Here is a 112,416-nt window from a genome sequence, read left to right on the forward strand (position 1 = left end):
CGCGGTGCCGGCGGTGTGCCGGGCCGCTGGCGTTGCCCGGCGGCACGCACGACGGGATGCCCAAGCCCGCGTACTGCCGGTGGTGCGCGGCGACGGAGGCCGGGTTCCGGTGTCCCACGTGCGGATCGCGCAAGTTGCGCGGGCAGATCATCGGGGCGCGGCGCACGGCGGAGGAGCTCGGGCGCGCGTTTCCCGGGCACCCGGTGCGGACCAGTGGTGCCGACGAAGTGCTGACCAAGGTGCCCGGCAAGCCGTCGCTGGTGGTCGCCACGCCGGGCGCCGAGCCCGTCGCGGAGGGCGGGTACGGCGCGGTGTTGCTGCTCGACGGGTGGGCGTTGCTCGGCAGGGCCGACCTGCGGGCGTCCGAGGAGGCGCTGCGGCGGTGGATGACGGCGGCCGGGCTGGTGCGGCCGGGCAACGGGCGGGTGGTCGTGATCGCCGACTCGTCGCTGACGCCCGTGCAGGCACTGGTCCGCTGGGACCCGGTGTGGCACGCGGCCACCGAACTCGCCGCGCGCACCGAGCTGGGCTTCCCGCCGGCCGTGCGGATGGCGACGGTCGACGGCACGCCGGACGCGGTCAACGCCGTGCTCGACGAGCTCCGGCTGCCGCCGACCGGCGAGATCCTCGGTCCTGTGCCGCTGGGCGACGACGAGACCAAGGAACGCGCCCTGGTGCGGGTGTCGCGGGCCGAGGGGCGTCAGCTCGCGGCCGTGCTGGCGGAGGCGCAGGCCGTGCGGACCGCCCGCAAGGAGCAGGACCTGGTGCGCATCAAGCTCGACCCGCTGGAGGTGCTGTAGCCGTCGGGTGCCGGCTGCCGAGGTGCCGGGCACGGGGCTGCCTGCGGCCTCCGATGAGGCGCTGCGGCGGTCAGAGGCGACGGGCGGACCGGTCCGCGGTGGCGCTGCGGCGCGGTCAGCCCTCGTAGTGCGACCGCAGGGCCGCCAGGTTTTCGCGGATGTCCTCGTCGGAGAGCTTCTCGTACTCGAGGTACTCGGTCAGGTACGCCATGAGGTCGCCGCGCTCGTCGTGGTCCTCGGCCGCGATCACGTGCGCCGTCGTGCCGGCGATGCCCGCCGGGAACAGCAGGAAGCCGTCGATGCCCGCCATCGTGTCGAAGGACGCGTTCTTGGCCTCCCACAGGGCCCAGACGTCGTCCTCGCGGCCGCACTCGGCGAGCAGCAGGGCGGCGAGGCCGAGCGACTCGCTGACGCCCCAGCCCTCCTGGTGCGATGCGGTCTCCTCGGCCAGCAGGTGGCGCAGCAGATCGGCGTCGCCGTCGCGGCGGTCGCGCAGCAGGAGGTGCAGCGCTTCCTCTCGGTCGGCCTCGTCGAGCGGGGTGTTCGTGAAACTGGTTCGCAACTGGTCAAGATCGATCGACACGCCCGCACCTTAGGCCTTCCTCAAGGGGTGTTGCCATCCCGCCGCAACGGAGTAGAAGTTTCCGCATGTTGCGAACGGTCGCTGCTCTGACGCTCTCCGTCGTACTGGTCGCCCCTGCTCCGGCATTGGCGGCGGAACCACCTCCACGCGTACCCGAGCAGGTGGGCTGGGGAGGCGCGGTCTCGAGCGTCGACCCCGACGCGTCCCAGATCGGCATCGACGTGCTCCGCCGCGGTGGCAACGCCGTCGACGCCGCCGTCGCCACCGCCGCGGCGCTCGGCGTGACCGATCCGTTCAGCGCCGGCATCGGTGGCGGCGGGTTCTTCGTCCACTACGACGCCCGCAGCGGCCGTGTGTCCACTTTGGATGGCCGCGAGACCGCGCCGCGGTCCGCCACCGACCAGCTCTTCGTGGAGGACGGCAAGCCCCTGCCGTTCGCCGAGGCGATGACCAGCGGCAAGTCCGTCGGCGTCCCCGGCACGCCCAAGACGTGGCAGCAGGCGCTGCGCAAGTGGGGCACGCTGAACCTGCGCGAGGCCATGGCGCCGGCGGAGGCGTTGGCGCGGCGCGGTTTCGTCGTCGACCAGACGTTCAACTCGCAGATCGCGAACAACGCCGCCCGGTTCGCCGACTTCACCTCGACCCGCGACCTCTACCTGCCGGGCGGCCAGCCGCCCGCGGTCGGCAGCACGTTCCGCAACCCGCAACTCGCCGACACCTACCGCGAGCTCGCCCGCACGGAGCTCGCGTCGCTGTACGGCGGCGCGGTCGGCCGCGACCTGGTGAACGCCGTGCGGAAACCGCCAGTGGTGCCCGGCTCGACCCGCAACGTCCGCGCCGGCGACATGAACATCTCCGACCTGGCCCGCTACCAGGTCGAACGCCGCGACCCGACGCACACGCGCTACCGCGGCCTCGACGTCTACGGCATGGCGGCACCCTCGTCGGGCGGCACCACCGTCGGCGAGGCGCTCAACATCCTCGAGTCGACCGACCTCTCGAAGGTCTCCGACGTCGAGTACCTGCACCGCTTCATCGAGTCGACCAAGCTCTCCTTCGCGGACCGGCTGCGCTGGGTCGGCGACCCGGCTTTCTCCCGCGTGCCGACCGAGGGCCTGCTCTCGCAGAAGTTCGCCGACAGCCGCGCGTGCCTGATCAAGCCCGACGCCGTGCTGCCCGCGCCGCAGCCCGCCGCCGACCCGCGCGACCCCAAGGCCTGCGAGGCCACCGCCGGCATCTCGGCGCTGCGCGAGGACGCCGAACGCACCACGCACCTCACGACGGCCGACCGGTGGGGCAACGTCGTCGCCTACACGCTGACCATCGAGGCGGAGGGCGGCAGCGGCATCGTGGTGCCGAACCGGGGCTTCCTGCTCAACAACGAGCTCACCGACTTCGAGTTCGTCGCCCCGACCCCCGGCGTCCCGCACCCGAACCTCCCCGGCCCCGGCAAGCGCCCGCGCTCGTCCATGGCCCCGACGATCGTGCTCGACCACGGCAAGGTCCTGCTCGCCGTCGGCTCACCGGGTGGTTCCACCATCATCACGACGGTCACCCAGATCCTGACCGCCCGCCTCGACCGCAAGATGTCGCTCGTCGACGCGGTCGCGGCCCCGCGCGCCTCCCAGCGCAACGCGGCCACCACCCCGGCCGAGGCGGCGTTCATCGCGGCCTCGACCACGGCGGGCCTGCAGGCCATCGGGCACAGGTTCAGCCAGAACGCCGAGATCGGCGCCGCCACGGCCGTCGAGCGCGCCAAGGACGGCCGCTGGCGCGCCGTCGCCGAGCCGACCCGGCGCGGCGGTGGTTCCGCCCGAGTCGTGAAGGTGGGCTAGCCTGAACCGGTCCGGGTGGAGCGCGCATCCCACGCCCACCCGGACCGGTCGCGGCTACGAGTTGGTGCGGCCGTCGATGCGCTCGCGGATCAGGTCGGCGTGACCGTTGTGCTGCGCGTACTCCTCGATCAGGTGAATGAGCAGCCAGCGCACGGAGATCTCTCCCTCGCGCTCGTGCACGAAGGTGTCGTCGAGATCGCGGGACGCCACCACGGCGCGGGACTCCGCCATCTCCGCGAGCAATTCGGCGTACTCGGCCTCGGCGCGGGCGGGGTCCAGGTCCTCGAAACCGTCGTTCCACGCGCCGGGCGCGCTGTAGCGGGTCTTCACGTCCTGGCCCGCCAGGCGCACCCGGAACCACATCCGCTCGACATCGGACAGATGGCGGACGAGGCCCAGCAGCGACAGGTTCGACGGCGGGACGGATGCCGTGGCGAGCTGTTCTCCGGACAGCCCTGAGCAGTTGGCCAGGAACGTGGCGCGGTGGCGGTCGAGCCACGCCTCGAGCATCGGGCGTTCCGCGCCCAGCAGTGGTTCGTCGACCGGTTCGACTTCGGGTGCTGTCCAGGTCATGGACCATGACTAGCCGATACCGCCGACGCGGACGACTCATTTCCGCGCGCCAGGCGGTCGCATCAGCCACGTGACCTGCGCGTCTCCACCTTCCGGCCGAGGTGGGGCGGTGATCTTCCTACCTCGGGCTGACCTGCGGTCGATACCCCGAGCCGATGTGGGCTGACCTGCGTGAACGGCATGGTTGTGGCATGACGACGACCACTGTTACCAGCGCCCCCGCACCCCACTTCGACCTCCACGCGGTGCTGCGTCCCGTGCTGACGGCCCTGCGGTTCACCGGCCACTTCGTGGTGGCGCTGCTGGGCGTGATCTTCCTCGGCAGCGCGTCCGAGCACTGAGCACGGCCCTCGTAGACTGGCCCCCAGTCCACACGAGGAGCACTGCGTGACCGTCCAACCCATCCGCCTGTTCGGCGACCCCGTGCTGCGCACCGCGGCGTCCGAGGTCACCGACTTCGACAAGGAACTGCGCACCCTGGTCAAGGACCTGTGGGACACCATGCAGAACGCGGGCGGAGCCGGACTCGCCGCGCCACAGCTCGGTGTCGGACTGCGGGTGTTCACCTACCACTGCGACGGTTTCGCGGGCCACCTCGTCAACCCGACGTGGGACGTGGTCGGCGAGGAGATGCAGGACGGTTCGGAAGGCTGCCTGTCCATCCCCGGCATGTCGTGGGACTGCAAGCGCCACCTGCACGTCGTGGCCAAGGGCTGGAACATGCACGGTGAGCCCGTCGAGGTCGAGGGGACCGAGACGCTCGCCCGCTGCATCCAGCACGAGTCGGACCACCTCGACGGCGTGCTCTTCCTCGACCGGCTCGACGCCGAGACCCGCAAGCAGGCCATGCGGGAGATCCGGCAGTCCGAGTGGTTCGACGGTACGGTGCCCACCTTGAAGCAGAGCCCGCACCCACTCTTCGGCAGGTCCAGCTGACCATGCGACTCGTGTTCGCCGGTACGCCCGAGGTCGCACTTCCCTCGCTGCGCGCCTTCATCGACTCCTCCCGCCACGACGTCGTCGCCGTGGTCACCCGCCCCGATGCCCCGTCCGGCCGCGGCCGCAGGCTCGAGCGCTCGCCGGTGGCGGCGCTCGCCGACGAGCACGGCATCGAGGTGCTCACGCCCGCCAAGGCAGGCGACCCCGAGTTCCTGGAACGCCTGCGCGCGCTGGAACCCGACCTCTGCCCGGTCGTCGCCTACGGCAACCTGCTGCCGCAGCGCACGCTCGACGTGCCGAGGTTCGGCTGGGTCAACCTCCACTTCTCCGTGCTGCCCGCGTGGCGCGGTGCCGCGCCGGTGCAGGCCTCCGTCCGCAATGGCGACGACATCACCGGCGCCTCGACGTTCCGCATCGTCAAGGAGCTCGACGCGGGCCCCGTGTTCGGCGTGGTCACCGAGAAGGTGCGCGACCGCGACACCTCCGGCGACCTGCTGACCCGGCTCTCCGTGTCCGGAGCCGATCTGCTGCTGTCCACTGTGGACGGCATCGAGGACGGCACCCTGGTCGCCGTCGAGCAGCCCTCCGACGGCGTCACCTACGCCGCGAAGATCACCGTCGACGACGCGCGCCTCGACTTCACCACGCCCGCCACGGCCGTCGACCGCCTGGCGCGCGCCGTGACGCCGGAGCCCGGCGCGTGGGCCGAGTTCCGCGGCGAGCGGCTCAAGCTCGGCCCCGTGACGCCGGTCGCCGACGTGACGCTGCCCGCGGGCGAGGTGCTCGTCGAGCGCAAGCGCGTGCTCGTCGGCACCGCGACCACCGCCGTGGCCCTCGGTGAGGTCCAGGCACAGGGCAAGAAGCGCATGGCCGCCACCGACTGGGCGCGCGGCGTGCGGATCGAAGCAGGGGAGCGCATCGCATGACCAACCACTCGCGAGGCGCTTCCAAGCCTTCCCGCCCGAGCAGGCCGCACCCGCCGCGCCGGCGCACCGGACCCGCGCGCCCGCCCGTCGAGGACCCGGCCCGGCTCGCCGCGCTGGAGACCCTGCGCGCCGTGCGGCAGCGCGACGCGTACGCGAACCTGGTGCTGCCGCAGATGCTCCGCGAACGGCGCATCACCGGCCGCGACGCCGCGCTGGCCACCGAGCTGACCTACGGCGCGGCACGCGCCCAGGGCCTGCTCGACGCCGTCATCGAGGCGTGCTCCGACCGCCCGCTGTCCGAAGTGGACGGTTCGGCGCTCGACGCGCTGCGGCTGGGCACGTACCAGCTGCTGCGCACCCGGATCCCGTCGCACGCCGCGGTCGCCTCGACCGTCGACCTGGTGCGGGCCGAGCTCGGCTCCGGCATCGCGGGCTTCGTCAACGCCGTCCTGCGCCGCGTCGCGGAGCAGGACGAGCCGGCCTGGGTCGACGAGCTCGCACCCGACCCGGACACCGACCCGATCGGCAACCTGGCCTTCACCCACGCCCACCCGCGCTGGATCGCGCAGGCGTTCGCGGAGGCCCTCGGCAGCCGCGAGGAACCGCTGAAGCTGGCCCTCGAGGCCGACGACGCGCGCCCGGCCGTGCACCTGGTGGCCCGCCCCGGCGAGGTGAGCTCCGACGAACTCGCCGCGATCGTCGGCGGGGACGTGGCGCCCTACTCGCCCTACGGCGTGCACCTGGAGGCCGGCGCGGGCGACCCGGGCGATCTCGAGCCCGTCCGGGAACGCCTCGCCGGTGTTCAGGACGAGGGCAGCCAGCTGTGCGCGCTGGCCTTGACACGCGCGCCGCTCGAAGCCGGCGACCAGGGCAACACGGACGACCGCTGGCTGGACCTCTGCGCGGGCCCCGGTGGCAAGGCCGCCCTGCTGGCCGCGCTGGTAGGCCTGGAGGGCGGCGAGCTGATCGCCGTCGAGAAGGCCCCCCACCGCGCCGAGCTCGTGCGCAAGATCACCTCCGGCCTGCCGGTCACCGTGGAGGTGGCCGACGGCCGCGAGACCGACTTCCTGGAAGGGGCGTTCGACCGCGTGCTGGTCGACGCGCCCTGCACCGGTCTCGGTGCCCTGCGCCGGCGCCCGGAGGCACGGTGGAGGCGCCAGCCCGCCGACGTCGGCACGCTCACGAAGCTGCAGCGTGAGTTGCTGACCGAGGCGTTGCGCCTGGTGCGCCCTGGGGGCGCTGTCGCTTATGTCGTGTGTTCACCTCATCTCTCGGAGACGGTCGGGGTGGTGTCGGACGTCGCCCGGCGGACCGGGGCCGAAGTGCTGGACACGCGGGAGTTCTTCCCAGGAGTTCCGGACCTCGGGGAAGGACCGCACGTCCAGCTCTGGCCCCACCTGCACGGCACCGACGCGATGTTCTGCGCGGTGCTGCGACGCCCGGTGTGAGCGCTCGGGAACGACGTTAGCCACGGGGTCTGACAGCGAACGGGCTTCAGGGGCCGGTGAGGCCCGCAACGGCTCCGGAGTTCACCGGTTTGGGTGACGGGGCCTAATGGGCGAGGGCCCGGCGGCAGGCCATGAGTGCGGGCTGAAACCCTTGGGCGGCAAGGCAGCTGGGCGGCAAGGCGGCTGGGCGGCTGGGCGGCAGGGCAGCAAGGCAGCAGGGCAGCTGGGCAGCACGGCCGGCAGGGCAGCACGGCCAGCAGGGCAGCTGGACAACTGGGCAGCAAGGCAGTTGGCCACGGCGCCGGCGAAGGAGGCAGGGCGGGCAGCGCCCGCCCTGCCCTCTCACATCAAGACTTCAGCACGTGCAGCGAAGGCGGCTGGCTCGTGAAGTTGCCACCCAGCGCGTAGATCCACTGACCGCCGGGACCCCACGCGAGGCCCGCCGGGTACAGCCCCCGCACCTCGTACGAGCGGGACTGCGTGAGCGAACCCGCCGGGTAGACGAACACCGACGTGCCACCGTCGATCCCCGCCGCGAGCGCACCGGTGTCCGCGCTCGTCGTGACGGCGAGCGGGTACGCGCCGGTGTTGTAGCTGCCCCGCACCGCCAGCGTGTCGCTCGTGAACGACTGCACGTGGTACGGCGCGCCCGCGGCCACGTGCACCAGCGAGCCGTCCTTCGAGAGCTCGACGTCGCGCAGGTTGCTGCCCGCGTCACGGGTCGAGGCCTGCACGGCCAGCCCGTCCCCCTCCTCGCGCAGCACCTGGACGGTCGCGGGCGACAGGCCCGGCTGGCCCGAGGCGAGCACTCCGGGCCTGGCCGGGGACGTCGCCAGCTGACGCGGGCTGTAGTGCCCGGTCACGAGACCCGTGCGGGCCTCGGCACCGGTGAACCCGACGCGGCCGATGCCCGCGCTGAACTCCGTGCACCCGTGGCTGAAGTACAGCCGGCCGTTGGTGACCGCGAGGTCGGAAGGGCACACCTCACCGACGGGGTAACGCGCCCGCTCGGTCAGCGTCAGCGTGTCGACCGCGGCGACCGCGCCGTACTGCGACAGCGCCACGAAGACCGTGCCGCCGTCCGGGCTCAGCGCGAGCCCCGCGGCGCCGGGCAGGTTCGTCAGCTTCGTGACGACGTTGCCGGACAGGTCCGTGACGGCCACCGCGTGGTCGAGCCGGCTGCTCACGAACACGTGGCCCAGCGTCGGGTCCACGACGATGTCCGAGAACGACGTCAGCGGCAGCGGCACGGTGCGCTGCGGTGGTTCCGCGAGTGCCGGTGAGGCGGCGGCCACCACCAGGGCGGCCGTCATCGCGGTGGCGGTGAGCCACCGGTTCCACTTGCTCATCTTGCTCCCCTCAGTGTGCGGGTGATCACCCGCGGTAGGGGACGTTAGCGACGGGGTCTGACAGAAATGACCGCCTAACATCGCAGCGGTGACAACGCGTGGATTGCTCGGTTTGGTCGCCTCCGGTTGCGGCGGCGTGGAGTCCTGGTTCCGCACGGAGCTCGCCGAGCCGGCCGTGCGACGGGGGTGGCGGCTGGCCATCACGTTCACGCCGACGGTCGTCCCGTGGTTTGAGGAGGCGGGCGAGCTGGAGAAGCTCCAGGAGCTCACCGACCTGCCGATCCGCTGGGAGCCGCGGCTGCCGAGCCAGCCCAAGCCCTACCCGACGCCCGACGCGTTCGTCTTCGCCCCCGCCAGTGCGAACTCGGTCGCCAAGCTGGCCCTGGGCATCGGCGACAACCAGGCGCTGACCGCGCTGAACGAGGGCATGGGCGCCGAGAGCTGCAAGGTCGTCGTCATGCCCCAGGCCAACGCGGACAAGCGCCGTCACCCGATGTGGGAGACCCACGTCACGACGCTCACCGGTGCGGGTGTCGTGGTGGTCTCAGACGTGGCTCCCGGCAGGCTGCTCGACCTGCTGGACACCTAGACTTCACCCTTGTGGTCCACACGCCGATGATCGCCCCCAGCATCCTGTCCGCCGACTTCGCGCGCCTCGCCGACGAGCTCGCCGCGGTGCCCACCTCGGACTGGATCCACGTCGACGTCATGGACAACCACTTCGTGCCGAACCTGACGCTCGGCCTGCCCGTGGTGAAGTCGCTGCTCAAGGTCACCGACATCCCGATCGACTGCCACCTCATGATCGAGGACCCCGACCGCTGGGCCATCGGCTACGCGGAGGCGGGCGCCCACAACGTGACCGTGCACGTCGAGGCGGCCGGCGACCCGATCGCGCTCGCGAAGAACCTGAGGGCCGCGGGCAGCAAGGCCGGTCTGAGCATCAAGCCTGGCACGCCGCTGGAGCCGTACGTCGAGGTGCTCAAGCACTACGACACGCTGCTCGTGATGTCGGTCGAGCCGGGCTTCGGCGGCCAGAGCTTCATGGCCGACGTGCTCGACAAGGTGCGCCAGGCCCGCCACCTCGTCGACACGGGCCACCTCAAGCTGCTGGTGGAGATCGACGGCGGCATCAACGCCGACACGATCGAACAGGCCGCGCAGGCCGGAGTGGACTGCTTCGTCGCGGGTTCCGCCGTGTACGACGCCGCCGACCCCGGCAAGGCCGTGGAGGCCCTGCGCGCCCAGGCAGCCGGCGCGAGGTGACCCCCGAGGACGCGATGCGGCTGGCCATCGCGGAGAGCGAGCGGGTGCGGGGCACCACCAGCCCCAACCCGCCGGTCGGCTGCGTGGTCCTCGACGAGAACGGCCACGCGGTCGGCTTCGGCGCCACCCAGCCGGTCGGCGGGGCGCACGCCGAGGTCATGGCGCTCAAAGAAGCGGGCACGAGAGCACGGGGCGGCACGGCCGTGGTCACCCTCGAGCCGTGTTCGCACTACGGCCGTACGCCGCCCTGCACCGAGGCGCTGCGAGAAGCGGGCATCAAGCACGTCATCCACGCCCTCAGCGATCCGAACCCCAAGGCCGCGGGCGGCGCCGAGGTGCTGGCAGAAGCCGGCATCACGGTCGAGAGCGGCCTTCTCGCGGACGAAGTCAGCCGAGGCCCCCTCAGGGCGTGGCTGCACTACGCGCGCACGGGCCGTCCACACGTCACGTGGAAGTACGCGGCCACGCTCGACGGCCGGATCGCCGCGAGCGACGGCACCAGCCAGTGGATCAGCTCCGAGGCCTCGCGCCGGGAGGTCCACGAGCTGCGCGCGAAGCTCGACGCGATCGTCGTCGGCATGAACACGGTCCGGCTCGACGACCCCGCGCTGACGGCCAGGGACGCCGCCGGAATGCCGCTGGCCCGCCAGCCGTTGCCCGTGGTCGTGGGCACGAGCGACCTGCCGGGTGGAGCGAAGCTCCAGCACACCGCGCTCCACGTGCGGACGCACGAGCCGGACGACGTCCTGAAGGCACTCGCCGAACGGGGCGTCGTCGACGTGCTGCTGGAGGGCGGCCCGACGCTGGCCGGTGCGTTCTGGCGCGCCGGGCGGGTCGACCGCGTGCTCGCCTACATCGCGCCCGCGCTGCTCGGGGACGGTCCCGCGGCGGTGCTGGGCGCGGGCGTGTCGACCATCACGGACGCTGTGAGGTTGACCGTCGAAGACGTCACCATGAGCGGACCGGACTTGCGGATCAGCGCGGTTCCGCAAACTTAGGAGGAGCGGTGTTCACCGGGATCGTCGAGGAACTCGGCCACGTCGAGGCGATTGAGGACCTGCCCGACGCGGCACGGATCCGCATCACCGGCCCGATCGTGACCAGCGACGCGAAGCACGGCGACTCCATCGCGGTGAGCGGCGTCTGCCTCACCGTCGTGGAGGTCGAGAACGACGCCTTCACCGCGGACGTGATGCGCGAGACCCTCACGCGCAGCAGCCTCGCGAAGGTCGCCGTGGGCGACCGGGTCAACCTGGAGCGCGCGGCCGCGGTCGGCCAGCGCCTCGGCGGCCACATCGTGCAGGGCCACGTGGACGGCACGGGCTCGATCCTCGCGCGGGAGAAGGCGGAGCACTGGGAGATGGTCCACATCGGACTGCCGCCCGGCCTCGCCCGCTACGTCGTGGAGAAGGGCTCCATCACGGTCGACGGTGTCTCGCTGACGGTCGTGACCGTCTCCGAGGACCAGTTCACCGTGAGCCTGATCCCGACGACCCTGGAACTCACCACGCTCGGGCACCGCAAGCCCGGCGACCTGGTGAACCTGGAGGTCGACGTGCTGGCGAAGTACGTTGAACGACTGGCTGTCCCGCACCTGCGGGCCATCGCGGCCGAGGAGGCCCAGTGAGCACCGACTTCGCCGACATCGAGCGGGCGATCAAGGACATCGCCGCCGGACGGCCCGTGGTCGTCGTCGACGACGAGGACCGCGAGAACGAGGGCGACCTGATCTTCGCCGCCGAGAAGGCGACGCCGGAACTGCTCGCGTTCATGGTCCGCTACACGTCCGGGTACGTCTGCGTGGCGCTGACGGACTCCGACTGCGACCGCCTCGACCTGCCGCCGATGTACCACACGAACCAGGACCAGCGCGGCACCGCGTACACGGTCACGGTGGACGCGCGCGAGGGCATCAGCACCGGCATCTCGGCGGCCGACCGCGCCCGCACGATCCGGCTGCTGGCCGACCCGACCGCCAAGGCGAACGACTTCAACCGGCCCGGCCACGTCGTGCCGCTGCGCGCCCGCGACGGCGGCGTCCTGCGCCGTCCCGGCCACACCGAGGCCTCCGTCGACCTCGCGCGCCTCGCGGGCCTGTCGCCCGCCGGCGTGCTCTGCGAGATCGTGTCGCAGAAGGTCGAGGAGGACATGGCCCGCCGCGACGAGCTGGAGGTCTTCGCCGCGGACCACGACCTCGCGCTGATCACGATCGCCGACCTCATCGCGTACCGCCGCCGGGTCGAGACCCAGGTCGTGCGCGCCGCCGAGGCCCGCATCCCGACCGCGCACGGCGTGTTCACCGCGTTCGGCTACGACAGCCTGCTCGACGGCATCGAGCACGTGGCGCTGGTGTACGGCGAGATCGGCGACGGCGAGGACGTGCTCGTGCGCGTGCACTCGGAGTGCCTCACCGGTGACGTCCTCGGCTCGTTGCGCTGCGACTGCGGCCCGCAGCTCGACGCGGCCATGGAAGCCGTTGCGGCACAAGGCCGTGGCGTCGTGCTGTACATGCGTGGGCACGAGGGGCGCGGCATCGGCCTGATGCACAAGCTCCAGGCGTACCAGCTGCAGGACCAGGGCGCGGACACGGTGGACGCGAACCTCGCGCTGGGCGTTCCGGCCGACGCGCGCGACTACGGCACGGGTGCGCAGATCCTCGTGGACCTCGGCATCAAGTCCATGCGGCTGCTCACGAACAACCCGGCCAAGCGCGTCGGACTGGAGGCCGGATACGGTCTGCGTGTGCTCGACCGGGTGCCGCTGCCGATCTCCCCGAACCCGGAGAACCTGCGGTACCTGCGCACCAAGCGCGACCGGATGGGCCACGAACTGTCTCAGCTCGAGCAGTACGAGGCCGTTGTTTCCGCTACGGAGGACCAGGAATGAGCGGCGAGGGCCGTCCTGAGCAGACCACGCTCGACGGCAAGGGCCTGAGCGTCGCGATCGCCGCGACGCGCTGGCACACCAAGATCACCGACCAGCTCGTCGAGCGTGCCCTGCAGGCCGCGAAGGACGCGGGCTGCGTCGACACGACCGTCGTGCGCGTGGCGGGGGCCATCGAGCTCCCCGTCGTGGTGCAGGAACTGGCGCGCCACCACGACGCGGTGGTGGCGCTCGGTGTCGTCATCCGCGGCGGCACCCCGCACTTCGAGTACGTGTGCGACTCGGTGACCGACGGGCTGACCCGCGTGGCGCTCGACGAGTCCACGCCGGTCGGCAACGGCGTGCTGACCACCAACACCGAGGAGCAGGCCCTGGCCCGCGCCGGCCTGCCGGACTCGGTGGAGGACAAGGGGTACGAGGCGACCGTCGCCGCCATCGACACGGCGCTGGTGCTGCGCGGCCTGCGCCAGCCCTGGACCGAGCGGGGTTTCGAATGATGACCGCGGAACGGATCGTCCTGCGTCCCAAGAAGATCCGCCGCGTCTCGTGGGCGTGCGCGGTGGGCCTCGTCGTGGTGTTCACGGTGGTGGGCCTGCTGCTCGGCAACACCCCGACCGGCGTGATCTTCCGGACCTCCGACCAGGTCGCCATGATCGTGCTGGGCTTCCTGCTGGCGGGCGGTGTGCTGCTGCTGACCCGTCCGCGCGTCACCGCCGACGCCCAGGGCATCGACGTGCGCAACGTCGTGACGTCGCACCACTACGACTGGACCGACGTGCTGTCCGTCAGCTTCCCGGACGGGGCCGCGTGGGCCCGGCTGGAGCTGCCGGAGGACGAGTACATCTCGGTGATGGCCGTGCAGGCCGTGGACCGCGAGTACGCCGTGACGTCCGTGCGCGCGTTGCGCGAACTGCACAAGGCAGCGCGCGTCTAGATCCAGAGACCGAGGATCGCGCCCGCGAGCGTGAGTCCGACGATGTGATAGCCCGCTCCGATGACCGCGAACGTCATCGGGGCGGGCTTCGTCATGTCGTAGGCGCCCGTCACGAACCGGACGGGCAGGGCGATGCCGATGCCGACCACCAGACCGAGCAGCAGGCCTTCCATGACGTTGTCGGTGTTCGACGCACGCCCGACCATCGCCGTGGCGAGGGTGATCACGAAGCACGTGAGCAGCGGGACGGCGACGGCGGCCGCGCTCTTGTTCTCCGGAGGGCTCAGGTCCTGTCCGGACGCGCGCTGGTACGCCCTGCCGAACGCGTACTCCGCGTACCAGACCGCGCCCAGGCCGAAGTACGCGATCGTGGCGACGACGACCGCCAGCCAGTTGAGGTCGCCGAGCACGCTCAAGTTCATGAAGTGTCTCCCGCGGTGGATCAGGGGTGACTTGGCATCGCGGGACGAACGTCGGCCGTTACGGGTGCATTGACGGCGAAAGGGCCGTCCACCCTGCGGTGAACGGCCCTTTCGTCAGTCGTGACTAGCTGCGGACCATCTTGCGCAGCACGTACTGCATGATGCCGCCGTTGCGGTAGTAGTCGGCCTCACCGGGCGTGTCGATGCGGACGACCGCGTCGAACTCCACCTTCGAGCCGTCCGCCTTCGTGGCGGTCACGTGCACCGTCGACGGCGTGGTGCCGTTGTTCAGCTCCGTGAGACCCGCGAAGTCGAACGTCTCGGTGCCGTCCAGGCCCAGCGACGAGGCGTTCTCGCCGGCCGGGAACTGCAGCGGCACGACGCCCATGCCGATCAGGTTCGAGCGGTGGATCCGCTCGTAGGACTCGGCGATGACAGCGCGGACGCCGAGCAGCGAGGTGCCCTTGGCGGCCCAGTCGCGCGACGAGCCCGAGCCGTACTCCTTGCCCGCCAGCACGACCAGGGGAACGCCGGCCTCCGCGTACGACACCGAGGCGTCGTAGATGGTGGTCTGCGGGGCGCCCTCGGCCAGGAAGTCGCGGGTGAAGCCGCCCTGGACGTCGTCGAGAAGGAGGTTGCGCAGGCGGATGTTCGCGAACGTGCCGCGGATCATCACCTCGTGGTTGCCGCGGCGGGAGCCGTAGGAGTTGAAGTCCTTGCGCTCCACGCCGTGCTCGGTCAGGTACTTGCCCGCGGGCGAGTCGGCCTTGATCGAACCGGCGGGGGAGATGTGGTCCGTGGTGACCGAGTCGCCCAGCAGCGCGAGCACGCGAGCGCCCGCGATGTCGGTGACCGGCTTCGGCTCCATCTCCATGCCCTCGAAGTACGGGGGCTTGCGCACGTAGGTGGACTCGGTGTCCCACTCGAACGTGTTGCCGGTCGGCGTGGGCAGCGACTGCCAGCGCTCGTCACCGGAGAACACGTTCGTGTAGCCCTTGGTGAAGCCCTCCGCGGAGATCGAGGTCGAGATGACCTCGGCGATCTCGGCCGGCGACGGCCAGATCTCCGACAGGTACACCGGCTTGCCCTCGGTGTCCGTGCCGAGCGGCTCGGTGGTGATGTCCTTGTCCATCGAACCGGCCAGCGCGTACGCCACGACGAGCGGCGGCGACGCGAGGTAGTTCATCTTGATGTCCGGGTTGATCCGGCCCTCGAAGTTGCGGTTGCCGGACAGCACCGAGACGACCGCGAGGTCGCCTTCCTGCACGCCCGCCGAGATCTCCTCCTGCAGCGGGCCCGAGTTGCCGATGCAGGTGGTGCAGCCGTAGCCGACCAGGTGGAAGCCGAGCTTCTCCAGGTACGGCATGAGGCCGGCGCGCTCGTAGTAGTCCATGACGACCTTCGAGCCCGGCGCCAGGGTCGTCTTGACCCACGGCTTGCGCTCGAGGCCGCGCTCGACGGCCTTCTTCGCGAGCAGGGCCGCGCCGAGCATCACGGACGGGTTCGAGGTGTTGGTGCACGACGTGATCGCGGCGATCGCGACGGCGCCGTGATCCAGCTCGAACTCGTTGCCGTCGACGGTGACCTTGACCGGGTTCGAGACGCGGCCGGTGGCGCCCTCGGCGGCGGTCTGGAACACCTTCGGCGCGCCGGAGCCGTTCTCGCCCTCGTGGACGGCGACCGGGTCGCTGGCCGGGAACGTCTCGTCGACGGCCTCGTCCACGCCGGACAGCGCCGGGGTGTCGGTGTGCGCGACGTAGGCGCCCAGGGCCTGGCGGAACGCCTCCTTGGCGGAGGTCAGCTCGATGCGGTCCTGCGGGCGCTTCGGGCCGGCGATGGACGGGACGACCGTCGCCAGGTCGAGCTCCAGCGTCTCGGAGTACACGGCCTCGCGGGACGGGTCGTGCCAGAGGCCCTGCTCCTTGGCGTAGGCCTCGACGAGCGCGATCTGCTCCTCGGACCGGCCGGTCAGGCGCAGGTAGTCGATGGTCTCGCCGTCGATCGGGAAGATGCCGACCGTGGAGCCGAACTCCGGCGACATGTTGCCGATGGTGGCGCGGTTCGCGAGCGGCACGGCGCCGACGCCCTCGCCGTAGAACTCGACGAACTTGCCGACGACGCCCTGCTTGCGCAGCATCTCGGTGATCGTGAGGACGAGGTCGGTCGCGGTGGCGCCGGGGGGCAGCTCACCGGAGAGCTTGAAGCCCACGACCCGCGGGATCAGCATGGAGACCGGCTGGCCGAGCATCGCGGCCTCGGCCTCGATGCCGCCGACGCCCCAGCCCAGCACACCGATGCCGTTGACCATCGTGGTGTGCGAGTCGGTGCCGACCAGGGTGTCCGGGTACGCCTGGCCGTTGCGGACCATGACGACGCGGGCCAGGTGCTCGATGTTGACCTGGTGCACGATGCCGGTGCCGGGCGGGACGACCTTGAACTCGTCGAACGCCGTCTGGCCCCAGCGCAGGAACTGGTAGCGCTCGCGGTTGCGCTCGTACTCCAGGTCGACGTTCAGCTCGAACGCGTCCGGGCGGCCGAAGATGTCGGCGATGACCGAGTGGTCGATCACGAGCTCGGCGGGCGCGAGCGGGTTGACCTTCTCGGCGTCGCCGCCGAGCTGGGTGACGGCCTCGCGCATGGTGGCGAGGTCGACGACGCAGGGGACGCCGGTGAAGTCCTGCATCACGACGCGGGCCGGCGTGAACTGGATCTCGGTGTTCGGCTCGGCGGCGGGGTCCCAGGAGGCGAGAGCGCGCACGTGGTCGGCGGTGATGTTCGCGCCGTCCTCGGTCCGCAGCAGGTTCTCCAGCAGGATCTTCAGGCTGAACGGCAGACGCTCGGCGCCCTCCACGGCGCTCAGCCGGAACACCTCGTACGAGGCGTCGCCGACGTTGAGCGTGCCGCGGGCGCCGAAGCTGTCCTTGCTAGCTGGTGCAGTCACGTGCAACTCCATCTGGTGACAGCGCGGTGGTCAGTTCGGGATGGGGAAGAGTCTTCCTCAAGCGGTCGACGACTGCCCCTCGACCCCAAACAGTACGCTTGTCCTGTAAGCCGGTTCAACCCAGGTTGCCCTAAGTCACGCTCCCGGTCCGGTAGTCGCCGGGAGATCGTCCCGAGAACCTCCTGAACGCGGCGCAGAACGCGCTCTCCGTGCGGTACCCGACGGCGGCGGAGATCGAACCGACGGTGTCCGCCGTGTCCCGCAGCAGGTGGGCCGCGTGCCGCATGCGCAGGCGGTACAGGTAGTCGAGCGGAGTCAGGCCCGTGGCCTCGCGGAAGCGCAGGAAGAACGTCGAGCGCGACATGGCGGCGGCACTCGCGAGGCGGTTGACGGTCCATGGGTGCCTGAGGTCCTGCATCGCCTCGAGAGCCGGCGCGAGTTGTGTTTGCTCCTCCGACGCGTGGTCGCGCACGACCTGAAGCAGCAGCACCTGGCAGAGGCGGTCGAGAATCATCTTGCTGCCGTCGATCTCGCTCCTGATGAGCTCGATGGTCGCCTCCACAGCACCGGTGCGGACGTGGAGCACGGGTGGCAGGACTTGGAGAAGCTGTGCGTCCTCGGGGTCGCAGGTGAAGCCCGCGCCGAGCAACGTCGTGTCGTGGCCTTCGCCTATGCGCGCCGTGTCACGTGGTGTGCCGTGCTCGTCCTCGTAGTAGGGCGCCGCGAACACCGAGGACGTGTCCGGATCCGCCGCGATGCGGTACGGCCGCCGCCCCGCGATGACGTAGCAGTCGCCCTGTTCCGCCCAGAAGCCCTGCCCTGCGACCGTGACGTGCACACGGCCCCGAAGGACGACCTCCACCCGCAGGTCTAGGCGGCCGACGAAGTGCAGCGCCCACCGGCCGCCCGCGTGCAGGGGCGTCGCGACGGCCCAGTTCACGCTCAGCGCGGACAGGACCTGTTCGAGCACGGACTCTCCCGACAGAACGGCGGACTCTGACGACGACGGCTGGTGATCTTGCCTGGCTAGCGTAGGTCCAAACGGACGAGGGAGAACGTGATGGACCGGGGGAACCTGCTGCTCGTGCACGGTGCCTGGCACGGATCGTGGTGCTGGGACCTGCTCGTGCCCGAACTGGAGTCGCGCGGCTGGACGACGTCCGCGCTGGACCTCCCGAGCACCTCGGGATCGCCCACCGCCGGGGTGTGCGAGGACGCTGACGTGGTGCGGGAGGCGATCGCCGCGCTGAGCGGGCCGGTGACGGTGCTGGCCCACTCGTACGCGGGCGTGCCGGTGGGGGAGGGCGCGCAGGCGGCGGACCGGCTCGTCTACCTGGCCGCGCACCTGCTGGAGCCCGGCGAGTCGGTGGTGTCGCCGCTCGGCGGACCCTGGTACGAGCCGGGGACGACGCTGCTGGACCCGCCGGAGCCCGCGCGCGACCTGCTGTTCGCCGACGTGCCGGACGAGCGGGCGGCGTGGGCCGGGAGCCGGCTGCGGCCGCAGAGCGCGAAGTCGTTCGAGGACCCGGTGACGGCGGCCGCGTGGCGGACGGTGCCCACCACGGCGATCGTCTGCGCGGACGACATGGCCTTCCCACAGCCGTTCGCCGACAGGTTGCGGGCGTACGGCGCGGTGGAACTGCCGGGATCGCACTCGCCGTTCCTGTCGCGGCCCGCACAGTTGGCGGAGCTGATCACAGCAGGATGATCGCGAACGCCACCAGCATCACCACCTTCACGCCTTCCAACGCGATGTAGACGAGGTGCGTGCGGGACTTCGGCGGCGTCTCGCCCGCGATGATCAGCGCGGCCCTGGCCTCGAGCCGGGGCCGCAGCACCGCCACCTGCACAGCGAGCGTGACGGCCAGGGCGACGAGCAACGCGGTCGCGGCCGCCGGACGGGGCGCGAGGGCGAACGTGAGCGCCGTGGCCGCCGCCAGCAGGATCTCCGCCGAGTTGAGGGCGCGGAACACCAGCCGGCCGATGCCGAGGCCCAGCGGCAGCGTGATGCCGGGCGCGCGGAACTTCAGCGGCGCCTCGATCGAGATCGCCACGACCATGCCGAGCCAGATGCACGCCAAAGCGAGCGGAAGCGGTGTCATGGGTGGTTATCTTGGCGTGGTGCTCCTCGATCAGGTTTCGAAGCGGTACGGACGCGGGCCGTGGGTGTTGCGCGACCTCACGCTGGAGGTCTCCGGCCTGACCGTGCTGACCGGCGCGAACGGCACCGGCAAGTCGACCCTGCTCAAGATCGCGGCCGGGGTGCTGAGGCCGACCTCCGGACGGGTGTCGCGGCCCGCGTCGATCGGGTACGTGCCCGAGCGCTTTCCCTCTGACGTCAAGATGTCCGCTTCGTCGTACCTGGCGCACATGGGACGGATCCGGCGCGCTCCGGCGAACGACGTGCTGGAGCGGCTGGGGTTCGTCGGCTCGATGACGGCGCCGATGTCCGAGCTGTCCAAGGGCAACGCGCAGAAGGTCGCGCTGGCGCAGGCGTTCCTGGACGCGGACGTGCTGGTGCTCGACGAACCGTGGACCGGTCTCGACCCCGAGGCAGCCCAGGAGCTGGTGGCGTTGCTGGAGGGACGCACGGCGCTGGTGTCCGACCACGAGGGACACCTGGCGTCGGCGACGCGCGTCGACCTCGCGGGCGGGCACGTCACGATCGACCTCAGCCGGGTGTCGGCGCTCGACGCCCTGGAAGCGTTGGAGGGCGTGCGTTCCGTGCAGGCCCGCGGCTCGTCGGTGCGCGTCGTGGTGGAGCCGGACCGCAGCGACCACGTGCTGGCGGAGGCGTTGCGGCTCGGGTGCTCGGTGCGAGGTGTGCGGTGATCTCCCTCGTCCGGTACCTCGCGGTCGACGTCCTTCGCGGGCAACGGTATCTGGCGCCCCTGCTGGTGTTCCTCGGCGTGATGGGAATGCTGTTCGCCTCGGACGCGGGGCAGCCGCTGGAGGCGTACTCGGGGTCGTCGGCGTTGCTGTACCCGGTGGCGGCGTGGATGGCGGTCGTCGTGGCGACGTCCGAGGACGTGGTGCGGCGCGAGATCACCGTCGTGTCCGCCGGGGGCTGGCCCCGCGTGCTGACGGCGGCGGCGCTGGTGGCCGTGCTGTTCGCGGTCGCCATGGCGGTGCTGGCGGCGGTGTGGCCGGTGATCACGAACCCCCACCCGTACACGGTGGCTCAATTTTTTGTCGGACTCGCCGCGCATACTGGGTGCGCGTTGCTCGGGGTCGGCGTGGGCCTGCTGTTCGCCCGCCCGGTCTTCGACTCCATCGGGCGCACCGTGCTGGCGGTGTTCGCGGTGGTGGTGCTGACGTACCCGCTGGGGCGGATCACCCCGCTCGGGTGGGTGCTGGACGCGCTGGGCCACAACAGGGCGTCGCTGTCCGTGCTGGGGACGGTGGCGGTCGGGGCCGCGCTCGTGGCGGCCGCGGTGGTGGCCGGGGTGCGGCGGGCCTGATGCGGGTCGACGTGCTCGGGCCGCTGCGGGTCGTGGCCGCCGACGGCACGCCGGTCGAGGTGCGTGGCAGGCGGCTGCGCTGGTTGCTGATCAGGCTGGCGGTGGAGCCCGGCTCCGTCGTCGCGCCGGACCGGTTGATCGCGGACCTGTGGCCGGACGAGCCGCCGGTCGACGGTGCGGCGGCGTTGCAGTCGCTCGTGTCGCGGCTGCGGCGGGTGCTCGGCGCGGCGGCGATCTCGTCGCACGCGACGGGGTACCGGCTGGAGGCGTCGACCGACGTCGAGGAGTTCACGCGGACCCGTGACGCGGCGTTGTGGCGCGGCGCGGCGTTCGAGGAGGCGCCGTTCGCGGTCGACGAGGCCGTGCGGCTCGCGTTGCTGCGCGACGACCTGGCTGGTCTGGAGGCGCTGGCCGCGGCGCATCCGCTGCGCGAGGACGTGCAGGCCCGGCTGATGCTGGCGCTGAACGCCGCCGGACGGCGGTCGGACGCGCTGGCGCTGTTCGCGCGCGTGCGGTCGGCGCTGGCCGACGAGCTGGGCGTGGATCCCGGTGAGGCGCTGACGGCCGCCCACCTGGCGGTGCTGCGCGACCGCGTGGCGCGCGGCAACCTGCCGGCACCGGTGGGGTCGTTCGTCGGGCGGGACGCCGACCTGGCGGCGCTGGCGGAGTCGTTGCGCGACAACCGGTTGGTGACGCTGACCGGTTTCGGAGGCGTGGGCAAGACGCGGCTGGCGCTGACGCACGCCGCCTCGGTACCGCAGGCGTGGTTCGTCGAGCTCGACTCGACGGCCGACCCGCTCGCGGCGCTGGACGCTGCCCTGGGACCGAACCCGTTGGCAGCACCGGTGTTCTCGCGCCTGGGGTCGTCGCTCGTGGTGCTGGACAACTGCGAGCACGTCGTGGACGCGGCGGCGGCGCTGTGCGCGCGGCTGCTGGCCGAGGCGCCGGACGCCCGCGTGCTCGCGACGTCACGCGAGCCGCTGGGGATACCGGGCGAGGTCGTGTGCCCGGTGGCACCGCTCGGCCTGGACCACGCCGCGCGGTTGTTCTCGGCACGGGTCGGGACGGCGTTCGACGCTGGTGTCGTGCGCCGGGTTTGTGCTGCCCTGGACGGGATTCCGCTCGCGGTGGAGCTGGCGGCGGCGCGGGCGCGGTCGTTGTCGGCGGCGCAGTTGGAGTCGCGAGTGGACAGTCGGCTGAGGCTGCTCGACCGTGGCGCACGAACGGGGCCGGCGCGGCACCGGACGTTGCGCGCGGTGATCGACTGGAGCTGGGAGCTGCTGGACGACGCCGAGCGGTCGTTGCTGGCGCGGCTGGCCGTGTTCGTGGGAGGGGCGACGGCGGAGGCGGTGCACGCCGTGTGCGGTGCGGGCGTCGGCGAGCCGGAAGCGTCTGCGGCGCGAGGTGTGGGCAGCGTTGTCGAGCCGGGAATGCCTGCGGCGCCAGGTGAGGGGAGCGTTGTCGAGCCAGCAACGCCTGCCGCGCAAGGTGTCGGCAGCGTTGTCGAGCCGGGAATGCCTGCGGTGCGAGGTGTGGACAGCGTCGAGCCGGGAGCGTCTGCGGCGCGAGCTGTGCGGAGCACTGTCGAGCCGCGACCCTCCGCGGTTCCGGGCGCGCGGTGGGGTGGAGGCGAACGAGCAGCCGATCCGGAGGCGTCGGCGAGCGCCGCGCCCGAGCCGTTCCGCGTCCACCCGGAGCACGACGCAGGCTTTCGCAGGGGTACCCCCGAACCGGGAACCCCTGCATCTCACCGTACTCAGGAGGTCCGACAAGATCAGGACCTCTGGGACACCGAGGACCTGCTGGCCGCCCTCGTCGAGAAGTCGCTGGTCGTCCGCGCCGGCGAGCGCTACCGCCTGCTGGAGACCGTGCGCGAGTACGCCCTGGAGCAGGGCCGGACCGATCCGGCCGGGCACGCCGCGTACTACGTCGCCCTGGCCGAGCGGAACGAGCCGTTGCTGCGCGGGCCGGAGCAGTTGGAGGCGCTGAAGGCGTTCGACGCGGACCGGGCCAACCTCGACGCCGCCCTGGCGTGGGCGGTCGGGCACGACCAGAACCTCGCCCGGCGGATGATGGCCGCCCGCACGTGGCACTGGCTGGTGATGACCAAGCGGTTCGAGGAGATCCGGCGCTGGGCGCCGCTCGTGCCGGACGACCCGCTGTCGGAGGTGCTGGCGGCGCTCGGCACGCCGGAGTCGGTGGGGGCGGCCGAGCGGCTGTGGCAGGAGGACGTGCCGACGGCGTTGTGCGCGTTGATGCTGACCAGCGGCACGGTCTGGGGTGCGCGGGAGCTGGGCGACCGGCTGGTTCGGCTCGTGGAGCGGCTGGAGCGGTCGCCGGACGAGTGGATGCGCGCGTTCGCCTCGCTGGTGCGCGGGGTGGTCGCGGGGGAGTTCAGTGACGGGCGGGCGCCCGAGGCCGAGGCGGCGTACCGGGAGGCGATCGGGCGGTTCCGCGCGGTCGGGGACCGGTGGGCCGTCGTGTTCGGGTTGTCGTGCCTGGTCATGGTGCTGATCAACCGGGGTGCGTTCGCGGAGGGGTTCGCGGCGGCGTCGGAGGCGCAGGAGGTCGCGGCGCAGCTCGGTGACCCGGAGAGCGTGCTGGTGCCGATGTCCGTGCTCGTGCAGACGGCGCGGTTGAAGATCCGCACCGGCGACCTCGACGGGGCGCGCGCGGATCTCGCGAAGGTGTCCGTGCCGCCGCTCGGGCTCGACCGCGGGCGGGTCTCGCTGGCGCGCGGTGAGGTCGCGTACTTCAGCGGTGACTTCGAAGAGGCCGTCGCGCTGTACCGGCGGGCGCTCGCGGACACCGCGGACACCGAGGCGAAGCAGTTCCGCGCGTCCGTCCACGCTGGACTGGGGCTCGCGCTCACGAGGCTGGGACGTCCCCAGGAGGCGGGCGAGGAGTACGAGCGGGCGCTGAGCACGGCGGCCGCCAGTGCCGACGGGCCTGCGCGGGCGCACGTCCTGGAGCGGTACGCGGACTGGTTGTTCGCCCAGGGCGACGCGCCGGGGGCGGCGGCCGCCCTGGACGAGGCGGAGGCGCTACGCGGCGGTCCGAGCAGCGACCCGGCGGTGGTGCAGCTGCGTGACGGGATTCGCGCCGAAATAGGCGTCGATCGCTGACCGGCCCACGGCGGCGACGTAGCCGTCGGGGCGCACCAGCACCGGGCCGTCGGGGAAGTCGAGCGTCACGAAGTCCGGGCCGCGCAGCAGGTCGAAGACGCGACCGTGGTCGGTGTTCCCGTCGGGCATCCGGTCGCCCGCGACCAGGCCGGGGCCGTCCTCGGTGCGGTACGACAGCGAGAGCTGCAGCGTCTCGTCGTCACGCTTCTCGAACGGGTTGCCGGACATCATGATCGCGGTCGTCATGCCCAGCAACCACTCCGCGACCGGCTTGCGCTCGGACTCGTAGGTGTCGAGCAGCGTCTCCATGCCGAGCTTCCAGCCGAGGTTGTAGGCGTCCTGGATGCCCGTGTTCATGCCCTGCGCGCCGGCGGGGGAGTGCACGTGCGCCGCGTCGCCCGCGAGGAACACCCTGCCGACGCGGAACCGGTTCACCATGCGGATGTTGGTGCGGAACAACGACATCCAGGTCACGTCCCGCAGCACCACGTCGTCCAGGCCGGTGCGCTCGCGGATGATCCGCCCGTACAGCTCGGCGGACGGCTCGCCGTCGCCGACCGCCTGGAACTGGAAGAGGTCCGTGCCGGGCAACGGGCACAGCGCGAGCCACTGGTCGCGGCTGACGCCCCACTGGTGCCAGTGGTCGCGGTCGAGGCCGGTGAGCCGGACGTCGCCGACGAGCATCCGCTGGTCCTCGTGCGTCTCGCCGACGAACGAGACGCCGAGCTCCTTGCGCACGAACGACTTCCCGCCGTCGCACCCGACCAGGTACCGCGCCCGCACGGTCTGCCCGCCGACCACGGCCGTCACGCCGGAGTCGTCCTGGGTGAACGAGGTCAGTGGCATCCCGTACTCGACGTCCTGCGGCAGGGCCTCGCGCAGGATCTGCTCGACGCGGAACTGCGGGATGAGCATCGTGTGCGGGTAGGGGCGTTCGGCGGTGGGATGACGGCCTTCGTGCACGTTCCACTCGCGCAGCACCTCGCGGCCGTTGTAGTGCCGCATGGTCATGTCGAACCGGCCGGACGCCAGCACCTGCTCGATGACGCCCAGGTCGTGGAAGACCTCCATGCTGCGCGGCTGCAGGCCCTTGCCCCGCGAGCCGGCGAACGGCGCGGGCGAGGCGTCGACGACGCGGAACGGAACGCCGCGGCGGGCGAGGTCGAGCGCCAGGGTGAGGCCGGTGGGGCCGGCGCCGATGATCAGAACCTGTGTGTCCATGACCGCGACACTCGGCCCCGGAACTGCCACGGCCCTGTCACCGCGCTGTTGCGGGTGACAGGGCCGTGGCCTACCTGCGAGGACTTACTTCTTGAGCAGCTCGATCAGCGCGTCGACGTCCTTGGGCTCGAAGCCGCGGAACAGCGAGAGCGCCAGCTCGTAGTAGGAGCGGACCGGGCTGACGTACCACTTGCCGTCGACCTCGGTGGCCACCACGCCGACGCCGGTCTTCATGACCGACGAGGCGACGCGGCCGATGATCTCCACGGCGTCGGCGGGGATGTTCTTGCCGCCCTGCTGCTGGATCAGCTGCGTGATCTCGTCCGCGCAGAGCTTCTGCGTGCCCTCGCCCGGGATGTCGGCCGAGTAGCAGTCGCCCTCGCGGGTGATCGTCATGGTCTCGCCCTCGGCGGTGATCGAGAGCTTCTTGACCGTGACCTGCTTGCCGCCGGTGACGTCCTTGACGTCGGTCTCCAGCGCGTTCAGCTTGGCGCCGGTGGGCTTCTGCGTCCCGGCCTCCTTCAGCAGCAGCGGGCCGAGGTCCTGCAGCACACCGGCCTCGTCGGGCGGCAGCAGCGCGATGACCTTGGTCAGGTCGCTGTCGAGCGCCGCGTTCACCAGCTGCTTCGCGGCCTCCTCCGCGGAGCCCGCGCCCTGCGGCGCGATGCCCTGCGACGGCCACTTCAGCTTCTCCTCCTCCAGGACCGCGTTGGCGATCGTGTAGAAGGCGCTCGGGTACCACTTGTCGTCGACCTTGATCGACGCGATGCCGATCGGCGTGCCGCGCTTCTTCACCTCGGCGGTGATGTCGAGCGTCTCGGACTTCGTGGAGGTGAGGTTCAGGTCGTCGCCGAGCGCGTCCACCAGCTTGTCGGTGAGCGGGATCTTCGACGCGTCCGAGGTGATCGTGATCTTGCCCTCGACCAGCTTGTTGATGGTGAGGTGGTCGTTGACCTTCTCGGCCGCGGCCTCGTCGAACTTGATGTTCTCGCTCTTGAACTCGACGCCCGTCAGCTTGTTCGGGTCGGCGTCGGGCTTGAGGATCTCGAGGCGCTTCATCTCCTTCGTCATCGACTCCATGTAGTCCTTCGACAGCGCGGCCTCGGCCGGCGCGAGGGAGGCCATGATGCCGACGACGTCACCGCTGCCGAGCTGCTCGACCAGGTTCTTCGCCGCGACGGCCGGGGTGTCCTGGCCCGCGTTCGAACCGGGGTCGGCCTTCTTCAGCGCGAAGAACGTGACACCGCCGCCGATCAGCAGCAGCACCGCGACGACGGCCGTGACGACCAGTCCGGTGCGCTTCTTCTTGGGCGGCTCGCCGCCCATCGGCGCGTAGCCGTACGGCTGCTGTCCGTAGCCCTGCTGGGGAAAGCCCTGCGGACCCGTCTGCGGGAAGCCCTGCTGCGGGAAGCCCTGCGGCCCGGTCTGCGGGTAACCGCCCTGCTGCGGCTGCTGCGGGTAGCCGCCCTGCTGCGGGTAGCCACCCGGCTGCTGGGGCTGCTGCTGGTAGCCGCCCTGCTGGGGCTGCTGCCCGTACGGGTCGTTCTGCGGCTGCCACTGGCCGCCGCCACCACCTGGGTAGCTCACGGGTTCCCTCCTGAGGTTCTCACTGCGCTGCGCCTGGTCGAGGTGAGCACCGTGATCGCCCCCACGATCGTCAGTACGGCACCGGCAAGGGTCGTAATGGGACCGGCCGTGCTGATGCCGACCAACGAGCCCTTGCTATCCCCTTGGACCGTGGCAACCAGGGCCACGGTTCCACTGATCGTGCCAAAGAGAATCGCCGCGCACCCGGCGAATCGTGGAAATCGGACCACGTACAGGCCGACCGCGATCATGGCGAGGGGCGTCAGACCCACCCAGACCGACGTCACCACCGTGCCCGCCACCCCGTCCAACCCGGCGAAACCACGGAGCGAAAGCACCTCGTAACTGTCCCTCGTGGTCGATCCGGACTTCAGCCACGGCAAGAAAGTCCCGGTGATGGAGGTGACCAAGCCCACTGCCGCGATGGCGGCTCCCACAGCGCTGCGCACCCGACTAGTGTGAACCGATGGCCTCGGAGGCGTGCGCAGCGGCACGGGCGCTGGTCGCGTCCGCCCACCGGATCACGGTGCTGACCGGCGCCGGGGTCTCCACGGATTCGGGCATCCCGGACTTCCGCGGCCCGGACGGGCTGTGGACGCGCGACGCCGACGCGGGCCTCGGTTCCTCGCTGCAGGCCTACCTCTCCGACGCGGAGGTGCGCAGGCTCGCGTGGCGCGCGAAGCTCGGCAGTCCGGTGTGGACGGCCACACCGAACGCCGCGCACAAGGCGCTGGTGGAACTGGAACGGTCCGGCCGGTTGCGCACCGTGGTCACGCAGAACATCGACGGCCTGCACCAGAAAGCCGGCTCCGACCCGCACCGCGTGCTCGAGCTGCACGGCACCCTGCACGCGACCGTGTGCCTGGGATGCGGGGCCACGGGGCCGATGCGCGACGCGTTGAAGCGCGTGGCCGAGGGCGAGGAGGAGCCGGACTGCCCGCGCTGCCGGGGCATCCTCAAGTCGGCCACGATCTCGTTCGGGCAGGAGCTCGACGGCGAGGTGCTGCGCCGCGCCCGCCTCGCCGCCCTGGATTGCGACGTGCTGCTGGTGGCGGGAACATCGTTGTCGGTGCAGCCCGCCGCGGGCCTCGTGCCGTTGGCGGCCAAGGCGGGTGCGCAGGTCATCATCTGCAACGCCGAGCCGACGCCGTACGACGACGTGGCGGCGGTCGTGCTGCACGAACCTGTCGGAGACGTGCTTCCGGATCTCAGCTCCGTTCCTCCATCCGGGGGAGGCCGATTCTCGTCCTGGGGAGATCCGAGCACCTGGTCGTAGGGTCGGGCCCATGCGCGTACCGCTGATCACCACGGACTTCCTGGACCGGGCGTCGTTCGCGTTCGCGGCGACCACGGCGACGATCGACGAACCGGACCAGCCCGCGAAGCCGGTCGCGACGACGACGTACGCGGAGATGGCGACCCGCGTGCGCGCGTGGCAGGCCGGGTTCGACGCGCTGGGCGTCGGCGAGGGCGAACGGGTCGCCGTCGTCAGCCACAACTCCGCGCGGATGCTCGAGCTGCTGCACGCGCTGCCCGCCAGCGGGCGGATCTGCGTGCCGGTGAACTTCCGCCTGCGCCCCGACGAGGTGAAGTACATCGTCGAGCACAGCGGCGCGTCGGCGTTGTTCGTCGACCCCGAACTGGAACTCGACGACGTCGTGGCGCGCCACCGGTTCACGCTCGGCGAGGAGTCCGAGTCGCTGCTCCGGTTCGATGTGGAGCCACGGCCGTGGAGCGCGCCCTCGGAGGACGCGACGGCCACGATCAACTACACGTCCGGCACCACCGCGCGGCCCAAGGGCGTGCAGCTGACGCACCGCAACATCTGGCTCAACGCCGTCACGTTCGCCATGCACACCCGTGCGTGGGAGGGCGACGTGTACATGCACGTGCTGCCGATGTTCCACTGCAACGGCTGGGGGATGCCGTTCGGGCTCGCGGGCCTGGGCGTGCCTCAGGTGGTGCTGCGCAAGGTCGACGGCGCCGAGATCCTGCGCCGTGTGCGCGACCACGGCGTCACGCTCATGTGCGGCGCACCGGCCGTGTGGAACGCCGTGCTGGACGCCGCGCAGACGTGGGACGGCGAGATCCCCGGCCGTGACACCGTGCGCATCGTGTGCGCCGGCGCTCCGCCGCCCTCGCGCACGATCCAGCGCGTGACCGAGGAGCTCGGCTGGGAGTTCCTGCAGATCTACGGCCTGACCGAGACGGCGCCGCTGCTCACCTTCAACCGCGCCCAGCCGGGGCCGCAGGGGGAGGAGAAGGCGAGGCTGCAGTCCCGTGCGGGCGCGCCGGCGCTGGGCGCGAAGCTGCGGATCTCGGAGAACGGCGAGGTCATGGCCCGGTCGAACGTCGTCATGGAGGGCTACTGGGACAACCCGGAGTCCACCGCGGACGCCATCGAGGACGGCTGGTTCCACACCGGCGACGGCGGCCACTTCGACGACCAGGGCTACCTGACCATCTCGGACCGCAAGAAGGACGTGATCATCACCGGCGGCGAGAACGTCTCGTCCATCGAGGTCGAGGACTGCCTGTTCTCGCACCCGGCCGTCGCCGAGGTCGCGGTCATCGGCGTGCCCCACGAGAAGTGGGGTGAAACGATCAAGGCGCTGGTCGTGCTCTCCGGCGAGGCCACCGAGGCCGAGCTGATCAAGCACTGCAAGGAGCGGCTCGCCGGGTACAAGGCGCCGACGTCGATCGAGTTCCGCGACTCCATCCCGCGCACGGCGACCGGCAAGATCCAGAAGTTCAAGCTCCGCGAGCCGTACTGGGCGGGGCGCGACCGCGGCGTCAACTGACAACGGGAACTAGTCCATACCGGCGACACGCCGGACTCCGATCGTCCCAAAAGGACCACCGACCGTGTTCCACTGTGACACGTGTGGTTGACGGTGCGTTAGTTCCTGATGCGCCGGATGCGTCTGATTGGTCTAATGCGGTCGGAGGTGATGTCCCGTGCTGACACGACTCTCCGCCGTCGTCGCGGTGCTGATGACGGCTGTCCTCGCGGGGACGGCCGGCGCGGTTCCCCCGCCTCCGCCCAACCCGAGCGACGCCGAGATCTCGGCGTCGCGAGCCGAGGCGGACGCGAAGGCGGCGCGCGTCGGCGAGCTGACCGGGCGCCTGACCCAGGCCGAGTCGCGCCTGCAGGAGCTGCTCGACGACGTCTCGTACAAGCGCGAGCTCGCCAACAAGGCCCGCGTCGACCTGGAGACGGCGATCTCCGAGGCCGAGGCCGCCCGCCGGGACGCCACCAACGCCCGCGTCGAGGCCGACGCGGCCACCGCGGCCGTGGAGAAGAGCCGCAAGGAGCTCGACGACTTCGCGGCGGCCTCCTACGCGCAGGGCAGCACCGTCGGGTCGTTCTCCGCGTACCTCGGCGCCAAGTCGCCCGAGGACCTGCTCGCCCGCGCCCAGCTGCTGGAGGCGGTGTCGGCGTCCAGCCTGAACCGGCTCGACCAGGTCACCCGCGACCAGGGCACCGCCGCGAACCTCGACGCCTCCGCCCGTGCCGCGCTGCAGAAGGCCGAGACCAAGCAGGCCGCGGCGGACGAGGCGAAGAAGGTCGCCGAGCAGGCCCAGCAGGCGGCCGTCGAGGCGCACTCGTCGCAGGCCGCGGTGACCGGGGAGCTGCAGTCGAACAAGGAGGCGGTCGAACGCGAGCTCGCCGCCGCCCGCGGCGCCGTGAGCGGGCTGGAGGCGCAGCGCCGGCAGTACGACCAGTGGTCCGAGGCGAAACGGCGCGAGGACGAGGAGAACGCCCGCCGCGCCGCCGCCGCTGCTGCCGCCCAGGCCGCGCCCAAGCCCCAGTCGCCCCGCCCGATCGCGTCGGCTCCCGCCCCGTCCGGCAACCGCGTGCAGACCGTGATCAACCGGGCGCTCGCCCAGCGCGGCGTCATCTACGCGTGGGGTGGCGGCAACTACTACGGCCCGACGTACGGCGTGCGCGACGGTGGCGTCGCGGACTCGTTCGGCGACTACCGCAAGATCGGCTTCGACTGCTCCGGCCTGATGATGTACGCCTTCGCGGGCGTCGGCGTGTACCTGCCGCACTACAGCGGCTACCAGTACAACTCCGGCCGCAAGGTGCCGCTCTCGCAGATGGCGCCCGGCGACATGATCTTCTGGGGACCGGGCGGCGGCACGCACGTCGCGCTGTACCTGGGCGGCGGGATGATGGTGGAGGCGCCGCACTCCGGTGCGGTGGTGCGGATTTCGCCGGTGCGGTACGGCGGCATCATGCCGTACGTGACTCGCCTGCTCTGATTTTCGCGCCGGTTCGGTTCCGCCGAAGTCGTTCGCGTGTGGTGATCTCGTCGTGCATGATGTCGCTCCGCGATTCAGCGGCATCATGTGGACCTGGGGGATTCACCATGCGCGTGGCCGCGTTGTGCGCTGCCGTCATCACCGTCCTGACGGCCGCCGTGCCCGCTCAGGCACAGTCCGGCTGTGTCTGGAGACCGACCGACCTGCCGCTCCCGGCGACCGCGCCCAGCGGGACGCTGAGCGCCGCCAGCCCGGACGGCCGGTACTTCGCCGGGCAGGTCGAGGAGGGCGTGCTGCTGCTCTGGCACGACCGGGAGCTGATCGAGCTGCCGGGCACGGAGAGCGCCTGGCGGGTGGCCGGCGTCAACGGGAGCGGCCACGTCGCCGCCATCGACGACGCCGGTTCCTTCGTGTACCGCGACGGTGCCAAGCAGCACCTGCCGGTGCCCGCCGGGCGCAAGGGCTTCGCCAAGGACATCAACGAGCTCGGCGACGTCATCGGCTACCTCGACGGCGGGAGCACGACGATCGTGTGGAAGGCCGCGAACCCCGGCACGTACGAGCTGATCGAGACCGCGGACGCCGTCGGGATCGACGACGAGGGCCGCATCGCGTTCCGCCGCGGGGTGATCCGGTCGGCCGACGGCACGAGGGTGGAGATCGCCGGCTATCCCGCCGTGCAGATCGAGAAGTTCGAGAGCGGCAGGGTGGTCGGCCGCGTCGACCGCGCGTTCACCAAGCTGCGGGAGTGGACGCCCGCAGGAGCGGTGGTGCGCGACTACGTGATCAACCCGAGCAGCCCGATCGGTATCAACCGCGACGGCCTGCTGGCCAGCGGGTACTTCAAGTCCGGCAACAGGTACGGCGCGTGGCAGGGCGACGCGCTCGTCGGTGACGTCGGCTCCAGCGCCGACCTGCACGTCGTGGGCGTGACGGACACCGGCCTGCTCGCGGGCTTCCGCAGGTGGCGTGCCGAGGACAACTTCTGGGGACCGTCCACCTGGGCCTGTTCCTAGCCGGTGCCGGTGGCCCGCTCCCGCGAGCGGGCCACCCGCGGTCATGAAGTCCGCAGGACGCGCGTCCAGAGCTGACCGGTGACGTCGTGGCCGAAGCTGTGTTGCGGGGTCTCTTCCACCAGGTCGAAGCCGTGCGCCTCGTAGATCTTGCGGGCCGACTTGAGGCCGTCGACCGTCCACAGCACCATGCGCTCGTAGCCGGCGTTCCGCGCGAAGTCGACGCACGTGCCTACGAGCTTGTTGCCCGCGCCGTGCCCACGCGCGTCCGGGTGCACCAGCAGCACACGCAGCTTCGCAGTCGTGTCGTCCTCACGGACGCAGAACACGCATCCGACGCGTTGGCCGTCGAGCTCGGCGATCCACGCTCCCTCTCTCGCGGGGTCGTGGTCCGTCGCGTAGTCACCGACGATCTTGGCGACCAGCGCCTCGAACGAGGTGTCCCAGGCGAACTCCCGCGCGTAGAGCTCGCCGTGCGCCTGGACCACCCAGCCCAGGTCACCGGGCCGGCCGAGTGGGCGGATCTGCATCATGCCTCCACTGACACGAGTGTTTCAGTAATGCGAGAATAGCCCCATGCCGTCCGCCCGTGAGACCGAACTGCTCGAAGCCGCCTACCGGTACGTGCTCACCCACGGCCTGGCCGACGTGTCGCTGCGGCCGCTGGCAGCCGCGATCGGGTCGAGCACGCGCGTGCTGCTCTACCTGTTCGACAGCAAGGAAGGCCTGGTCAAGGCATTGCTGGCACGGGCGCGCGCCGACGAGCTGGCGTTGCTCGCCGACATCGGCACCGGACCCGGCGTGGTCGACCGGCTGTGGGACTGGCTGTCCGCGCCCGCGCACCGGCCGTTGCTGACGTTGTGGCTGGAGGCGTACGCACGCTCTCTCGTGGAGCCTGACGGGCCGTGGGCGGGCTTCGCGCGCGCGACCGTGGAGGACTGGCTGGAGGTGTTGCGGGCCGCTCAGCCCGAGGAGGTGCGCGATACCGCCGAGGGGCTGGCGTCACGCACCCGTGAGCTCGCGTTGTTGCGGGGCGCGCTGCTCGACCTGCTGGCGACGGGCGAGGCCGAGCGCGTTCTCAGCGCAGTTCGAGGATGACGTGGTCGACGGATTCCTGACCGCCGGGACCGTGGTGGCCGATGATCTCGACGATCTTGTCGAACAGCGTCGGACCTTCGCCGCGCCGCGCCGCCTCGATCCTCGTGCGGACGCTGTCGCGGTTGGCGGGGTGGCAGATCCGAAGCACCTCTTCGAGCCACTCGACCGTGGCGGGGTGCCCGAGCGCGACCCTTGACCGCGCGGAGTTGCGCCACTCGAAGACCCAGCCGAGATCGGGTGTGCCGAAACCGCCGCGCAGGATGTCGTTGAAGGCGTCGAGGTTGCCGTCCCACGTGTGGTCGTCGAGCAGTTTCGTGAACTCGCGGGCGAAGCCGTCGAAGTCGGTGAACAGGGCGCCGTCCACGACCAGCACGGGCAGCTCGCCCGGTTCGGCCGTGAAACCGAGCCGAGTCACCATCTCCGCGGTGTCGGTGTCGCCCTCTTCGACCTGGACGAGCACGCCGGAACCCGTCGCGCGCAACGAGGCCGCGACGGCCGCCGTGACGAGCGGTCCGGGTGCGACCGAGGCGTGGGAGAGCCAGGTCTTGCCCATGTGGGCGGTGACGAGGGACGCGGCCACGACGCCGTCGGCCTCCACCACGAAGCTGGACTCCGGCCGGCCGAAGAGGCGCCACCAGCCGACTTCCGACTCGCCCAGCAGGCCGACGAGCGCCTCGTGGTCCTCGTCGCGGACCGGGCGCACACCGGTCGTCGGCAGATCCGGCACCGGACCCGGCGCGCGGCGGTAGATCGTTGCGTTCACTCGGCTAGTTTGACGGAGTGAAGGTAGTGATTTTCGGTGCGTCCGGAATGGTCGGTCAGGGCGCGTTGCGCGAGTGCCTGCTCGACACCGCCGTGGAATCCGTTGTGACCGTGGGACGTTCGCCGTCGAGCGCGAGCCATCCCAAGCTGCGCCACGTCGTGCACGCCGACTTCGGGGACCTGTCGCCGGTCGCCGCGGAACTGGCCGGCGCGGACGCGTGCTTCTACTGCATGGGCGTGACTTCCGCGGGACTGACCGAGGCCGAGTACACGCCCGTGACGCACGATTACGCTGTGGAGGCCGCACGGGTCGTGGGTGGCACCTATGTGTACGTGTCCGGTGAAGGTGCCGACGCCGACAGCAAGACGATGTGGGCGCGCGTCAAGGGACGTACGGAGAACGAGCTGCTCGCGTTGGAACGGCCCGTGTTCGTCGTGCGGCCGGGTTTCATCCAGCCGCTGCACGGGATCACGTCGCGCACACGCATCTACCGCTACCTCTACTCGTGGTCCTCGTGGCTGTTCCCGGTGCTGCGGAGGGTGGCGCCGAAGTACGTCACGACCACGGAGTTGCTGGGACGGGCGATGGTCGCGCTGGCCAAGGGCGCGCACGCGGACCGCGTGCTGCGCAGCGACGAGATCAACCGGGTGGCGGGATGACGCTCGACGAGGCGATCCGCGCGTACCAGGAGGACGGGTACGAGGTCACGCACGTCGTCGAGTCCGTCTGCGGCGGGTGTCGCGGCACGTCGTTCACGGTGCAGCTGACCGAGGACCAGGCGATGCGCCGGACGTGCCTCGGGTGCGGGCTCGCGGAGTTCATCGGTGACTCCGAGGAGCACTGGGACGAGGACGACGCGGAGGAGTGCGCGTGCACGTGCGGCGGCGAGGAGTTCGCCGCCGCACTCGGGTCGTCGTGCCTGCCGGACGGCGAGGTGCGCTGGCTGACCGTCGGGTTGCGGTGCCTGGGGTGCGGGCTCGCCGGCGTGTACGAGGACTGGAAGATCGACTACCTGCCGAGCAGGCACCTCGTCACGCGGGCCTGACGCTCGGCGTGCGAGGTCCGGCCCCCGTCGTTACGCTCGGTCGCCATGGGTGAGTTCAAGATCGGCGACACCGTGCAGATCACCGGCGCGACCATGACCGGCAACGTCGGCACGGTGGTCCACTTCGACGACGACCGGGGCAAGATCCTCGTGCGCGTCACCGACCAGACGCAGAACTACTTCTCGGCCGACGAGCTGAAGAAGTTCTCCGCCTAGGACTTGAAGGCGTCCTCGGTCTTCACCACGCCCGCGGTGCGGCCCGGCGCCGTGTGGTTCTCCCAGTAGAGGTTCGTGTGCGCGATGACCTTGTCCGGGGTGGGGGCGCCCCACTCGGACTGGTCCTCCGTCGTGTGCGCGTCGCTGACCAGCAGCGCGTCGTAGCCGCGCACGATGGCGCCGTGCAGCGTCGAGCGGATGCACTCGTCGGTCTGCGCGCCGGACACCACGAGGCTGCCGATCCCCTTGCCCGCCAGCACTTCTTCGAGATCGGTCGCCTCGAACGAGTCGGCGTAGGTCTTGTGCACCACCGGTTCGCCCTCGGCGAGCTTCAGCTCGGGCACGAACTGCCAGGCGTCGGACTCCTTGGGCATGAACTCGGCACTGCTGTGCTGGACCCACACGACGTCTACACCGGCGGAGCGCGCCTTGTCGACGAGCGCGGCCACGTTGGCGACGACCTCGTCTCGGTTGTGGGCGTGATTGACCACGCCGTTCTGCACGTCGATCACGAGCAACGCGGTGTTGGGGCGGTTCGCCAGAGTCGTCACCCGCGTCAGCTTAGGCCTGTCACCGCTGCGTGCAAGGGTGTTCGTCGCCTGTGGACGGGCGCACTCGTGTGGCTCAGCGTGAACGCAGACGACGCAACATCCGTGCGTCTTCGAAGCCGACGTTGCGTGCCGCGGTCTCCACCGTGGCGCCCTGCCCGATGAGGTGTTCGGCTCGTTCGACGCGTAACGCCTGCTGGTACTTCAACGGAGTCATGCCCGTCGCACGGCCGAAGAGCCGCGTCACGGTTCGTTCGCTGCACCCGGCGTAGAGGGCCAGCTCCGCGAGCGAGAGGCGTTCATCGAGCCGTGACTCGATGACGTCCTGAATGCGGTGCACCGTCTCGTTGACGTGCGAACGGTGCCGCAGCAACACGCTGGCTTGCTGGTCGTCACCGTTCCTGCGCGCGTAAATGACCATCGTGCGCGCGATCGCGGCGGCGACCGTAGGCCCGTGGCGCACGGCGACCAGGTGCAGCGCGAGGTCGATTCCGCTCGCGATGCCCGCCGACGTCACGACCCTGTTGTCCTCCACGAACAGTACGTCGCGCACGACCTGTGCGGCCGGATAACGCCGTGCGAGCTCCTCTTGCAGTTCGTGGTGCGTGGTGCAGCGCCGTCCATCGAGCAAACCCGCGCGCCCCAGCGCATCCGCCCCGGCACACACACTCGCCACCGTGCCGCCCGCGTCGTGATGCGCGCGCACCCACGCCAACGCACGCGCGCTCAACGGCCCGGTCCCCACGATCGTCGGCGACCGCCACCCCGGCACGAACACGAGGTCGTCCACTTCGAGAGAGGGCAAGTCACGCGACGCACCGAGCGGCACGCCCTGATGGCTGAGCACGGTGTCCGCGTCGCCCACGTACGACAACACGTACCCGCCCACGAGATCGGCAGCGCTGGAGAACACCTGCGCCGGCCCCGCGAGGTCGAGCAGGTGCACTCCCGGTACGAGCAGGAAGACGACTCTGGTCACGATCCGGTCAGCGTAGCGACATCCGAGATCCGCGCGAAGCGCCCGGCCAGCACGTACTCGGTCCGCTCGATGATCTGCTCGACCCCGATCACCTCGCCGGTCCGCCAGTGCGGCAGCGGCATGGTCGCCGTCGCGTCCGTCACGAACGTCATGTCGAACCCGAGGTCCGACCCGACGCGCGTCGTCGTCTCGCAGCACTGCTCGGTCCGGATGCCGCTGACCAGCAACTCCCGCACACCGCGCTGCGTGAGCGTCTGCTGCAGGTTCGTGGTGGTGAACGCGTTGTGCGCGGTCTTGGTGAGGACCGGCTCGTCGTCGAGCGGCTTCAGGCCGTCGATCAGCCGCACGTGCCCGAGCGCGGGGTCGAAGACGTCACCGGTGCCGGGCTCGGAGTGCAGCACCCACACGACGAGGTCGCCGTTGTCGCGGCTCAGGTCGACCAGCCGGTTCACCTGACCGACGACGTCCGGGTTCGACACCTCGGCCCAGTTGGCGCGCTGGCGGAAGGACTCCTGGACGTCGACGACGATCAATGCTCGCTTCATGCCCACCAGCCTGGTCGCGGGCGGGAGGCGGGAACAGGCACGGGCCGGGCGAGGAGCGGACGGATCCGGTCACCGCGCCAAGATCACCTGTGGCTAAAGCCGTCGCCGCCCAGCGAACCCCAGGTCCGCCCGGTGGTACCAGGTCAGCTCGCGGTCGCCCTCCACCCAGCACAACAGCACCGGCACACCGTCGCGCTCGGACGGGAAGTCCACGAGCAGCGGCGCGAAGCCCTTCAGCTCCGCCCCGGTCCCCTGGACCGCCTCCATCAGCTCGTCGAGCCGCGCCTGCGCCGCCTTGAACTCCGGCAACCCGCCGAGCGCCGAGCCGCCCACCGCGAGCTCGGCCGCGTCGGCGCGCAGGCGGACGATCTCGTCCAGCACCGGCAGGAGCCGCGCGAGTTCGGTCCTGGCTTCGTCCAGCGTGAACAGTCCCACGGCGTCAAGGCTGGCACAGTGGGCGGAATGACGTGGCGACTGGGTGACCTCACCGTGAACCGGGTCGGGTTCGGCGCGATGCGGCTGCCGCAGCGGGGGACGGCGTTCGACCCCCGTGCCGAGCCGCGCGGGCGGGACCAGGCGGTCGAGGTGTTGCGCACGGCGGTGGAGCTCGGGGTCAACCACATCGACACGGCCGCGTTCTACTTCTCGGCCACGAGGTCGGCCAACGAGCTCATCAACAGCGCTCTGTCGCCGTACCCGGAGGACCTGGTGATCGTCACCAAGGTCGGGCCCGGTCGCACGCCGTCGGGGGAGTGGTTGCCGCTCGCGACGCCGCGGCAGCTGCGCGGGCAGGTCGAGGAGAACCTGCGGCAGCTCGGGCGCGACCACCTCGACGTGGTGAACCTGCGGATCAGCGGGCTCGACGACCTCAGCGCGCACTTCGAGGCGCTCGCGCTGCTGCGGCAGGAGGGGCTGGTCCGGCACCTCGGGCTGTCCAACGTCCGGCCGCACCACCTCGACCAGGCCCAGCGGATCGACGAGGTCGTGTGCGTGCAGAACTCCTACGGGCTCGGGCACCACCCCGAGCAGGACGACTTCCTCGGCGTGTGCGGGGAGCGCGGGATCGCGTTCGTGCCGTTCTTCGCGCTCGCCGGGGCGAACCAGGAGGCCGGCACGTCGGCCGAGGACGACGTCGTCACGGACATCGCACGGGACCGGCACGTCACGCCCGCCCAGGTCCGGCTCGCGTGGACGCTGGCGCGCGGGCCGCACGTCCTGGTCATCCCCGGCACGGGGGATCCGCGCCACCTGCGGGAGAACGTCGAGGCGGGCTCGCTCGACCTGACACCGGAGGAGCTCACCCGCCTCGACGCCGCGCACCTCAACGGCGGCTGATCCGGCTGAACAACCACGTGGCCCAGCCGAACGCCGCGAGCAGCAGGCCGCCCGACCACGCCAGCGCGAGCCAGCCGGAGGTGACCGGCTGGTCGTTCAGCAGGGCGCGCACGGTCTCGATCACCGGCGTGATCGGCTGGTGCTCGCTGACGGCGCGCAGCCAGGACGGCATCGTCGCCACCGGCACGAACGCGCTGCTCAGGTACGGGACGAACAGCATGAAGAACCCGAGCAGGCTGGCCGACTCGACGGTCCGCGCGATCACACCGAAGCCCGCCGCGAGCCACGACAGCGCGAGCACGTACAGCGCCAGCAGCCCCATCGCCAGGACCCAGGACCCGGCCGAGGCCGAGGGCCGGAAGCCCATCAGCAGCGCCACCAGCACGACGGCGGACGTCGCGAGCGCGTTGCGGGCGACTGAGGCGACGACGTGGCCGGTCAGCACGGAGAACCCGCTGATCGGCATCGAGCGGAACCGGTCGACCACGCCCTTGCGCATGTCGTCGGTCACCGACATCGCGGTGGACGTGGCGCCGTACCCCGTGCACAGCACCAGGATGCCGGGCACCACGTAGTCCACATAGGACTGCGTCGGGCTGATCGCGCCGCCGAACACGTACACGAACAGCGCCATCATCAGCACCGGCAGCACGATCGCCATGATCACGAGGTCGAGGTTGCGGCGGCTCAGCCGGATGCTGCGGCCGACCATCGTCAGCGAGGCGGTCATGCGGCCACCGCCGTCAACGAGGTGAACACGTCGTCCAGGGTCGGGCGGTGCGCGGACACCCGCAGCACGCCCACCCGCGCCACTCGCAGGTCGTCCAGCACGCGGTGCAGGTGCGCCGCGCTGCCGTCGGACGGCACGCTCAGTGTCGGCCCGTCCACCACCCCGCCGACCACGTCCCGGGCGCGCAGGGCGTCCTCGGCGCACGAGAACACGAGGTCGAGCCGGGTGCCGCCGACCGAGTTCTTCAACGCGTCCGCGGTGCCGTCGGCCACCACGCCCCCGTTGTGCAGCACCACGATCCGGTCGGCCAGGCGGTCGGCCTCCTCCAGGTACTGGGTGGTGAGGAAGATCGTCACGCCGTCGCGCACCAGGTCGCCGATCGCGTCCCACATCGTCGTGCGGCTGACCGGGTCGAGGCCGGTGGTCGGCTCGTCCAGGAACAGCAGCCGCGGCCGCGCCACCAGGCTCATCGCGAGGTCGAGGCGCCGCCGCATGCCACCCGAGTACGTGCGCACCCGGCGGTCCGCCGCGTCCACGAGGTCGAACCGCTCCAGCAGCTCGCCTGCTCGGGCGCGTGCCGCAGACCTGCTCGAACGACGCAGCCGGCCGATCATCACCAGGTTCTCGCGGCCGGTCTGCTCCTCGTCGACCGCCGCGTACTGGCCGGTCAGGCTGATCACGCCGCGCACGTCCGCCGCGGAACGCACCACGTCGAACCCGCACACCCGCGCCGCGCCGCCGTCCGGCCTGGTCAGCGTGGTCAGGATGCGGATCGTGGTGGTCTTGCCGGCGCCGTTCGGCCCGAGCAACGCGAGCACGGACCCTTCCGCGACCTTCAGGTCCAGCCCGGCCAGCACCGCGGTCGAGCCGTACCTCTTCGTCAGACCCTCTGTCTCGACGATCATCGAACCCCCTTTTATGCGTACCTCATACGCAAAACCCAAATTAGCGTATGGCATACGCATCTGTTTGACTAGGGGGTATGAAGAGGGGGCGCAAGCCGACCATCGACGCCGCCGACATCACGCGAGCCGCCATCGCGGTCGCGGACGCCGAGGGGCTCGCCGCCGTGTCGATGGCCCGCGTCGCCCAGGAGATGGGCAACGCCACGATGGCCCTCTACCGGCACGTGAAGAGCAAGGACGAGCTGCTCCAGCTGATGGCGGACGCCGCGTTCGACGAGCCGCCGCCACTGCCGGAGGGGGAGTGGCGCGGCAAGGTCGAGGTGTGGGCGAAGGCGTTGCTCGCCGGCATCCGCAGACGCCCGTGGTTCCTGCAGATCCCGCTGAACGGCCCGCCGAGCGGCCCCAAGAGCCTGCTCTGGTTCGACAGAGCGCTGGGGGCGCTCGACGGCACCCCGCTCGAGCCGGGGGAGAAGGTCGGCGTGGTGATGAGCCTGATGACGTTCGTGCACGGCGAGGCGTGGCTGAACATCGCGCTGACGCAGGGCTTCGAGCAGGACCCGGCCCAGTTCAGCCGCGAGTACGGCGAGCGGCTGCGCGCGATCGCCGACCCGCGCCGGATGCCCGCACTCGCGAAGATCGTCGCGGCCGGCGTGTTCGACGTGGACGACCTCCTCGACGCCGACGACATGGCGGCCGAGTTCGACTTCGGCCTGCACCTGTTCCTGGAAGGCATCGCGGCGCACATCGGAGGGCGGTCGTGACGTACGCGGTGATCGTCCTGACCGGCGGCAAGGGTGAGCGGCTCGGCGGCGTCGACAAGGCCGCACTGTCCTTCCGGGACGCCACGCTGCTCGACCACGTCCTGTCCGTTGTGGACGACGCGACGCGGAAAGTCGTTGTGGGGCCGGAGAAGGATCTGCCCGGTGTGACCTGGGCGCGCGAGGACCCGCCGGGAGGCGGTCCGCTCGCCGGACTGGCCGCGGGGCTGGCGGAGGTCACCGAGGAGTGGGTCGCGGTGCTCGCCGTGGACCAGCCGGGACTGACGAAGGACACCATCGCGCGGCTGCGCGCGACCGGTCGCAACGCGGTGCTCAGGGACGACCGGGTGCAGTGGCTGATCGGCTACTGGAACGTCGCCGAGCTGCGCGAAGCCCTGCCGGACGACCCGGCGGACCTGCCGCTGCGGCGGACCCTGCTCGCGCTCGACCCCGTCGAAGTGTCCGCTTTGCCCGGTGAGGCGCGGGACGTCGACACGCCGGACGACCTGGACACCCTTCACAGCGGTTGAACAGGCGAAGAGTAAGACTGTCAACGATCGGTAAACCCTGTTCCGCATGGAGGCCCGCACGTGACCGAGCCCGCCGCCGAGGCAACGCCGAACGCATCGGCGCCCGTCACCCCGGCTCGTGACGCCCAGCTGCTCGAACGCACCGTGTTCGAGGTGAAGCGGGTGATCGTCGGCCAGGACCGGCTCGTCGAGCGGATGCTCGTGGGTCTGCTGGCCAAGGGCCATCTGCTGCTCGAAGGTGTGCCGGGCGTCGCGAAGACGCTCGCCGTGGAGACGTTCGCCCGCGTGGTCGGCGGGTCGTTCTCCCGCGTGCAGTTCACGCCCGACCTGGTGCCCGCCGACATCCTCGGCACCCGCATCTACCGCCAGTCCAGCGAGGCGTTCGACGTCGAGCTCGGCCCCGTCGTCGCGAACTTCGTGCTCGCCGACGAGATCAACCGCGCGCCCGCCAAGGTGCAGTCGGCGATGCTCGAGGTCATGGCCGAGCGGCACGTGTCCATCGGTGGCAAGACCTTCCCGATGCCGAACCCGTTCCTCGTGCTGGCGACCCAGAACCCGATCGAGAACGAGGGCGTGTACCCGCTGCCCGAGGCGCAGCGCGACCGCTTCCTGTTCAAGATCCAGGTCGAGTACCCCACGGCCGAGGAAGAGCGCGAGATCGTCTACCGCATGGGCGTCGAGGCGCCCACGCCGAACCAGGTCCTCTCGCCCGAGGAACTGGTGCGCCTGCAGGGCGTCGCGTCGCGCGTCTTCGTCCACCACGCGCTCGTCGACTACGTGGTGCGCCTCGTGATCGCGACCCGCGCCCCGGCCGAGCACGGCCTCACCGACGTCGCCGGCTGGGTCGCCTACGGTGCCTCACCGCGTGCGTCGCTCGGCATCATCGCCGCCGCACGTGCCCTCGCGCTCGTGCGCGGCCGTGACTACGTGCTGCCGCAGGACGTCGTGGACGTCGTCCCGGACGTGCTGCGCCACCGCCTCGTGCTCTCGTACGACGCGTTGGCCGACGGCGTGCCGATCGACCACATCATCACCCGCGTGCTCCAGATCGTGCCGCTGCCGCAGGTGTCGGCCCGTCCGCAGCAGCCGGTCCCGGCTGGTAGGCAGTGAGCCGCGAGAAGGCCGAGGAGCGCCCTTCGTGGGCGCCGCCCGTGCTGCGCGGCGTCCGCATGGAGGCCGCGCTGCGCATGCTCGAGCTCGACGTCCGGCGCCGCCTGGACGGCCTGCTGCAGGGCAACCACCTCGGCCTCGTGCCGGGACCGGGCACCGAGCCCGGTGAGGCGCGGACCTACCAGCCCGGCGACGACGTGCGCCGGATGGACTGGGCGGTCACGGCGCGCACGACGGTCCCGCACATCCGCGAGACGGTCGCCGACCGCGAGCTGGAGACGTGGCTCGCGGTCGACCTGTCGCCGTCGCTCGACTTCGGCACCGCCGCCTGCGAGAAGCGCGACCTCGTCGTCGCCGCGACGGCCGCGGTCGCACACCTGACGCGGGGCGGCGGCAACCGGATCGGCGCCGCGGTGTCGACCGGTGCCGAGAGCATCCGCATCCCCGCGCGCGGCGGCCTCGCCCATGCGCGCGGCATGATCCGCAAGATCGCCGAGACGCCGCGGGCCGAAGAGGGCACGCGCGGCGACCTGGCGGCGTTGCTGGAACAACTGCGCCGCCCGCCGCGCCGCCGCGGCCTGATCGTGGTGCTCTCCGACTTCCTCGGCGGCATGGAGTGGCAACGGCCGTTGCGCGCCCTGTCCGCCCGGCACGACCTCGTGGCGATCGAGGTCGTCGACCCGCGTGACGTCGACCTGCCCGAGGTCGGCACCGTCGTGCTGTCCGACCCGGAGAGCGGCCGGCAGCGCGAGGTGACCGCGTCCGCGTTGCTGCGCAAGGAGTTCAACGCCGCGGCCGCGGAACACCGGGCCGAGGTGGCGGCGGGACTGCGCCGCGCGGGCGCCGGGCACCTGGTGCTGCGGACCGACTCGGACTGGATCGCGGACACGGTTCGTTTCGTGGTGGCGCGCAAGCGCCGCTGGTCTGGGGGTGTCGCGTGAGCTTCTCGAACTTCGTCGCCCCGGGGTTCTTCTTCCTGCTGATCGGCGTCGCGGCGCTGACCTCCGGCTACGTGGCGGCGCAGTCGATGCGCCGCAAGCGGGTACTGCGGTTCACGAACCTGGAGCTGCTGGAGAAGGTCGCGCCCAAGCGGGAACGCTGGTCGCGGCACGTCCCGGCGGCGTTCCTGTTGGCCGCGCTGGCGTTGCTGACGGTGGCGCTGGCCGGTCCGACGTCCGAGCAACGGGTGCCGCGCAACCGCGCGACCGTGATGCTCGTGGTCGACGTGTCGCTGTCGATGAAGGCCACCGACGTGAAGCCGTCGCGCCTGGAGGCCGCGCAGGTGGCCGCCAAGTCGTTCGCCGAGGGCCTCACTCCGGGCATCAACCTGGGCCTGATCTCCTTCGCGGGCTCCGCCACGGTGCTGGTCGCGCCGACCACCGACCGCGCCGCCGTCTCGCAGTCGATCGACGGGCTCAAGCTCGCCCAGTCGACCGCGACCGGCGACGCGCTGGTGGCCGCGATGGCGTCGATCGACTCGTTCGGCAAGGTCGTCGGCGGCGCCGAAGGTCCTCCGCCCGCCCGCATCGTGCTGATGACGGACGGCAAGGAGACCGTCGGCACGCGCAAGGCGTTCGACGCGGCCGAGGACGCGAAGAAGGCCGGGATCCCGATCTCCACGATCTCGTTCGGCACCGAGGACGGCGTGGTCGACATCGAGGGCCGGCAGCAGTCCGTGCCCGTCGACGACGACTCGATGAAGGAGATCGCGAAGATCTCCGGTGGCGAGTTCTTCAAGGCCGCCTCGGCTGAGGAGCTGCGCCGCGTCTACGACACGCTCGGCGAGCAGATCGGGTACGAGAAGAAGCAGGCGGACGCGTCGAAACCGTGGCTGCTGCTCGGCACGATGACGGCGATGTTCGCCGCCGCGGCCGCGTTGGTGCTGGGTCAGCGCCTGCCGTAGATCAGCTCCACGACCCCGTTGCCGAACGCCCTGGTGCTCCCCAGCGCCAGGGCGTTCGGCTTCCGGAAGAACGGTGTGCCGGCGCCGATCGCGACCGGGTTGAGGTAGAGCCGGACCTCGTCGACCAGGTCGTGCTCGAAGAACGTCTGCAGCAGCTCGTTACCGCCCACCATGACGTCACCGGGCAGCGCGCGGATCTCGGCGGGGTCGACCTCGGTGCGGGTCTCGGTGTTCCAGCCGGTGAACGTCTTCGTGCGCGAGTACACGATCTTGCGGGCGTTGCGCCAGATCGGCGCGAAGTCGCGCATCGCCTGCGGCCACTCGGGGTGGTCCTCGGCGTGCGGCCAGGCGCCGAGCATCAGCTCGTGGTTGCGGCGGCCGTCGACGAACGTGCCGAACTTCGCGAGCTCCGCGTTGATGTGCAGGTGCAGCTCGTCGCTCATGTGGTGCCAGTCGATGTCGTGGTCCGGGCCCTCGAAGAAGCCGTCCAGCGAGACCGACGCCATGGTGCTGATCATCCGTGAAGCCTCCGGTATTCCGCCGCCGCGCCGGGGTGCAGCGGCACCTTGCCCGTGTCGATGAGACTGCGCACGTCGAGGTACTGGGTGCCGAGCGCCTGCTGCGGCACGAGTTCCGCAGCCCGGCCGACGAGCAGCCGCACGACCGCGCCCGCGTACTCGGCGCTGAGATCAGGCCGGCACACCAGCAGGTTCGGCGTGCCGATCGTGGGCACGTCGGCGGGGGAGCCGTACACGCCCATGCGGACGTCCACGCGTTCGTAGACCTTGCCGTGCTCCTGGCGCAGCTTCGGCAGGAAGCCGTCGAGCGGGAGTAGCCGGATGCCGCTCGCCTTGTCGAGCTCCGGGGTGGGGACGCCGCCGGACCACAGCAGGGCGGCGATCTCCCCGGACTTGAGGGCGTCGACGGCGTTGCGCAGCGGGTAGTGCTCCTCCTGGACGCCGAGCCCGAGCCGGGAACCCTGCAGTGCCGCACCGGACCCGTCCGCGCCGAGGGACACCGGCTTGCCGACGAGGTCGGCGGCGGTCGTGTACGGCGAGTCCTTCAGCACCACGAGCTGCAGGTAGTTCTCGTACACGCGGCCGAGGGCGACGAGGCCGGGTTCCATGTGGGCGCTGTCGCTGAGGGACAGGCCGATGTCCGCGGTGCCCTCGCGGAGGTGTTCCAGGTTGTCGGCGCTGCCGCCGGTCTGGATCGGCGTGATGGTGAGCGGGCTGGGGGCGAGGCGCGAGAGCAGGGCGGCGAAGTCGTGGTAGAAACCGCCGGGTTCGCCGCCCGCGATCCGGATGGTGCCGGACGGCTCGCTCGTGCCGCACGCGGTGAGGGCGAGCGTGCCGAGGAGGAACGTCCTGCGCTTCACAGCAGCGGCTCCTTCGGCAGCTCGACCGTGGCCACCAGGCCGTTGTCGGTGTGCAGCTTCAGCTTCCCGTCGTGGGCGGTGACGATCCGTTCCGCGATCGCGAGCCCCAGTCCCGTGCCGCGCCGTGAGTCGTCGCCGCGCCAGAACCGTTCGGTGGCGTGCTTGATGTCCTTTTTGGACAGGCCGGGGCCGTTGTCGCGCACGGTGAGGGTGGCGCGGTCGCAGATCACGGTGACCTCGGTCGCGCCGTACTTGATGGCGTTGTCCAGCAACACGTCCAGCACCTGGGCCAGGTCCGACACCGCGCACCGCACGAGTCCGGGCGTCCGGTCGTCGATGGTGATCGTGACGCCCTCGGCCTGCGCGGCGGCCCGCCAGGCGTCGACCCGGTCGTGCGCCACGACCTGGAGGTCGGCGAGCTCGGGCTCGACGCCGCCTGCCGCCCGTTCGGTGGCGGTGCTCTCGGCCGAGGCGAGCGCGAGGAGCCCGTCCAGCAACGACTCCAGCCGTTCGACCTCGGTGAGCAGCGAGCCGTTGGACGGCAGCATGTCGACGCGCAACCGCAGTGCCGCCATGGGGTTGCGCAGCTGGTGCGAGGCGTCGGCGATCAGTCGGCGTTGCTGGTCGGCGGCCTCGGCGACGGCGTCGGACATGCGGTTGAACGACTCCGACAACGCCCGCAGCTCGGCCGGACCGGCCGTGTCGGCCACGTGCGTGCGCCGCTGCCCCTCCGCGACGGCCCGGACACCCCGGTCGAGCTCCTTCAACGGCCGCAGCAGCCACCGCGACACCACGAGTGCCAGCAGCACGCACGCGCACGCCGCCAGCAACGCCCCGGCCAGCACGAGCGCCCACCGCCGTGCCACGTCCAGCGCCGCCACCTCCGTGGAAGCCCGCAGCACCACCGCACCCGCGACCTTCGTGCCGATGCCGACGGGCCGGGCGAACAGCACGTCCCCGCCGCTCCACGGCAGCACGGTCGGCACGGCCCTTGCCGGCTGGTTGCGCAACGCGGCGTCGATCTGCGCGGACACGTCCCGCGCCGTCATGCCCGACTCGACGACGGGGGTGCCCGCCGCGTCGACGACCACGATCTCCTCGCCGTAGACCTCGGCGTAGCGCTCGGCCTCGGACACCACGACGTCGACCGGCAGGGTGGCGAAGCGGTCCAGGTCGGCGGTGCGGCTGATCACGAACTGCTGGGTGCGCTCCGAGGCCACGCTCATCAGCAACGGGAAGGCGAACGCCGTCACCGCCGAGAGCGAGAACAGCAGCAGCACCAACAGCAACCGTTGCCGCATCTACTCACCGAGCCGGTAGCCGAAACCGCGGATCGTGTGCAGCAGCCCCGGCCGGTCGAGCTTGGCGCGCAGCTGCGTGAGGTGCACGTCGAGCGTCCGCGACACGGCCACGAACGCGTTGCCCCACACCTCGTCCATCAGCTGCTGCCGGCTCACCGCCGTGCCGGGCCGCCGCGCCAGCACCGCCAGCACGTCGAACTCCTTGGTGGTCAACGAGATCTCCCGCCCGCCGACCACGACCTGACGGCTCTGCAGGTCGATCTCCACATCGGACACCCGCACGAGCTCGTCCGGTTCCTGCGACCGCGCCGCACTGCGCCGCGACACCGCGTCGATGCGGGCGAGCAGCTCGGCCAGCCGCACCGGTTTGACCAGGTAGTCGTCCGCGCCGAGCCGCAGCCCGCGCACCACCGTGCGTTCGTCGCCGCGAGCGGTCAGCACGAGCACCGGCACCGGGTCGATCTTGCGGAGCTTGCGCAGCACCTCCAGGCCGTCCTGGTCGGGCAGGCCGAGGTCGAGCAGCACCACGTCGGCGTCGCGGTGGGCGATCAGCGCGTCGGAGCCCCGGCGCACGCGGGAAGGCCGGTGCCCGTTCGCCCGCAGCGCTTCCACCAGGGCGTCGGCGACACCGTCGTCGTCTTCGACCAACAGCACCCGCATTCGAGCAGTATCGGTCATGGCGGTCGTTTCCGTGGTGTGTAGAGGCGCTTAAGCGACTGTAAATATGCCTGTTCGTCGGTGCCGAGGTCCGCCCTCGCCGCCTCGACGAACAGGACGACCTGCTGTCCGTACCTCGCCTGCGGCTCGTCGCCTCCCGAGTGCGTGGCGACCGTGCGTGACCTCCCGGAACATCGTGTCGGAAGCCGAACCTACCGCCACCGATCACTGCCGTGCGTGTCCGCCAAATGGCCCTAAGTGACTGTAAAGAAGGCTCCGGGCCGGTTGTGACGGGCGCGGAGCCGTCGCGATGGTGTCCGGCATGACAGTGGTTCAGGAGAAGAGCGGCGAACGCCGAGTGGTGGCGAACGTGCTGCGCGGGTCGGTCGGCAACCTCATCGAGTGGTACGACTGGTACGCCTACACAGCGTTCAGCATCTACTTCGCGGCGGCGTTCTTCCCCAAGGGCGATCAGACCGCGCAACTGCTCAACACCGCCGCCGTGTTCGCCGTCGGCTTCCTCATGCGCCCGCTGGGCGGCTGGCTGCTCGGCCGCTACGCCGACCGGCACGGACGCCGGGCCGCGCTCACGTTGTCCGTCACGCTGATGGCCGCGGGCTCGCTGATCATCGCCCTGACCCCGTCGTACGCCTCGATCGGTGTGGCGGCACCGGTCCTGCTGGTGCTGGCCCGGTTGCTGCAGGGGCTCTCCGTCGGCGGTGAGTACGCGACCTCGGCGACCTATCTGTCCGAAGTGGCCTCTCCGGCACGCCGCGGGTTCTACTCGAGCTTCCAGTACGTGACGTTGACGGCCGGGCAGCTGGTGGCGCTGGGCGTGCAGATCGTGTTGCAGCAGTTCCTGTCCAAGGCGGAGATGACGGAGTGGGGCTGGCGGATCGCGTTCGTCATCGGCGCGACCGGGGCGATCGTCGTGATGTGGCTGCGGCGCGGCATGGACGAGTCGTCGAACTTCGAGAAGCAGAAGGAGAGCCAGGACAAGGGCACCTTCAAGGCGTTGCTCAAGCACCCCAAGGAATGCCTGCTCGTCGTCGGCCTGACGCTCGGTGGCACGGTCGCGTTCTACACGTTCACCACGTACCTGCAGAAGTTCATGGTGAACACGAGCAAGATCGACGCCGCGACCGTCAGCTGGATCAACTTCGCCGCGCTGCTCGTGTTCGTGGTGCTGCAACCGCTTGCGGGTGCGTTGTCGGACCGGATCGGCCGGCGCCCGCTGCTGCTCGGGTTCGGCGTGCTGGGCACGCTGGCGACCGTGCCGTTGCTGTCGACGCTCGCGCAGACCTCGGAGGCGCTGCCCGCGTTCCTGCTGATGCTCGGCGGCCTGGTGATCGTCACCGGCTACACGTCGATCAACGCGATCGTGAAGGCCGAGCTGTTCCCGACGAACATCCGCGCGCTCGGCGTCGGCCTGCCGTACGCCCTGACGGTGGCGATCTTCGGTGGCACGGCCGAGTACGTGGCGCTGTGGTTCAAGCAGGCCGGGATGGAGTCGGTGTTCTTCTACTACGTCGCCGGGTGCGTGCTGATCTCCCTGCTGTTCTACGGGTTCATGCGCGAGACGTCGAAGGACTCAGTCCTCGACCGGGAGTAGCGCGGCGAGCGCGCCGGCGAGGTGCACCGGCCTGCGTTCGGTGGTGTGCCGGATCTGCGTGCGGCAGCTGAAGCCGTCCGCGATCACCAGCGCGTCCTCGTTGGCGCGCAACGCGGGCAGCAGGTCCTGCTCGGCGCACGCGATCGAGACGTCGTAGTGGCCCTTCTCGAACCCGAAGTTGCCGGCCAGGCCGCAGCACCCCTGCACGACCGTCGGCTTCAGGCCCGCCTTCGCCATCGCGGCGCGGTCGGGCTCGAAGCCGAGCTCGGCGTACTGGTGGCAGTGGGTCTGCACGACGGCCTCCCGTGCGCCGTCGAACTCCGGCAGCTTCGGGGCGACTTGCTCGGCGAACGTCTTCGTGGCCTTGGCAAGCGCTTGCACCGCCGGGTCGTCCGACAACCTCGGCCCCTCGGCGCGCAGGAACGCCGTGCAGCTCGGTTCCAGGCCGATCACCGGAACGCCCTGGCTCGTCCACGGCAGCAACGCCCGCGCCGTGCGTTCGAGCACCCGGCGGGCCTTGCCGAGCTGACCGGTCGAGTGCCACGTCAGTCCACAGCAGACGTTCATCGACGGCACCTCGACGCGGTTTCCGAGGTGCGCCAGCACGGTCGCGGCGTCGAGGCCGACACCCGGCTCGAAGTGGTTCGTGAACGTGTCGGGGAACAGCAGCACCGGATCGCCCTGGCCCATCGGGTGCAGTTGGCGGACCAGGCGGGTGGTCTGGCGCGGCAGCTCGCGTTCCGGTGTGATGCCCGCGAACCGGCCGAGCTTCGCGGTGAACCGGTTGACGAGCCCGTATTTCAGCCACGTCGGCAGCCAGCCCATGGCGTAGTGGGAGAGCGGCCTGACGCGCTTCTTGTAGTGCTCGTGCAGGAACTCGGCCTTGTAGCTCGCCATGTCGACGTCGACCGGACAGTCGCGCTTGCAGCCCTTGCACCCCAGGCAGAGGTCGAGCGCCTCGGCCACCTCCTTGGAGCGCCAGCCACCCTTGATCACGTCACCGTTGAGCATCTCGAACAGCAGATGCGCGCGGCCTCGCGTGGAGTGCTTCTCCTCCTTGGTGACGCGGTAGCTCGGGCACATCACGCCGCCGCTGGTGTTCAGGCACTTGCCGACGCCGACGCACCGGCGCGTGTCGCTCGCGAACTCCGCTCGCGTCGGGATCCTCGGCGGAGCCACGAGCACCCGCAGGTCGTCGTCGAGCTTGAGCGGCTCCACGATCCGGCCGGGGTTGAGCAGGTTGCGCGGGTCGAACGCGCGCTTGAACTCGCCGAACGCCCTGATCGCCTCCGGCGGGTACATGCGGCCGAGCAGCTCGGACCGCGCCTGCCCGTCGCCGTGCTCGCCCGACAGGCTGCCGCCGTGGCTCACGACCAGGTCGGCGGCCTCCTCCAGGAACGCGCGGTGGCCGTGCGAGAAGTCGAAGTCGATCCGGACGTGGATGCACCCCTCGCCGTAGTGGCCGTAGGTGATGCCGCGCCGGCCGTACCGCGTGAGCAGCTGGTCGAACTCGCGCAGGTAGGTGCCGAGGCGTTCGGGCGGGACGGCCGAGTCCTCCCAGCCCGACCACGCCTCGCTGCCGTCGGCCATGCGGGTGGCGAGCCCGGCGCCGTCCTCACGGATCCGCCACAGCGCCCGCTGGTGCGCGGGGTCGTGGATGATCATCGAGTTCTTCGTGATCCCGGCGACGCGCTCGGGGTTCTCCTCGACCTCGACGAACAGCCAGCTGCGGCCTTCCGGCAGGTCGGGGCGGGAGCGCACGCTCCGCACCAGTGACTCGTTGAGGCCCTCGATCGCGAGGGCGTCCTCGATCTGCATGACCTGGTCGGCGGCCTCGTAGGTGTCCGCGAAGCCGAGCACGACGAGAACGCGGCGCTCCGGCCGGCGGACCAGCTTCAGTTCCGCGCCCAGGAGCACGACGCACGTGCCCTCGGTGCCGACGAGTTGCTGCGTCAGCGTCGGGGCGTCCAGCGCGTACCCGCTGACCCGGCGGCTGAGCCGGGGGAACCACGCCGAGTCGTGCGACGGCAGCGCGAGCTGTGGTGGGTTCGCGGTGTCGAACGTGCGGCCATCGACCGTGAGCACACTCAGGTTCGTGACGTTCTCACTGGTCTTGCCCCACTTCACCGAGTGCGCGCCGCACGCGTTGTTGCCGATCATCCCGCCGATGGTGCACCGCGAGTGTGTGGACGGATCGGGGCCGAACAGGTGGTCGCCCGCCGCCGCGTTGATCCGGTCCAGGACCGCTCCCGGCTGGACCAGCGCCCGGTCGCCGGAGATCTCGAACGAGTGGAGGTACCGGCTGAAGTCGAGCACCAGCCCGGTGCCGCAGGCGTTGCCCGCGATGGACGTCCCGGCGCCCCGGCTGGTGATCGGCACGCCGTGCTCCGCGGCCAGCCCGACCGCCGCGACCACCGCGTCCGTCGTGCGTGGACGGACGACCACCCGCGGCACGTGCCGGTAGTTCGACGCGTCCGCCGAGTACAGCGCCCGGCTCGCCGGGTCGTCGAGGACGTCACCGTCCACGTCGCGGCGGAGTTGATCGAGGAAGGCCCGCATCACCCGATCATGCCCCGGCTGGTGTGACATGTCCCCGCCGATGCCGGTCTACCTGCCGGTAGCCGATAGCCTCACCCGGTCAACCAGCAGCGATTCCCAGGAGAGCTAGTGAGTCGGTCCGTTCTGGTCACCGGAGGCAACCGCGGCATCGGCCTCGCGATCGCGCAGGCGTTCGCGGCCCAGGGCGACAAGGTCGCGGTGACCCACCGCGGGTCCGGCGCTCCCGAAGGCCTGCTCGGCGTGAAGTGCGACGTGACGAACTCCGAGGAGATCGACGCGGCCTTCTCCGAGGTCGAGGCCGCCCACGGTCCCGTCGAGGTGCTCGTCTGCAACGCGGGCATCACGCAGGACACGCTGCTGCTGCGCATGAGCGAGGAGCAGTTCACGTCGGTCGTCGACGCGAACCTGACCGGCGCGTTCCGGTTCGCCCAGCGCGCCTCCCGCGGCATGCTGCGCAAGAAGTTCGGCCGCATCGTCTTCATCTCGTCGGTCGTCGGCCTGACCGGTGGCCCCGGCCAGGTGAACTACGCGGCGTCCAAGGCGGGCATGGTCGGCATGGCGCGCTCGATCGCGCTGGAGCTCGGCTCGCGCAACATCACCGCGAACGTTGTCTCGCCCGGCTTCATCACCACGGACATGACGAACGAGCTGCCCGAGGCCGTCCGCGAGGCCGCCCTGAAGCAGATCCCGGCCGGTCGTTACGGCGCCGCCGACGAGATCGCGCGCGCCGTCACGTTCCTCGCCGCGAACGAGGCCGGCTACATCAACGGTGCCGTGCTGCCGGTCGACGGCGGCCTCGGCATGGGCCACTGATCTCCCGAACTCCCTCACAGCGAAAGGGTTGGACCAAGTGACCGGACTGCTCGAAGGCAAGCGACTGCTGATCACCGGTGTCATCACCGACGCGTCGATCGCCTTCCACGTCGCACGCGTCGCCCAGGAACAGGGTGCGGAGGTCGTGCTGACCGGGTTCGGCCGGATGAGCCTCGTGCAGCGCATCGCCCAGCGCCTGCCCAAACCCGCCCCCGTCGTCGAGCTCGACGTGCAGAACCAGGAGCACCTCGACACGCTCGCCGACCGCGTCCGCGAGCACGTCGACGGCCTCGACGGCGTCGTGCACGCCATCGGCTTCGCGCCGCAGAGCTGCCTCGGCGCCCCGTTCATGGACGCGCCGTGGGAGGACGTCTCCGTCGCGATGCACGTGTCGGCGTACTCGTACAAGGCGCTCGTGCAGGCCGTGCGTCCGTTGCTGTCGCACGGTTCGTCGGTCGTAGGCCTCGACTTCGACGCCCGTCAGGCGTGGCCCGCGTACAACTGGATGGGCGCGGCCAAGGCGGCGTTCGAGTCGATCAACCGCTACATGGCGCGCGACCTCGGCCCGGACGGCATCCGCGTGAACCTCATCTCGGCCGGCCCGGTCCGCACCATGGCCGCGAAGTCCATCCCCGGCTTCGGCGAGCTGGAGAAGATGTGGGGCGAGAAGGCCCCGCTGTCGTGGGACGTCGACGACCCCACGCCGGTCGCGAAGTCCGTGTGCGGCCTGCTGTCCGACTGGTTCCCGGCCACCACGGGATCGATGGTGTTCGTCGACGGCGGCGTGCACTTCCTGGGTCTCTGAGGTCACACGCGTTCGTCGTGTGAGGGGTTCGGGCGTCTGATTGGATGGAGTGGTGAGTTTCGATGCGCTGCTCTGGCTGTCGTTCGGCGGCCCAGAAGGTCCTGAGGACGTCCGTCCCTTCCTGGAGAACGTGGTTCGCGGACGTGGCGTGCCGCCGGAGCGGCTGGACGAGGTCGAGGCCCACTACCAGCACTTCGGCGGCGTCTCGCCGATCAACCGCCTGAACCTGGAAGCCATCGAGGCCGTCAAGGCCCGCGGTTTCGAGCTGCCGATCTACTTCGGCAACCGCAACTGGCACCCCATGGTCGAGGACACCGTCGCCCAGATGAAGGCCGACGGGGTCCAGCGCGCACTTGTGTTCCCGACGAGCGCGTACGGCGGCTACTCCGCCTGCCGGCAGTACGACGAGGACATCGTCCGCGCGCTGCAGGCCGTGCCGGGCGGCCCGGAACTGGTGAAGCTGCGCCACTTCTTCGACCACCCGCTCTTCGTCTCCTCCTTCGCCGACGGCATCCGTGCCGCCGCGCAGTCGTTGTCCGGTTCGTACCGCGTCGTCTTCACCGCGCACTCGGTTCCGGTGTCGGCCGACAAGGCCGCCGGCCCGCCCTCCGAAGGCGGCTACCGCTACTCGCGCCAGGTCGTCGAGGCGTCCCGCCTGGTCGCTCTGGAGCTCGGCATCACCGAGTACGACGTCGTGTGGCAGTCGCGCTCGGGCCCGCCGCAGATCCCGTGGCTCGAGCCGGACATCGTCGACCACATCGACGCCTTGCACGCCAAGGGCGTCACCGGTGTCGTGGTGTGCCCGATCGGGTTCGTGTCCGACCACCTCGAGGTGGTGTGGGACCTCGACACGGAGGCCCGCGAGCGTGCGGCCGAGCTGGGCATGGAGTTCGCCCGCGCCGCCACGCCCAACGGGGACCCGCGGTTCGCGGAGCTCGTGACGGAGCTGGTGGCCGAGCACACTTCCGGTGCGCCGGCGCGGAAGTTGTCATCCTTCACGTCGGCGGGGTGCACGGTCAACGGTGCGCCTTGTGCGCCGTTGTGCTGCGAGCCGGCCAAGAGGCCCGCCCGCGCCTGAACGCGGACGGGCCCGGTGCACGGCGGGTCAGCGCAGGACCACGCCGTGCATCGCTCCGAGGTCGGCCCAGGGCAACCAGTCCCCGCCGAAGACGTAGGGCTTCTGCACCACGTGCCCGGTCGACTTGTCGCGGGCGTAGACGTGCAGCGAGGCATCGGCGTTCACCGTCACCGCGGGGCTGCCCGTGAGGTCACCACCCACGTCCGACCACTGGAACCAACCACTGCTGGGGTCGTAGGCCTTCTGGAACAGGTGTCCCGAGGGCTCGCCGCGCGCGTAGATCTGCAACGACCCGGCGTACGTCGTGACGGACGGGCTGTCCGACACGACCCCGCCGAGGTCCTCCCACTCGCGCCAGCCCTGGTCCGGCACGTGGACCTTCTGGAACACGTGCCCGGACGGTTTGCCCCGGCCGTGGAGGTAGATCGCCCCGCCGTACTCGACGGCCGTGACGCTGCCGGACACGACTCCGCCGAGGTCCTCCCACGGCCGCCAGCCCAGCGTCGGGTGGAACGCCTTCTGGAACACGTGCCCCGACGGTTCGCCCCGGCTGTAGACGTACAACGACCCGCGGAACCGCAGGGCCGCCGGGTTGCCGGAGATCCCGCCCTCCAGGTCCACCCAGGACGACCAGGACTGCTCGTACTTCTTCTGCGCCAGGCGTCCCGCCGCGGTGCGCACGAACACGTGCAGCCCGTTCTCGTACTCGATGACCGCCGGACGGCCCGTGGCGGAACCCCCGAGGTCCTCCCACGCGCTCCAGGCACCGGAGACGAAGGCGCGGTGCCACAGGTGACCGTCCGCGCCGGAGCCGAACAGGTGCAGCTCCTGGCCGCGCACGAAGGCCGCCACCGGTCCGGTGAGATCTCCGCCCAGCGGTGTCCACCCCGTCCAGCCCTGGCCGCGCCGCAGGACCTTCTGGTGGACCTGGCGGTCGGCTCCCACGGCGAAGACGTGCACGTCCTCGCCGAAGCTGACCGGCGTCGGGTCCGCGGTGGCAGTGGTGGCGGCCGTGTCCCTGACCCAGGTCGCGATGTCGTCGGTGCGCACGTGGGTGCTGCCCTGCCGGGTCTCCGTCACCGCCAAGCACCCGTGCTGCCACGACGTGGTGTTCACCCCGGCCAGTTCGACGACGCCGCCGACGGTCCGCAGGGCGGGCCCTCCCGCGTCGCCCTTGCACGTGTCGACGCCGTTCGCCCCGGTCGTCATGATCCGGAGCGCGTCGACCGCGTTCACCGCGAACTCCGCGATCCTGGGCTTGTCGGGCACCCACTCGGTGGCCGTTCGCCCGAACCCGCCGACCTGCAGGGCCTGTCCCGCCACCGGCGCGCTGGTCGCGAGCGGCACCGGCGTCACGTCCACGACCGGGGCCGCCAGCCTGGCCAGCATCACGTCGCGGTCGCCCCGCCGCACCAGTTCCACCACGTCGGCCGTCGTTCCCGCACCCCGGGCCAGGTCCACGGCCCCCAGCGTCACCTTGACCGGCGAAGCGGGCACACCACCCTGCGGGGTGGCGGGGAAGCACGACGCCGCCGTGATCACCCACAACCGGTCGACCAGAGCACCACTGCACGCCCCGCCCGCGTGCACCACCCGCGTCAGGAACCCGAACTGCCCGCCGGACACCACCGTGCCGCCGGACAACCCCGCCGCCGAACCCGGCAGCAGCGTCGCGGCGGCCGCCACCGCGACTCCGGCGACGCAGGCTTTCCACCGCCGTCTCACTCGACTCATCCCCAGCCCCCTTGAACACCTGGGCGCGCGAGTCCACGCGCGCCCGCAAGAGGATGAACCGGGCACAGGGAAAATCACAGACCGTTGTGGCGCAGTTGACGCGCTCGTGTCCTCGGAGAGCACCCGTTCACGCGTCCGGCCGGCAGTCTCGCGACGCTGCCTCAGTGCCTGCCCGCGCCGCTGTCGGCGAGAACGCGCACGGCCTCGTCAACCGCTGCGCACCGTGCGCGGCGCACGGCCAACGACACGGGGCGCAAGGCCTCGGTGCGTGCGGTCATCGCGGAGGCCGACAGGGCGCCACCGGGGGCGTCGGAGCTGGCCACGGACACGATCGCGGCCACCTCGGCGGCCCGTTGCAGCACGCGCAGGGAGCGCGGGGGCATGGCGTCCGGCCAGGGCAGCGTCGAGTTCTCGGCCGCCAGGTCGGCGATCTCCTTGCGGACGTTCGGGCGGTGCTTGGCCACGTCGAGTGCCGCCAGGGCGGCCGTGGCCTCGCGCAGCGCCGCGCCCAGGCCGTGCTCGGCCTCGCCGATCGGGATGTGCTCCAGGCCGTTGGACGACGGCAGGTCGAACACCGTCCAGCGCATCACGCCGTCGGCCACGATCTTCGGCACGAGCCCGATGTGCACCGACGGGACGACGAGCGCCTCACCGGCACGCAGCGCGCACGTCGCGAGGGGGCCCTTGCCGCCCAGTCCTCGTACGTCGCCTGGTACTGGGAGGACCAGCCGGGCTGAGGTCGCGCCCGCGCGCCGCAGGGCGGCCAGCAGCAGGGCGGGGCCCACGGGGGCCTCGTCGGGACCGGGGAGGTCGAGCGCCGTGGCGGTGCCGTCGTCGTCGGCCACCACCTCGTGCTGCTCGGCCCACAGGTGCAGGGCGTCGAGGACGTCGTCGGCGGCGGCTAGACCGTGCAGCCAGCCCGACGTCCACACGACCAGCGTGGCACTCGCACAGGACACCCGACGAGATTACGTTGCGCGGCCCGCCGAGCCCCACCCGGTGTGCCCGATCCGAGACAGCTACTTCGCCGGACCGATGTGCTCCTCCAGCAGCGAGCGGAACGACGTGAGGTCCTCATCGGACGCGAACGCCCGGTGCGGAACCGAGAGCGACCCCGCGCCCTCCTCCAGCGTCTCCAGGACGAAGCCCTGCCGCGTCTCCGTCCAGGCCGGCAGTTCGTCCCAGGCGATCTCCTCGCGCACGGAGTTGCCCACGGCCATCCGGAACGACCGGGCGTCGGCGCTGCCGAGCACCGTCCGGCTGATCATCTCGTCCGAGGTGAACCGCCACCACACCGCGACCGGCTCCATGAAGCCGATGACCAGGGCGCACACCAGGCCGAACAGCGCCACCGCGAGGGTGTCCTCGAAGGCGAGCAGCAGCACGAGCGAGAACGCCGCGAGCACGAGCGCGAACCACGGGGCCCATCTGAACAACGGCACCATCGTGCGCAGGCTGGCGCGCCAGTCCGCGGGTGAAGGGGCCCATTTGAAGTCGACACAGTTGCTCATAGCGCCTCGCATTGTGCTGCACGATGCCCTCATGCATCTGGGGGATGACGAAAAGAGAACCGTCGCGCGCCGAACCGTGCTGAAGGGGACGGCGGCGGCACTGGCCGGGGTCGCGCTGACGGCGGGGCACCAGCCGGCGGCACACGCCCTGGCCGTGGAGGACCCGGAACAGCGGTTGCTGCAGATCGTGCCCGGTGGCAACGGCGTCATCTACACGGTCTACGCCGACGGCCGCCTCAAGTGGTTCAAGCACCTGGGCCGCGACAACGGCACGTACAACTGGGCCGACGGGAACGGCCGTGAGATCGGCAGCGGCTGGCAGATCCACCCGACCGTGCTCGCGGACCAGCACGGCCAGGTCTTCGGCCTGTGCGGTGACGGCACGATGTGGTGGCACAAGTGGGTGCTCACGAACGCTGCCACCGGAGAGGGCTACTGGGCTCCCGGCACCAACAACATCATCCACCGCGGTTTCGGCCAGTACTCGTACGTCTTCGGCGGCTGGGACGGCGTCTTCTACGCCGTGGACGCGCACGGCGACATGTACTGGTTCCGCTACCTGGCGGGTGACGGCTCGAACGGCCCCGGTGCGTGGGCGAACAACGGCGTCGGGCAGAAGATCGCGAGCGAGAAGCGCGACTACGACATGTTCTTCGCCGACCTGAACGGCGTCATCTACGGCGTGCGGCACGGCGCGGTGCTGCACTGGTTCCGCTACCTGGCGGGTGACGGCTCGAACGGTCCCGGCGCGTGGGCGAACAACGGCGACGGCATCCACATCGGCACCGGTTTCGACTTCGGCTCGGGGGTCGAGCGGTTCGCCGAGAACGGCTCCGTCTACGTGGTGTGGGTCAACCGGGACCACCGGCAGACCGACCACGAACTGCGCTGGTACAAGCTCGCGAACCACCTCACGATCGACACGTCCGGCGTCTTCTGGCCCAACGGCACGGGCGCGCTGGTCGGCACCGGCTTCAGCGTCCACCGCGGCGCGAACCTGCAGGGCTACGCGAACTGGTCGGTCGCGCCCGGCCAGACCCTCGACGTCGCCGTCTCGACGACGTTCGACGAGTTCACGGCCAGCGTGCTGCGGCTGACCGGACCGCTCGAACAGGGCGGTGCGACGCAGGTCAGGGCTCCGCAGACGTACCGGGGCCGGCGGCACCTGCTCCGGTCCGGCTACCGGGCGACCGGGCCGGGCTGGCCCGCGTCGTTCTCGTTCACCGTGCCGGACGACTGGCAGTCCGGGTTCCACGTCGTGAAGCTCGAAGGCGCGTACGGCATGAGGCAGTACATCCCGTTCGTGGTGAAGCCGAAGCAGCCGCGAGAGAAGGCCGCGCTCTTGCTGCCGTTCCTCACGCACAACGCCTACAACCACTGGGGCGGCCACTTCCAGTACTCGTGGGAGGACCCGTACGGGCGCCGTCAGTTCTCCGTCCGGCGGCCGTTCGCGAACGCCTACATCGAGGCCCCGGGGTTCATCGACGTGCGCTTCTACGGCGACCTGTTGCTGATGAAGTGGTTCGCGGACAACAACGTCGCCTACGACTGCTATCAGGACCTCGACCTGCACGACCCGTCGTGGCTCGCGCAGTACAAGTCGCTCGTCCTCGCCACGCACCCCGAGTACTGGACGCCCGAGATGCGCGCGGCGCTGGAGACGTACCTCGACAACGGCGGCCGTGTGATCTACACGGGCGGCAACGGCATGTACGAGCGCGTGGACTACGACGCCGCAGGTGGGTTCGTGTTGCACCGACGGCCCGATAACGGCCAACGGTGGACATGGCGCGAGCAGGGGAGGCCGGAGTCGCAGGTGCTCGGCGTCGCGTACGACAGCACCTCGTACATGGAGATGTACCCATACGTCGTCGACGCCGACCACCCGTTCCTGGAGGGCACCGGGCTGAAGATCGGCGACCGGTTCGGCGAGACCGGCTACAACTTCGCGGCGAGCGGCTGGGAGGTCGACACGCGGGCGGGAGCGGGTCCGGAGGCGCCCGGCGTCGTCCAGTTCGCTCATGGAGAACAACCGCACGGCGCGGAGATGTGCGTGCTGTCCAAACCGAACGGTGGATGGGTGTTCAGCGCGAGTTCCTTGTGTTTCAACGGTGCTCTGGCCCACGATCCGAAGATGTCGCGGATCCTGCTGAACGCCGTGAACGCCTCCCTGCGCTAGCAGCTGGAGCCGCTCCACGTCGACGGGTCAGGTTCCGGTGCGTAGCGTCGTCTGCGTGACCCAGAACCTGGCCCGCACGGCGGGCGAACTGCGCGCCGCCGGGCACCTGCCGCGCGGCGTCAAGACCGAGATCAGGGAGAACCTCCTCGCGGCCCTGCGCGAAGGACGCAACCCGTGGCCCGGCATCGTCGGTTTCGACCGCACGGTGCTCCCGCAGCTCGAACGAGCGCTGCTCGCGGGCCACGACGTCGTGCTCCTCGGCGAGCGCGGGCAGGGCAAGACCCGCCTGCTGCGCTCGCTGATCTCCCTGCTCGACGAGTGGACGCCCGTCATCGAGGGCTCCGAGCTGGGCGAACACCCGCTCGACCCGATCACGCCCGAGTCGAGGAAGCGGGCCGCCGAGCTCGGCGACGACCTGCCGGTCGTCTGGCGGCACCGCGAGGAGCGCTACGCGGAGAAGCTCGCCACGCCCGACACGTCCGTCGGCGACCTGGTCGGCGACGTCGACCCGGTGAAGGTGGCGCAGGGCCGCTCGCTCGGCGACCCGGAGACCATCCACTACGGCATGCTCCCGCGTGCCCACCGCGGCATCATCGCCATCAACGAGCTGCCCGACCTGGCCGAACGCATCCAGGTGGCGTTGCTCAACGTGATGGAGGAGCGCGACATCCAGGTCCGCGGCTACACGCTGCGGCTGCCGCTCGACGTGCTGCTCGTGGCCACCGCGAACCCCGAGGACTACACCAACCGCGGCCGCATCATCACGCCGCTCAAGGACCGCTTCGGCGCCGAGGTCCGCACGCACTACCCGCTGGAGATCGACGCCGAGGTCGACCTGGTCCGCCAGGAGGCCGAGCTCGTCGCCGAGGTCGGCGACCACCTGCTGGAGATCATCGCCCGGTTCGTCCGGCACCTGCGCGAGTCCTCGTCGATCGACCAGCGCTCCGGCGTCTCCGCCCGGTTCGCGGTCGCGGCCGCCGAGACGGTCGCGGCGTCGGCGCTGCGCCGGTCCGCGCTGATCGGCGAGAACCCGCCCATCGCCCGTCCGATCGACCTCGAGTCGGTGCCGGACGTGCTGCGCGGCAAGCTCGAGTTCGAGGCGGGGGAGGAGGGGCGCGAGGAAGAGGTCCTGGTGCACCTGCTGCGCCGCTCGATCGCCGACACGGCGCGGGCACGCCTGGCGGGGCTGAACCTGCGCGCGCTCGCCGAGGTCGTCTCGGACGGCCACCCCGTCGCCACCGGTGACCGGGTGCACGCGGGCGACCTGCTGGCCGCGCTGCCGGAGCTGCCGATCCTGCACGAGGTCGCGGCCCGCCTGGGCGCGGGCCCGAAGGACCCCGTCGGACGCATCGCGTCGGCCGTCGAGCTGGCTCTCGAGTCGCTGTACCTGACGCGCAACCTGTCGAAGGACGACTCCTCCGACGACCGATCGGTGTACGGATGAGGTACCGGTACGGACGCTGGAGCGGCGGCGCCGATCCGCTGGCGCCCCCGGTGGACCTCCGGGCGGCCGTGGACGAGCTCGGCCGCGAGATCATGGAGGGCGCCTCGCCGCAGTCCGCCCTGCGCGAACTGCTGCGCCGCGGCGTCGACGGCACCCGCGGCCTCGACGACCTCACGTCGCGGCTGTGGCAGCGCCGCGCCTCGATCCAGCGCCGGCACCGCCTCGACGGCACCCTGACGGAGGTCCGTCGGCTCCTGGAGCAGGCACTGGAGGCCGAACGCCGCGCGTTGTTCCCGGACCCGTCCGATGACGCGCGGTTCCGCGAGGCCCAGCTCGACGCCCTGCCGCAGGGCACCGCCGCGGCCGTGCAGGAGCTGTCCTCGTACGACTGGCGGTCCGAGGAGGCCCGCTCCGCGTTCGAGCAGATCCGCGACCTGCTCGGTCGCGAACTGCTCGACCAGCGCTTCCAGGGCATGAAGGACGCGCTGTCCAACGTGGACTCCCGCGACGTCGAGCGCATCCAGCGCATGCTGCGCGATCTCAACTCGCTGCTGGAGGCGCACGCCGCCGGCTCACCGGACACTCCGCGCCAGTTCGACGACTTCATGCGCAAGCACGGCGAGTTCTTCCCGGAGAACCCCCGCAACGTCGACGAGCTCATCGACGCGCTGGCCGCCCGCTCGGCCGCCGCGCAACGCATGATGAACTCGATGACCGAGCAGCAGCGCGCCGAGCTGTCCGCGCTGTCGCAGCAGGCGTTCGGCGGCATCGGCTCCCAGCTGTCCACTCTGGACTCCCTGCTGCAGCGACTGCGGCCGGGCGAGGACTGGACGTCGTCCGCGCGCTTCCGCGGCCAGGACCCGCTGGGCCTGGGCGAGGGCGCGCAGGCGATGGCGGACCTGGCCGAGCTCGACGCCCTGGCCGAGCAGCTCTCCCAGTCGTACCCAGGCGCACGCCTGGAGGACATCGACCTGGAAGCCCTCGAACGCCAGCTCGGCGAGTCGGCCTCCGTGGACGCGCGCCGCCTCGCGGAGCTGGAGAAGGCGCTGCGGTCGCAGAACATCGTGGAGCGCGCTCCCGACGGGTCGCTGCGGCTGACCCCGAAAGCGTTGCGCCGCCTGGGCGAGACGGCGCTGCGCGGCGTCGTCGACCAGCTGCGCTCCTCGCAAGGCGCCCGCGAGACCACCTCGGCCGGCGCCGCGGGCGAGCTGATCGGCTCGACCCGCCCGTGGCAGTTCGGCGACACCGAACCCTGGGACGTGCCGCGCACGTTGCGCAACTCGGTACTGCGGTCCGGCACGATGTCGCTGGACGTCGTGGACCTCGAGGTCTCCGAGACGGAGCACCGCTCTCGTGCGGCTGTGGCGTTGTGCGTGGACACCTCCTGGTCGATGGTGCAGGACGGGCGTTGGGTGCCGATGAAGCGCACGGCACTCGCGTTGCATCACCTCGTGCGCACCCGTTTCCGCACGGATGCCTTGCAGCTGGTCACCTTCGGCCGCTACGCCGAGTCCGTGGACATCGGCCAGCTGACCGCGCTGGAAGGCGTGTGGGAGCAGGGCACGAACCTGCACCACGCGTTGTTGCTGGCGGGCCGCCACGTGCGCCGCCACCCCGACGCCCAGCCCGTTGTCCTGGTCGTCACGGACGGCGAACCCACCGCACACCTTGAACCGGACGGCGACGCGGAGTTCAACTACCCGCCGCTGCCCCGGACCCTGGCCAAGACCCTGAACGAGGTCGACGCTCTGGCACGGCTCGGAGCGACGATCTCGGTGTTCAAGCTGGGCGACGACCCGCGGCTGGCGGCGTTCGTCGACATCGTGGCGCGGCGGGGTGGCGGACGTGTGGTGGCGGCGGACGAGGAGGGGCTGGGTGCCGCCGTGGTCAGCGACTACCTGAGGTCTCGTCGCCGGAGGCGTTGATCCGGCGGGCGGTTGCTCGAGGCGGAGGGGCTGAGTGCCGCTGCGGTCACCGGCTGCCTGAGGCGTCGGCGCCGTTGAGAACAGGGAGCCGCAACGGTGCTCTTGCGGCGTGGCACGAGTCCAGGGTTCTCGTTGCCCTGCAGGCGAGAGCAGCGGGTCGAGCCTTCAGCGGGCTCGATCAGCTGCCCGCCTCACACGTCGAACAGCGCGGCCAGCCGGGGTAAGCGGGTCGCCAGCTCGGCGCTGTCGTCGAAGTCGAAGTCCCAGTCCGGGTCGAGCTCGGGGTAGCGGATCCGGAAGGCGTCCTGCGGTAACTGCATGCCGGTCGCCTTGATGTGGGCGTCCCAGGCGATCGACAGCGCCGCCTCGCACTCGATCTCGTCTCCCGACTCGGCGGCGGCGACAACGGCCGGCAGGTCGGCCAGCGCGTCCGGCGAGGCGACGACGGCGTGGTAGGTCTCCTCGCCCTGGGTGAGGAGCCAGCCGCGGAAGTAGTCGAAGCCGTCGTCGGAGCAGCCGCCGTTGATCATGTACGCCGCCGCCCACAACGGGTTCTGGTACGAGACGGCCAGCAGGTCCCACAGGACCTGTTGCGTGGCAACGATCTCCGCCGGCGGGCGGGCGGCCAGCAGGGTGGTGGCGGCGGAGGCCACCTCGTCGCCGTCGGACGGGTCGGCGACGCTCGCTCTCGCGTCGGCGATGAGCTTCCAGAAGGTGTTCGGGTCCACGTGTCGAAGCTTGGCAGAGGGGTCTGACAATTTTCCGCGGGTGGCGAAGCGGGGCCGCGCGTGCAACTGTGCAACTGGTGGTGACCGCTCGACTCCGTTCTGTCATAGGTTTCATGTCGAACGACAACCACTCGATTCCCTGGGGGAGAACGTGAAGTTCGCGAACGTGGTGTCCGCCGTCGCCGTCGCAGCCGCGGCACTCGGCACGATGGGGGCGACCGCCTCGGCCGCGCCGAGCAGCGACGTGGGCGCGCTGGTGTGGCGGGTCGTGGCAGGTCCGTGGCCGGGCAACGGGGACGGTCTCTCGGCGTGCCAGAGGGCCGGGGTGGACTACCGGCTCGACTACGACGTGCCGGTGGGCTGCCTGCTGGAGGCCGACAGCAACCAGTACTTCCTCTGGGCGAACCACTGATCGTCCGCTGAGACTCGGGGCGGCCGGAGCGCAGCTGACCGGCCACCCCGGCTCGTACTAGGTTGGCAGACATGATCAGGACTCTGTTTCGCTCGCTCGAGGCCGTGCACGGAATGATCTACTTCGCCCCCGAGGCGGACTCCCGGTACGCGAGCGTCGGCCTCGACCGGCCCGGCGGGTACTTCGCGTCACGGGCGGCGGCGCTCGGTGCCGTCGGGGCCGAGGTCGTGATCGCGACGTTCTACAACTTCAACCCCGCGATCGTGCGGGCGCGCATCCCGCAGGCGTGGGAGAAGGTCTCGCCGCAGCGCATGCTCGAGCTGCGCTGGGAGGCGGCGGACGAGGCGCTGGCGAAGGTGCTGCCGGACGATCTCAAGGAGATCAACGACCTGGCCCGGCGCGCGGCCGAGCGGTCCACGGAGATGTTGCACGGTCGGCCGTTGTTCGCCGCGCACGCCGCGCTGGAGTGGCCGGACGAGCCGCGGTTGCGGCTGTTCCACGCCCAGACGTTGTTGCGCGAGTTCCGGGGCGACGGGCACCTCGCGGCGTTGCTGAAGCACAACATCACCGGCATCGAGGCGTTGGTGTTGCACGTCGCGACGGGCGACTATCCGGCCGATGCGCTGCGCAAGACCCGTGCGTGGTCCCAGGAGCAGTGGGCGGCGACGGTGCAAGACCTGCAGCAGCGCGGGCTGGTCGGCGAGGACGAGCTGCTCACGGAGAAGGGGCGTGAGCTGCGGCAGGGCATCGAGGACGAGACGGACCACATGGCCGCGCCCGCCTACGACGTGCTCAGCGACGAGGAGAAGCAGCGGTTCGTCGAGTTGGCCGCGCCGCTCAGCAAGGCCGTCGTCGAGGCGGGCATGGTGCCCGGCCGGCGCTAGGGCCTGCATCGAAGTCCGAATCCGCGATAGCCGGGCCTGAGACGGCCCCTGACGGCACGGCCGGACGACCCACGTACAACACCGGTACGCGGGCCGTCCGGCCGCACCGCCAGGAACCACCTCAGGCGCGACTCTCATCGAACCCCGGACTTCGATACAGACCCTAGACGCCGTCCCGGTCCGTCGACGCGAGCGCCTTCTCGGTGACCTCGTCCTTGCCCGCCCGGTGCTTGCCGGGATGGGTCAGCGAGAAGTGCGCCTCCTCGCGCATCCGCTCCACCATGTGCGGGTAGTGCAGCTCGAACGCCGGGCGCTCGGAGCGGATCCGCGGCAGCTCCTTGAAGTTGTGCCGCGGCGGGGGCGAGGTGGTGGCCCACTCCAGCGAGTTGCCGTAGCCCCACGGGTCGTCCTGCGGGGCCGGGTCGCCGTAGCGGTAGGACTTGAAGACGTTCCACACGAACGGGAGCACGGACGCGCCGAGCAGGAACGCGCCGATGGTCGAGAGCGTGTTGAGGAACGTGAAGCCGTCGGACGGCAGGTAGTCGGCGTAGCGGCGCGGCATGCCCTCGTTGCCCAGCCAGTGCTGCACGAGGAACGTGCCGTGGAAGCCGAAGAACGTCGTCCAGAAGTGCAGCTTGCCCAGGGGCTCGTTCAGCATCCGGCCGGTCATCTTCGGGAACCAGAAGTAGATGCCCGCGTACGTGGCGAACACGATCGTGCCGAACAGCACGTAGTGGAAGTGCGCGACCACGAAGTACGTGTCGGAGACGTGGAAGTCGAGCGCCGGCGACGCCAGCAGGATGCCGGTCAGGCCGCCGAAGAGGAACGTCACCAGGAAGCCGATCGAGAACAGCATCGGCGTCTCGAACGTCAGCTGTCCCTTCCACATCGTGCCGATCCAGTTGAAGAACTTGATGCCCGTCGGCACGGCGATGAGGAACGTCATCAGCGCGAAGAACGGCAACAGCACCGCGCCCGTCGCGTACATGTGGTGCGCCCACACCGCCACGGACAGCATGGCGATCGCGAGAGTGGCGAACACCAAACCCTTGTAACCGAACAACGGCTTGCGGCTGAACACGGGGAAGATCTCCGTCACGATGCCGAAGAACGGCAACGCGACGATGTACACCTCGGGATGGCCGAAGAACCAGAACAGGTGCTGCCACAGGATCACGCCGCCGTTGGCCGGGTCGAACACGTGCGCCCCGAGGTGCCGGTCGGCGGCCAGGCCCATCAGCGCGGCGGTCAGGATCGGGAAGGCGAGCAGGATCAGCACGGACGTCACCAGGATGTTCCAGGTGAACACCGGCATGCGGAACATCGTCATGCCCGGCGCGCGCAGGCACACGACCGTCGTCGTCATGTTGACCGCGCCGAGGATCGTGCCCAGGCCGGACACCGCGAGACCCATGATCCACAGGTCCGCGCCGACGCCCGGCGAGTGCACGGCCGAGGACAGCGGCGTGTAGGCGAACCAGCCGAAGTCGGCCGCGCCGCCGGGTGTCACGAAGCCCGCGACCACGGTGATGCCGCCGAACAGGTACAGCCAGTACGAGAAGGCGTTCAGGCGCGGGAACGCGACGTCGGGCGAGCCGATCTGCAGCGGCAGGATGTAATTCGCGAACCCGAAGAGGATCGGGGTCGCGTACAGCAGCAGCATGATCGTGCCGTGCATGGTGAACAGCTGGTTGTACTGCTCGTTCGACAGGAACTGCAGGCCCGGCCGCGCCAGCTCGCCGCGCATCAGCAGCGCCATCACGCCGCCGATCATGAAGAACGCGAACGACGTGGTCAGGTACATGATCCCGATCTGCTTGGGATCCGTCGTCTTGAACAGCTGGAGGAAGTACGAGCCCTTCGGCCGTGCGCGCGCCGCCCCGGGGTGGGGGACTACGGGCGTTGGCTTGATCGTGGTCATCGCGCCTCCTCCGTGCAGGCACCAATCGTCCTCCCGGTCAGACCTCGCGGCAATCCACAACGAGTGCCGCCGACGTCACCGGGACGACCGGAGCACCTGCCCTGATGCCGCTGACCTGCACGTAGTAGGCGCCGGGGGCCAATCCGTCGAATCTGATCGCCATGCTCTCGGAGATCGCGGGACTGCGCGATTCGAGTTGTCTGCCGCTTTCGTCGAGCAGCGCGACCTTCAGCGCGCGCGGCGTGGTGTCCTTCAGCTCGACGGTGACCTCGAGGTCCTCGCCGACCAGCACCAGGTCCGGGACGCTGACCTGTGGTTCCGTGTCGGTGACGTTGCGGGGGACGATCTTCTTCGCGGTCAGGAACGACTCCACGGCGTCCAGCACGGCGGCGTTGTCCTGCAACGACGTGTGCTGCTCCGTCACGCGGTGCAGCGTGTTCGACGACAAGGCGAGTCCACGCCGTGCGGCGCCGACCATCGGCACGGTCGCATCGCCGTACAGCTCGTCGCCCTCGTAGGTCCGGTAGCAGGTGGCTTTGCCGTCCGCTATGCGCACCGTGGTGGCCGTGGGTTGTTTACCGCCGAGGATCGCGTACGTCTGATCGGCGAACGAGTCGCTCAACGCGCCGTGGAACGCCATCGCGTCCTCGACCATCTTCGTGTCGAGTTCGGGCAACGACACCTCAGTGGTCTTGAGGAGGCCGTTCGGCGACTCGATGCACGCGTACTCGGGCAACAGCTGGTGCAGCGACGGCATCGACCGCGCGAACTCCGTCAGGTCGATCGCGAGCGGTCCCAGACCCTTGCGCACACCGTTGACCAGCTGGTCCAGCGCCGCCGCAGCCCCGCGGTACGGCGTGCCCATCGTGATCAGCTTGTCGGTGCGCTCGGCCAGCCCGCACTGCTCGACGGCCCACCGCGCGACCAGCCCGCCCATCGAGTGGCACACGAAGCTGACCTTGGCGTCCGGGCCGATCCGGTCCAGCGCCTCGTCGACGCGCTGGGCCAGCAACGCACCGTTGTAGCGGTTCGAGAGCCTCCAGTCGTAGGCGAAGAGCAGCAGGTTGCCCTTCTCGACGGTGTAGCCGAGGGAGTTCATCCTGCGCGTCACCCGGTCGTAGCCCTTGAGCGGCGTCCAGATGCCGGGGACGACGTGCAGGTCCGCCATCAGCCCCACCGGCTCGACGCCGTCACCGGGGTGCTCGTCGCCGATGCTGGCCGGGAGCTTCAGCCGCTTGAGGCTGCGCCCGAGTGTCAGCACCGCCCGCAACGCGGCCTTGCCCGACACCTCCCAGACCATGCCGTCCTCGTTGCGCAGCGTGCTGCCGAGAATGCCGGGCAGCACCACGACCAGATCGCTCATCTAGGACTCCTCGGCGAGCTTGCGGATGAGGGAGAGCAACGCGAGGTTCGCGGGCACCAAGTAGGTCAGCTCGTGAATCCACGCCAGCCGTTGCCCAGGAGCGGGCACGGCCAGGCGTGAGTCACCGGCGCGAGCGCGCGCGACCGCCTTGTACAGCGCCGCCAGCGCGTGCGGCTCCAACGCCGTGACGGCCTGCGTCAGCGCCTGAGGGGACGCATGGGCGGCGAGGCTCCGCAGCACGTCCGTGATGCGTGCTGGGTCTTCCAGAGCGTCGAGCACGAGGTCGAGGACATCGGCGTCCTCGTCGGCGAGGAGCAGCAACGCGTGCACGGGCCGGTTGTCGCGGACGTTCTTCAGGACTTCCTTGTCCAGCAACTCGTCGCGGCGCGTGGCGAGCAGGTCGCGACGGCGTGCGGGCGTGGAGTCCACGAACTCGTCCGCGAGACTCGCGAGCAGCCACGGGCGGTACGCGAGCTCGACGCCCTGCTGCTGCGCGGTCACCCGTCGCGCCTGGATGACCTGCGCCTCGATCAGGCTCGTCCCGTACAACGCCTCCGTGACGGCGACGTCCGCGTCCGTGGACAACAACTCGGGATGTGCGAGCAGGATCGTCCGTTCCTCGGCATAGGACCGTGCGAACACCCACGACCGTGCGGTCTTCAGCAGCGCACGGTCGACCGACAGCCAGTCCGGCGTGGTGTCCCAGGGCCACGGACCGGAGTCGTAGTGGCGGCGCGCGATGTCGTGCACGTCGTGAATCGCTTGTCGCGACTGGCCGACGTGCGTGAGCGCCTGACACAGCCACTTCGCCGCCGCCGGATCGCCCGCCCTCGTGGCCGCCGCGCGCAGCATCAGCAGCGTGGCGAGGTGTGGTCCGGTGAACCGCGCGGTCACCCTCTCCCAGGTCTCGTCGACGATCTCCGGCTGCCGGAGGCCCGCGCAGAGCGTGTCGAGCGTGAACAGCGCCGCCGCCAGCGTGGACAGCCGATCGGTGTTCTCCGGCAGCAGGCACACCTCGACGGTCCGCAGGCCCGTCGCGAGGGCCTCGCGGGGCTTGTCCGCGTCGCGCTGGCGGCGCATCAGGTTGTGCAGCGCCTGGGCGTGGACGCGCAGCCCGTCGGCGAGGTCGGCGGCCTGCCGGGCGGCGTCCAGGGCCGCGTCGGTGCGGTCGACCATGCTGTACGCGACGCTCAGGCTCAGCGCCGCGTCGGCGAGCTGGGGGCGGAACGCGGCGTGCCGGCCGAGCGTGCCGCTGATCTCCGCGGCCTGCTGGGTCGTGCTCGCCGCGTCCGAGAGCCTCCCGAGCGCCAGGTAGTCGCGGCTGAGCTCCACCAACGCGCTGACCAGGTCCGCGAGGAACACCGGGTTCGTCTGCGCGAGGGCGTAGTACAGCTCGACGGCCTGCTTCGACCGTTGCATCGCTTCGTAGCGCAGACCGAAGTCGCTGCACCGTGCGGCGAGACATGTGATCGCGCGCGCAAGTGGTGCATCGGCGTCCACGGCCGCAACGGCGTCACGCGCCGTGGACAACGCATCCTGCCTACGCCCCAACATCGCGTAGACCTCGCTGAGGTCCACCAATGCGCCACTGAGGTGTGCCGCGTACGTCGGGTTCTCACTACCGTGCGTCGTCGTCTTCGCGATGCGCTGTGCAAGCCGTTTGTGCGTAAGGCTTTCCGCCGTCGTCGGTGTCGACGCGACCAGCTCTCGGTAGCGCACGGCCGCCTCTTCGGCGGGCGCCACGGCCTGCTGCAGCCGTCCGGCCTCGCGGAAGCGGCGCCCGAGCTTGTTCAGCACGAAAGCCAGGTCCGCCAGGTACATCCGCAGCGTCGGGACCAGTGCGCGGAAGTGTTCGGCGGCTTCTTCGAGGGGTGCGACGGCCTCGTCGCCGCGACCCCAGTGCATCAGCTCGTTCGCCGCCGTCGTGGCCGCGAGTGCGATGTCCGGCAACAACATCCGGTTCATCACCGCGAGCGCGCGCAGCCCGTCCAGTGCCCGTGTGCCCGCGTGCCCGCAGTGCCGCCACGCGTACTTCCACAGGTAGCCGGGCACGTTCGGCGGCACGCCCGCCTCCATGCGCTGCCGGTACAGCTCGATCAGCGCGCACGCCACCTTCTCGGCGCCGGGCGCGAACACCTCGTCCCGGCTGGGCGCGAACGGTGGCCTCAGGTGGTCCGCGAACGTCTGGTGCGTGAGCTTGAAGACCGCCGTGCCCTCCTCACCGTCCTGGACGACGTGACGGCCCAGTTCGGTGAGCACGGCCGTGATGTCGTCACGGGTGAACTCCTCGCCCGACAATGCCTGCGCCACGGCCATCCACTCGGCCTCGGGGAATCCCGCGCCGTAGCTCCACGTCAGCGCCGTCAGCAACGCACGCGCCGAGGGCACCTTCGCAAGCTCACGGTCGAACGCCGCGTCCAGCGAGAGCTTCAGATCCGCGCCGCCGTCGGCCAGCACCTGGTCGGTGATCATCCACGCGGTCAGGAACGGCAGCGTCGCCAGCTCGTCCACAGTGGACTGCGCCGCGCCCGGCCCCAGCCGCGCGACGACGTACTCGCGGACGTCGGCCTCGCTGTCGGACTTGTCGAGGTCCAGCACCTCGACCGGCGCCAGCTCGGTCAGCAGGGGCGCGCCACCCGCGACCCGGTGCGCCTGCCGCGTCGAGACGATCACGACGGCGTGGTTCGCGAGCTTCGTCAGCAACGACGTGGCGATCGAGAACGACTCACCGCGCGCCTCGTCCAGGCCGTCGACCACCAACACCGGAGGCCTGGGCAACCCGCTGACCACCCCCACCAGCTCGGCGGCGCCGCGCCGCGGCCCCTCGGGTTCGGGCACCAGCCCGGCCGCGACCAGCTGGCGGCTCAGCAGGTCGGCGACGCGGTCGGCGTCCATCGCGCGGGCGTGCACGGCGGCGTGCACGGACCCGGGACCGGGGTCGGCGTGCCGGAACGGCGGCCCGGCGGTCAGCAGGAGGTCGCGCTCGGCCGGGTTGGACAGGCTGACGACCCGGCCGACGACCGCGGACTTGCCGGTGCCCGGCGCCCCGGTGACCACCCGCAGCCCGGCGCTGCGCGACCTGACCCAGCCCACGACCTTGTCGACCTGGGCCGTGCGGCCGGTGAACCACGACCTGCCGTCCGCGGAGTCACCACCGCGCGCCGCGAGCAGAAGGTGCTTCACGACTGTGTTCGCGGCATAGAGCGGATTGGGCAACATCGGCTGCGCGGACCCGTACTGCATGAAGCGCGGCCGTTGGATGTCGCTGTCCCACGCGTTGAGGAGAGCCGTCCCCACCGCACCACCGTCGACCAACGCGATGCGGTCGCTCCACCGCCGTGCGTCCTCATCGGCCGTAGGGCCGGCCCTCAGGAGCTTGCGCAGCTTCCCGCCGAACAACCCGTCCCGTGCCGTTTCAATGCTCGAACACGACACCAGCACGCCGGCCCAGTGCACCTGCCCGGCCAGCAACTCCTCCTGCACGGCCGCGACCGTGCGGACGGCCTCGTCGAGCTGCGCGCCCGAGTAGCAGGCGTCGATGATGATGAGCACCTGGTGCGCTCCCGAGGCGGCGCACCAGAGGGCGAACTCGTGCAGCATGATGCCGTCGACCGCGCCGTCGTTGTCCTTGGCGAGAAGCCTCAGGTTGCCCGCGACGGGGATCGCGTGGCCGCTCCACAGCGCCACCAGCGCGCCGCCGTCCTGGGGAGTGCGGCGCAGCTCCTTCATGTGGGCGCGGATCTCGGCCTCGGTGGGGTCGGCGAGCGGCTCGCCGTCGTAGCCCTGGAGGAGGGCGCGCAGTTCCCGCACGTCGCTCACGGCGTGCTGCAGCGGCTGCACCAGCTCGTAGGAGCCGACGCCGATGCCGACGAACCTGCCTCTGACCCTCTCCTGCATGCGTCACCAACCCCCTGTCCACTCGTCGCCGGAGGGGAGGGGGTGTTACGGCGGGTACCTCACATGGGCTAAGCGGAGGGCCGGTAGGCGGGCCGGGCTGTGGTGGGGATGGGGCGGACGGGGGTGGTGGGGTGCGCGGGAGGGGGAGGGGGTTGTGCGGTGTGAGGGGAGATGGTGTGGAAGCGGGTGTGCGATGTGGAGGAGGGGGTGCGCGAGCAGGGAAGCGGGAGTGGCGTGGGAGGAGGGGTGCACGGGCGGGGAAGTGGGTGTGGCGTGGAGTGAGGTGGGCGCGGTAGCGGACAGGGGTGGTGCGGACGTGGGTGGGCGCTGCTGGGCGGCAGCTGGGGCCGCGTGGGGTGAGCGGTGGGCATGTGGCGGTGCGAGTGACGGGACGTGGGGTGGGTGCGGCGCGGGGGTGCCTAGCCCTCCGGTGGCGTGGCCGGGCGGCGGTCGTCCTTCTGCGTGGTCGGCAGCTCCGCGCTCGGTGGCGGCGCGGGTAACTCAGCGCCCGGCGAGGCCTCGGGCAGTTCGGTGGCGGCGGGCGGCGGGGTGTCCGTTGGCGCTGCCGCCTTCGCCAGGCCTGGCAGGTCCAGGTTCGTGTTCTTCTCCAGGAACCTCAGCAGCTCCACCGGGAACGGCAGCACCAGCGTCGAGTTCTTCTCCGCCGCCACCTCCACGATGGTCTGCAGCAGCCGCAGCTGGAGCGCGCCCGGCGTCGACTCCATCGTGCCGGCGGCCTCGGAGAGCTTCTTCGACGCCTGCAGCTCGCCGTCGGCGGTGATGATGCGGGCCCGGCGCTCCCGTTCGGCCTCGGCCTGGCGGGACATCGAGCGCTTCATGCTCTCGGGCAGGGCCACGTCCTTGATCTCGACGCGGTCTATGTCGATGCCCCACGCCAGGGCCGGGGTGTCGATCATCAGTTCCAGGCCCTGGTTCAGGTTCTCGCGGTTGGACAGGAGGTCGTCGAGTTCGCTCTTGCCGATGATCGAGCGCAGCGACGTCTGGGCCACCTGCAACATCGCGAACCGGTAGTCCTCGACGTTGATGACGGCCTTCGCCGGGTCCTGCACCTTGAAGTACACGACGGCGTCCACGCGCACGGTGACGTTGTCGCGCGTGATGCCGTCCTGCGCCGGCACGGGCAGGGTGACGATCTGGAGGTTGACCTTCCGGAGCTGGTCGACCCCGGGCACCAGCATCGTCAGCCCCGGCCCGCGCACGCCCTGCTGGAGCTTGCCGAACCGGAACACCAGTCCCTGTTCGTACTGCTTGATCACCCTGGCGCTCATCGCGAGGCCGAGGCCCCCGAGCGCGAGGAGTCCGCCGAGGATTTCCAGGAAGACCATGGGACCCCGCCTTTCAGCGGCGAATGCCTTGATCCCACGGTACGCCTGGGGTCTGACAATTTTCAGCACCTCAGGACGGGGGTGGCCCAGTCCGCGTGGTCGTGCGCGTTGCCGTCGCCTCCGTCCGTCACCCGGAACGTCACGACCGTTGCTCCGGTCGTGTCCACGGTGATCGGAACGGCTGCGCTCTGTCCTGTCAGCACCGGGCTCAGGTACACCGATCGGTTGTCGTTCAGGATCTCGAACCGGACGGTGCCGGTGCCTACCGTCTCGTCGTCGACGCCGATCGTGGCGGTCAGCGCGGTGCACCTGCCGCCGGTGTAGACCTGGAACTCCGAGTCGGCGTGCACGCCCACGCCCCGGTCGAACGTCGTGCCGCGCAGGCTCATCCGGTTGCCGTCGCCGGACTGCTCCTCGCCGTTGCTGCGGTCGCGTTCGAGCGGGCCCCAGCCGTTGCGCTCGCCGAGGAACTCGAGCGCGGACACCGCCGCGTCACCCGAGGGCGGGCGCGGCGTGGCGGTGAAGTCGCGCGTCAGGGTCGAGGTGGCCTTGCCCGCCACGACCTCAGCGAAGACCGGGCGCGTACCGGTGTCCCCGCCCTCGCGCTTGATCGTCACCCGCGCGGAACCGCCGGAGACGTCGACGGACGCGGGGGCGACGGACCAGCCGTCGGGCGCGGTCAGCCGGGCCGTCATCGGGCCGGGGCACGGCGAGGTCACCACCAGTTCGGCCTCGACCTGCTCGCCGGGCTCCAGCGTCGTGTCGGAGGCGCGCAGATCGGCCTTAGGAGTGCAGTCCGCCCTGTCGCCGAGTTTGCCCGTGGCCGCCTCCACCGGCGTGAGCGGACGCAGCAGCACGGAGTACGCGTACTCGTTGCCCGCCTCCACCTGGTACTGCGGCAACGGCTCGTGGAACGTCTCGCTGACGCCTGTCACGCGGTGCGCGGCGTGCAACGTCGTCCAGCCGTCGTTCTTCTTCAGCGCGAACGGGTACGCGGCGCGGTCGAGGTCGTCGTACCGTGAGACGCGCACGTCCAGATCGCCCGCCACGAGCAGGCCCGCGCGGCCGTTGGACAGCGTCGCCCACCGCGTGTCCGCGTGGTTGCCGAAGTCCTGCGGCTTGTAGTAGTCGTTGAACTCACGATCCACAGTGGACTGGTAGACGCCGACCGGGTTGCCGGACTTGCGGTCGTCGTAGTTCTCGCCCGGACCGCGGCCGTACCAGGTGAACTTCTGGAAGTCGGAGGGGACCTTGAGGGTGAAGCCGATGCCGGGCAGGTAGCTCAGGTCGCGCATGCGGTCCTTCGCCGCGACCCGGTGGCCGATGCTGATCTCCCCGTCCCCGGTGACGCGGTAGGTGAAGGTCTGGGCGAACGACGCGTCCCGCACCGCCTGGGCGGTCGACCGCACCGTCACGAGAGTGTCGGTGCCCTGTGAGACAGTGATGTCGGCTGGTGATGTCTTCAGGCGGTCGAGGCCGCTGCGGTACCAGGACGAGTCCTCGCTCATGAACTCGTTCGACAGCGGCGCGCGCCACGCGTCGAGCTCCGGGCCGGTGTGGAGCAGCTCGGTACCCCGCACGCGCATCGACGTGAGGGTGCCGGTCCTCTTGCTGAGCACGTACCGGAAGTCCTTGCCGGACAGCACGACCTCGGAGTCGTTCTGCGTGGTCGTGAGCCTGCCCGGCGTGCCGGGGGTGTGCAGGCCGGTGATCTGCGTGCCGCCCAGCGGGAACTGCGCGATGCCCACGTCGGTGCCGCGCCGGTCCGTCGCGCGCACGGTAAGCCAGCGTTCGGTGCCGGCCCGGAAGTCGGGCACCGCCGTGGTGCCCGGCCGCAACGGGCCGCGGTGCCGGGCGACGGTACGGCCGTTGTCCTGGACCTCCCAGCGCAGTTCGAGGTCGTCGGTGCCGGTGAACTGGCGTTCGCTCACCACGGTGAGCCTGTTGTCCGCGAAGGAGAACCGGATGGGGGAGTGGACCGCCATCAGCTCGGTGGTCTCGGGTTGCGGCCGGCGGTCCGCCCACACCACGCCGTCGACGCCGCCCGTGCCCGCGCCGTAGGACTGGTGGCGCCCCTTGTCCTCCAGCTCCTCGAAGTCGAGCGCCAGGACGGCCTCGCGCTTCGGGTCCGCGGCGAGCTCGTCGGCGGTCAGCGCGCGGTGGTAGATCCGGACCTGGTCGACCGCGCCGTGCGCCATCCGCGTGCCGACGTTCTCCTGCATGGTCTCGGAGTTGCGGCCGATGTTGACCGGCCAGTGCGACCAGTCGACCGAGCCGGTGAAGTCCGTCGCGGCGACCTCGCGGCCGTCGATCAGCAGCCGCAGTGTGGTGCCGTCGAACGTGCCGGTGACGCGGTGCCAGTTGCCGTAGAAGTCCGCTGGAACCGTCGCACGGACCGTGCGCCACGTACCGCTGTGCACGAAGAACTCCAACGTCGTCGCGTTGGACATCTTCAGCGCGTACTGGTGGTCGCCCTTGGAGATGACGGTGAAGTCGCCGGTCCACGTGTCGGGCTTGACCCACGCGTCCAGCGTCAGGCCGCTCCCGACCTCGTCCAGCTTGCGGTCGCGGTAGACCTCCACGAAGTCGTCGAGTCCGCTGAGCTGCAACGCTTTGCCGTGCGGTCCGTCCACCTGGGACGGCTTGCCGGACAGGTACGAGAGGATGCCGTTGGCGTCGTCGGGTGTCGTGTAGAGCGGCAGCGCGATGTTCTGCTCGGCCCAGTCCCAGATGAAACCACCCTGCACCTGCGGATAGGCGCGCACGACGTCCCAGAACTCTTTGAAGTTGCCGAGGCTGTTGCCCATGGCGTGCGCGTACTCGCCCATGATGATCGGCTTGGTCGTCGTCCTGGCCTTGGCTTCCAGGCTCGCGGGCGACGGGTACCGCGGGCCGGCCACGTCCACGAACGGCGCGTCGCCGTCCGGCACGTTCGGCTGGTGGTACAGCGGGCGGGTGTCGTTCTTCTTCGCGTACTCGGCCATCGTGTAGTGCGCTTTGCCGAGGCCTGCTTCGTTGCCGGTGTCCCACATGACGACGCTCGGGTGGTTCTTGTCGCGTTGCATCATCGCGACGAAGCGGTCCTGGAACGCGTCCTGCCACTCGGGGCGTTCGGCGAGGCAGTTGTTCGGGCAGCCGTCGTGGTGGTGGGTCTCGACGTCCACCTCGTCGGCGATCATCAGGCCGTGGCGGTCCGCGAGCTCGTAGAAGTACGGGTCGCTCGGGTAGTGCGAGGTGCGCACGGCGTTGATGTTGAACCGCTTCATCAGCTCGACGTCTTTTTCCTGGTCGGAGCGGGTGACGTACCTGCTGCCGTGCACGCTCGTCTCGGCCCGGTTCGTGCCGCGGAACAGCACGCGCTTGCCGTTGATCTTGAGCTGGCGGTCGGCGATCTCGATCTTCCGGAACCCGACGGGCTGCCTGCCGGTCTGGATCACCCGGCCGTCCTTCAGCAGCTCGATCCGCAGCTCGTGGACGTTCGGGGTCTCGTCGGTCCACTTCAGGGGGTTCGCGACCTTGCCGTCCGCGACCGGCACCTCGCGGCCCTGCGGGTCGAAGAGCCTGGTCCGGACGGTGTGGCCCTCGACGGGGCCGCCGAGCTGCACGTCCGCGCTGAGCGTGGCGTCGCGGTACTGGGCGTCGAGGTCGGTCTTGATCGTGACGTCGCGGAGGTAGGTCTTCGGGGTCGAGTACAGCCAGACCTCGCGGAAGATGCCCGAGAACCGCCACTGGTCGAAGTCCTCCAGGTGGGAGCCGGAGCCCCAGCGGTGGACCTGCACCTTCAGCGTGTTGCGGCCGGGCTTGAGCTTCGCGGTGACGTCGAACTCGGCCGGCGTGTAGCCGCCCTGGTCGTAGCCGACGTACGCGCCGTTGAGCCACACGAGGTAACCGCTGGTCACACCCTCGAACCGGAGCAGCGTGCGGTCCCAGTTCGACGGCAGGTCGAACGTCTTCTCGTAGACGCCGGTCGGGTTGACGTCGCGCGGGATCGCCGGCGGGGCGTCCGGGTACATCTCGGTGGGGACGTTGCGGAACATCGGGTGGTCGAGGAAGTCGGTCTGCCACGTGTGGGGGACCTCGACCGTGCGCCACCCGTCGGGCGTGTCCCGGACGTCCTGCGGCTTGTCGAACATCCGCAGGCGCCACTCGCCGTTCAGAGTGAGCCTGCGTTCGGGCTTCAGGTCCGGGTGCGGGGGTTCCTGGTGCTCGCCGGTCATTCTGGGGTTTTCCAGATACGCCAAGGCGTCCAGGGGTTCGGCGTGTGCGGTTGCCGGGGAGAGTGAGAGCGCTACCACCGTGGCTACGACGACACGAAGCATGCCTTCGGAAGCTAGGGGCGCCGCGCGGAGCCCGTCAACGGATGTCCGCTCTTTCTGTCCGAACGAATCGCGGGGTGGCCGTCCCAACAGCCGGAAATCACGCTCCTCCCGGCGGCACGCGTTAGTGTCGGATACATGCAGACCTGGTCATCGATTCCTGTGCCGCGGGTTCCGGGGGACCCCCGCCCGCTGCGGCTGTTCGACACGGCTACGGGCGAGGTGCGCCCCACGGCTCCAGGAGACACCGCCAGGTTGTACGTCTGCGGGATCACGCCGTACGACGCGACTCACCTCGGCCACGCCGCGACCTACCTCGCCTTCGACCTCGTGCACCGCGTGTGGCTCGACAACGGGCACAACGTGCATTACGTGCAGAACGTCACCGACGTCGACGACCCGCTGCTGGAGCGGGCGGAGCGGGACAAGGACGACTGGGTGGTGCTCGCCATGCGCGAGACGGCCCTGTTCCGCGAGGACATGGAGGCCCTGCGCGTCCTGCCGCCTCAGGACTACGTGGGCATCGTCGAGGCGATCCCGGAGATCGTCGAGGTGGTGGCCAAGCTGGTCGCCGACGGTCACGCCTACCGCGTGGACGACGCGGAGCACCCCGACATCTACTTCGAGCACAACGCCACCGGGCGGTTCGGCTACGAGTCGAACTACTCGGAGGAGACGATGCTCCGGTTGTTCGCCGAACGCGGCGGCGACCCGGACCGTCCCGGCAAGAAGCACCCGCTCGACGCGCTGCTGTGGCGGGTGAAGCGTCCCGGCGAGCCCTCCTGGCCGTCGGAACTGGGTGAGGGTCGGCCCGGCTGGCACATCGAGTGCAGCGCCATCGCGCACAACCGCCTCGGCACCGGCTTCGACGTGCAGGGCGGCGGCTCCGACCTGATCTACCCGCACCACGAGTACTCGGCCGCGCACGCCGAGGCGCAGACCGGCCAGCACCCGTTCGCGCGCCACTACGTGCACGCGGGCATGATCGGCCTCGACGGCGAGAAGATGTCGAAGTCGCGCGGCAACCTGGTCTTCGTCTCGAAGCTGCGCGCCGAGAAGGTCGACCCGAACGCCATCCGGCTGGCCCTGCTCGCGGGCCACTACCGCGCCGACCGCCCGTGGACCCAGGCCCTGCTGGACGAGGCGCTGGACCGCCTCGACAAGTGGCGCCGCGCCGCCGCGCTCGACTCCGGACCGTCCGCTGTGGGCACCGTGACGCGGCTGCGCGACCACCTGGGCAACGACCTCGACACGCCCAAGGCGCTCGCGGCCGTGGACGCGTGGGCCGACGAGGCGCTGGCGCACGGCGGGTCGGACAAGCACGGGCCCAAGCACGTTCGTACGGCCGTGGACGCGCTTCTGGGCGTGGAGCTCTAAGCAGGCTGTTCGGTGGCCGCCGGACCGGCGGCCACCACCTCGGGATCGACTGCCGCCACCAGTTGCTGCTGGACATGGGCGAGCGTCTGGAACTGCAGCGCCGTCGCCTTGCGCAACTGCAGGTGCAGCGCGCGGATCTGGCCGATCACCACGATCCAGTCCCCGGCCTCGGTGGTGGTCAGCACCAGCGACTCGGCATTGAGCCACTGCCGCCGCACCCGGTCGACGAGCGCGCGGTCGGCGAGCAGCGTCCGGTGGCGCCGCCGCAGCAGCGCCGACCGCCACCGCGACTCGGCGACGTCCGGGAACATCCTGCGCAGGAACGGCCGCCGCGTCATGACCGGCCGCGGGAAGCGGAGCCCGGAGATGACCACGTTGCGGTGGTAGATGTTCTCCAGCATCCGGAACGCCGGTTCCCACGCCCGCGCGAACTGCCCGGGAACCTCCACCAGCACGCCCTCGCCCACCCGCGTCGCGGTGAAGTACGGGCCGTCGTCGGGCAGCGCGCGCTGGACCGTGGCCCGCATCCCCGCGCGCACGAACTTCAGCGCCACGGACTCCGCCCTCGCGCGGTCGTACTTGCCGAACCCCGCGCTGCCGTTGTGGTGGATCATCTCCGTCAGGGTGCGCGCGGTGTCCGTCTCGAACTCGCCGATCGTGCGGAGCAGGTGCCAGGCGACGGCGTACGGCGTGTGGTCGTCGTTGTGCACGACGACGCTCCATCTGTCCCCAGGATTCACGTGGTCGTCTCCCGCTGGTGGTGTGGCTCGGTGAACGTGTCCGGGGCAACGGCCAGCACGAGGGTTTCCTGGGCCAGGCTCGTCCACATGATCGCTGTCTTGGGCGCGGACCTCGCCTCGAAGAGCAGCCGGACCTGGCCCAGGGCCGCGATCCACTCATCGACCTCGGCGTGCGTCAGCAGGATCGGCCGCCGGCCCTGCCAGCGCGCTCGCACCCGTTCGAGGAGTGCCCGGTCCGCCAGCACGTCCCGGTGCCGCCGCAGGAAGTCCTTCGACTCCTTCGGTGACGGCGCCACCTCCGGGTAGAGGCCCTGCAGCAGGGAGGCGTGCCGCCCCATCCGGAAGGGCCTCTGCAGCGCGTAGAGCGGGTTGCCGTGCCGGTAGCTCAGGGACAGCCGCCGCAGAGCACGTCCGAAAACCCAGGCGAACCACCTGGTCATCTCCACGCGCACGCCGCCCTCGACCGGTTCGGCGGTGAACGGCCCCGTCACGCGGCCCTCCGCACGCTCGCCGACAGCCCGTTTCGCAGCAGTTCCACCGTGAGCGCCTCCGCGGTCTCACGGTCGTACGCGCCGACATAGGCACCGTCCGTCAAATGGACCTTCATGGTCAGGTCGCGTGCGGCCTCCCAGTCGAGTCCGCAGATCTTGCGCAGCAAGTAGTGCACCACCGCGAACGTGTTGTGGTCGTCGTTGTGGAGGGCGACCCGCCATCTCTCCCCAGAACTCACCGGCAGAGTATGCGCGACGGCCACAATGGACCGGTGACGGACGCATTGCGGTTCGAGCGCGGTCCGGACGGCGAGGACGTCAACGAGGCCGCACGCGGTGAGGTGCTGAGCACGCTGCCCCGCGATCCGAAGCCGGAGGACCTGCCGCTGCTGCGCTTCCTGGTCGACCAGGAAGTGTTGTGCCGCGCCAACTCCCAGGGACTCGGCGAGCAGGCCGCCCTGGCCGGCTTCCTGCTGGCGCGACACCGGCGGGTCGAGGACGTCTGGCGGCACTTCGCGCTCAAGCGCGCCAACTTCGACGCCGGCTGCATGTACGACGTGGAGCACTTGCACGCGGCCGGGGCGCGCGAGACGGTCGCCTTCGTGCGGGCGAGTGACCACCCCTACCGCGAGGAAGTGCTGGCACTGCTCGACGACGAGCTCGACGAGGACGACCTGGAGGAGTGGTTCGAGCAACGGCGGTCTTGGTTCGACGAGGCCTGAACGTGGAACCGCCCCCAGGGCGGAAGCGCTGGGGGCGGTTCGTTCAGCGGAGGAACGATCAGACGTCGAGCGTCCAGTTGTTCAGCGTGCCGGTGTCCAGGAACGCCGCGTCGCGCACGCGCAGCGTCCAGGTGCCGTTCGCGGCCTCACCCGACAGGTTGCGGGTGAAGGTCTCGTTGATGTTGTCGGCCGAGCCGCCGGAACGGTTGTGCAGGTTGAACACCGTGCCGTCGGGCGCGACCAGGTCGACCACGAGGTCGCCCTTGTAGGTGTGGGTGATCGAGACCTTGATCGACGCGGTGGCCGACGCGTTGCCCGCGCAGCCGGAGACGGCGATCGTGCTGGTCACGGTGGACTGGTCCGGAATGGCGACCGGGGTCGAGTTGGTGCGGGCGTCACAGCTGCCGCCGACCGCGTTGACGACCCACGAGAACGTGGCCGTGCCGGTCTTGCCGGCCGAGTCGGTGACGGTCGCGGTCACCGACGAGGTGCCCGCGGTGGTCGGGGTGCCGGAGATGGCGCCGGAGGCGTTCGCCGACAGACCGGCCGGGAGGCCGCTCACGGACCAGCTGTACGGCGCGGTGCCGCCGGAGGCCGAGAGCTGCAGCGACGCCGGGGCGCCGACCGTGGAGGTCTGCGTGCCGGGGTTCGTCACCGACGGGTTGCCCGGCTGCACGCCACCGAAGAGGGTGTAGAGCAGCTTGTTCGGGGAGCCCGAGCCAGGGCTGGTGATCTTGTTCGGGGTCGACGCGCCATTCAGGCCCGCCCAGACGGCGGCGGGGCTGTCGGTCGGGTGCGTGGCGAGCCACAGGGCCGCGCCACCCGCGACGTGCGGGGACGCCATCGACGTGCCGGAGATGTTGTTCGTGGCGGTGTCGCTGGTGTGCCACGCCGACACGATGTTCTGGCCCGGCGCGAAGATGTCCGTGCAGGTGCCGTAGTTGGAGAACGAGGCGCGCGCGTCGGTGTTGGTCGACGCGTTGACGGTGATCGCCTCGGCCACGCGGGCCGGGGACGACGAGCACGCGTCGGTGTTCGAGTTGCCGGACGCGACGGCGTAGGTCACACCGGACGCGACGGAGTTGCGGACGGCGGTGTCCAGGGCGGCCGCGGCTCCGCCTCCCAGGGACATGTTCGCGACGGCCGGCTTCACGGCGTTGGCGGTCACCCAGTTGACGCCGTCGACGACGCCCTGGATGGTGCCGGAACCCTGGCAGTTGAGCACCTTCACCGCGACGACCTTGGCGGCCTTCGCGATGCCGTACTCGGCGCCCGCGACGGTGCCGGCGACGTGCGTGCCGTGGCCGTTGCAGTCGCTGTTGTTGCCGTCACCGGAGGTGTTGGTGCCCCAGGTGGCGCGGCCGCCGAACGTCTGGTGCGTGGTGCGCACACCGGTGTCGACGATGTACGCCGTCACGTTCGACGCGGTGGTGTCGTACTGGTAGCTGTTGCTCAGCGGCAGGTCGCGCTGGTCGCTGCGGTCGAGACCCCACGACGGCGGGTTCTGTTGCACGTCGAGGAGGCTGACCTCGGCGTCCTGCTCGACGAACGCGACCCTCGGGTCCGCGGCGAGGCGGGCGGCCTGCTGGGCCGTCATCTTCACCGAGAAGCCGTTGAGCGCGTGCTGCCAGACCTTGCCGACCTGGCCGCCGTAGCGTCCCGCCAGTTCCGGTGCGGCGGCCCTCGACGCCGTTCCGGCCTTGAGCGAGACGATGTAGCTGTCCTTCACGACCTTGGCGCGGTCGGCGCCGAGAATCGTCCCCACGTTTTCTTGAGCGGAAGCGGCTGGAACCACAGCGGCGGCCAGACACACGGCGGCAGCGGCTGTGAGTCCCGCACCCAAGACTCTTCGCATGGCAGGGTTTCTCCCTCGTGCAGGGAACAGGGTGACCAGCACGCTAGCCCTAAACCGCAGGTCAGAGGGATACGCCGGAGAGTGCGGACTGTTGACAGTTTTGACATTTCGTGGCAGGTCGAATGGTCGCTCTGCGTCACGGAAATAGGCTGAGAGAAGGAATTTGCATTCCCTATATCAACTCGGGCGCCGCGAGGTCCACCCCTCGATCGACCCTACCGTCCGGTAGACATGCCGAAGTAGCGTCGCCCAGACGGAGGAACGAACTGATCGGGCAGTTCGCCGCCTGGGGACGCCATTCATCCGGTGTCGTACGCGCTGTGTTGCAGCACAGCTATCTCCTCATCGCGGTTGCCCGGTCCGGCGTTACACCGGCCCTGCACAAAACCGAAGATCAAGGAGAAATGCCTATGAAGCGCATGGCTGTCGCAGCTGTGGCCGTGTTGGCAGGCGCTCTCGCGACGACGGTCTCCCCTGCCGCCGTCGCCGCCGAGGGACCGTCCGCCGACCTGCTCGCCGCGATGCAGCGCGACCTGGGACTGGACGCCACGCAGGCGGCGGAGAGGCTGCGCCAGGAGAGCGCGGCCGTTGCCCTGCAGCGGGTGGCCGAAGGGTTCGCCGGTGAGAGCTTCGGTGGCGCGTGGTTCGACGCGGCCACCGGCAAGCTCGTCGTGGGCGTGACCGACGAGGCCAAGACCGACCGGCTCCGCAAGCTCGGCGCGGAACCGCGGACGGTCGCGCACAAGGCCAGCGACCTGGACGCGGCCAAGGCGAAGCTCGACGCGACGCCGGCCCCGTCCGAGGTCACCGGCTGGTACGTCGACACGAAGGCGAACGCGGTCACCATCACCGTGAAGCGCGGCCAGACCCAGGCGGCCCAGTCGCTGGTGGAGAAGGCGGGCACCGTCGCGAAGGTCGTCGAGACCGACGAGGCGCCGCGCCTGTTCAAGGACACCCGCGGTGGTGACGCCTACTACATCAACAACGCCGGACGCTGCTCCGTTGGCTTCGCGGTGGAGGGCGGCTTCGTCTCCGCCGGTCACTGCGGGTCGCCGGGCGACACGGTGACGGGCGTCGACAAGACGGCGATGGGCGAGTTCGACAAGTCGTCCTTCCCTGGCAACGACTACTCGTTCGTGAAGACCAACTCGTCGTGGACCTCGACGGCCAAGGTGAACCACTACGGCGGTGAGGACGTGATCGTCTCCGGTCACACCGAGTCCGCGGTCGGCGCCTCGATCTGCCGTTCCGGCTCGACCACGGGCTGGCACTGCGGCGAGGTCCAGGCCAAGAGCCAGACGGTGAACTACCAGGAGGGCTCGGTCAGCGGCCTCACCCGCACCAACGTGTGCGCGGAGCCCGGTGACTCGGGTGGCTCGTGGGTCAGCGGCACGCAGGCGCAGGGCGTCACCTCCGGTGGCTCTGGTGACTGCACCAGCGGCGGCACGACCTACTACCAGCCGGTCAACGAGATCCTCGAGGCCTACGGCCTGACGCTCACCACGGGCTGATGTAGTCGCACGCGGGGGCGGTTCCACTTGAACGGTGGAGCCGCCCCCGTTTGGCATGCTCGGCGCGTGCTCGCGGATGGAACGATGGACGTCGAAGTGTTCGTGGTGCCCGACGACGAGGAGATCGGATCCCGTCTCGGGGAGGCGGCGGCCTGGCCGGGGTTCGCCGCGGAGCTGACCGAGGTGCTGAACATCTGCATCGCCGCCGCCGGGGTCGACTCGCTGGAGATCGACGCGTTGAGCGTGAACGGTCCGCTCCCGGAAGACGTGGCGTGGTGGCGCAACGGTGTCCGCGTCCCGGCCGATCGGGCGGCCGAGCTGTTCGTGGAGATGCTGCGCCGTTCCGAGGAGGTGTCGTTCCGCCTGGTGGGTGGTGATGTCCTGCGCATCGAGCAGAGCTGGGACTCGTGGGTGTTCGTGCCCGCGATCCAGGCCGTCTGGGACGCGGTGGAGGAGCGGCTGGACGACCTGCCGGAGGAACACCTGACGATCAAGTGGCGCGGTGGTCAGCCGGACATCATGGGCAGGGAGGAGCTCTTCGACGTCGTGGCGGACGAGGAGTTCTGGTCCGCCGTGCGCGCCGCGACCGTGAGCGGGACGACGTTGCTGGGGGAGCGGTGGGCGTTCGGTGTCGGCGGCATCCGGTGGCACCTGCTGTCCCCGGACACCGTCGACGACGTGATCGCCGGGGTGGAGCCGGGGTCGCTCGTCAGCGTCGCCGCGAACCCCGACCTGCGGATCCGCCTGCTGGAGCACACCTTCACCGCGTTCTCCGCTCCGCTGCGGACGGGCGCGCTGGTCCACCGCGAGGTCTGGGGCGGAGTCGAGGACGACGCCCAGATCGCCGAGGTGACCAGCACGGGATTCGACCTCTTCCTCGCCGACGACGAGGTGGAGCTGAACGCGGTGGTGCCGCACGCGGACGGCGCTGTGACGTGGTGGTGGGAAGACCCGAGAGTCACCCGGCCGGACTAGTCGCCCTGACGCTCTTCCATCCACTTCTCGCGGTGCACCCGCCAGCGGTCGAGCATCGAGCCGAGCTCGCCGTGCGCGAACCGGAAGAACTCGCGGGTCTCGTCCAGCCGCAGCCCCGCGTCGGTGTCCGCGCCGAGCGCCTCGACGCCCTCGGTGAGGACCTCGTCGATCATCACCAGCATCTGGTCCTTGCGGAACGTCGCCTCGAACCAGACGTTGTCGCGCATCCGGTAGACGTCGCGGCGTGATCCGGGTTCGCGCTCGCGGCTCACGATCTGCACGGTGGTCAGGTAGCGCACCGCGCCCGACACCGCCGCCGGGGAGATCTGCAGGAGATCGGCGATCTCGGCTGCGGTGAGCCGTCCCGAGTCCGTCGTCAGCAGGGCCGCGAGGATCCGTGCCGGCATGCGGGGCACGCCGGTGTCGGCCAGGATCCCGCCGAACCGTTCGACGAACTGGCTCACCGCCTGCGTGTCACGCTCCGTAGCACTCGTCACGGCGGCATCATCCCTTTCGTCAGCCGATCGGGCAAAATTTACTCGCTTCACGAAGTTGTGAAAGAAGTGTAGCTTACCGGCCATGACATCTGCGATATCCGTGTCGGGCCTGGTCAAGACCTTCGGCCCGACGCGTGCACTGGACGACCTGAACCTGGACGTCCAGACCGGTGAGGTGCACGGCTTCCTCGGGCCGAACGGCTCGGGCAAGTCGACGACGATCCGGATCCTCCTCGGCCTGCTGCGTGCCGACTCCGGCACCGCGCGGCTGCTCGGCGGCGACCCGTGGAAGGACACCGCGGAGCTGCACCGCCGTCTCGCCTACGTCCCCGGCGACGTCAACCTCTGGCCCAACCTGACCGGTGGCGAGGTCATCGACCTGCTCGGACGGCTCCGCGGCGGCCTCGACAAGGCCCGCCGCGCCGAGCTCCTGGAGCGCTTCGAACTGGACCCGCGCAAGAAGGGCCGCACCTACTCCAAGGGCAACCGGCAGAAGGTCGCGCTGGTCGCCGCCCTGTCGAGCGACGTCGAGCTGCTGATCCTCGACGAGCCGACCTCGGGCCTCGACCCGTTGATGGAGGCCGTCTTCCAGGACTGCATCAACGACGAACGCGCACGTGGCCGCACCGTGCTGCTCTCCAGTCACATCCTCGCCGAGGTCGAGGCGCTGTGCGACCGGGTCAGCATCATCCGCAACGGCCACATCGTCGAGACCGGCACGCTCGCCGACCTGCGGCACCTGACCCGCACGTCGATCTCGGCCGAGCTCGCGAGCCCGCCGAACGGGCTAGCGTCCCTCGACGGCGTGCACGACCTGGTCGCCGAGGGCAACCGGGTCCGGTTCGAGGTCGACTCGGACCGGCTTGACCCCGTGCTCAAGCAGCTCGTGTCGTCCGGCGTGCGCACGCTGACCTCCCAGCCGCCCACGCTCGAAGAGCTGTTCCTGCGCCACTACGAGGACGCGAAATGATCGGCACCCTCCAGCTCGTGCGGCTGGCGTTGCGCCGCGACCGCATCCTGCTGCCGGTCTGGGTCCTGTTCCTCGTCGGCATCACCTACTCCACGACGACCGCGCTCGAAGAGCTGTACGGCACCCAGCAGTCGCGCGACCTGCTCGGCGTCACCGCGAACGCCAACTCCGCGTTCCTCGCGATGCTCGGCCCGCTGCACGACTGGTCGTCGCTCGGCGGTCTGGTGGTCTGGCGCTGGGGCGTGTTCTCCGGCCTGTTCATCGCGATCATGGCCATGCTCGTCGTCACCCGCCACACGCGCGCAGAAGAAGAGGCGGGCCGCACGGAGCTGATCGCCGCCACGGTCGTCGGAAGGCACGCGCCGCTGGCCGCCGCCGTGATCGTCGCCGGCGGCACGAGCCTGCTGATCGGTCTGCTGCAGGCGCTCGCGCTGATCGGCAAGGACCTGGACCCGGCGGGCGCGTTCGCGTTCGGCCTGTCCACCGCGAGCGTCGGGCTCGTGTTCACCGGCGTCAGCGCGTTCACCGCGCAGCTCTCGGAGAACTCGCGCGTGTCCAACGCGATCGCGGGCGGCTTCCTCGGCGTCACCTACCTGCTGCGCGCGGCGGGCGACGCGGCGGGGGAGTCCGGTCCGCAGTGGCTCACCTGGTTCTCACCGATCGGCTGGACCGAGCACGTGAGGTCGTTCGCGGATAACAGGTTCTGGGTGCTGCTGCTGCCGCTCGCCGCGTTCGTGCTGCTCACGGGACTTTCCGCGTACATCGTCACGCGGCGCGACGTCGGGCTCGGGCTGCTGGCCGCCCGGCTCGGGCCGCCGGAGGGAACCATCGGCACGCCGTTCGGGCTCGCCTGGCGATTGCAGAAGGGGTCGCTGATCGGCTGGGCGATCGCGTTGTTCGCGGTCGGCGTCATCTACGGCAGCGTCGCCCAGGCCGTCGGGCAGATGGTGCAGGACAACCCGACGCTCGGGCAGATCGTCAGCAAGATCGGCGGCGCCGACGCGATGGTCGACGCGTTCTTCGCGACCGTCACGCAGCTGCTCGGGCTGATCACGTCGATCTACCTCGTGCAGGCGGTCCTGCGGCTGCGGTCCGAGGAGACGTCGTTCCGCGCGGAGCCGCTGCTCGCGACGCCGGTCTCGCGCTGGGGCTGGGTGGCCTCGCACGCGGTGTTCCCCCTGGTCGGCGGCGCGGTCGTGCTGGCGGCGTCGGGGCTCGGGCTCGGCCTGGTCTACGGGCTGCAGGTCGACGACGTGGGCACGGTCCTGCCGAAGATGCTCGGCGCTGCCCTGGTCCAGCTCCCCGCCGCCTGGGTGGTCGCGGGCGTGGCCTTGGCGCTGTTCGGGTTGTTCCCGCAGTTCACGGGCGTGAGCTGGGCGGTGGTGTCGGTGGCCCTGGTGCTCACGCTGCTCGGCCCCGCCCTGCAGCTCGACCAGTGGGTGATCGACGCCTCGCCGTTCACGCGCGTGCCGAAGTACCCGGACATCACCTTCGGGCCGCTCGCCTGGCTCACGCTGGTCGCGGTGGCGCTTCTGGCGGCGGGGTTCGCCGGGTTCCGCCGGCGCGACCTGACCACGTGACGATCGCCGGAATGGTGATCAGCAGCCCGGCCGGCACCAGGAACGCGAGCAACGGGTGGGACTGGTAGAGCGGGACGAACGCCAGCGGGGCGGCGGCCACGCCCATGAAGCGCAGTGACTGCACGACGCTGACGCTGCCGCCCCTGTTGGCGTTCTCGCTCTGCAACACCAACGCGTTGATGCTCACCAACACACCCTGAGCGGCCGCACCGGTCAGGGCCCAGCACAACACCACCACGGCGGCCAACGGCGCCGTGCCGACCGCCGCGACCATGGCCGCGCCCAGCGTGGCGCCGAGGATCGCGGTGGTGCCGGCGCCGAACCGGTCGATCGCCTTGCCGACGTACCGCGCGGTCAGGAACCCGACGATGCCGAACCCGGTCAGCAACACGCCGCGCTGGCCCGCGCTGAGGCCGAAGGCGTCGTCCAGCCGGAACGCCACGAGGAACGACAACCCGCCGAGGCAGCCCCAGCCGATGAACCCGACCAGCGCGGGCCACAACGTGCTCGGCACGAACGCGCTGCGCAGGCTCGCGTCGCGTTCGGGTTCGGCGTCGGTCTGCGGCACGCCCAGGACCGCGAGCCCCACGGCCACGACGGCGATCACCACGAACGCCAGCCGCCAGTCGACCTCGGCCGTCAGCCCTCCCACCAGCGGAGCGGAGGTCTGCCCGGCGGCCTGCATCGAGCCGAACAGCCCGAGCGCGCGCCCGAGCTTCTCCTTCGGCGTCGAGGCGGCGACCACCGCGAGCAGCACCGGCGTCGTGAACGAGTTCGCCGCGCCCTGCAACGCCCGCGAGGCCAGCAGCACCTCGAACGTCCACGAGCAGGCGGCGAGCGCGGACGCGGCGGCGTAGGCGACGTACGCGATCCGGACAGTCCGTTGTGGACCCCAGCGCTGCGCCAGCGTCCCGGAAGCGAGCATCAGCACCGCGAACGGCACCATGTAGTACGTCAGCGTCGCCGCGGCCGAGCCGGGGGAGCGGCCGAAACCGGCTCCGATCTCGGGCAGGATCGACGTGGTGACGGCGCCGCCGAACGGCCCGATCAATGCGCCCGCGTACAACCCGGCGCGTGCCAACCGTCCCAACGGACACCTCCGCCGCCCACCCTATTGCGGCGGGCGGCGGAGAGCGCCGGAAAGTGGTTGTTGTCGCTAACTTTCTACCCGCGGACTCCGCCGGTGAAGCCCTGCGTCCTCTCCTGCACCCCCGCGAGGTTGCCCTGGAACGACTCCCTGACGTCGCTCACGGTCGTGTGGGGACCGTTCTCGCCGAGGGAGTCGACGGAGGAGAGAGGAGCTGCACTGGCGGGAGACACGGCCAACAGCACGCCGCCACCCGCAGCGAGACCGACGGCGATCTTGCGCACGAGAGACACGGTGGTTCCTGTCTGGAGGTGGATCTTGGTAACCATTCCTCGGCAGTGGGAAACCCCGACTCGATCACTCGGAAGCGTGAAAAAGCCGTCCCGGTCCAAATGACCGAGACGGCTTCTGACCTGCTGCTACCGCGCTACTGGCGCGGACCGGTCGACGGCCAGCCGGGACCGCGGCCGCGGCGGCGGAGGTAGCGCTCGAACTCCGCGGCGATGTCGTCGCCCGAGGCCTCGGTGATCTGCAGCTCCGCGTCGCCGCGCTCCTCCAGGGCGCGCACGTAGTTGCGCACGTCCTCGTCCTCGTCGGCCATCTCGGAGACGGTGCGCTCCCACTCCTCGGCCTGCTCGGGCAGCGCGCCGAGCGGGACCTCGATGTCGAGGACCTCCTCCACCCGGTGCAGCAGCGCGAGCGTCGCCTTGGGGGACGGCGGCTGCGAGACGTAGTGGGGGACGGCGGCCCAGAACGAGATGGCCGGGATGCCCGCCTGCACGCACGCGTCCTGGAACACGCCGACGATGCCGGTCGGGCCCTCGTACTTCGAGTGCTCCAGGCCGAACTTCTCGGCGGCGTCCGCGTCGTAGGCCGTGCCGGTGACCGGGACCGGACGCGTGTGCGGCGTGTCCATGAGCAACGCGCCCAGCGTCACCACCGTCGTCACCCCGAGCGCGTCGATGTGGCCCAGCAGCTCGGCCGCGAACTTGCGCCACCTCATGTTCGGCTCGATGCCGTGCACGAGGATCACGTCCACGTCGGAACCGGGAGGGCGGCACACCGACAGCCGCGTCGTCGGCCAGTCGACCCTGCGCGTGACGCCGTCCACCATGCGCACGCTCGGGCGCGTCACCTGGAAGTCGTAGTAGTCGTCCGGGTCGATCTCGGCGAGCGGGGTGGCGTCCCAGGTGAGTTGCAGGTGCTCGATGGCGGTGCTGGCGGCGTCGCCGGCGTCGTTCCATCCTTCGAACGCGCAGACCATGATCGGAGCCGTGAGCGGGATGCGCGGGTTCGAGGGGGTCGGGGATTCCTGGGACGGATCGTTCACGGCGCCAGACTACGGGTTCGGCCGGTCAACTCACCGTAGGCTTGGCCCATGCGTGATCGCGGAGCGTCGCCGTTGCTGGAAGCGCTGGTGAACCGGGTCGTCGTCGCCGACGGGGCCATGGGCACGATGCTCCAGGCCGCCGACCTCTCCCTCGACGACTTCCGCGGTCTCGAGGGCTGCAACGAGATCCTCAACGTCACCCGCCCGGACGTCGTGAAGGCCGTGCACCGCGGTTATCTCGAGGTCGGGTGCGACGCCGTGGAGACCAACACGTTCGGTGCGAACCTCGCGAACCTGGCCGAGTACGACATTCCGGACCAGATCTTCCACCTGTCCGAACGCGGCGCGGCTCTCGCGCGTGAGGTGGCGGACGAGTTCGCCTCGCCCGGACAGCCCCGGTTCGTGCTCGGCTCGGTCGGCCCCGGCACGAAGCTGCCGACGCTCGGCCACGCTCCTTATGCGACGTTGCGCGACGCGTACGTGGAGCAGTGCCGCGGCCTGCTGGCCGGCGGCGTGGACGCGATCATCGTCGAGACCTCGCAGGACCTGTTGCAGACCAAGGCGTCCGTGATCGGCGCCAAGCGCGCGATGGCGGCCGAGGGCCGGGAGGTCCCGGTCATCGCGCAGGTGACCGTCGAGACGACCGGCACGATGCTGCTCGGCTCGGAGATCGGTGCCGCGCTGACCGCGCTGGAGCCGCTCGGCATCGACCTGATCGGCCTGAACTGCGCCACCGGGCCCGCCGAGATGAGCGAGCACCTGCGGACGCTCGCGAAGCACGCGCGCATCCCCCTCTCGGTGATGCCGAACGCCGGCCTGCCCGAACTGGGGCCGCACGGCGCGGTCTACCCGCTGTCGCCGGAGGAGCTGGCGCAGGCGCTGGCCGGGTTCGTCACCGAGTTCGGCGCGCGGCTCGTCGGCGGCTGCTGCGGCACGACGTCCGAGCACCTGCGCCAGGTCGCCGACGCCGTCCGCGACCTCGGCCCGTCCGCCCGCCGCCCGCGTCCGGAACCCGGCGTGTCGTCGCTGTACCAGGCCGTGCCGTTCACCCAGGACGCGTCGGTGCTGATGATCGGCGAGCGCACGAACGCCAACGGCTCCAAGGCGTTCCGCGAGGCGATGCTGGCCGGGAAGTGGGAGGACTGCGTCGAGATCGCGCGCGACCAGACGCGCGAGGGCGCCCACCTGATCGACCTCTGCGTCGACTACGTGGGCCGCGACGGCGAGGAGGACATGCGGGCGCTCGCGTCCCGGCTGGCCACCGCGTCGACGTTGCCGATCGTGCTCGACTCGACCGAACCCGCGGTGCTGCAGGCGGGTCTCGAGTGTCTCGGCGGGAGGTGCGCGGTCAACTCGGTCAACTACGAGGACGGCGACGGCCCGGACTCCCGGTTCCAGAAGATCATGCGGCTCGCCTCCGAGCACGGCGCGGCCGTGGTGGCGCTGTGCATCGACGAGGAGGGCCAGGCCCGCACCGCGGAGTGGAAGGTGCGCGTCGCGGTCCGGTTGATCGAGGACCTGACCACCAACTGGGGCCTGCGGACCAGCGACATCATCGTCGACTGCCTGACGTTCCCGATCTCCACCGGCCAGGAGGAGGTCCGCCGCGACGCCGTGGAGACGATCGAGGCGATCCGCGAGCTCAAGCGCCGTCATCCGGACGTGCGCACGACTCTGGGACTGTCGAACGTCTCCTTCGGACTCAACCCGGCCGCGCGCCAGGTGCTGAACTCCGTGTTCCTGCACGAGTGCGTGCAGGCGGGTCTCGACACCGCGATCGTGCACGCGTCCAAGATCGTGCCGATGGCGCGCATCCCGGACGAGCACCGCGCGGTGGCGTTGGACCTCGTGTACGACCGGCGCCGCGAGGGCTACGACCCGTTGCAGCGGTTGATGGAGCTCTTCGAAGGCGTCACCACGAAGTCGAACTCCGCCTCGCGCGCCGAGGAACTGGCCGCGCTGCCGTTGTTCGAACGGCTGCAGCGCCGGATCGTCGACGGCGAACGCACCGGCCTGGAGGCGGACCTGGACGCGGCGCTGGACGAGCGGCCGGCGTTGCAGATCATCAACGACACGTTGCTCGCGGGCATGAAGACGGTCGGCGAGCTGTTCGGCTCCGGCCAGATGCAGCTGCCGTTCGTGCTGCAGTCCGCCGAGGTGATGAAGACCGCGGTCGCGCACCTGGAACCGCACATGGAGCGCTCCGACGACGGCGGCAAGGGCCGCATCGTGCTCGCCACGGTGAAGGGCGACGTGCACGACATCGGCAAGAACCTCGTCGACATCATCCTGTCCAACAACGGCTACGAGGTCGTGAACATCGGCATCAAGCAGCCGATCACGTCCATCCTCGACGCCGCCGAACGGCACCGCGCGGACGCGATCGGCATGTCCGGCCTGCTGGTCAAGTCGACCGTGATCATGAAGGAGAACCTGGAGGAGATGAACTCCAGGGGAGTCGCCGCGCGCTGGCCGGTGCTGCTCGGCGGCGCCGCGCTGACCCGCGCGTACGTCGAGAACGACCTGACGGAGATGTACTTCGGTGACGTCCGCTACGCCCGCGACGCGTTCGAGGGCCTGCGGCTGATGGACGCGATCATGGCGGCCAAGCGCGGCGAGGCACCGCTGGTCGACCCGGAGGCGGAGGCCAGGGCGGCGGAGCGCAAGGCCCGTCGCGAACGGTCGCTGCGCATCGCGGCGGCACGCAAAGCCGTTGCGGCGCAAGAGGAAGTCGCGACCGGCCGCTCGAACGTGGCGGCGGACAACCCGATCCCCGTGCCGCCGTTCTGGGGCAGCCGCGTGGTGAAGGGCATCCCGGTCGCGGAGTATTCGGCGCTGCTGGACGAGCGGGCGACGTTCATGGGCCAGTGGGGCCTCAAGGGCGCGCGTGGTGCCGGCCCGACCTACGACGAGCTGGTCGAGACCGAGGGCCGCCCGCGCCTGCGCTACTGGATGGAACGCCTTGCCACCGAAGGTGTTCTTGCCCACGCCGCCGTCGTCTACGGCTACTTCCCGTGCGTCTCCGACGGCGACGACCTGATCGTTCTGGAGGAGCCGTCGGTCGAGTCGGCTGAGCGCTTCCGGTTCCGTTTTCCGCGCCAGAAAAGGGATCGACGCCTCTGCCTGGCCGACTTCTGGCGCTCCCGGGACGTCGGCGAGGTCGACGTGATCGCGTTCCACCTCGTCACCATGGGCCAGCCGATCGCCGACTACGCGAACGAGCTGTTCGGCAAGAACGCGTATCGTGAGTACCTGGAAGTCCACGGACTGGGGGTCCAGCTCACCGAAGCGCTGGCCGAGTACTGGCACAAGCGGGTCCGCGAGGAGCTCGTGTGGCCGACCGGTGGCACCGTCGCCGCCGAGGACCCCGCCGCCGTCGAGGAGTACTTCAAGCTCGGCTACCGCGGCGCCCGGTACTCGTTCGGGTACGGAGCCTGCCCCGACATGGAAGACCGCAGGCGCGTCGTCGAACTCCTGGAGCCCGCCCGCATCGGGGTCTCGCTGTCCGAGGAACTCCAGCTCCACCCGGAACAGTCCACCGACGCCTTCGTGGCGCATCACCCGGAGGCGAAGTACTTCAATGTCTGATCCGCGCGCGGTCCTGTGGGACATGGACGGGACGCTGCTGGACTCCGAGAAGCTGTGGGACATCCCGCTCTACGAGTACGCGGAGAAGCTCGGCGGGGTGCTGTCCCTGGAGACCCGCGAACGCATGGTCGGCAGCAACGTGCCCACGACGATGCGCCTGCTGTTCGGCGACGTCGGCATCGAGCCGACCGAGGCGGACATGGCCGACGGCGCCGCGTGGATCCTGCGCCGCACCGAAGAAGTCTTCCGCGCGGGCCTGCCGTGGCGTCCGGGCGCGCAGGAGGCGTTGCGCGCCGTGCGTTCCTCCGGCGTGCCGATGGCGCTCGTGACGTCGACCGAGCGGGGACTGACCGAGGTCGCGCTGGACACGATCGGGCGGGACCTGTTCGACGTGACCGTGTGCGGCGACGAGGTGGACGGGCTGAACAAGCCGCTGCCCGAGCCGTACCTGAAGGCGGCGCGGCTGCTCGGGGTGGACGCGGCCGAGTGCGTCGCTGTCGAGGACTCGCCGACCGGGGTGGCCGCCGCGGTGGCGGCGGGGTGCACGGTGCTGGTCGTGCCGTGCGACGTCGCGGTGGAGGCGGGGGAGCGGCGGATCTTCCGCGACTCCCTCGTGGGCGTCGACCTCGAGGTGCTGAAGGCGCTCTAGACCCGCCGCCAGCCGAGCCTGCCGTCACGCACCTCGGGCACGTAGACGGAGGTCGTGAAGAACTTCGCCGCGTCCGCGTGTCCGCGCAGAGCCGGTGCGCCGGTGTCGAGGGAGTCCGCGATGTCGGTGAGCATCGCGGTCAGGCTCGGCCAGAGCGACGGCAGCCTGCTGCCCTCGTCCACGTCCCACGCGCGGACGCACCCGGACTCCGGACCCGGACGTTCGTCGACGAACAGGTAGTCGCCCATGTCATCCGCGGCGATCGGGACGAACTCCGGCAGGAAGACTCCCGACGTCGCGCCGGCCGGTTCCGTCTCGACTTCGAGGTGCGTGCTCTTCCTGTTTCGCGTTCGCTGCGAATCTTCTGGGGACAACGGGGTGTACCGCGCTGGAATCAGGTTCTCCGCACCGGTGAGGCGCCAGAGGCCGGTGGTCGCCGGATCGGCCGTGATCTGGTCGAAGGTGCGGGATGCGTTGACGCGCAACCAGTTGTGGATGCGTTCCCACGGTTGAACACCGTTCCCCGTCATCCCGACATGATGTCGCGCCGGAGGCGGGGTGGCCTCGCGGCCACCCCGCACCGTCAAGCGACGACTGCCTTCTCGACGGACTTCGCCCTGCGCGTGGCCGGGTCGACCAGCAGGCCGAACACCACGCCGATGCCCACGTAGAGCGTGGCCAGCTGCGCGAGCGAGCTGAGGCGGAACTGCCACAGCACGGTCACCGGCATGTCCGCGGGGATCGTGTCCGGCGGCGCGGGGAACGCCAGCAGCACCACCGCGCCGGCCGCGACCACCGCGAGCAGCACGGCCGTCGCCCGCACCGGTGCGGACTGCTCGCGCAGCCGCTCGGCGAGCCACGACGCGCCCCACACGATCACCAGGCCGGCCACCACCACGCCCAGGTACAGGGCGGTGCGGTAGTTCACCGTCTCCGGGTCGCCCACCGCGGGCGGGTTGGCCGGGTACTTGAGCCACGGCAGCAGCGCGACGGCGCCGAAGACCGCGGCACCGAACGCGACGCTGCGCGTGAACGGCGTGCTGCCGGTGAACCAGCGCTTCGACAGCGCGTAGGCCGTGGCGAACACCAGGCCCACCGCGATGCCGACGATCACCACGCCGAGCATGCCGCCCACGACCTGGGCGCCGCGGCTGACGAGCTCTTCCCCGCCGCCGTGGGAGTGGCCGGTCTCTTCACCGGCGGGTGCGCGAGCCTCCTCGACCGCGAGCGCGGCCCGGATCGGGATCTCGGTCACCAGGAGCTGCACCAGCGCGGACGCGACGCCGGCGATGCCGCCGGCCGCGATGCCGCGCAGTGCGATGGACTTGTAGGTCGTCATCCGCGTGGTCAGTGGCAGGGGACGCCGAGAGCGTGGCGGCCGTCGTGGAAGAACTCGTGCAGCAACTCGGAACCCGCGCCGAGCGCGAGGCCGTTCTCCTGCAGGACCAGGTAGGTGACGATCAGGCCGAGCAGTGAGACGGCGAAGGCCCATTTGGGCACGCGGACGGCGGACAGGCTTGCTGCGGGGCTCGTCATGACGGGCTCCTCCATACCTCGTGGAAGGTCAACTCTCCTTGCGGCGCCGCAGCCGGTCTCCTGACTCCCGGATCAACGCTGCCCCCGCGTCTTCCCAGTTCCGGCGGGAACCAGTGACGTGCTCGGCGGGGATCGCTTCCCGGTCACAGTGGCGAGGACCGCGCCGGATTTCCACCGGCTTCCCGTCACTGCGGCGCGTGCACCGTAAGTTGAGCGGCCCGTTAAGCACAACCGGCCATAAGAGTTGTTGCGTTCCTCACTTCACGAGTGGGCAGTCGCCACACTTCCCACCTGCGGCGACGCGGTAGTAAAGACAACAGCTCCGGCGCCGGAACCCGAGTTCGCCGGGGAAGCTCAGGAATTCTCCGGCTTCTTCGAACGGCGGCGCGCTCATGAGCCGTTCGCCCCGTTCTTCCGCTTCCTCCGCCGTGAGCATGCGTGCGCGCACAACCATTTTCAGCGCGCCCGCGACGTTCGACATCGCGTTGCCCCACAGCAGTCCGCGCGCCACGGGCGTGACGGACTGGATGGCCTCCACGACCGGTGCGAGTGCCTCGGCCGGTGGCGGCCCCAGGCGTGGCTGGTCGATGCGCACGCTCAGGCCGTTCGCCGGGTGGTGGTGCCACCAGAGGTTCTCGGGGCGGACGTCGATCGGGATGTTCGCGGCCGTGAGCGGGCTGAGCAGGCGGGCGGTGTAGCTGAGGAAGAACAGGCTGGCGGCGACGCGTGGTTCGTCGGCTTTGTACCGGATCGCGATGGCGTCGATGGTGGTCTTGAGGGCGGGGCCGTCGAGAAGTGCCGTTCCCGGCAGCCAGAAGTCGTCGGGGCGGCCCACGTCGAGGGCGAAGAACGGGTTGATGCCGCGCACCCGGCGCAGCGCTGCGAGGACCTCCGCGAACTCCGACACGGAAGTTCACGCTACCGGGTGTCCATGCAGGACAGATCACGTCCACCGCCTGGGACAGATGTGACCGCGGTGTGGACCGGGGTCGCCGGGATGGGAGGATGTGGAGCCGTGAAGACCTTCGATTCCCTGTTCGCAGAGCTGACCGAACGAGCCGCCACCAAGCCGGAGGGATCCGGCACCGTCGCCGCGCTCGAGGCCGGGGTCCATGCGCAGGGCAAGAAGGTCCTGGAGGAGGCGGGCGAGGTCTGGATCGCCGCCGAGTACGAGTCCGACGAGAAGCTCTCCGAAGAGATCTCGCAGCTGCTCTACCGCCTCCAGGTGCTCATGCTGGGCCGTGGGCTCACCCTCGAAGACGTGTACAAGTACCTCTGACGGAAAAGACTTCGACATGCTGCGCGTTGCAGTCCCGAACAAGGGCGCGCTCGCCGAACGCGCCTCCGCCATGCTCACCGAGGCCGGCTACCGGCAGCGGCACGAGCCGCGTGACCTGACCGTGCTCGACAACAACAACGAGGTCGAGTTCTTCTTCCTGCGTCCCAAGGACATCGCGATCTACGTGGCGTCCGGCGACCTCGACCTCGGCATCACCGGCCGCGACCTGGCCGCCGACTCGGGCGCCGACGACAACGGCTCGTCGGTCGAGGAGTTGCTCGCCCTGGGCTTCGGTTCGTCGACCTTCCGCTACGCCGGGCCGCGGGGCACCGACTGGAAGGTCTCCGACCTCGAGGGCAAGCGCCTCGCCACCGCGTACCCGAAGCTCGTGGGCCGCGACCTCAAGGCCCGCGGCATCACCGCCAAGGTGATCCGCCTCGACGGCGCCGTCGAGATCTCGATCCAGCTGGGCGTCGCCGACCTGATCGCCGACGTGGTGGGCTCCGGCCGCACCCTGCGCCAGCACGACCTGGTGCCGTTCGGCGAGCCGATCTGCGAGTCCGAGGCGGTCCTCATCCACCGCAACGGCTCCGAGGTCACGGCCGCCAAGAAGCAGCTGACCGCGCGCCTGCAGGGCGTCGTGTTCGCGCAGCAGTACCTGATGCTCGACTACGACTGCCCGCGGTCGATCCTCGAGGACGCGATCGCGCTGACCCCGGGCCTGGAGTCGCCGACCGTGGCGCCGCTGGCCAACCCGGAGTGGGCGGCCGTGCGGGCGATGGTGTCGCGCAAGGAGGCGAACAAGGTCATGGACGAGCTGGCCGCGATCGGTGCCAAGGCCGTGCTGGCCTCGGACATCAGGTTCTGCCGCCTGTGATCACGGAGCACGCGCTGCTCGACGTCCTGCCGGGCTCCGAGCAGGACTTCGAGTGGGCGTTCGGCGAGGCGCGGGAGCTGATCTCCGCCTCGCCGGGCTTCCGCGGTCTCGAACTGCTGCGGGACGTGGCGACGCCGTCGCGCTACCTGCTGCTGGTGCGCTGGGACTCGGTGGAGGCGCACGTGGTCGGCTTCCGGCAGGGGCCGTCCTACGAGCGCTGGTCCGCGTTGCTGCACCGCTTCTACTCGCCGTTCCCGGTGGTCTCCCACTTCGAGAGCGCGCTGAGCACCTCGTCGTCCGTGGTCTGATCGAAGCTCTCGTACCAGCGGCTCACGGCCTGGAAGTGCTTCGGCGTGAGCACGGCGACCACCCTGGTGCCGAACGTGCCGATCGACTCCCTCGCCGCCACCGGCACGGCCAGCGTGATGCTCCTCGGTTCGCGCTGGGCGATCCAGTGGAGTGCCGCTCTGGCGGTGACGCCGGTGGCCAGGCCGTCGTCGACCACGATCACGTCGCGGTCCCTGATCACGAGCGGCCTGCTGCCGCGGTAGAGCACCGTTCTCCGGCGGGCTTCCTCGCGTTCCTCGTCGGCCGCGCGACCGAGCTGCTCCTCGGTGAGGTTCAGCGCCCTGAGCACTCTCGGGTCGTAGAGGGGTTCGCTGTCCGCGGTGACGGCGCCGACGCCGTACTCGGGGTGGCCGGGTGCGCCGATCTTGCGGGCCACCACCACGTCCAGTTCGGCGTCGAGGTGGTCGGCCACCTCTTTGGCGACCGGGACGCCGCCTCTCGGCAGGCCGAGGACGAGCGGGTCGTGCCAGGGGAGGTCGGCGAGTCGCGCGGCCAGGGCGCGGCCCGCTTCCTGACGGTTCGCGAACCTCTTCACAGCTCCGCCGACGCTACGCGCATGGCGGCGGCGGAGGCGAGCCTGTGGAGGCGCGGATTCACTGCCGGAAACGAGGTGTGACCGTTCAGACGATCCGGACGGAGCCGTCGTCCGCCACCGCGTAGATCGTGAGCCGGAGAAGTGTTCGCAGCCTGGCTGGAGCGCGGAGTGCCGCGCGGAGCGACTTCGGCTCGTCACGGATCACCAGTCCGTAGCTCGTGGCACGGTCGTCCGTCTCGTCCTGGCGGCAGATGATTTGCCCGTACGCGGTGTGGATGTCCAGACCGGGCTCACTCGTTCTGCCTTTGGCCTCGCAACGGATCGTCTCCCCACGTCTCGAAGCGATGACGTCCCAGTGGTCCCGCTCGACTTCGACTGACCAGCCGCGGGATTCGAGCCAGGTCCCGAATGCCGTCACGACCACCGCTTCGTCACCGCGCACCGCCACCACCTCTAGCGCTCGCGCACGAACAGCGCCTGCGCCGTCGTGCCCACCGGACCCTCCACGTCGTGCACCACGCTGGTCGCGACCCCGACCCCGTCCGGCCCGATGGTCGTGCGCGCGTCCATGCCGACCCACTCGCCGGCGGGACGGCGGTGCAGGTGCACCGTCAGGTCCGTGTTGATGGCGTACCACTTGCGAATGTCCACACGGGACGAGACGCCGCTCGCCGAGTCGACGACGGAGAACAGGCGCTCCTCCGGGGTCGGCTCGAAGCCCTCGACCACGGCCACGCGCGGTCTCGCCCACACCTGCGCGTCGCCCGGCGTGAAGATGCCGCCCGACAGGGAAAGCCACTCGACGGCGGAGAGGTAGCCGCCGCCCCAGTGGTCCGGGATCTCCATCGGCACCGCGGAGCTCGGTGGGGCCAGGGCGGGGGTGTCGCCGCCCGCCACGGCCGCGGTGTCGCCGGCGACGATGCGCCACGCCCGCGCGGTGAGGACCGTGCGGCCTGCACAGGAAAGGGAAGCCGACAGGAGTTCCACCGAACGGCCGGGGCGTTCGACCGCTGTGGTCACCGTCAGGTCGGCCACCGGGACCGGGCCCAGCACCTCGAACGTGACGCGGGCCAGGGCGGAGGACGGGGTGCCGGTGGCCAGCAGGGCGCGGACCAGCAGGGCCGACGGCGGGCCCAGGTGCTGGCTGTCCGGGCCCCACGGGCCGACGGTGTGCTCGGTGGCGCGGAACGTGGTCTCGTCCAGCGGCAGGTAGAAGGCGGGCATCAGTCGCGGTCCTGCAGCGGCTCGGTGTCGTCGGGTTCCGGCCAGCCGGGGTAGGGCGGCGGGGTGCCGTCGAAGGCGGGGCAGAAGGCCTTGTGGTCGCAGTAGTCGCACAGGCGGCTGGGGTTCGGGCGGAAGTCGCCGGTCGGGGCCGCGCGCATGATGGCCTGCCAGATCGCGTCGAGCGTGCGCTCGAAGCGGGCCAGCTCGCCCTCGTCCGGGGTGTAGGCGAGGGCCTGGCGGTCGGCCAGGTACATCAGGCGCAGCTGGCGGGGGACGACGCCGCGCAGCTTCCAGAGCACCAGGGCGTAGAACTTCATCTGGAACAACGCCTTCGCCTCGCCGATCTCGCGCGGGGCGGCGCCGGTCTTGTAGTCGACCACGCGGATCTCACCCGTCGGGGCGACGTCCACGCGGTCGATGTAGCCGCGCAGCAGCACGCCGGACGGCAGCTCGGACTCCACGAGCAGCTCGCGCGACTCCGGTTCGAGGCGGCGCGGGTCCTCCAGGCCGAAGTAGCCGTCGAGCAGCTTCGTGGCGGACGCGAGCCACTCCGCCTCCTCCTCGCCGCCCTCCACCTCGAACAGCGTCGCGAACTCCGGGCGCTCGGCCTTCACCCGGTCCCAGGCGGGCGTGATCATCGACCGCGCGCGGTCGGGCACGCGCTCCGCGGCGGGCAGCGCGAACAGGTCCTCCAGCACCGCGTGCACCACCGTGCCGCGCACCTGCGCCTTCGTCGGCCTCTCCGGCAGCCGGTCGACCGCGCGGAACCGGTAGAGCAGCGGGCACTGCTTGAAGTCCCCTGCCCGGGAAGGCGAGAGCGCGGGCCTGCGCAACGTGGTGCTCATGGTTCGCACCATAGGACAGGGGTCTGACAATCCCGGGAGCGCCACCTGGCTACGGCCGCATCAGACCGCGAGATCACACCGCCGCCTCTAGAGTGCTCCCGTGGCCGCGCGGATCAGTGATCGAGCAGGCGGCCTGCTGCTGTTCCGGGTGGCGGGCATCCCTGTGCTGCTCGCGCCGTCCTGGTGGATCGGCTCGGCGATCGTGGTGGCGTTCTACGCGCCGTTCGTCGACGACCTGGCCCCCGGCACACCGCCGGGCATCGGGTTGCTGATGGCCGTGCTGCTCGCCCTCTTCCTCGGGTTGTCGGTGCTGGCGCACGAGCTCGGCCACTGCGTCGTCGCGCTCCGGCTGGGCCTGCCGGTCCGCAGACTGCACCTGTTCCTGCTGGGCGGGTCCACCGAGATCATGCGCACGCCCGGCAAACCCGGTCACGAGGGCGCGGTCGCGGGGGCCGGACCGGTCGTGTCCGTCGCGCTGGCCGCCGTGTTCGGCCTGGGCGCGATGGTGATGACGCAGGACGGCGTCGTGTGGGTGCTGGTCTTCCAGCTGGCCGCCGCGAACGCCGCCGTCGCTCTCTTCAACCTTCTTCCCGGCCTGCCGCTCGACGGCGGCCGGATCGTCCGGGCCGGCGTGTGGGCCGTGACCGGGCAACGGGCCGTGGGCACACGTGTGGCCGTGGTCGGCGGTATCGCCGTGGCCATCGCATTGGTGGCGTGGGCGCTGTACGGCGTCGCGGCGGGTGCAGAAGACCGTTGGCTGCGCTTCGGCGTGTGCGTCCTCACGGCGTGGGGTGTCGTCGTCGGCGCGAGAGGTGAGCTCGCGAGCGAACGACGCCGCACGTGGCCCGCGGGCGTGACGCTCGACGACCTGATCCTGCCGGTGCTCCAGCTGCCCGCGGAGAGTCCCGTCGCGGACGCCCTGAGCACCTCCGCCGGACGCGGGGTCGTGCTGGTGCGGGCGGACGGCGTCGCGGCCGGGCTGCTCGACACCGAACTGGCCCGCAAGCTCGCCGCCGCAAGCCCGTTCGCGCCCGCGGAACAGGCGGCCGAACCGATCCTTCCCGAGACCGTGCTGCTCGCCGACGAACCCGGCGAGGAGATCGTCGAACGGGTCCAGGGCACCGCCGCGTGGCAGTTCCTCGTCGTCGACCTGGAGGGCCGGCCGGCGGGCGTGCTGCGCAGGGAGGACCTGCGTGCGGCCATCGAGAAGGGCGTTTGACACCATTGCGCGGTGATTAGCGCAAGTGGACCGTTCCAGCCGGGCGACCGGGTTCAGCTCACCGACCCCAAGGGGCGGCACTACACCGTCGTCCTGGAACCCGGCAAGGAGTACCACACCCACCGCGGCGCCATCCCGCACGACCTGCTGCTCGGACAGCCCGAGGGATCGGTCGTGCAGTCGGTGGGCGGCACGAACTTCCTGGCGCTGCGCCCGCTGCTGCCGGACTACGTGCTGTCGATGCCGCGCGGCGCGCAGGTCATCTACCCGAAGGACGCCGCGCAGATCTGCATGTACGGCGACATCTTCCCGGGCGCGCGCGTCCTGGAGGCCGGCGCGGGCTCCGGCGCGCTGTCGTGCTCGCTGCTGCGCGCGGTGGGGGAGAAGGGCAGCGTCCAGTCCTACGAGGTGCGCGACGACCACGCCGTCCACGCCATCCGCAACGTCGAGACGTTCTTCGGCGAGCGCCCCGGCAACTGGTCGATCACCGTCGACGACGTGAAGAACCACGAGGGCGAGGTCGACCGGGTCATCCTCGACATGCTCTCGCCGTGGGAGGTCCTGCCCACGATCGCGAAGAACCTCATCCCCGGCGGCGTGCTCGTCGTCTACGTCGCCACCACCACGCAGCTGTCCGTCGTCACCGAGGCGTTGCGGGAGATGACGTGCTGGACCGAGCCGCACGCGTGGGAGACGCTCGTGCGCCCGTGGCACGTCGTCGGCCTCGCCGTGCGCCCGGAGCACCGGATGATCGCGCACACCGCGTTCCTGCTGACCACCCGCAGGCTCGCGGAGGGCGTGACGGCGCCCAAGCCGCAGCGCCGCCCCAGCAAGGGCTGAGCCCGGACGTGACGAAGGCCGGGTGGCGGGCGGACCAACCGCCTGCCACCCGGCCTTCGCGGATGTGCTGTGGAGCCGAACTCGTCACTCGACCCGGTCGATGCCGCACACCTTCCAGTCGCCGCCCGACTTGGACAGCTTGTAGATGATGGCGGCGGTCTGCGTGCCCTGGCCCTCGAGTCCCTCGAGCGACTGCTTGAACGTGCCGGTGGAGCCCGACACCTTCACCTCGGACACCGTGGCCTTGATGTTCGGCTGGGCCTTGTTCTGGGGCTTCATGGTGCCGAACGCCTCGGGACAGACGAGGTCCTTGACGTTGTTCGGATCGCCCTTGCCCACGCGGGTGCCCTCCACCATCCGGTCGGTGAACTCCTCCGCCACCTCCTGGGCGTCGGCGTCGGCGCTGCCGGTGGAGTTCGACGAGCTCTTCGACGACGGCGCGGCGGGTTCCGTGCCGCCGGTCGTCGGCTCCGAGTTCGTACTGGTCTGGCTGGTCGCCGCGGCGGTGTCGTCGCTGTCCGAGCCGGGCTTGAACAGGTACGGGTAGCCGATGCCGCCGACGATGACCAGTACCGCCAGGACGACGACGGCGGCGATCAGCCCGTTGTTGCGCTTGCTGGGCGGGGGACCGCCGAACCCTCCGTGCTGGCCGAACGGCTGCCGGCCCTGGGGACCGGGCTGGCCGTGGCCGGGCGGGGGTTGCTGCTGGTACCCCTGCTGGGGAGGCGGCCCGTAGCCCGGCGGGGGCTGCTGTCCGTGCGGACCGGGTTGCTGCGGCTGCCCGTACTGCCCGGGCTGCTGTCCGTACGGACCAGGTTGCGGTGGCTGCTGCCCGTACGGACCGCCGGGCGGCGGCTGCTGCCCGTACGGCCCCGGTTGCTGCGGTGGGTAGGTCATCGAATCTCCCCCAGAGATGTGTGGATCCGGCTGCGGGTCACCTGGTCGGCAGGGTCGGCGCCTCGGGGGTCTCCATCAGCGTGCAGTACTTCCAGTCGCCGGACTCCTTCTTGAACTTCAGGTCGGAGTCCCTGCTGGTGGTCTTGCCGTTGTAGGTCACCTCGATCTTCGCCTTCACGGTCGCCTCGTCACCGGAGACCGTGACGTCCCCGACCGTGACCGTCGGCGGCTTGATCGTCTTGGCCAGCTCCTCCGCGGCCTTGCGCTGGTCGGCGGGCAGCTCCTTGAACTTCTTCTCGAGCTCCTCGGCCTGGGCGACGACCGCCTTGCAGGTGAGCTGCTTGGCCTTCGCGGTGTCGTTCCTGATCGCGAAGTACTCCTTCGCGACGTTCTTGACCTCCGCCGCGTCGCCACCGCCGCTGCCGCTGCCCGAGTTCGAGTCCGGCGAGCTGGTGGAGCTGGTCGAGTCGTTGCCGGAGAACAGCACGGCCGCCGTGACGCCACCGCCCACGAGCACCAGCACGCCGACCACGACGCCGATGATCAGGCCGGTGTTGCTCTTCTTGGGCGGCGGGCCGCCGAACCCTCCGGGGCCGGGCTGGCCGAACGGCTGCTGACCGTAGGGCTGCTGCCCGTACGGGGGCTGGCCGGGCTGCTGGCCGTACTGCCCCGGCTGTCCGTACGGACCCGGCTGACCGGGCTGCGGGAAGCCGCCGCTCTGCGGTCCCTGCTGGCCGAACGGGTCCTGCTGCGGCTGGCCGTACTGGCCGGGCTGCTGGCCGTAACCGGGCTGCTGCGGCTGGCCGTAGCCGGGCTGGGGCTGCTGGCCGTGACCCGGCTGCTGCGGCGGCTGCTGCCCGTACGGACCACCGGGCTGCGGCTGCTGCCCGTAGGGCCCGGGCTGCTGCGGCGGGTAGGTCATCGAAACTCCCCCGATGCGGATGAGGTGATCTTTCTCTGGACATTGTGGTGCTTCGCCCGACAACTCGCGGGCGAATGGCGTCTATCGACACGCACGAGTGGTTATGCACACGCCCTGAAGTCGCGATCTGGTCGCGCGAAGGTCGTGTCTGATAACGATTGTGGCAACTCCACCGGGATTCGAGCGCGATGCACTGCGCTGTCGGGGTGGTGCGCCGGTCGCGCAGGCGGAACCACCCGGTTGGCCGTACGCCCTCCGGTCGCACCGGAGTCCCGCTCGCGCGGGGCTTCCCACGAACGCGAACGAGGTGGATTGCGGTGCGTGACCACCGAACGGATCAGTCACTCGTCCACCTGGTGGGACGGCGGCGGATCGCCGCCCGTCGCCGGGCCGCGAGCCGTACCAGGCGTGGTCGCGGTCGCCCGAGGGTGGTCGCGGACAGTGGGGACCGGGCCGCCGCCCTGGTGCTCCCATGACCCTCTCCTCGGACTTCTCGCAGGTCGTTTGGCGTGTCGCGGTGCGAAACGCCGGTCGTGGTCTCTGGGACGCACCGTAGCGGGTGAGCGGTCGGGCCGGACACCGAGATGGAGCAGTTGACCTCTGTTGGAGGGTGTGCCGTTGCGTCACACGAGCGAAGATGATGTTGTGAGTACCCCATTTTGTCGGTGATCGCCGGTACCGTAATCGGTACGAACACGGGAGGAGGGTGCCGACATGCAGCACGGTCATCCCGGCAGCCAACCCGATGAGGGTGGCGAGCTGAACCAGGGCAACAATTCTGCTGAGCTGACTGCGCAGATCAGGTTCCTCGAGGACGAGATCGCGTCGTTGCGTCGCAAGCTGACCGAGTCGCCGCGGCACACGCGGTTGCTCGAGCAGCGCTTGGCTGAGGCGACAGAGCGCGTCAGCCAGCTGACCGAGCGAAACACGAAGCTCATAGACACCCTCCGCGAAGCACGAAGCCAGCTGCTCGCGCTGCGTGAGGAAGTCGACCGGCTGGCGCAACCGCCCAGCGGGTACGGCGTCTTCATGGCGCGTTTCGACGACGGAACCGTGGACGTCTTCACCTCGGGCCGCAGGATGCGGGTGGCCGTGTCCCCCGCGGTCGAGCCGGAGAAGATCGCCTACGGCCAGTCCGTGCGCCTCAACGAGGCGCTGACGGTCGTCGAGGCCGGCGGGTTCGAGCGCTCCGGCGAGGTCTGCGCGCTGCGGGAGGTGCTCACCGACGACGGTGAGGACACCATCGCGCGGGCGCTGGTCGTCGGCCACGCGGACGAGGAGAGGGTGGTCTGGCTCGCCCAGCCGCTGCTCGACTCGCCGCTCAAGCCCGGCGACTCGCTGCTGGTCGACTCGAAGGCGGGCTTCGCCTACGAACGGGTCCCCAAGGCCGAGGTCGAGGACCTCGTGCTCGAGGAGGTCCCGGACATCGACTACAACGACATCGGTGGCCTCTCCCGGCAGATCGAGCAGATCCGCGACGCCGTGGAGCTGCCGTTCCTGCACGCCGACCTCTTCCGCGAGTACGAGCTGCGCCCGCCCAAGGGCGTGCTGCTCTACGGCCCTCCCGGCTGCGGCAAGACGCTCATCGCCAAGGCGGTGGCGAACTCGCTGGCCAAGAAGGTGCGGGAGATCCGCGGCGAGACCGACAAGCAGGCGAAGTCGTACTTCCTCAACATCAAGGGCCCCGAGCTCCTCAACAAGTTCGTCGGTGAGACCGAGCGGCACATCCGCCTGATCTTCCAGCGGGCTCGCGAGAAGGCGTCCGACGGCACCCCGGTGATCGTGTTCTTCGACGAGATGGACTCGATCTTCCGCACCCGTGGCTCCGGTGTGTCGTCCGACGTCGAGACGACGATCGTGCCCCAGCTCCTCGCCGAGATCGACGGCGTCGAGGGCCTGGAGAACGTCATCGTCATCGGCGCCTCCAACCGCGAGGACATGATCGACCCGGCGATCCTCCGCCCGGGCCGGCTCGACGTGAAGATCAAGATCGAGCGGCCCGACGCCGAGGGCGCGAAGGACATCTTCAACAAGTACCTGACGCCCAACCTCCCGCTGCACGCCGACGACCTCGCCGAGTTCGGCGGGGACCCGAAGGCCTGCATCGAGGGCATGGTGCAGCACACCGTGGAGCGCATGTACGAGGAGTCCGAGGACAACCGGTTCCTGGAGGTCACCTACGCCAACGGTGACAAGGAGGTCCTGTACTTCCGGGACTTCAACTCCGGCGCCATGATCCAGAACATCGTCGACAGGGCCAAGAAGGCGGCGATCAAGTCGCTGCTCGACACCAAGCAGCCCGGACTCTCCGTCCGGCACCTGCAGGCGGCCATCCTCGACGAGTTCGCCGAGAACGAGGACCTGCCGAACACGACGAACCCGGACGACTGGGCGCGCATCTCGGGCAAGAAGGGCGAGCGGATCGTCTACATCCGCACGCTCGTCACCGGGAAGAACCAGGATGCCGGCCGCGCGATCGACACGGCCACGAACACCGGCACCTACCTGTAGGACAGCTCGAACGCGAACCGCCCCGGTCGTCCTCGGCCGGGGCGGTTCCGCGTTTCCGCCCCTGTGCCGCGCCCGCCTGCCTACACTCCGCGTCCGTGGGGGAGACATGAGGACCACCGGGTACGTGCTGGGAGCGTTCGGGATCGCCGCCGCACTGGCCTTCGCCCGCGACGTGGCCGACCCGGCAGCCGTCCCGGGAAGACCGGTACCGCTGTCGGTCGAGTCGATGCGGGTCATGGCCGACCGCACCTGCGAGCGGCCGCCGGGCTACGTGTTCGGGACGCTGCAGCGAGTGCGGGACATGGTCGTGGAGGCGGGCTTCACCCCTGACAAGGTGGTCGTCTGCAAGATCCACGGCGACGGGCACGGCACCTCGAAGCGCGACACCGCTGCGCCCGGTGACAGGTACGTCGCCGGACGCGTGGGCCTGGTCTGGGACGACGACGCGAGCCTCGAGGTCGGGCGGGTCGCTCCCGAGGTCGCGGCCCTCGATTTCGTGCTGCCGAGCGGCAAGGTCGTCAAGGCCGAAGTGCACGGCGAGGTCTTCCTCTGCTTCGTGCCGGAGAAGACCGCCGCCCTGCGCATCCGGGCGTACGACGCGGGCGGCCGATTGCTGCGCGACGACATGATCTAGCGGACCAGTCCCGACTCGTAGGCCGCGATCACCAGCTGCGCCCGGTCCCGCGCGTGCAGCTTCGCCAGCAGGTTCCCGATGTGCGTCTTCACCGTCCCGGGACTGACGTGCAGCTCCGCCATGATCTCCGCGTTCGACCGGCCGCGGGCGATCAGCAGCAGCACCTCCTTCTCCCGTTCGGTGACCCGTTCCAGCCCGCGCACCGCCGGCGCGGCGGGCTGCCGGACGAACTCGGAGATCAGCCGGCGCGTGACGGTCGGCGACAGCAGCGACTCGCCGGACGCCACCACGCGGATCGCGGCCAGCAGCTCGGCGGGCGGGGTGTCCTTCAGCAGGAATCCCGAGGCACCGGCCCGCAGCGCCCCGAAGACGTACTCGTCGAGGTCGAACGTCGTCAGCACGAGCACGCGCGGGCCGTCCAGCAGCCGCGTGGCCTCGATGCCGTCCATCTCGGGCATGCGGATGTCCATCAGCACGACGTCGGGCCGCAGCTCCGCCGCCAGCGCGACCGCCTCCGCGCCGGTGCCCGCCTCGCCCACCACGGTCAGGTCCGGTTCGTGGTCCACCAGCAGGCGGAAGCTCGCGCGCAGCAACGCCTGGTCGTCGGCTATCAGCACGCGGGTCATCGGACCGGCAGCTCCGCGACGACCCGGAAACCGCCGCCGTCGCCCGGTCCGGCGCTGAACGTGCCGCCGTACACGGCCACGCGTTCGCGCATGCCGATCAGACCGTGTCCCACGCCGAGCTCCCTCACCCCGGGGCCGTCGTCCGCCACCTCGACGCGGACGGCTTCCGGTGTCACGTCCACCAGCACCGTGCACGACGCGGGCGCGGCGTGCTTCACGACGTTCGTCAGCGCCTCCTGCACGATCCGGTACGCCGAGAGCCCGATCCCTTCCGGCACAACGGCGTCGCCGCGCACGTCCAGTTTGACGCGCACGCCCGCGAGGGACGCGCGGTCGGCCAGGTCGGCGAGTCCGTCTAGGCCGGGGGAGGGGGCGAGGTCGGCGTCGGAGCGCAGCACGCCCAGAAGGCCGCGCATCTCCGTGAGTGCCGCACGGCTCGTGTCGGAGATGACCTGCAACGCCTCGTAGGCGTGTTCGGGTGATCGCACGTGTGCGGCGTTGCCCGCCTGCACGGCGATGAGGGACAGGTTGTGGGCCACCACGTCGTGCAGCTCGCGGGCGATGCGGAGCCGTTCGTCGGCGAGGGCCTGCTCGGCCTGCTGGGAGGTCTCGCGTTCGAGCATCGAGCGCCGCAGCCGGGTCGTGTAGCCGATGGCCCACACCGATCCCAGTGCGGCGACGGCGACGAGCAGGCTCTCCACCTCGCCGCCGGAGACGCCCGCGATCGCGATGACCGTGACGAGCAACGCGGCCAGCGACCAGGTCCGGTCGCGGTCCACCGCGACGGTGTAGAGGCCGAAGCAGACGGCCCCGACGGGCGCGCCCAGTGCGACGACGGGCAGGACCTGGGTCGTGACCACGACCACCGTCGCGGCGGTGATGACCCCCAGCGTGATCACCGGCCACAGCCGGCGCACGGCCACGGGCGCGGCGACGAGGCCCGCCAGCGGCACCGCGACGAACGGCGACGCGTGCACGTGCGGTTCGAGCATCGCGTAGGCGACGAGGGTCCAGATCACCAGTGCCGCGGCCGCGTCGACCAGGTAGAGGTGCAGTTTCGCGATCACGCCGACGACGCTAGCGAGCCCGCGCCCGCGACGCCTCGGACCCAGGTCCGATTCCCGGGATCGGAGCACGGGCCGATCCGCGGAGCACCCCTGGGGAACCACTCTCTTCCGCATGATCGAGGTGCGGAACCTGACGAAGAGATACGGGGACACGACGGCGGTCGAGGACCTGTCGTTCACCGTCCACCCCGGACTGGTGACGGGCTTCCTCGGCCCGAACGGCGCCGGCAAGTCCACGACGATGCGGATGGTCCTGGGCCTGGACCGGCCCACCGGCGGCGAGGCGCTGGTCGGCGGGAAGCGCTACCAGGACCTGGACCAGCCGTTGCGGCACGTCGGCGCGTTGCTCGACCCCGCCGCCGTGCACCACGGCCGCAAGGCCCTCGACCACCTGCGGTGGATCGCCGCGAGCAACGGCATCGGGCAGGAGCGCGCGGTGGAGCTGCTGGAGCGCGTCGGGCTGGGAGGCGTGCGGCACAAGCGGATCAGGGCGTTGTCGCTCGGCATGAAGCAACGGCTCGGTGTCGCCGCGGCGTTGCTCGGCGACCCCGAGGTGCTGATGTTCGACGAACCGGTCAACGGGCTCGACCCCGAGGGCGTGCGCTGGATCCGCGACCTGATGCGCGGCCTCGCGAACGAGGGCCGCACGGTCTTCGTGTCCAGCCACCTGATGAGCGAGATGGCGCTGACGGCTGACCACGTCGTGATCGTCGCAAGAGGACGGCTGATCACGGAGACGCCGATGGAGGCGTTGACCCGCAACGGATCGCTGGAGGACGCCTACCTCGAACTCACCTCCGGGAGGGGACTGTGAAGAACGCGCTCGCCGCCGAGTGGCTGAAGGTCGGGACGGTCCGCGCGCCGTACGGGCTGCTCGCCGCCGTCGGCCTGATCATCGCGTTCGGCGCGACGATCTCGTGGCTGATGGTCCAGGACTACGACACGTCCCCGGCCGCCGAGCAGGCGGCGTTCGCCTCGGCCGACTCCAGCGTGGTGATCACGCCGGTCGTGCAGTTCCTGGTCGCCGCGCTCGGCGCGCTGGTCGCGACCTCCGACCCACGTCTCACCGCGCTGACCGCCGTGCCGGACCGCACGCGCCTGCTGCTGGCCAAGACCGCGCTCACGGCCGGCGCGGCCGTGCTGATCGGGGCCGCCGCGCTCGCGGCGAGCCTCGGGTCCAGCGCGGTGATCATGGGGGACCGGCCGGCACCGGTGGCGCCGTGGGACGGCGTCGGCGACGTGCTGCCGTGGGCGGGTGCCGCGGTGCTGTCGATCCTGGTGACGGGGCTGGTGGGGCTCGGCCTGGGGCTGGCGCTGCGGTCGACGGCCGTCACCATCGTGATCGTCGGCGCGCTGCTCTGGGGCCTGCCCGCGATCACGCCGATGCTGCCGGAGCCCTGGAACGTGGACGCGTCCGCGGTGATGGTGCCGTACCTGGTGTGGGAGGTCGCGGGCGTCGTGGAGGACCCGCCTCTCGGTCCTCTGGCCGCCGCGGGTGTTTTGGCGATGTACGTACTGGTGACTCTCGGTACCGGAACTGTGACTCTTCTGCGACGAGACGCTTGACTCGCTCTTGGGGCACACCTATGGTCATCTATACCTTTAATCGGTAAGGAAACTTACCTAACAAATCCGCCGCCAGCAGTCCGAGAGGAGACGCTGAATGGCTTGGCAGAGGTCTGTGGTGGCGCTCACCGCGGCAGTCGTGCTCCCCCTGACCGGTGTGATGGCGGGCAGCTCGGTCGCTGCCGCACCCGCGGGCGACGTCTCCGCTGCCGCGC

109 protein-coding genes, 1 pseudogene and 1 riboswitch (2 of these 111 running past the window's edge) are annotated in these 112,416 nt (G+C 70.6%); of the genes and pseudogenes, 58 read left to right on the forward strand and 52 right to left on the reverse strand.

The genetic code is table 11. The features are described 5' to 3' along the window. Positions 1–800, forward strand: partial view of a primosomal protein N' gene (locus ABZX02_RS33230; protein ID WP_355304171.1) — the end only. Its footprint begins 1,705 nt before the window's first position; the window shows 800 of its 2,505 coding nt (coding positions 1,706–2,505); the start codon falls outside the window, past its left edge; it ends in the stop codon at positions 798–800. 115 nt (positions 801–915) lie between these two features. On the opposite strand, the gene ABZX02_RS33235 is transcribed toward ABZX02_RS33230, so the two are convergent. Next, on the reverse strand, positions 916–1,383 hold the full coding sequence (locus ABZX02_RS33235) for a hypothetical protein (RefSeq protein WP_355304173.1): 468 nt from the start codon (positions 1,381–1,383) through the stop codon (positions 916–918). 65 nt (positions 1,384–1,448) lie between these two features. On the opposite strand from ABZX02_RS33235, the gene ggt reads away from it, so the two are divergent. Then, a complete protein-coding gene (ggt, locus tag ABZX02_RS33240; RefSeq protein ID WP_355304175.1) occupies positions 1,449–3,218 on the forward strand; it encodes a gamma-glutamyltransferase in 1,770 nt (589 codons plus the stop codon). A gap of 54 nt (positions 3,219–3,272) precedes the next feature. On the opposite strand, the gene ABZX02_RS33245 is transcribed toward ggt, so the two are convergent. Then, entirely contained in the window at positions 3,273–3,791 is a 519-nt protein-coding gene (locus ABZX02_RS33245; protein WP_355304177.1) for a DinB family protein, read from the reverse strand. A 191-nt stretch (positions 3,792–3,982) separates the two neighbouring features. Here ABZX02_RS33245 and ABZX02_RS33250 point away from each other — a divergent pair, with 191 nt between their 5' ends. Genes ABZX02_RS33250 through ABZX02_RS33265 form a run of 4 tightly spaced genes read left to right on the forward strand, consistent with a single transcriptional unit; the run spans position 3,983 to position 7,104 of the window. Next, positions 3,983–4,132, forward strand: a complete 150-nt coding sequence (locus tag ABZX02_RS33250; protein WP_355304179.1) for a hypothetical protein — start codon at positions 3,983–3,985, stop codon at positions 4,130–4,132. Between the two features lie 46 nt (positions 4,133–4,178). Beyond that, a complete protein-coding gene (gene def / locus ABZX02_RS33255; protein ID WP_355304181.1) occupies positions 4,179–4,727 on the forward strand; it encodes a peptide deformylase in 549 nt (182 codons plus the stop codon). A 2-nt stretch (positions 4,728–4,729) separates the two neighbouring features. Beyond that, on the forward strand, positions 4,730–5,656 hold the full coding sequence (fmt, locus tag ABZX02_RS33260) for a methionyl-tRNA formyltransferase (RefSeq protein WP_355304183.1): 927 nt from the start codon (positions 4,730–4,732) through the stop codon (positions 5,654–5,656). Further along, positions 5,653–7,104, forward strand: coding sequence for an RsmB/NOP family class I SAM-dependent RNA methyltransferase (locus ABZX02_RS33265; protein ID WP_355304185.1), 1,452 nt, complete (start codon positions 5,653–5,655; stop codon positions 7,102–7,104). The genes fmt and ABZX02_RS33265 overlap by 4 nt, the downstream gene beginning before the upstream one ends. Positions 7,105–7,451: 347 nt before the next feature. On the opposite strand, the gene ABZX02_RS33270 is transcribed toward ABZX02_RS33265, so the two are convergent. Further along, positions 7,452–8,453 (reverse strand): hypothetical protein, encoded by a 1,002-nt coding sequence (locus ABZX02_RS33270; RefSeq protein WP_355304187.1) that lies wholly within the window; start codon positions 8,451–8,453, stop codon positions 7,452–7,454. Between the two features lie 88 nt (positions 8,454–8,541). Between ABZX02_RS33270 and ABZX02_RS33275 the strand changes: the two genes are divergently transcribed. From ABZX02_RS33275 to ABZX02_RS33305, 7 genes are read left to right on the forward strand one after another with little or no spacing between them, the layout of a single operon-like run. Beyond that, entirely contained in the window at positions 8,542–9,042 is a 501-nt protein-coding gene (locus ABZX02_RS33275; protein ID WP_355304189.1) for a flavoprotein, read from the forward strand. Between the two features lie 26 nt (positions 9,043–9,068). After that, positions 9,069–9,719: a ribulose-phosphate 3-epimerase gene (rpe, locus tag ABZX02_RS33280; RefSeq protein WP_355304396.1), complete on the forward strand. Its 651-nt coding sequence runs from the start codon at positions 9,069–9,071 to the stop codon at positions 9,717–9,719. Positions 9,720–9,733: 14 nt separating this feature from the next. Continuing rightward, positions 9,734–10,717 carry a bifunctional diaminohydroxyphosphoribosylaminopyrimidine deaminase/5-amino-6-(5-phosphoribosylamino)uracil reductase RibD gene (gene ribD, locus ABZX02_RS33285; protein WP_355304398.1) on the forward strand — a complete coding sequence of 328 codons (984 nt, stop codon included), beginning with the start codon at positions 9,734–9,736 and terminating at the stop codon, positions 10,715–10,717. A gap of 8 nt (positions 10,718–10,725) precedes the next feature. Then, positions 10,726–11,346: a riboflavin synthase gene (locus tag ABZX02_RS33290; RefSeq protein WP_355304191.1), complete on the forward strand. Its 621-nt coding sequence runs from the start codon at positions 10,726–10,728 to the stop codon at positions 11,344–11,346. Then, positions 11,343–12,605 carry a bifunctional 3,4-dihydroxy-2-butanone-4-phosphate synthase/GTP cyclohydrolase II gene (locus ABZX02_RS33295; protein ID WP_355304193.1) on the forward strand — a complete coding sequence of 421 codons (1,263 nt, stop codon included), beginning with the start codon at positions 11,343–11,345 and terminating at the stop codon, positions 12,603–12,605. The genes ABZX02_RS33290 and ABZX02_RS33295 overlap by 4 nt, the downstream gene beginning before the upstream one ends. Beyond that, complete coding sequence (ribH, locus tag ABZX02_RS33300; protein ID WP_355304195.1) at positions 12,602–13,099, forward strand: 6,7-dimethyl-8-ribityllumazine synthase; 498 nt, start codon at positions 12,602–12,604, stop codon at positions 13,097–13,099. Before ABZX02_RS33295 ends, ribH begins: the two co-directional genes overlap by 4 nt. Further along, on the forward strand, positions 13,099–13,536 hold the full coding sequence (locus tag ABZX02_RS33305) for a PH domain-containing protein (protein WP_355304197.1): 438 nt from the start codon (positions 13,099–13,101) through the stop codon (positions 13,534–13,536). Before ribH ends, ABZX02_RS33305 begins: the two co-directional genes overlap by 1 nt. On the opposite strand, the gene ABZX02_RS33310 is transcribed toward ABZX02_RS33305, so the two are convergent. The 3 genes from ABZX02_RS33310 to ABZX02_RS33320 form a co-directional block, all read right to left on the reverse strand. Further along, the gene (locus ABZX02_RS33310; RefSeq protein ID WP_355304199.1) at positions 13,533–13,958 is read right to left on the reverse strand and encodes a DUF1761 domain-containing protein; all 426 of its coding nucleotides are present in this window, start codon (positions 13,956–13,958) and stop codon (positions 13,533–13,535) included. The genes ABZX02_RS33305 and ABZX02_RS33310 overlap by 4 nt on opposite strands. A 124-nt stretch (positions 13,959–14,082) precedes the next feature. Further along, positions 14,083–16,899, reverse strand: a complete 2,817-nt coding sequence (gene acnA, locus ABZX02_RS33315; RefSeq protein ID WP_355304201.1) for an aconitate hydratase AcnA — start codon at positions 16,897–16,899, stop codon at positions 14,083–14,085. A gap of 130 nt (positions 16,900–17,029) precedes the next feature. Continuing rightward, the gene (locus ABZX02_RS33320) at positions 17,030–17,869 is read right to left on the reverse strand and encodes an AraC family transcriptional regulator (RefSeq protein WP_355304203.1); all 840 of its coding nucleotides are present in this window, start codon (positions 17,867–17,869) and stop codon (positions 17,030–17,032) included. Between the two features lie 90 nt (positions 17,870–17,959). Here ABZX02_RS33320 and ABZX02_RS33325 point away from each other — a divergent pair, with 90 nt between their 5' ends. Further along, positions 17,960–18,607, forward strand: coding sequence for an alpha/beta fold hydrolase (locus tag ABZX02_RS33325; RefSeq protein WP_355304205.1), 648 nt, complete (start codon positions 17,960–17,962; stop codon positions 18,605–18,607). On the opposite strand, the gene ABZX02_RS33330 is transcribed toward ABZX02_RS33325, so the two are convergent. Beyond that, a complete protein-coding gene (locus ABZX02_RS33330; protein ID WP_355304207.1) occupies positions 18,594–19,001 on the reverse strand; it encodes a hypothetical protein in 408 nt (135 codons plus the stop codon). The two genes, ABZX02_RS33325 and ABZX02_RS33330, sit on opposite strands and share 14 nt — an antisense overlap. A 19-nt stretch (positions 19,002–19,020) precedes the next feature. Between ABZX02_RS33330 and ABZX02_RS33335 the strand changes: the two genes are divergently transcribed. The 3 genes from ABZX02_RS33335 to ABZX02_RS33345 are packed head-to-tail and all read left to right on the forward strand — an operon-like array spanning position 19,021 to position 23,485. After that, a complete protein-coding gene (locus ABZX02_RS33335; protein WP_355304209.1) occupies positions 19,021–19,731 on the forward strand; it encodes an ABC transporter ATP-binding protein in 711 nt (236 codons plus the stop codon). Then, positions 19,728–20,360: a hypothetical protein gene (locus ABZX02_RS33340; RefSeq protein WP_355304211.1), complete on the forward strand. Its 633-nt coding sequence runs from the start codon at positions 19,728–19,730 to the stop codon at positions 20,358–20,360. Before ABZX02_RS33335 ends, ABZX02_RS33340 begins: the two co-directional genes overlap by 4 nt. After that, the gene (locus ABZX02_RS33345) at positions 20,360–23,485 is read left to right on the forward strand and encodes a BTAD domain-containing putative transcriptional regulator (protein WP_355304213.1); all 3,126 of its coding nucleotides are present in this window, start codon (positions 20,360–20,362) and stop codon (positions 23,483–23,485) included. The genes ABZX02_RS33340 and ABZX02_RS33345 overlap by 1 nt, the downstream gene beginning before the upstream one ends. On the opposite strand, the gene ABZX02_RS33350 is transcribed toward ABZX02_RS33345, so the two are convergent. The 3 genes from ABZX02_RS33350 to ABZX02_RS33360 form a co-directional block, all read right to left on the reverse strand. Next, positions 23,405–24,706: an FAD-dependent monooxygenase gene (locus ABZX02_RS33350; RefSeq protein ID WP_355304215.1), complete on the reverse strand. Its 1,302-nt coding sequence runs from the start codon at positions 24,704–24,706 to the stop codon at positions 23,405–23,407. The genes ABZX02_RS33345 and ABZX02_RS33350 overlap by 81 nt on opposite strands. Positions 24,707–24,790: 84 nt before the next feature. Continuing rightward, complete coding sequence (locus ABZX02_RS33355; RefSeq protein ID WP_355304217.1) at positions 24,791–26,293, reverse strand: flagellar basal body protein FliL; 1,503 nt, start codon at positions 26,291–26,293, stop codon at positions 24,791–24,793. Continuing rightward, entirely contained in the window at positions 26,290–26,742 is a 453-nt protein-coding gene (locus ABZX02_RS33360) for a hypothetical protein (RefSeq protein ID WP_355304219.1), read from the reverse strand. The genes ABZX02_RS33355 and ABZX02_RS33360 overlap by 4 nt, the downstream gene beginning before the upstream one ends. Positions 26,743–26,759: 17 nt before the next feature. On the opposite strand from ABZX02_RS33360, the gene ABZX02_RS33365 reads away from it, so the two are divergent. The 4 genes from ABZX02_RS33365 (at position 26,760) to ABZX02_RS33380 (ending at position 31,578) form a co-directional block, all read left to right on the forward strand. Continuing rightward, positions 26,760–27,569 (forward strand): Sir2 family NAD-dependent protein deacetylase, encoded by an 810-nt coding sequence (locus ABZX02_RS33365; RefSeq protein ID WP_355304221.1) that lies wholly within the window; start codon positions 26,760–26,762, stop codon positions 27,567–27,569. A 10-nt stretch (positions 27,570–27,579) separates the two neighbouring features. After that, positions 27,580–29,094 (forward strand): AMP-binding protein, encoded by a 1,515-nt coding sequence (locus ABZX02_RS33370; protein ID WP_355304223.1) that lies wholly within the window; start codon positions 27,580–27,582, stop codon positions 29,092–29,094. 157 nt (positions 29,095–29,251) lie between these two features. After that, on the forward strand, positions 29,252–30,562 hold the full coding sequence (locus ABZX02_RS33375; protein WP_355304225.1) for an NlpC/P60 family protein: 1,311 nt from the start codon (positions 29,252–29,254) through the stop codon (positions 30,560–30,562). 107 nt (positions 30,563–30,669) lie between these two features. Next, positions 30,670–31,578 carry a hypothetical protein gene (locus ABZX02_RS33380; protein ID WP_355304227.1) on the forward strand — a complete coding sequence of 303 codons (909 nt, stop codon included), beginning with the start codon at positions 30,670–30,672 and terminating at the stop codon, positions 31,576–31,578. Positions 31,579–31,619: 41 nt separating this feature from the next. Here the strand turns inward: ABZX02_RS33380 and ABZX02_RS33385 are convergent, their stop codons facing one another. Then, positions 31,620–32,105, reverse strand: coding sequence for a GNAT family N-acetyltransferase (locus tag ABZX02_RS33385; protein ID WP_355304229.1), 486 nt, complete (start codon positions 32,103–32,105; stop codon positions 31,620–31,622). 46 nt (positions 32,106–32,151) lie between these two features. Here ABZX02_RS33385 and ABZX02_RS33390 point away from each other — a divergent pair, with 46 nt between their 5' ends. After that, a complete protein-coding gene (locus ABZX02_RS33390; RefSeq protein ID WP_355304231.1) occupies positions 32,152–32,673 on the forward strand; it encodes a TetR/AcrR family transcriptional regulator in 522 nt (173 codons plus the stop codon). Here ABZX02_RS33390 and ABZX02_RS33395 read toward each other — a convergent pair. Then, entirely contained in the window at positions 32,654–33,436 is a 783-nt protein-coding gene (locus ABZX02_RS33395; protein ID WP_355304233.1) for a hypothetical protein, read from the reverse strand. The two genes, ABZX02_RS33390 and ABZX02_RS33395, sit on opposite strands and share 20 nt — an antisense overlap. A gap of 17 nt (positions 33,437–33,453) precedes the next feature. Between ABZX02_RS33395 and ABZX02_RS33400 the strand changes: the two genes are divergently transcribed. From ABZX02_RS33400 to ABZX02_RS33410, 3 genes are read left to right on the forward strand one after another with little or no spacing between them, the layout of a single operon-like run. Next, on the forward strand, positions 33,454–34,095 hold the full coding sequence (locus ABZX02_RS33400) for an epimerase (RefSeq protein ID WP_355304235.1): 642 nt from the start codon (positions 33,454–33,456) through the stop codon (positions 34,093–34,095). Further along, on the forward strand, positions 34,092–34,481 hold the full coding sequence (locus ABZX02_RS33405) for a hypothetical protein (RefSeq protein ID WP_355304237.1): 390 nt from the start codon (positions 34,092–34,094) through the stop codon (positions 34,479–34,481). Before ABZX02_RS33400 ends, ABZX02_RS33405 begins: the two co-directional genes overlap by 4 nt. 45 nt (positions 34,482–34,526) lie before the next feature. Beyond that, positions 34,527–34,697, forward strand: coding sequence for a KOW motif-containing protein (locus ABZX02_RS33410; protein ID WP_355304239.1), 171 nt, complete (start codon positions 34,527–34,529; stop codon positions 34,695–34,697). Here ABZX02_RS33410 and ABZX02_RS33415 read toward each other — a convergent pair. From ABZX02_RS33415 to ABZX02_RS33430, 4 genes are all read right to left on the reverse strand, one after another. Beyond that, positions 34,694–35,248, reverse strand: a complete 555-nt coding sequence (locus ABZX02_RS33415) for an isochorismatase family protein (protein WP_355304241.1) — start codon at positions 35,246–35,248, stop codon at positions 34,694–34,696. The genes ABZX02_RS33410 and ABZX02_RS33415 overlap by 4 nt on opposite strands. 73 nt (positions 35,249–35,321) lie before the next feature. Then, the gene (locus ABZX02_RS33420; protein ID WP_355304243.1) at positions 35,322–36,224 is read right to left on the reverse strand and encodes a DJ-1/PfpI family protein; all 903 of its coding nucleotides are present in this window, start codon (positions 36,222–36,224) and stop codon (positions 35,322–35,324) included. Further along, positions 36,221–36,769 carry an isochorismatase family protein gene (locus tag ABZX02_RS33425; RefSeq protein WP_355304245.1) on the reverse strand — a complete coding sequence of 183 codons (549 nt, stop codon included), beginning with the start codon at positions 36,767–36,769 and terminating at the stop codon, positions 36,221–36,223. Before ABZX02_RS33425 ends, ABZX02_RS33420 begins: the two co-directional genes overlap by 4 nt. A 93-nt stretch (positions 36,770–36,862) precedes the next feature. Continuing rightward, entirely contained in the window at positions 36,863–37,204 is a 342-nt protein-coding gene (locus tag ABZX02_RS33430) for a DUF2203 domain-containing protein (protein ID WP_355304247.1), read from the reverse strand. Between the two features lie 27 nt (positions 37,205–37,231). On the opposite strand from ABZX02_RS33430, the gene ABZX02_RS33435 reads away from it, so the two are divergent. Beyond that, the gene (locus ABZX02_RS33435; protein WP_355304249.1) at positions 37,232–38,104 is read left to right on the forward strand and encodes an aldo/keto reductase; all 873 of its coding nucleotides are present in this window, start codon (positions 37,232–37,234) and stop codon (positions 38,102–38,104) included. On the opposite strand, the gene ABZX02_RS33440 is transcribed toward ABZX02_RS33435, so the two are convergent. Both ABZX02_RS33440 and ABZX02_RS33445 read right to left on the reverse strand, forming a co-directional pair. Next, on the reverse strand, positions 38,091–38,834 hold the full coding sequence (locus tag ABZX02_RS33440; RefSeq protein WP_355304251.1) for an ABC transporter permease: 744 nt from the start codon (positions 38,832–38,834) through the stop codon (positions 38,091–38,093). The genes ABZX02_RS33435 and ABZX02_RS33440 overlap by 14 nt on opposite strands. Continuing rightward, a complete protein-coding gene (locus tag ABZX02_RS33445; protein WP_355304253.1) occupies positions 38,831–39,739 on the reverse strand; it encodes an ATP-binding cassette domain-containing protein in 909 nt (302 codons plus the stop codon). Before ABZX02_RS33445 ends, ABZX02_RS33440 begins: the two co-directional genes overlap by 4 nt. Positions 39,740–39,816: 77 nt before the next feature. Between ABZX02_RS33445 and ABZX02_RS33450 the strand changes: the two genes are divergently transcribed. From ABZX02_RS33450 to ABZX02_RS33470, 5 genes are read left to right on the forward strand one after another with little or no spacing between them, the layout of a single operon-like run. Then, the gene (locus ABZX02_RS33450) at positions 39,817–40,500 is read left to right on the forward strand and encodes a TetR/AcrR family transcriptional regulator (protein WP_355304255.1); all 684 of its coding nucleotides are present in this window, start codon (positions 39,817–39,819) and stop codon (positions 40,498–40,500) included. Continuing rightward, positions 40,497–41,027 (forward strand): NTP transferase domain-containing protein, encoded by a 531-nt coding sequence (locus ABZX02_RS33455; protein WP_355304257.1) that lies wholly within the window; start codon positions 40,497–40,499, stop codon positions 41,025–41,027. Before ABZX02_RS33450 ends, ABZX02_RS33455 begins: the two co-directional genes overlap by 4 nt. Before the next feature lie 60 nt (positions 41,028–41,087). Then, entirely contained in the window at positions 41,088–42,137 is a 1,050-nt protein-coding gene (locus tag ABZX02_RS33460) for a MoxR family ATPase (protein ID WP_355304259.1), read from the forward strand. 59 nt (positions 42,138–42,196) lie between these two features. Beyond that, positions 42,197–43,078, forward strand: coding sequence for a DUF58 domain-containing protein (locus tag ABZX02_RS33465; RefSeq protein WP_355304399.1), 882 nt, complete (start codon positions 42,197–42,199; stop codon positions 43,076–43,078). After that, a complete protein-coding gene (locus ABZX02_RS33470; protein ID WP_355304261.1) occupies positions 43,075–44,040 on the forward strand; it encodes a VWA domain-containing protein in 966 nt (321 codons plus the stop codon). Before ABZX02_RS33465 ends, ABZX02_RS33470 begins: the two co-directional genes overlap by 4 nt. Here the strand turns inward: ABZX02_RS33470 and ABZX02_RS33475 are convergent. From ABZX02_RS33475 to ABZX02_RS33490, 4 genes are read right to left on the reverse strand one after another with little or no spacing between them, the layout of a single operon-like run. Continuing rightward, positions 44,025–44,558, reverse strand: coding sequence for a dihydrofolate reductase family protein (locus ABZX02_RS33475; RefSeq protein ID WP_355304263.1), 534 nt, complete (start codon positions 44,556–44,558; stop codon positions 44,025–44,027). The two genes, ABZX02_RS33470 and ABZX02_RS33475, sit on opposite strands and share 16 nt — an antisense overlap. After that, a complete protein-coding gene (locus ABZX02_RS33480; protein ID WP_355304265.1) occupies positions 44,555–45,418 on the reverse strand; it encodes a TAXI family TRAP transporter solute-binding subunit in 864 nt (287 codons plus the stop codon). The genes ABZX02_RS33475 and ABZX02_RS33480 overlap by 4 nt, the downstream gene beginning before the upstream one ends. Next, positions 45,415–46,719 (reverse strand): HAMP domain-containing sensor histidine kinase, encoded by a 1,305-nt coding sequence (locus ABZX02_RS33485; protein WP_355304267.1) that lies wholly within the window; start codon positions 46,717–46,719, stop codon positions 45,415–45,417. Before ABZX02_RS33485 ends, ABZX02_RS33480 begins: the two co-directional genes overlap by 4 nt. Continuing rightward, positions 46,720–47,379: a response regulator transcription factor gene (locus ABZX02_RS33490; protein ID WP_355304269.1), complete on the reverse strand. Its 660-nt coding sequence runs from the start codon at positions 47,377–47,379 to the stop codon at positions 46,720–46,722. Positions 47,380–47,698: 319 nt separating this feature from the next. Here ABZX02_RS33490 and ABZX02_RS33495 point away from each other — a divergent pair, with 319 nt between their 5' ends. Then, a complete protein-coding gene (locus ABZX02_RS33495) occupies positions 47,699–48,988 on the forward strand; it encodes an MFS transporter (protein ID WP_355304271.1) in 1,290 nt (429 codons plus the stop codon). Here ABZX02_RS33495 and ABZX02_RS33500 read toward each other — a convergent pair. Further along, positions 48,968–51,547 (reverse strand): FAD-binding and (Fe-S)-binding domain-containing protein, encoded by a 2,580-nt coding sequence (locus ABZX02_RS33500; protein ID WP_355304273.1) that lies wholly within the window; start codon positions 51,545–51,547, stop codon positions 48,968–48,970. The genes ABZX02_RS33495 and ABZX02_RS33500 overlap by 21 nt on opposite strands. A gap of 108 nt (positions 51,548–51,655) precedes the next feature. Here ABZX02_RS33500 and ABZX02_RS33505 point away from each other — a divergent pair, with 108 nt between their 5' ends. From ABZX02_RS33505 to ABZX02_RS33515, 3 genes are read left to right on the forward strand one after another with little or no spacing between them, the layout of a single operon-like run. Next, positions 51,656–52,360, forward strand: a complete 705-nt coding sequence (locus tag ABZX02_RS33505) for a beta-ketoacyl-ACP reductase (protein ID WP_355304275.1) — start codon at positions 51,656–51,658, stop codon at positions 52,358–52,360. Positions 52,361–52,397: 37 nt separating this feature from the next. Continuing rightward, positions 52,398–53,165, forward strand: a complete 768-nt coding sequence (gene fabI / locus ABZX02_RS33510; protein WP_089912176.1) for an enoyl-ACP reductase FabI — start codon at positions 52,398–52,400, stop codon at positions 53,163–53,165. 52 nt (positions 53,166–53,217) lie between these two features. After that, entirely contained in the window at positions 53,218–54,243 is a 1,026-nt protein-coding gene (locus ABZX02_RS33515; RefSeq protein ID WP_355304277.1) for a ferrochelatase, read from the forward strand. Between the two features lie 27 nt (positions 54,244–54,270). Here the strand turns inward: ABZX02_RS33515 and ABZX02_RS33520 are convergent, their stop codons facing one another. From ABZX02_RS33520 to ABZX02_RS33530, 3 genes are all read right to left on the reverse strand, one after another. Continuing rightward, entirely contained in the window at positions 54,271–55,977 is a 1,707-nt protein-coding gene (locus ABZX02_RS33520; protein ID WP_355304279.1) for a trypsin-like serine protease, read from the reverse strand. A 161-nt stretch (positions 55,978–56,138) separates the two neighbouring features. Further along, complete coding sequence (locus tag ABZX02_RS33525; RefSeq protein ID WP_355304281.1) at positions 56,139–56,936, reverse strand: hypothetical protein; 798 nt, start codon at positions 56,934–56,936, stop codon at positions 56,139–56,141. Between the two features lie 60 nt (positions 56,937–56,996). After that, positions 56,997–57,413, reverse strand: a complete 417-nt coding sequence (locus tag ABZX02_RS33530) for a YcxB family protein (protein WP_355304283.1) — start codon at positions 57,411–57,413, stop codon at positions 56,997–56,999. A 106-nt stretch (positions 57,414–57,519) separates the two neighbouring features. Here ABZX02_RS33530 and ABZX02_RS33535 point away from each other — a divergent pair, with 106 nt between their 5' ends. The 3 genes from ABZX02_RS33535 to ABZX02_RS33545 are packed head-to-tail and all read left to right on the forward strand — an operon-like array spanning position 57,520 to position 63,036. Next, positions 57,520–59,667, forward strand: a complete 2,148-nt coding sequence (locus tag ABZX02_RS33535; RefSeq protein WP_355304285.1) for a N,N-dimethylformamidase beta subunit family domain-containing protein — start codon at positions 57,520–57,522, stop codon at positions 59,665–59,667. A gap of 55 nt (positions 59,668–59,722) precedes the next feature. Continuing rightward, on the forward strand, positions 59,723–61,111 hold the full coding sequence (locus ABZX02_RS33540) for a sigma 54-interacting transcriptional regulator (protein WP_355304287.1): 1,389 nt from the start codon (positions 59,723–59,725) through the stop codon (positions 61,109–61,111). Continuing rightward, positions 61,108–63,036: a VWA domain-containing protein gene (locus tag ABZX02_RS33545; protein ID WP_355304289.1), complete on the forward strand. Its 1,929-nt coding sequence runs from the start codon at positions 61,108–61,110 to the stop codon at positions 63,034–63,036. The genes ABZX02_RS33540 and ABZX02_RS33545 overlap by 4 nt, the downstream gene beginning before the upstream one ends. A gap of 191 nt (positions 63,037–63,227) precedes the next feature. On the opposite strand, the gene ABZX02_RS33550 is transcribed toward ABZX02_RS33545, so the two are convergent. Beyond that, a complete protein-coding gene (locus ABZX02_RS33550; RefSeq protein ID WP_355304291.1) occupies positions 63,228–63,764 on the reverse strand; it encodes a DUF4240 domain-containing protein in 537 nt (178 codons plus the stop codon). 151 nt (positions 63,765–63,915) lie between these two features. Here ABZX02_RS33550 and ABZX02_RS33555 point away from each other — a divergent pair, with 151 nt between their 5' ends. Continuing rightward, complete coding sequence (locus ABZX02_RS33555; RefSeq protein ID WP_355304293.1) at positions 63,916–64,176, forward strand: hypothetical protein; 261 nt, start codon at positions 63,916–63,918, stop codon at positions 64,174–64,176. 71 nt (positions 64,177–64,247) lie between these two features. After that, positions 64,248–65,060 carry a hypothetical protein gene (locus ABZX02_RS33560; RefSeq protein ID WP_355304295.1) on the forward strand — a complete coding sequence of 271 codons (813 nt, stop codon included), beginning with the start codon at positions 64,248–64,250 and terminating at the stop codon, positions 65,058–65,060. Positions 65,061–65,223: 163 nt separating this feature from the next. Here ABZX02_RS33560 and ctaD read toward each other — a convergent pair whose 3' ends face one another. From ctaD to ABZX02_RS33585, 5 genes are all read right to left on the reverse strand, one after another. Then, positions 65,224–66,981: a cytochrome c oxidase subunit I gene (ctaD, locus tag ABZX02_RS33565; RefSeq protein WP_355304297.1), complete on the reverse strand. Its 1,758-nt coding sequence runs from the start codon at positions 66,979–66,981 to the stop codon at positions 65,224–65,226. Positions 66,982–67,018: 37 nt separating this feature from the next. Beyond that, complete coding sequence (locus ABZX02_RS33570) at positions 67,019–68,344, reverse strand: hypothetical protein (protein WP_355304299.1); 1,326 nt, start codon at positions 68,342–68,344, stop codon at positions 67,019–67,021. Further along, positions 68,345–72,241 carry an AAA family ATPase gene (locus ABZX02_RS33575; protein ID WP_355304301.1) on the reverse strand — a complete coding sequence of 1,299 codons (3,897 nt, stop codon included), beginning with the start codon at positions 72,239–72,241 and terminating at the stop codon, positions 68,345–68,347. It lies immediately after the preceding gene. A gap of 419 nt (positions 72,242–72,660) precedes the next feature. Then, positions 72,661–73,587: a slipin family protein gene (locus ABZX02_RS33580; RefSeq protein ID WP_355304303.1), complete on the reverse strand. Its 927-nt coding sequence runs from the start codon at positions 73,585–73,587 to the stop codon at positions 72,661–72,663. 62 nt (positions 73,588–73,649) lie between these two features. Further along, entirely contained in the window at positions 73,650–77,804 is a 4,155-nt protein-coding gene (locus ABZX02_RS33585; RefSeq protein ID WP_355304305.1) for a glycoside hydrolase family 2 TIM barrel-domain containing protein, read from the reverse strand. A gap of 237 nt (positions 77,805–78,041) precedes the next feature. On the opposite strand from ABZX02_RS33585, the gene mshC reads away from it, so the two are divergent. Further along, positions 78,042–79,280, forward strand: a complete 1,239-nt coding sequence (gene mshC, locus ABZX02_RS33590; RefSeq protein ID WP_355304307.1) for a cysteine--1-D-myo-inosityl 2-amino-2-deoxy-alpha-D-glucopyranoside ligase — start codon at positions 78,042–78,044, stop codon at positions 79,278–79,280. Here the strand turns inward: mshC and ABZX02_RS33595 are convergent. From ABZX02_RS33595 to ABZX02_RS33605, 3 genes are read right to left on the reverse strand one after another with little or no spacing between them, the layout of a single operon-like run. Next, positions 79,277–80,107, reverse strand: coding sequence for an ATP-dependent Clp protease adaptor ClpS (locus ABZX02_RS33595; protein WP_355304309.1), 831 nt, complete (start codon positions 80,105–80,107; stop codon positions 79,277–79,279). The genes mshC and ABZX02_RS33595 overlap by 4 nt on opposite strands. Then, on the reverse strand, positions 80,017–80,511 hold the full coding sequence (locus ABZX02_RS33600; protein ID WP_355304311.1) for a hypothetical protein: 495 nt from the start codon (positions 80,509–80,511) through the stop codon (positions 80,017–80,019). Before ABZX02_RS33600 ends, ABZX02_RS33595 begins: the two co-directional genes overlap by 91 nt. Beyond that, on the reverse strand, positions 80,508–80,750 hold the full coding sequence (locus ABZX02_RS33605; protein ID WP_355304313.1) for an ATP-dependent Clp protease adaptor ClpS: 243 nt from the start codon (positions 80,748–80,750) through the stop codon (positions 80,508–80,510). The genes ABZX02_RS33600 and ABZX02_RS33605 overlap by 4 nt, the downstream gene beginning before the upstream one ends. A gap of 33 nt (positions 80,751–80,783) precedes the next feature. On the opposite strand from ABZX02_RS33605, the gene ABZX02_RS33610 reads away from it, so the two are divergent. Next, positions 80,784–81,233 carry a hypothetical protein gene (locus tag ABZX02_RS33610; protein WP_355304314.1) on the forward strand — a complete coding sequence of 150 codons (450 nt, stop codon included), beginning with the start codon at positions 80,784–80,786 and terminating at the stop codon, positions 81,231–81,233. Between the two features lie 58 nt (positions 81,234–81,291). Here ABZX02_RS33610 and ABZX02_RS33615 read toward each other — a convergent pair whose 3' ends face one another. After that, a complete protein-coding gene (locus tag ABZX02_RS33615; protein ID WP_355304316.1) occupies positions 81,292–82,998 on the reverse strand; it encodes a S8 family serine peptidase in 1,707 nt (568 codons plus the stop codon). Positions 82,999–83,498: 500 nt separating this feature from the next. Between ABZX02_RS33615 and ABZX02_RS33620 the strand changes: the two genes are divergently transcribed. Further along, entirely contained in the window at positions 83,499–84,599 is a 1,101-nt protein-coding gene (locus tag ABZX02_RS33620; RefSeq protein ID WP_355304318.1) for a S1 family peptidase, read from the forward strand. Between the two features lie 84 nt (positions 84,600–84,683). Next, positions 84,684–85,574, forward strand: coding sequence for a hypothetical protein (locus tag ABZX02_RS33625; protein WP_355304320.1), 891 nt, complete (start codon positions 84,684–84,686; stop codon positions 85,572–85,574). On the opposite strand, the gene ABZX02_RS33630 is transcribed toward ABZX02_RS33625, so the two are convergent. After that, positions 85,571–86,071 carry a MarR family transcriptional regulator gene (locus tag ABZX02_RS33630; RefSeq protein WP_355304322.1) on the reverse strand — a complete coding sequence of 167 codons (501 nt, stop codon included), beginning with the start codon at positions 86,069–86,071 and terminating at the stop codon, positions 85,571–85,573. The two genes, ABZX02_RS33625 and ABZX02_RS33630, sit on opposite strands and share 4 nt — an antisense overlap. Before the next feature lie 82 nt (positions 86,072–86,153). Between ABZX02_RS33630 and ABZX02_RS33635 the strand changes: the two genes are divergently transcribed. Together ABZX02_RS33635 and ABZX02_RS33640 are read left to right on the forward strand one after the other, a co-directional pair. Next, a complete protein-coding gene (locus ABZX02_RS33635; RefSeq protein WP_355304325.1) occupies positions 86,154–87,041 on the forward strand; it encodes an ABC transporter ATP-binding protein in 888 nt (295 codons plus the stop codon). Beyond that, positions 87,038–88,621, forward strand: coding sequence for an ABC transporter permease (locus ABZX02_RS33640; RefSeq protein ID WP_355304327.1), 1,584 nt, complete (start codon positions 87,038–87,040; stop codon positions 88,619–88,621). The genes ABZX02_RS33635 and ABZX02_RS33640 overlap by 4 nt, the downstream gene beginning before the upstream one ends. On the opposite strand, the gene ABZX02_RS33645 is transcribed toward ABZX02_RS33640, so the two are convergent. From ABZX02_RS33645 to ABZX02_RS33655, 3 genes are all read right to left on the reverse strand, one after another. Continuing rightward, positions 88,551–89,711, reverse strand: a complete 1,161-nt coding sequence (locus tag ABZX02_RS33645; RefSeq protein ID WP_355304329.1) for an MFS transporter — start codon at positions 89,709–89,711, stop codon at positions 88,551–88,553. The two genes, ABZX02_RS33640 and ABZX02_RS33645, sit on opposite strands and share 71 nt — an antisense overlap. Positions 89,712–89,785: 74 nt before the next feature. Next, positions 89,786–89,992, reverse strand: coding sequence for a hypothetical protein (locus ABZX02_RS33650; protein ID WP_355304331.1), 207 nt, complete (start codon positions 89,990–89,992; stop codon positions 89,786–89,788). Positions 89,993–90,135: 143 nt separating this feature from the next. Beyond that, positions 90,136–91,038: a PAC2 family protein gene (locus ABZX02_RS33655; protein WP_355304333.1), complete on the reverse strand. Its 903-nt coding sequence runs from the start codon at positions 91,036–91,038 to the stop codon at positions 90,136–90,138. Positions 91,039–91,086: 48 nt separating this feature from the next. Between ABZX02_RS33655 and metH the strand changes: the two genes are divergently transcribed. Both metH and ABZX02_RS33665 read left to right on the forward strand, forming a co-directional pair. Continuing rightward, positions 91,087–94,626 (forward strand): methionine synthase, encoded by a 3,540-nt coding sequence (gene metH, locus ABZX02_RS33660; RefSeq protein WP_355304335.1) that lies wholly within the window; start codon positions 91,087–91,089, stop codon positions 94,624–94,626. Continuing rightward, positions 94,619–95,275: an HAD family phosphatase gene (locus ABZX02_RS33665; RefSeq protein ID WP_355304336.1), complete on the forward strand. Its 657-nt coding sequence runs from the start codon at positions 94,619–94,621 to the stop codon at positions 95,273–95,275. Before metH ends, ABZX02_RS33665 begins: the two co-directional genes overlap by 8 nt. Here ABZX02_RS33665 and ABZX02_RS33670 read toward each other — a convergent pair. From ABZX02_RS33670 to ABZX02_RS33685, 4 genes are all read right to left on the reverse strand, one after another. Beyond that, the gene (locus ABZX02_RS33670; RefSeq protein WP_355304338.1) at positions 95,272–95,805 is read right to left on the reverse strand and encodes an SMI1/KNR4 family protein; all 534 of its coding nucleotides are present in this window, start codon (positions 95,803–95,805) and stop codon (positions 95,272–95,274) included. The genes ABZX02_RS33665 and ABZX02_RS33670 overlap by 4 nt on opposite strands. A gap of 53 nt (positions 95,806–95,858) precedes the next feature. Continuing rightward, positions 95,859–96,614, reverse strand: a complete 756-nt coding sequence (locus ABZX02_RS33675) for a CbtA family protein (RefSeq protein ID WP_355304340.1) — start codon at positions 96,612–96,614, stop codon at positions 95,859–95,861. 8 nt (positions 96,615–96,622) lie between these two features. Then, complete coding sequence (locus ABZX02_RS33680) at positions 96,623–96,811, reverse strand: CbtB-domain containing protein (RefSeq protein ID WP_177229632.1); 189 nt, start codon at positions 96,809–96,811, stop codon at positions 96,623–96,625. Positions 96,812–96,864: 53 nt separating this feature from the next. Continuing rightward, a riboswitch (cobalamin riboswitch) is annotated at positions 96,865–96,997 on the reverse strand. Positions 96,998–97,067: 70 nt separating this feature from the next. After that, entirely contained in the window at positions 97,068–97,718 is a 651-nt protein-coding gene (locus tag ABZX02_RS33685) for a (2Fe-2S)-binding protein (protein WP_355304343.1), read from the reverse strand. A gap of 108 nt (positions 97,719–97,826) precedes the next feature. Here ABZX02_RS33685 and ABZX02_RS33690 point away from each other — a divergent pair, with 108 nt between their 5' ends. From ABZX02_RS33690 to ABZX02_RS33700, 3 genes are read left to right on the forward strand one after another with little or no spacing between them, the layout of a single operon-like run. Then, on the forward strand, positions 97,827–98,090 hold the full coding sequence (locus ABZX02_RS33690) for a phosphoribosyl-ATP diphosphatase (protein ID WP_089912086.1): 264 nt from the start codon (positions 97,827–97,829) through the stop codon (positions 98,088–98,090). A gap of 16 nt (positions 98,091–98,106) precedes the next feature. Further along, a complete protein-coding gene (gene hisG / locus ABZX02_RS33695) occupies positions 98,107–98,967 on the forward strand; it encodes an ATP phosphoribosyltransferase (protein WP_355304345.1) in 861 nt (286 codons plus the stop codon). Continuing rightward, complete coding sequence (locus ABZX02_RS33700) at positions 98,964–99,275, forward strand: antibiotic biosynthesis monooxygenase (RefSeq protein WP_355304347.1); 312 nt, start codon at positions 98,964–98,966, stop codon at positions 99,273–99,275. Before hisG ends, ABZX02_RS33700 begins: the two co-directional genes overlap by 4 nt. Here the strand turns inward: ABZX02_RS33700 and ABZX02_RS33705 are convergent. The 4 genes from ABZX02_RS33705 to ABZX02_RS33720 form a co-directional block, all read right to left on the reverse strand. Further along, the gene (locus ABZX02_RS33705) at positions 99,209–99,850 is read right to left on the reverse strand and encodes a phosphoribosyltransferase family protein (protein WP_355304349.1); all 642 of its coding nucleotides are present in this window, start codon (positions 99,848–99,850) and stop codon (positions 99,209–99,211) included. The genes ABZX02_RS33700 and ABZX02_RS33705 overlap by 67 nt on opposite strands. Positions 99,851–99,935: 85 nt before the next feature. Further along, positions 99,936–100,292 (reverse strand): hypothetical protein, encoded by a 357-nt coding sequence (locus ABZX02_RS33710; RefSeq protein ID WP_355304351.1) that lies wholly within the window; start codon positions 100,290–100,292, stop codon positions 99,936–99,938. A gap of 11 nt (positions 100,293–100,303) precedes the next feature. Beyond that, positions 100,304–101,077, reverse strand: a complete 774-nt coding sequence (locus ABZX02_RS33715; protein ID WP_355304401.1) for a thioesterase family protein — start codon at positions 101,075–101,077, stop codon at positions 100,304–100,306. Further along, on the reverse strand, positions 101,074–101,919 hold the full coding sequence (locus tag ABZX02_RS33720) for a PD-(D/E)XK nuclease family protein (RefSeq protein ID WP_355304353.1): 846 nt from the start codon (positions 101,917–101,919) through the stop codon (positions 101,074–101,076). Before ABZX02_RS33720 ends, ABZX02_RS33715 begins: the two co-directional genes overlap by 4 nt. Before the next feature lie 100 nt (positions 101,920–102,019). On the opposite strand from ABZX02_RS33720, the gene ABZX02_RS33725 reads away from it, so the two are divergent. Both ABZX02_RS33725 and ABZX02_RS33730 read left to right on the forward strand, forming a co-directional pair. After that, positions 102,020–103,138 carry a site-2 protease family protein gene (locus ABZX02_RS33725; RefSeq protein ID WP_355304355.1) on the forward strand — a complete coding sequence of 373 codons (1,119 nt, stop codon included), beginning with the start codon at positions 102,020–102,022 and terminating at the stop codon, positions 103,136–103,138. Positions 103,139–103,153: 15 nt separating this feature from the next. Then, complete coding sequence (locus tag ABZX02_RS33730) at positions 103,154–103,978, forward strand: tRNA (adenine-N1)-methyltransferase (protein ID WP_179953856.1); 825 nt, start codon at positions 103,154–103,156, stop codon at positions 103,976–103,978. Positions 103,979–104,062: 84 nt separating this feature from the next. On the opposite strand, the gene ABZX02_RS33735 is transcribed toward ABZX02_RS33730, so the two are convergent. Both ABZX02_RS33735 and ABZX02_RS33740 read right to left on the reverse strand, forming a co-directional pair. Next, positions 104,063–104,875, reverse strand: coding sequence for a hypothetical protein (locus ABZX02_RS33735; RefSeq protein ID WP_355304357.1), 813 nt, complete (start codon positions 104,873–104,875; stop codon positions 104,063–104,065). 37 nt (positions 104,876–104,912) lie between these two features. Beyond that, the gene (locus tag ABZX02_RS33740; protein WP_355304359.1) at positions 104,913–105,797 is read right to left on the reverse strand and encodes a hypothetical protein; all 885 of its coding nucleotides are present in this window, start codon (positions 105,795–105,797) and stop codon (positions 104,913–104,915) included. Between the two features lie 714 nt (positions 105,798–106,511). Here ABZX02_RS33740 and arc point away from each other — a divergent pair. Together arc and ABZX02_RS33750 are read left to right on the forward strand one after the other, a co-directional pair. After that, on the forward strand, positions 106,512–108,308 hold the full coding sequence (arc, locus tag ABZX02_RS33745; protein WP_355304361.1) for a proteasome ATPase: 1,797 nt from the start codon (positions 106,512–106,514) through the stop codon (positions 108,306–108,308). 106 nt (positions 108,309–108,414) lie between these two features. Continuing rightward, a complete protein-coding gene (locus tag ABZX02_RS33750; RefSeq protein WP_355304363.1) occupies positions 108,415–108,942 on the forward strand; it encodes a hypothetical protein in 528 nt (175 codons plus the stop codon). Here the strand turns inward: ABZX02_RS33750 and ABZX02_RS33755 are convergent. Together ABZX02_RS33755 and ABZX02_RS33760 are read right to left on the reverse strand one after the other, a co-directional pair. After that, positions 108,939–109,568, reverse strand: a complete 630-nt coding sequence (locus tag ABZX02_RS33755) for a response regulator transcription factor (RefSeq protein WP_355304364.1) — start codon at positions 109,566–109,568, stop codon at positions 108,939–108,941. The two genes, ABZX02_RS33750 and ABZX02_RS33755, sit on opposite strands and share 4 nt — an antisense overlap. Beyond that, on the reverse strand, positions 109,565–110,635 hold the full coding sequence (locus ABZX02_RS33760) for a histidine kinase (protein WP_355304366.1): 1,071 nt from the start codon (positions 110,633–110,635) through the stop codon (positions 109,565–109,567). Before ABZX02_RS33760 ends, ABZX02_RS33755 begins: the two co-directional genes overlap by 4 nt. A 112-nt stretch (positions 110,636–110,747) precedes the next feature. Here ABZX02_RS33760 and ABZX02_RS33765 point away from each other — a divergent pair. From ABZX02_RS33765 to ABZX02_RS33775, 3 genes and pseudogenes are all read left to right on the forward strand, one after another. Then, a pseudogene (locus ABZX02_RS33765) lies at positions 110,748–111,374 on the forward strand (ATP-binding cassette domain-containing protein); the annotation flags it as partial. A 71-nt stretch (positions 111,375–111,445) separates the two neighbouring features. Beyond that, positions 111,446–112,201, forward strand: a complete 756-nt coding sequence (locus ABZX02_RS33770; protein WP_355304368.1) for an ABC transporter permease — start codon at positions 111,446–111,448, stop codon at positions 112,199–112,201. 97 nt (positions 112,202–112,298) lie between these two features. Then, positions 112,299–112,416: the start of a cellulase family glycosylhydrolase gene (locus tag ABZX02_RS33775; protein WP_355304370.1), read on the forward strand. It continues 938 nt past the right edge of the window; 118 of the gene's 1,056 nt are visible here — the first part of the coding sequence; the start codon lies at positions 112,299–112,301; its stop codon lies beyond the right edge, outside the window.

Origin of the sequence: Lentzea sp. NPDC003310 (assembly GCF_040610935.1) — a bacterium.
Classification (GTDB): domain Bacteria; phylum Actinomycetota; class Actinomycetes; order Mycobacteriales; family Pseudonocardiaceae; genus Lentzea.

Coding starts and splice junctions, on each gene's coding strand:
- ABZX02_RS33720 (WP_355304353.1), bottom strand. CDS start 101,919: ATGAGCACCACGTTGCGCAGGCCCGCGCTCTCGCCTTCCCGGGCAGGG.
- ABZX02_RS33350 (WP_355304215.1), bottom strand. CDS start 24,706: ATGGACACACAGGTTCTGATCATCGGCGCCGGCCCCACCGGCCTCACC.
- ABZX02_RS33680 (WP_177229632.1), bottom strand. CDS start 96,811: ATGACGAGCCCCGCAGCAAGCCTGTCCGCCGTCCGCGTGCCCAAATGG.
- ABZX02_RS33445 (WP_355304253.1), bottom strand. CDS start 39,739: ATGATCGTCGAGACAGAGGGTCTGACGAAGAGGTACGGCTCGACCGCG.
- ABZX02_RS33310 (WP_355304199.1), bottom strand. CDS start 13,958: ATGAACTTGAGCGTGCTCGGCGACCTCAACTGGCTGGCGGTCGTCGTC.
- ABZX02_RS33620 (WP_355304318.1), top strand. CDS start 83,499: ATGAAGCGCATGGCTGTCGCAGCTGTGGCCGTGTTGGCAGGCGCTCTC.
- ABZX02_RS33270 (WP_355304187.1), bottom strand. CDS start 8,453: ATGAGCAAGTGGAACCGGTGGCTCACCGCCACCGCGATGACGGCCGCC.
- ABZX02_RS33735 (WP_355304357.1), bottom strand. CDS start 104,875: ATGACCTACCCACCGCAGCAACCGGGGCCGTACGGGCAGCAGCCGCCG.
- ABZX02_RS33475 (WP_355304263.1), bottom strand. CDS start 44,558: ATGATCAGCACCATGGCGTCGGTCTCGCTGGACGGCTTCTTCGAGGGC.
- ABZX02_RS33465 (WP_355304399.1), top strand. CDS start 42,197: ATGGAGGCCGCGCTGCGCATGCTCGAGCTCGACGTCCGGCGCCGCCTG.
- ribD (WP_355304398.1), top strand. CDS start 9,734: ATGCGGCTGGCCATCGCGGAGAGCGAGCGGGTGCGGGGCACCACCAGC.
- ABZX02_RS33425 (WP_355304245.1), bottom strand. CDS start 36,769: ATGAAGCGAGCATTGATCGTCGTCGACGTCCAGGAGTCCTTCCGCCAG.
- ABZX02_RS33495 (WP_355304271.1), top strand. CDS start 47,699: ATGACAGTGGTTCAGGAGAAGAGCGGCGAACGCCGAGTGGTGGCGAAC.
- ABZX02_RS33345 (WP_355304213.1), top strand. CDS start 20,360: ATGCGGGTCGACGTGCTCGGGCCGCTGCGGGTCGTGGCCGCCGACGGC.
- hisG (WP_355304345.1), top strand. CDS start 98,107: ATGCTGCGCGTTGCAGTCCCGAACAAGGGCGCGCTCGCCGAACGCGCC.
- ribH (WP_355304195.1), top strand. CDS start 12,602: ATGAGCGGCGAGGGCCGTCCTGAGCAGACCACGCTCGACGGCAAGGGC.
- ABZX02_RS33545 (WP_355304289.1), top strand. CDS start 61,108: ATGAGGTACCGGTACGGACGCTGGAGCGGCGGCGCCGATCCGCTGGCG.
- mshC (WP_355304307.1), top strand. CDS start 78,042: ATGCAGACCTGGTCATCGATTCCTGTGCCGCGGGTTCCGGGGGACCCC.
- ABZX02_RS33380 (WP_355304227.1), top strand. CDS start 30,670: ATGCGCGTGGCCGCGTTGTGCGCTGCCGTCATCACCGTCCTGACGGCC.
- ABZX02_RS33485 (WP_355304267.1), bottom strand. CDS start 46,719: ATGCGGCAACGGTTGCTGTTGGTGCTGCTGCTGTTCTCGCTCTCGGCG.
- ABZX02_RS33385 (WP_355304229.1), bottom strand. CDS start 32,105: ATGCAGATCCGCCCACTCGGCCGGCCCGGTGACCTGGGCTGGGTGGTC.
- ABZX02_RS33665 (WP_355304336.1), top strand. CDS start 94,619: ATGTCTGATCCGCGCGCGGTCCTGTGGGACATGGACGGGACGCTGCTG.
- rpe (WP_355304396.1), top strand. CDS start 9,069: ATGATCGCCCCCAGCATCCTGTCCGCCGACTTCGCGCGCCTCGCCGAC.
- ABZX02_RS33570 (WP_355304299.1), bottom strand. CDS start 68,344: ATGAGCGATCTGGTCGTGGTGCTGCCCGGCATTCTCGGCAGCACGCTG.
- ABZX02_RS33325 (WP_355304205.1), top strand. CDS start 17,960: ATGGACCGGGGGAACCTGCTGCTCGTGCACGGTGCCTGGCACGGATCG.
- ABZX02_RS33560 (WP_355304295.1), top strand. CDS start 64,248: ATGATCAGGACTCTGTTTCGCTCGCTCGAGGCCGTGCACGGAATGATC.
- ABZX02_RS33450 (WP_355304255.1), top strand. CDS start 39,817: ATGAAGAGGGGGCGCAAGCCGACCATCGACGCCGCCGACATCACGCGA.
- ABZX02_RS33755 (WP_355304364.1), bottom strand. CDS start 109,568: ATGACCCGCGTGCTGATAGCCGACGACCAGGCGTTGCTGCGCGCGAGC.
- ABZX02_RS33575 (WP_355304301.1), bottom strand. CDS start 72,241: ATGCAGGAGAGGGTCAGAGGCAGGTTCGTCGGCATCGGCGTCGGCTCC.
- ABZX02_RS33410 (WP_355304239.1), top strand. CDS start 34,527: ATGGGTGAGTTCAAGATCGGCGACACCGTGCAGATCACCGGCGCGACC.
- ABZX02_RS33640 (WP_355304327.1), top strand. CDS start 87,038: ATGATCGGCACCCTCCAGCTCGTGCGGCTGGCGTTGCGCCGCGACCGC.
- ABZX02_RS33580 (WP_355304303.1), bottom strand. CDS start 73,587: ATGGTCTTCCTGGAAATCCTCGGCGGACTCCTCGCGCTCGGGGGCCTC.
- metH (WP_355304335.1), top strand. CDS start 91,087: ATGCGTGATCGCGGAGCGTCGCCGTTGCTGGAAGCGCTGGTGAACCGG.
- ABZX02_RS33520 (WP_355304279.1), bottom strand. CDS start 55,977: ATGAGTCGAGTGAGACGGCGGTGGAAAGCCTGCGTCGCCGGAGTCGCG.
- ABZX02_RS33635 (WP_355304325.1), top strand. CDS start 86,154: ATGACATCTGCGATATCCGTGTCGGGCCTGGTCAAGACCTTCGGCCCG.
- ABZX02_RS33490 (WP_355304269.1), bottom strand. CDS start 47,379: ATGCGGGTGCTGTTGGTCGAAGACGACGACGGTGTCGCCGACGCCCTG.
- ABZX02_RS33435 (WP_355304249.1), top strand. CDS start 37,232: ATGACGTGGCGACTGGGTGACCTCACCGTGAACCGGGTCGGGTTCGGC.
- arc (WP_355304361.1), top strand. CDS start 106,512: ATGCAGCACGGTCATCCCGGCAGCCAACCCGATGAGGGTGGCGAGCTG.
- ABZX02_RS33370 (WP_355304223.1), top strand. CDS start 27,580: ATGCGCGTACCGCTGATCACCACGGACTTCCTGGACCGGGCGTCGTTC.
- ABZX02_RS33625 (WP_355304320.1), top strand. CDS start 84,684: ATGGACGTCGAAGTGTTCGTGGTGCCCGACGACGAGGAGATCGGATCC.
- ggt (WP_355304175.1), top strand. CDS start 1,449: ATGTTGCGAACGGTCGCTGCTCTGACGCTCTCCGTCGTACTGGTCGCC.
- ABZX02_RS33305 (WP_355304197.1), top strand. CDS start 13,099: ATGACCGCGGAACGGATCGTCCTGCGTCCCAAGAAGATCCGCCGCGTC.
- ABZX02_RS33405 (WP_355304237.1), top strand. CDS start 34,092: ATGACGCTCGACGAGGCGATCCGCGCGTACCAGGAGGACGGGTACGAG.
- ABZX02_RS33330 (WP_355304207.1), bottom strand. CDS start 19,001: ATGACACCGCTTCCGCTCGCTTTGGCGTGCATCTGGCTCGGCATGGTC.
- ABZX02_RS33670 (WP_355304338.1), bottom strand. CDS start 95,805: ATGACGGGGAACGGTGTTCAACCGTGGGAACGCATCCACAACTGGTTG.
- ABZX02_RS33245 (WP_355304177.1), bottom strand. CDS start 3,791: ATGACCTGGACAGCACCCGAAGTCGAACCGGTCGACGAACCACTGCTG.
- ABZX02_RS33740 (WP_355304359.1), bottom strand. CDS start 105,797: ATGACCTACCCGCCGCAGCAGCCCGGGCCCTACGGGCAGCAGCCGCAG.
- ABZX02_RS33440 (WP_355304251.1), bottom strand. CDS start 38,834: ATGACCGCCTCGCTGACGATGGTCGGCCGCAGCATCCGGCTGAGCCGC.
- ABZX02_RS33750 (WP_355304363.1), top strand. CDS start 108,415: ATGAGGACCACCGGGTACGTGCTGGGAGCGTTCGGGATCGCCGCCGCA.
- ABZX02_RS33585 (WP_355304305.1), bottom strand. CDS start 77,804: ATGACCGGCGAGCACCAGGAACCCCCGCACCCGGACCTGAAGCCCGAA.
- ABZX02_RS33365 (WP_355304221.1), top strand. CDS start 26,760: ATGGCCTCGGAGGCGTGCGCAGCGGCACGGGCGCTGGTCGCGTCCGCC.
- ABZX02_RS33535 (WP_355304285.1), top strand. CDS start 57,520: ATGCATCTGGGGGATGACGAAAAGAGAACCGTCGCGCGCCGAACCGTG.
- ABZX02_RS33265 (WP_355304185.1), top strand. CDS start 5,653: ATGACCAACCACTCGCGAGGCGCTTCCAAGCCTTCCCGCCCGAGCAGG.
- ABZX02_RS33390 (WP_355304231.1), top strand. CDS start 32,152: ATGCCGTCCGCCCGTGAGACCGAACTGCTCGAAGCCGCCTACCGGTAC.
- fmt (WP_355304183.1), top strand. CDS start 4,730: ATGCGACTCGTGTTCGCCGGTACGCCCGAGGTCGCACTTCCCTCGCTG.
- ABZX02_RS33675 (WP_355304340.1), bottom strand. CDS start 96,614: ATGACGACCTACAAGTCCATCGCACTGCGCGGCATCGCGGCCGGCGGC.
- ABZX02_RS33250 (WP_355304179.1), top strand. CDS start 3,983: ATGACGACGACCACTGTTACCAGCGCCCCCGCACCCCACTTCGACCTC.
- ABZX02_RS33500 (WP_355304273.1), bottom strand. CDS start 51,547: ATGCGGGCCTTCCTCGATCAACTCCGCCGCGACGTGGACGGTGACGTC.
- ctaD (WP_355304297.1), bottom strand. CDS start 66,981: ATGACCACGATCAAGCCAACGCCCGTAGTCCCCCACCCCGGGGCGGCG.